We start from the raw sequence: 114,402 nt of genomic DNA, 5'->3' as shown, positions 1-114,402 counted from the left end.
CCGCACGCCGCGTGCCCTGATCAGCCGCACCGCGATGCACAACGCCGCGCGCATGGTCGCGGCCACCGCCGGCTCCACCAACGCGGTGCTGCACCTGCTCGCGATCGCCCGCGAGGCCGGCGTGGAATGGTCGCTGGAGGATTTCCAGCCGGCCACCGAAAGCACCCCGGTGATCGCCGACCTGCTGCCCGGCGGCCGCTACACCGCGGTGGAGATGTTCGACGCCGGCGGCGCCGCGCGCGTGGCGCAAGAGCTGATCGCCGCCGGCATGCTGGAGGACGCCGCCACCGTCACCGGCCGCAGCCTGTTCGCCGAAACCGCCGCGGCGCCGCGCGTCGCGCAGCAGCGGGTGATCCATCCGGTCGTCGCACCGCTGAAGCCGCGCGGCGGCTACTCCATCCTCTACGGCAACCTGGCGCCGGACGGCTGCATCCTGAAGATCCCCGGCAAGCACAGCGCCGGCCACGGCGGCACCCGCTTCGAGGGCAGCGCCCGCGTGTTCGAGAGCGAGGAGGCCGCCTTCGCCGCCGTGCAGGAAGGCCGCATCGCGAAGGGCGACGTGGTGGTGATCCGCAACGAAGGCCCGGCCGGCGGCCCCGGCATGCGCGAGATGCTCGGCGTCACCGCCGCGCTGATCGGCCGCGGCCTCGGCGACGACGTGGCGCTGATCACCGACGGTCGTTTCTCTGGCGCTACCCACGGCTTCATGGTCGGCCACATCGCCCCGGAAGCCGCCCGCGGCGGCCCGATCGCGCTGCTCGCCGACGGTGACCGCATCCGCATCGACGCGCTCGCCCGCGAAATGTCCACCGACGCCGACCTCGCCGCGCGCCGCGCGCGGTGGCAACCGCCGGCGCCGAAAGTCAGCCGCGGCGTGCTGGCCAAGTTCGCCCTGCTGGTGGGCTCGGCTTCCGACGGCGCCACCACGCAACCCGCCAACCCCGCCCCACGCCCTACCACCACCGCATCCAACCAGGGAGTCACCGCATGAGCCACCACACCCTCGCCTCATCCCGCATCGCCGTGCTCGGCTACGGCAGCCAGGGCCGCGCGCACGCGCTCAACCTGCGCGACTCCGGCCTCGACGTCGTGGTCGGCCTGCGCCCGAACGGCCCGACCTGGCACAAGGCCAAGGCCGACGGCTTCACTGTCGCCGAACCGGCCGAGGCGGTGAAGGGCGCCGACCTGGTCGCCGTGCTCACCCCCGACATGGTGCAGCCCGCGCTGTACAAGGAAGCGATCGAGCCGAACCTCAAACCCGGTGCGGCACTCCTGTTCGCGCACGGCTTCAACGTGCACTTCGGACAGATCACGCCGCGCGCGGACATCGACGTGATCCTGGTCGCGCCGAAAGGTCCCGGCGCGCTGGTGCGCAGCGAGTACGAGCGCGGCCGCGGCGTGCCGTGCATCTGGGCCGTGCACCAGGACGTCAGCGGCCACGCCGAGGCGAAGACGAAGGGCTACGCCGACGGCATCGGCGGCAGCCGCGCGATGCTCATCCAGACCGACTTCAAGGAAGAGACCGAGACGGATCTGTTCGGCGAACAGGCGGTGCTGTGCGGCGGCGCCAGCGAGCTGGTGACCAAGGGCTTCGAGACCCTGGTCGAGGCCGGCTACCAGCCGGAGATCGCCTATTACGAGGTGATGCACGAGCTGAAACTGATCGTCGACCTGTTCTACGAGGGCGGCCTGGCCAAGATGCTGCAGTTCGTCTCCGAGACCGCGCAGTACGGCGACTACGTCAGCGGCCCGCGCATCGTCGATGCCGGCACCAAGGCGCGCATGAAGGGGGTGCTCAGCGACATCCAGGACGGCACCTTCGCGAAGAACTGGATCGCCGAATACCAGGCCGGCCTGCCGAACTACAAGCGCCTGAAGCAGGCCGACCTCGAGCATCCGATCGAGGTGGTCGGCGCGAAGCTGCGCGCACGGATGCCGTGGCTGCAGCCGAACACGCCGCCCGCCGCCGTCGCGCCGTTGAAGAAGGCCGGCTGACGCTCCCTGGCTCCTCCCCCTGCAATGCAGGGGGAGGTTGGGAGGGGGTGACGCTTTTGACTTTTTACGGGCAAGAGCGACCCCTCCCCAACCCTCCCCTGCTGCGCAGGGGAGGGAGCACGACACCGAACTTGTGGGGATTTTCTTTGTGAATGCACAAGCACTGAAAGCCGAGACCACGACCGACCGGCACCCGCTGGCCGGCCACAGCATGAGCGGCGCCGAAGTGATCGTGCAGATACTCGCCGACGAGGGCGTCGACGTTCTGTTCGGCTACTCCGGTGGCGCGATCCTGCCGGTGTACGACGCGGTGTTCCGCTACAACGCCGGACACCCGTGCGCCGACGGCAGCGAACCGATGCCGTTGATCGTGCCGGCCAACGAGCAGGGCGCCGGCTTCATGGCGGCCGGCTACGCGCGCGCCTCCGGCAAGATCGGCGTGGCCATCGTCACCTCCGGCCCCGGCGCCACCAACATGGTCACGCCGGTACGCGACTCGATGGCCGATTCGATCCCGCTGGTGGTGATCTGCGGCCAGGTGGGCACCGCCGCGATCGGCAGCGACGCGTTCCAGGAGGCGCCGGTCAGCAACATCATGGGCGCCTGCGCCAAGCACGTGTTCCTGGTCACCGACGCGACGCAGCTGGAAGCGATCGTGCGTACCGCGTTCAGCCTGGCACGCAGCGGCCGGCCCGGTCCGGTGGTGGTGGACGTGCCCAAGGACGTGCAGAACACCGCGCTGGCCTGGCGCGGCGGCGGCGAGCTGGCGCTGGCCGGCTACCGCACGCGGCTGCGTGCGGTGGAGCAGTCGACGCTGAGCGACGCCGACTGCGCGACGTTCTTCCACGCACTGGTGCGGGCGCGGCGCCCGCTGATCTACGCCGGCGGCGGCGTGATCGCGGCGGAAGCGTCGGCCGCGCTGCGCGCCTTCGTCGACGCTTTCGGGCTGCCGGTCGCCACCACCCTGATGGGCCTGGGCGGCTTCGACAGCACCGACCCGCTGGCGCTGCACCTGCTCGGCATGCACGGCACCGCCTACGCGAACTACGCGGTGGAGGACTGCGACTTCGTGCTGGCGTTGGGCGCGCGCTTCGACGACCGCGTGGCCGGCGTACCGGACAAGTTCGCGCCGCGCGCGAAGTTCATCGCGCAGGTCGACATCGACCCGGCCGAGATCGGCAAGGTGAAGGCGGTCGACTGGCAGCACGTGGGGCCGCTGGTGCGCGCGCTGGAACGGCTCACCGCGTACGGCCGCGCGCACGGCCTGCGCCCCGAGCTGGACGCCTGGCATGCGCACGTGACGGAACTGAAACGCGTGCACGCGATGGCCTACGACCGCGCCAGCGCACTGATCCAGCCGTACGCAGTGATCGAGGCGATCAACCGCCACACACGGGGCCATGCCATCGTCAGCACCGGCGTCGGCCAGCACCAGATGTGGGCGGCGCAGTATTTCGACTTTCGCGCGCCACGGCATTGGCTCACCTCCGGCTCGATGGGCACGATGGGCTTCGGCCTGCCGGCGGCGATCGGCGCGCAATTCGCGCGGCGCGACAAGCTGGTGATCGACATCGACGGCGACGCCAGCATCCGCATGAACCTCGGCGAGCTGGAAACCGTCACCACCTACGAGCTGCCGATCAAGGTGGTGGTGCTGAACAACGTCGGCGACGGCATGGTGCGGCAGTGGCAGAAGCTGTACTTCAAGGGCCGCTTCGCGGCGTCGGACAAGAGCCTGCACAAGAAGGACTTCGTGCGCGCCGCGCAGGCCGACGGCTTCGGCTGGGCGCGGCGGCTGGAACGCGTGGACGAGCTGGAGGCGACGATTGCCGACTTCCTCGCCTACCCCGGCCCGGCCTTCCTGGAAGTGATGATCGACCCGGAGGCCGGCGTATATCCGATGGTCGGCCCCGGCGCCAGCTACGCGCAGATGATCACCGGCGACTTCATTCCCTCGCGCGCGGCGGCGGCCGCGGGCGAGGGCGAGGGCGCGACGTCACACATGTTCTGAGCTTTGGACCTTCCCCTTCTCCGTCCGGGAGGAGGTGGCCCCCAAGGGCCGGTGAGGGTACGGGCGGGCGTCAGCGCCTCGCTTCGCCCGTACCCTCACCCGCCTGTCGGCACCCTCTCCCGAAGGGAGGGGGACTCACCCACGGAGTCCCGTCATGAACCACACCTTGTCCATCCTGTTACAGAACGAAGCCGGCGCGCTGGTGCGCGTGGCCGGGCTGTTCGCCGCGCGCGGCTACAACATCGACACGCTGACCGTGGCGGCCACGCACGATCCCGCCGTCTCGCGGCTCACGCTGAGCCTGCAATGCGACGACGCGGCGCTCGGCCAGATCCTGCAGCAGACGCGCAAGCTGGTCGACGTGCTGCAGGTGGCGCATCCGGCTGCCGCGCTCGCGGCATGAACGCCGTCGCCCCGCTCGTCGACGACGATCACGCCGACCTGCTGGCGCAGATCCGTGCCGCGCGCGTCTACGAGGTGGCGCAGGTCTCCGCGCTGGAACCGGCGCCGCTGCTCGGCGAGCGGCTGGGCCGGCCGGTGCTGCTGAAGCGCGAGGACCAGCAAAGCGTGTTCTCGTTCAAGCTGCGCGGCGCGTACAACCGCATGGTGCAGCTGGACGCGGCGCAGCGCGCGCGCGGCGTGGTCGCCGCTTCCGCCGGCAACCACGCGCAGGGCGTGGCGCTGGCCGCGGCGAAGCTGGGCATCCGCGCCACCATCGTGATGCCGGTGACCGCACCGCAGCTGAAGGTGGACGCGGTGCGCCGCTTCGGCGGGGCGATGGTGGACGTCGTGCTGGCCGGCGATTCCTACAGCGACGCACAGGCGGCGGCCGCGCAGCTGCAGGCCGAACGCGGCGCAGTGTTCGTGCACCCGTTCGACGACCCGGCGGTGATCGCCGGCCAGGGCACGGTGGCGCTGGAGATCCTGCTCCAGCACCCGGGCCCGCTGGAGGCGGTGTTCGTGCCGGTCGGCGGCGGCGGCCTCGCCGCCGGCGTGGCCGCGTGCATCAAGGCGCTGCGGCCCGCGGTACGGGTGATCGGCGTGCAGGCGGCGGACTCGGACGCGATGGCGCGCTCGCTCGACGCCGGCGAGCGTGTCGTGTTGGACGAGGTCGGCCTGTTCGCCGACGGCACCGCGGTGAAGCAGGTCGGCGCGCTGACCTTCGCGCTGTGCCGGCAGCATGTGGACGCGATGCTGCGGGTGGATGCCGACGCGGTCTGCGCGGCGATCCGTGACATCTACCAGGACACCCGCAGCGTGCCCGAACCCGCTGGCGCGCTGGCGCTGGCCGGGCTGAAGCAATACGCCGCCGCGCACGGCGGCGGCGCGGGCGCGCTGGTGGCGATCGTCTCCGGCGCGAACATGAATTTCGACCGCCTGCGCTTCGTCGCCGAGCGTGCCGAGCTGGGCGAGCAGCGCGAGGCGGTGTTCGCGGTGACCATCCCGGAGGAGCGCGGCAGCTTCCGCCGCTTCTGCGCCGCGCTGGGCCGGCACGCCATCACCGAGTTCAACTACCGCATCGGCGACGCCCGTTCCGCGCACATCTTCGTGGGCGTGCGGATCGCCAGCCGCGAGGAGCGCGAGGCACTGGCCTCGGCGTTCCGCGCGCAGGCATTCGACGTGCTCGACCTCACCGACGACGAGCTGGCCAAGCTGCACCTGCGCCACATGATCGGCGGCCGTTCGCCGCTGGCACGGGACGAGCGGCTGTACCGCTTCGAGTTCCCCGAGCGTCCCGGCGCGCTCACCGACTTCCTCGGGCGGCTGCACCCGGACTGGAACGTCAGCCTGTTCCACTACCGCAACCACGGCGCCGACCACGGCCGCATCCTGGTTGGCCTGCAGGTGCCGGCGGCCGAGCTGCCGCTGCTGCGGCAGTTCCTGGCCGCGCTTGGCTATCCGCATGTGGACGAGAGCGCACACCCGGCCTACCGACGGCTGCTGCGCAGCTGAGCGCGCATCGCCGGCGCCGTGCGCCCGCGGCCGCTCAGAACAGGTCGATGCTGCCGGCCGCCATCTCCCGCCCGAGCAGGCCGCGCGCGCTCAGGCTCTCGTAGCCGCAGGTGCCGTTGCGGCCGTGCTGCTTGGCGTAGTACAGCGCCTTGTCGGCGCGATCCAGCGCGCTGGCCGGGTAATCGTGGCGACCGACGCCGGCGTAGCCGATGCTGACGGTGACACTGCCCACCTGCGGGAACACGTGCTCGGCGATGCGCTGGCGGAAACGCTCCAGCACGGCGTGCACGATGCCCTCGCTGGCCGCGCCGAACAGGATCACGAACTCCTCGCCGCCGAAGCGGAACAGCACGTCGCTGCGGCGGAAGCAGGCACGCATCTGCTGCGCCAGCAGCAGGATCACCTCGTCGCCGTAGATGTGCCCGTAGGTGTCGTTGATGCGCTTGAAGTGGTCGATGTCGAGGATCGCCAGCCACACTTGCGGCGGCTCCGCGGCGGGCTCGCCGGGCACTGCGCGTGCCGGCGGCAGCACGCGCAGCGTCTGCTCGTGCTGGTGCAACAGCCGCTGCAACTGGCGTTCGAGGCTGCGCCGGTTGTACAGGCCGGTCAGCTTGTCGTGTTCGCTTTCGTGCAGCAGCACGGTGTAGTTGGCGTAGATGCGCGCAAAGCCCTCGGTGAGCGACCGGCTGGCAGCCGGCGGCAGGTCGCTGTCCAGCTGCAGCGCGCCGATCGCGCGGCCGTCGCACAGGATCGGCACGACCAGTCGATGCAGGCCCTGCACCGTTTCCGTCTGCACGTCCAGCCGGTGCATGCAGCGGTGCAGCAGCTTCAGCGCCGGATCGATAGCGTCCGGGTCGTCCGCCTGCAGGCGATAGACGCCCTGCGCGTCCGGCGTGCAACACATGATGGCCTCCACGTAGGCGCCGTCGAGCGCCCGCTTGGCCAGCACCACCCGCCGCGCTGCGGTCAGTTCGGCCAACGACAGCACCAGGCTGTGGTCGAGCGCGGCGATGTCGCGGTGGTGGGTGAACGAGGCCACCGAATCGAGCAGGCGCGAGTGCACGAAGGAATCGGCCACCGCCGATTCCGCCGCTGGCGCGGGCGCGCCGGCGATGGCGTCATCGGGCGGCAGCGCGTCGGGCGACAGCGCAAGGTCCTCTTCGCTGGCTTCGTATCCGGCCATCGACGCTCCAGGCACCGACGGCGTCCGGCGTCGTGCGGCGCATGCTTGGCGTTACCCCGAACGGTAGCGCTCGTCAGCCTTATCGGCCGCGGCAGGGCGGACTTTAGAACTACCGCGCGGTTCGCCGAGGCACGGCGCGCTAGACTTTGCCGCATGGTTCCCTCATCCCGCCAACGCCAGCGGCACCGCGCCGCGCCTTCCTCCGCCGCCCGGCCACGGCCCGGCACCGCGAACCCCGCCGCCCGGGCGATGCAGCCGGCGGACAGCTCGACCCGTGCCACGCGGGTGCTGGACTGGCTGCTGTGCCGGCTGCCGGCGCGCCATCGCGCGAAGGCGCGCGACTACCTGGTGCTGACCCGGATGGATCGCCCGATCGGCGCGCTGCTGCTGCTGTGGCCAACCTGGTGGGCGCTGTGGCTGGCAGCCGGCGATTTCCCGCCGTGGCAGCCACTGCTGATCTTCACCCTCGGCGTGTTCGCGATGCGCGCGGCCGGCTGCGCGATCAACGACTACGCCGACCGCCAGCTCGATCCGCTGGTGGAGCGCACCGCCGGGCGGCCGATCGCCAGCGGGCGGGTGGCGCCACGCGAGGCGCTGGTGGTATTCGCCACGCTGCTGGCGTTCTCCTTCGTGCTGGTGCTGTTCACCAACGCGCTGACCATCCGGCTGGCGTTCGCCGGCGCCGCGCTGGCGGCGATCTACCCGTTCACCAAGCGCTGGACCTACCTGCCGCAGGTGGTGCTGGGCGCCGCATTCGGCTGGTCGATCCCGATGGCGTTCGCCGCGGTGACGCACACGGTGCCGCCGCTGGGCTGGCTGCTGTTCATCGGCAACATCCTGTGGGCGGTGATCTACGACACCGAGTACGCCATGGTCGACCGCGACGACGACCGCAAGGTCGGCGCGAAATCCACCGCGATCCTGTTCGGCGACGCCGACCTGCCGATCCTCGGCATGCTGATGGGCACCTTCCTGCTGGCGATGCTGTTCGTCGGCCGGCGCGCCGCGCTGGGCTGGCCGTACTGGCTGGCGCTGCTGGTCGCCGCCGGCCTGTTCGGCTGGCAGCTGTGGCTGATCCGCGCGCGCGCCCGCGACGCCTGCCTGGCCGCGTTCCGCCACAACAACTGGCTGGGGCTGGCGCTGTGGATCGGCATCGTGCTGGCGCTGGCGGTGCACTGAGCAAGCGCCGAGCCGGCACCCGGTAGTTCAACGCGGGTGCTGCACCAGCACGTAGCTTCCGGGCTTCGTCGCCGGCGCGGCGGACCAGCCCGGCGCCAGCGCGATGGTCCAGCCCTTGCCTGCGAGACGCGGGCCCTTGATCGTCATCGGGACGGGCAGCGCGGCGCGGCTGAAATCCGCTGCCACCAGCACGCCGCCCGCTTGCACATCCAGGGTGCCCCACCGCGCGATGGCGTGGAACGTGCGGTAGACGATGCCGTCCGCGCCCAGCGCCACCGCGGTGCTGGGATTGAAACTGAAGCGCCCCAGCGCAGTCAGCGCAAGCGTCGGCCCGTCGACCAGGGCGGCGCGGTAATGCGCCTGCATGGCTTTCTCGCGGGCGGCGCGATCCGCCAGCACCACGCGTAGCCCGCTGGCACCATAGGTCGCGGCACGCGACTCGGCCGACGCTTCCGCGTTGCCGTGTAGCGTCGATGCCAGCATCGCGCCAAGGTCGGAACGCTCGTCGAGCGTCTTGCGCCATCCCGGCATGCGCTCGTCCAGCAACAGGCCGTAGGCCGGTCCCGACATGAAGGCGGAAATGCGCGAGAAGGAACTCTCGACATCGGGATGGAGGAGATCGGCCGCCGTGTGCCAGCGCGCCGCCGCGGCATCCGGCTCCGCCACCACGATGCCGGTGTATTGGGCGGTGCCCTCCGTGATCTCCATGGCGGCTTCCGTTGCCGCCGCGCCGGGGAACAGCGTGTGGCGCCGGTCGCGGAAGGCCAGGGCGTCGCGGATCGCCTGCGTCTGCGCATCGCCCGATTCGATCAGGGCGGCGGCGAGCGCGCGCCACTCCAGCCGCAGCCACAATCGCCCCTGCTCGGCGTCGAGTTGCGGGTTCGCCGTGGCGTTCGCCGCGAGATGGAGCTGCGGCTGGATGCGGTGGAACATCTCGTGCGCCAGAGTAATCGAGCGCGTCAGTGCATCCTCGGGCAGGGCCGGCAACCTCAGCTGCGTCCAGCGCACGCCCTCCCATTCCGTGGGCGCGTCCGAAAGGACCATGTCCTCGGGCAGCGTGCCGACATAGACCCCGTCCGCAGACCGCAGCAGGTGCCGCGGATCCGGCTGGTTGGCGATGACGGCCCGCGTCGCGGGGATCACCAGCAGCATCCGGCCGTAGAGCGGGATGCCCCACAGGCGGCCGTCGTCGCTGGCGGAGACGCTTTGCGCATCCGCGAAGACGGCTTTCGCCTGCGCTATCTCGGTTGGCGCAGGCGACGCGGCCAGCGCCAGGGTCGGCGCAAGCAGGAAAAAAACCAGCGACGCCACGCGTGCCGATCCGCGAATCCGCCTTGCTACCGACATGGCAAACCTCCTCATTTCATCACTGCCGACACGCCGCGAGCACAAGGCGAGTCCTCGTCACTGGCCTGATCCGCCCTGGCCGCGCCACCCTGTCCGGTCTCGCATCGCCTACGGCGACAAACGGCACATGTCCTCGTAATCGTCGCGCGTCTGGAGTACCGGCAGTGCGAGCACCAGGGCGAGGTAGACCAGCGCCATCATGCCGCCGGTGAAAACCGTCGCCAGGATGAAGATGGTCCGCACCCAGTCGACGCGGACGCCCGAACGTGCCGCCAGTCCGGTGCAAACGCCGCCGATCCACTTGCCTTGCTCGATGCGGCAAAACCGCCAGGGCCGCATCGGCGGCGGGCGGCGGACATGGCCGTTGTCGCTGCCGGGATCGACCGTGCCGACTTGCCCCAGCACCGAATCGACTTCGTGGCCGGCGATGACCCGCCCGCCGGCATGCGGCAACACCGCGAGTTTTTCGCCGATCGACTGCTCGAGGTCGCGAAGTATTTCCTCGCGATCGGGATCGCGCGCCAGCCCCGCACGCGCGCGCTCGAAGTAGCGGCGCAAGGATCCGTAGCCATCCTCGTCCAGTTGGAACGCCGTTGCGTGACCGCTCAGGCCGACATGGATCATGGTTTGCATGGTGGTGTACCCAGTTCGTCGATGAGGCGCGTCAAGGACTTCCAGTACGTCCGGAACGCGGCCAGTTGCCTGCGGCCGTTCGGCGTGAGCCGGTAATACTTCCGCGGCGGGCCGCTTGCGGATTCCTGCCACTCGTAATCCAGCAAGCGTTCGCGCCGCATCCGGCTCAGGAGCGGATACAGGGTGCCCTCGCTGGTGGCGAACTCGGTACCGCCCAGGCGCTGCAGGATGTCGGCGGCATAGGCCCTTCCCGACGAAACGACGGCCAGCACCACGAACTCCAACAGCCCCTTGCGCAACGCGCCGGACTTGCCTGCATCCATCTCACGCACTACCTTTTTTGAAAAAGGTACTTGTGCCTAAACTTGAAGTCAAGGCGCCCGCGGCGACGGCGCCCGCGCCAGCGCCCACACGTCCACCCGTTGCACGCCGGCGCGGCGCAGCACGCGGGCGCATTCGGCGAGGGTGGCGCCGGTGGTCATCACGTCGTCGAGGATCGCCACGTGCGCGGGCAGTGCCACGCCTTCGCGCAGGGCGAACGCGCCATGCACGTTGCGGCGGCGGGCGAGCGCGTCGAGTTCGGTCTGCGCCGCGGTGGAACGCCGGCGCAGCAGCGCATCGTGCCGCAGCGGCACGCCGGATGCGCGCGCCAGCGAGCGGGCCAGCTCCAGCGCCTGGTTGTAGCCACGCCGGCGCAGGCGGCTGCGATGCAGCGGCACGGCCAGCAGCAGCTGCGGCAGCCGCAGCGGGCACGGCTCGCGCTGCCACAGTTGCGACAGCACGCGCCCGGCGGCGAGGTCGGCGGAAAACTTGTAGCGCGACTCCAGCCGGTCCAGCGGCCAGCCGTAGCGGAACGGCGCCCACGCCGCGTCCCACGGCGGCCGGTGGCGCTGGCACTCGCCGCACAGCGCTGCCGGCGCGGCCAGCGGCAGCGCGCAACGCGCGCAGCAGCTGCGGTTGCGCGGCAGCTCGGCGGCGCAGTCGGCGCACAGATCCATCTCGTCGGCGCCGGGCGCGCCGCACAGCAGGCAGCGCCGCGGCAGCAGCCATCGCTGCAGCGCGTGCCAGGGTTGCAGCCGACTTGGCCGATCCATGCGTCCTCCCCGTTCGTCGCTCGGGATGGTAGCGGCAAGTCGCCCGCGAGTATCGCCCGGTGCCACCGTGGCGACGTACACTCGGGCGTCGTCGCGCCGCGACGTCCGATTCCGCCCGCCACTTCATCCACTCAGAGAGGTTCCCATGTCCGTGCCCGACAGCGGCAAGCCCGCTCCTTCCACCTGGCCGGCGGTAGCCGGCACCGCGCTGCGCGTGGCGTTCGGCCTGATCTGGGCCGTGAGCGCCGCGCTGACCTGGACCGCCGATTTCGCCAACCACTACGTGGGCTACCTGCACAACGCCGCCACCGGCCAGCCGGCCTGGTCGGCGTGGTGGTTCGAGCTGTGGATCGGCCTGGTGACGCCGCACGTGGGCTTTTTCGTATGGGCCACGCGCATCGCCGAGACCCTGCTGGCGCTGGCGTTGCTGCTGGGCTTCGCGCGCAAGATCACCTACGTGGTGGGCATCCTGTTCAGCCTGTTGATCTGGAGCACGGCGGAAGGCTTCGGCGGCCCGTACTCGGTGGGCGCCAACAACATCGGCGCGGCGATCAGCTACGTGCTGATCTTCGCGGCGCTGATCGTGATCAACCTGCGCTCGGGCCCCAGCCCGTACAGCCTGGACTACCTGATCGAGCGCCGCTGGCCGAGCTGGCGCCGGCTGGCCGACTGGAACGACACGCTGCCGCTGACCGAGGTGCACCCGCTGCCGTGGCGCGTACAGGGGCCGGCGCTGGCCGGCGTGCTGATCCTGGTGGCGCTGCTGCTGGCCGGCCTGCACAGCGCGTTGAACGTGAAATCGGCCAGCCCGCAGGCCGCGGCGGCCGCGGTGACGCCGCTGTCGCTGGCCTCCAGCCAACCCATCGGCAAGGCCCGCGACGCACGCCTGCCGCCGCTGCAGGAAGGCGGCAGCGTGGCAGTGGACATCGCCGTCTCCGACCAGAGCGTGGAAATCGCCAGCGGTGTGCAGTACCAGGCCTGGACCTTCGGCAAGAGCGTGCCCGGCCCGGTGATCCACGTGCGCCAGGGACAAACGGTGAACGTGAAGCTCACCAACCACGGCACCATGCAGCACTCGATCGACTTCCACAGTGCGATCACCCCGCCCAGCCTGCACTACGTGGACATCATGCCGGGCGAGTCGATCGCCTTCTCGTTCGTGGCCAAGGTGCCCGGTGCGTTCCTGTACCACTGCGGCACGCCGCCGGTGCTGCTGCACATCGGCAACGGCATGTACGGTGCGATCATCGTCGACCCGGCCACGCCGCTGCCGCCGGCCGCCGAGAGCTACGTGCTGGTGCAGGGCGAGTGGTACACCCAGCAGGTGTCGGGCAAGCTGATGGCCGGCAACTACGAGAAGATGCAGCAGATGCGCCCCGACGAGGTGGTGTTCAACGGTGCCGCGTTCCAGTACCGCGACCATCCGCTCACCGCCAAGCCCGGCGACCTGGTGCGCCTGTACGTGGTCAACGCCGGCCCCAGCCTGTGGAGTTCGTTCCACGTGATCGGCGCGATCTTCGACAAGGTCTATCCGGGCGGCAACCCAGCGCAGGCGATCGACGGCGTCTCCACCTGGAGCGTGGGCCCGGGCGAGGGCGCGGTATTCGACCTGAAGCTGGACGAGGCCGGCCACTATCCGTTCGTCGACCACGCCATGGCGCACATGCAGCTGGGTGCGCAGGGCGTGCTGCTGGTGGGCTCGCCCGACGAGGCCGCCGCCAAGCCGCCGGTGAGCAAGGCGCCGGTCGCCGCCGCGCCCGCCACGCCGCCGCCGGCCGCCAGCGGTCCGTACACGTTCGACCCGGCCCGCGGCGCCTCGCTGTACGCCGCCAACTGCGCGGCCTGCCACCAGGCCACCGGCCTGGGCCTGCCCGGCGCCTTCCCGCCGCTGAAGGACAACGTGGCGGTGCAGGACGCCGACCCGGCCAAGCACATCGAGGTGATCCTGAAGGGCCTGCAGGGCCTGGTGATCAACGGCACCAGCTACCCCACCGCGATGCCGCCGTTCGCCGCCGCGCTGAACGACGCGGACATCGCCAACATCGCCAACCACGAGCGCAGTTCGTGGGGCAACCAGGGCAAGCTGATCACCGCCGACCAGGTGAAGGCCGCACGCGGCAAATAAGCCGGTGCGGATGCGTCGAGGAAGGGCGGCCTGCGGGCCGCCTTTCCGTTTCCGGCGCGGGCGCCAAGTTCACTTCGTCAACCGAACCGCCCTGCAAACAAGTTGACGACAGCGATCGGCCCACCCAAACTCGCGGCCTCTGCCACGGAGCCCGCCATGCCCGAAGCCGCCATCCGCCACGACTGGACGCGCACGGAAGTCGCCGCGCTGTTCGCGCTGCCGTTCAACGAACTGCTGCACCGCGCACACGGCGTGCATCGCCAGCATCACGACCCGAACGCGGTGCAGGTGTCGACCCTGCTGTCGATCAAGACCGGCGGCTGCCCCGAGGATTGCGCCTACTGCCCGCAGGCGGCGCGCTACGACACCGGCGTGGCCGCGCAGAAGCTGATGGAGGTCGACGACGTGCTGGCACGCGCCCGCGCCGCCAAGGCCGCCGGCGCCAGCCGCTTCTGCATGGGGGCGGCCTGGCGCGGGCCGAAAGACCGCGACATCCCCAAGGTCGCCGCGATCGTGCGTGCGGTGAAGGAACTGGGCCTGGAAACCTGCGCCACCCTGGGCCTGCTCGGCGACGGCCACGCGCAGGCATTGAAGGACGCCGGCCTCGACTACTACAACCACAACATCGATACCGCGCCGGAGTTCTACGGCGAGATCATCCACACCCGCGACTACCGCGATCGCCTGGAAACCCTGGAGCAGGTGCGCGACGCCGGCCTGAAGACCTGCTGCGGCGGCATCGTCGGCATGGGCGAGACGCGCGAGCAGCGCGCCGGCCTGCTGCAGGCGCTGGCCAACCTGCCCGAGCACCCGCACTCGGTGCCGATCAACCAGCTGGTACCGGTGCCCGGTACGCCGCTGGGCGATGCCGAGCCGCTCGATCCATTCGAATTCGTGCGCGCGATCGCGGTGGCGCGGATCCTGATGCCACTGTCGATCGTGCGCCTGTCCGCCGGCCGCCAGCAGATGGACGACGCGGTGCAGGCGCTGTGCTTCTTCGCCGGCGCCGGCTCGATCTTCTACGGCGAGAAATTGCTGACCACCGGCAACCCGGACGTGGAAGCGGACCGCGCGCTGTTCCGGCGGCTCGACCTGCATCCGATGGAAGTGGCCATGGAGGCGGCTGGCGTGCGCGCCGGCCTTCCTGAAAGCGACGCGGCCGGCTGCGGACAAGGCTGCGGCTGCAGTGCCGCGGCCTGATCTGCTCGAACGACTGGCCGTCCAGACGGCCGAACGCGAGCGCGCCGAACTGCGCCGCCGGCTGCGCACCATCGACCACGCCGACGGCCCGTGGCTGGAAACCGGCAGCCAGCGCCTGCTGGCATTCTGCAGCAACGACTACCTCGGCCTGGCGCAGCACCCGCAGCTGGTCGCCGCGCTCACCCGCGCGGCGCGTGAGGAAGGCGTCGGCAGTACCTCGGCGCACCTGATCTGCGGCCATCGCAGCGCGCACGCGGAACTGGAGGAAGCGCTGGCCGCCTGGACCGGGCGCGAGCGCGCGCTGCTGTTCTCCACCGGCTACCTGGCCAACCTCGGCGTGCTGCAGGCGCTGCTGGCGCGCGGCGACGTGTGCGTGCAGGACAAGCTCAACCACGCCTGCCTGCTCGATGGCGCGAAGCTCAGCGGCGCCGAACTGAAGCGCTATCCGCACGCCGACGTGGCCGCCGCCGCGCGCCAGCTGGCGGCGAACCCCGGCGCGGCGGCGTTGCTGGCCACCGACGGCGTGTTCAGCATGGACGGCGACGTCGCGCCGCTGCGCGCGCTGGCGCAGCTGTGCGCACTCGAGCGCGCCACCTTGATGGTCGACGACGCGCACGGCCTCGGCGTGCTCGGCGACGACGGCGCCGGCAGCCTCAGCGCGGCAAAGCTGGGCCAGCACGAGGTGCCGCTGCTGATGGCCACGCTGGGCAAGGCGCTCGGCTGCAGCGGCGCGTTCGTGGCCGGACCGGCCGCGCTGATCGACGGGCTGGTGCAGTTCGCGCGCCCCTACATCTACACCACCGCGATGCCGCCGGCGCTGGCCGCCGCCGCGCTGGAAGCGGTGCGGCTGGCGCAGAGCGAAACCTGGCGGCGCGACAAACTCAGCGTGCTGATCGGGCGTTTTCGCCGCGGCGCGGCCGAGCTCGGCCTGCCGCTGGCGGCCTCGCCCAGCGCGATCCAGCCGTTGCTGCTGGGCAGCGCCGACGCCGCGCTGGGGGCGGCGCAGGCACTCGAACGGCAAGGCCTGCTGGTAACCGCGATCCGTCCGCCGACGGTGCCCGCCGGCCAGGCGCGGCTGCGCATCACGCTGTCGGCGGCGCATGAGGAAATCCACGTCGACCGGCTGCTGGGCGCACTGGAAACACTGCATCTTCCGGCCGCGCTCCGGGTGCCCGGCGGCGACCACGTATAATCGCCGCCTGCTCCGCCGATTCCCCCGCATGTCGATCGTCAACATCTCCGCCTACAAGTTCACCAGCCTGGACGACCTGCCCGCGCTGCGCGAGCGGCTGCTCGCGCGCTGCGAAGCGCTGGCATTGAAGGGCACGATCCTGCTCGCGCCGGAGGGCATCAACCTGTTCCTCGCCGGCCGCCGCGCGCAGATCGACGGCTTCCTGGCCACGCTGCACGACGACCCGCGCTTCGCCGATGTCGCACCGAGGGAGTCGTTGTCCGATGCGGTGCCGTTCGGCCGCCTGCGCGTGCGCCTGAAGCGCGAGATCATCACCATGCGCCAACCCGCGATCCGCCCCGAAGGCGGCCGCGCACCGGCGGTGGACGCGCCCACCCTGCAGCGCTGGCTGGACCAGGGCCGCGACGACGACGGTCGCGAGGTGCTGCTGCTGGATACCCGCAACGACTACGAGACCGCCGCCGGCAAGTTCGCGCAGGCGATCGACTACCGCCTCGCCAGCTTCACCGCCTTCCCCACCGCGATCGCTGCCGACTGCGCGCGCTACAAGGGTAAGACGGTGGTCTCGTACTGCACCGGCGGCATCCGCTGCGAGAAGGCCGCGCTGCACATGCAGGAGCTCGGCATGGCGCACGTCTACCAGCTCGACGGCGGCATCCTGAAGTATCTCGAACAGACCGGCGGCGCGCACTGGCAGGGCGACTGCTTCGTGTTCGACGGGCGTGGCGCCGTGGGGCCCAATCTGCTCCCGACAGGCGAACTCCCTCTCCCTTCCGGGGAGAGGGCTGGGGTGAGAGAAAACGCTGCCGAGAAACCGGCATCAGAGCGTGCTCTGAACCACGCGTTGGCAAGCCCCGGCCCCTCACCTCAATCCTCTCCCCGAGGGGGAGAGCAGGCGAACGCAAGAAGCGCGTTGCCTCATTGGAGCGGGGCATGAGCCTGTACGTCGACCGGCGCGGCCACGGCCCCGTCCCGCTGGTGCTGCTGCATGGCTGGGCGATGCACGGCGGCGTACTGGCGCCGCTGGTCGAGGCGCTGGAAGACCAGTGCACGATGTACGTGGTCGACCTGCCCGGCCACGGCCGCTCGCGCGACTGCGGCCTGCCGCTGGAACCGCATGCCTGCGCCGCGGCGATCGCCAAGCTCACGCCACCGGCGCTCTGGCTGGGCTGGTCGCTGGGCGGCACCATCGCGCTGACCGCCGCGCTGGAGCTGCCGCGGCAGGTGCGCGGGCTGGCCATGCTGTGCGCCACGCCGAAATTCGTGCGCGACGCCGGCTGGCCGCACGGCAGCGATGCCCAGCTGGTGCACCAGCTGGCCAGCGACCTGGAAACCGATTACCACGCCACCATCGAGCGCTTCCTGGCGCTGGAGGCGATGGGCAGCGCCGACCCGCGCGGCGAACTGCGCCATCTGCGCGAGCTGGTGTTCACGCACGGCGAACCCGACCTGCGCGTGCTGCAGGAAGGCATCCGCATCCTGGAAAGCAGCGACCGCCGCGCTGCCCTGCCCGACCTCGCCGTACGCAGTGCCTGGATCAGCGGCCGCCGCGACCGGCTGGTGCCACCGCAGGCGATGGCCTGGTCGGCCAGCCAGTGCGGCGGCCAGTACACCGAGATTCCGCAGGCCGGCCACGCGCCGTTCTTCGGCCACGCCGATGCGGTGGCACAGGCGCTGCAGCCGCTGCTGGCCCCCCTTTCCCTTGAGCAGGCGCGATGAGCGACTTCCAACTCGATCCCACCCAGGTGCGCCGCCACTTCGGCCGCGCCGCCAGCACCTACGAAAAGCACGACGCGCTACAGCGCGAAGTCGGCGATGCCCTGCTCGAACGGCTGGGCTTCTACCTGGAAATGCCGCTGCGCGTGGTCGACGTCGGCGCCGGCACCGGCCGCGGCAGCGCGCTGCTGAAGCAGAAATACCCCAAGGCCGAGGTGATCGCGGTCGACCTGGCGCTGCCGATGCTGCGCGCCGCGAAGCAGCACAGCAGCTGGCGCAAGCCGTTCCGCCGCGTGTGCGCCGAAGCCACCCGCCTGCCGCTGGCCGACCACAGCGTGGACGTGCTGTATTCCAACCTCTGCTTCCAGTGGGTCGACGACCTGCCGGCACTGTTCGGCGAGTGCATGCGCGTGCTCAAGCCCGGCGGCTTCATGGCGTTCTCCAGCTTCGGCCCGGATACCCTGATGGAACTGCGCGCGGCCTGGGCCGAGGCCGACCAGCAGCCGCACGTGGGCCGCTTCCTCGACATGCATGACGTCGGCGACGCGATGCTCAACGCCGGCCTGCGCGACCCGGTGCTGGACGTGTTCCGCTACACGCTGACCTACAGCGAGCCGCGCAAGCTGCTGGAGGAACTGCGGGGCCTGGGTGCCACCAATGCCGACCGCGCACGTGCACGCGGCCTCACCGGCAAGGGGCGCTATCGGCGCATGCTGGCCGCGTACGAGGCGATGCGCACGGACGGGCGCATCCCGGCCAGTTGGGAAGTGGTCAGCGCGCATGCCTGGGGCCCGCCCGTGGGCCAGCCGCGCCGCGTCCCCGGCGGCGAGATCGCCACCTTCTCGATCGACACGCTGCGCGGCTCGCGACGCAAATGACGCACGCCGACATGGCGGCGCCGTGTGCTCGCACACGGCGCCGGTTCGGTCAGAAGCTGTACTTCAGCGACGCGCCCACGCCGTAATCCGGACTGCCGTCAGCGAAGCCGGCGAGCGCGTAGGCCTGCACGCGCAGACTCTCGTTGAACTTGTGGTTCCAGTAGCCGGCGATTTCGCTCTGCGCGGCACCGGTATCGGCGATCCGCTCGCGGTAGTAGTAGTAGGCGCCGATGTTGTCGCTGGGGCCGAGCTTGTAGTCGGCACCGATGTTCGCGTTGAAGCCGTTCTTCAGCTTGATGTACTGCGAGCTGCCGTATTTCATCCAGCCCACGCCGCCGAACGCGGTCCAGTCGCCGCTGACCTTGTAGGTATCCAGCGAGAGGCCGTAATCGTTCTTGCCGGTGCCCAGGCCCTTGTTCTCGTCGGCGGTGCCGAATTTCACCTTGCCGGTGAGGTCCAGCCCGAACGTGCGATCGGCGCTGCCGAACAGCTCATAGCCAGCCGACGCGGTGATATCGCCCAGGCCCGAGGCCGAACCGCTGGAGGTGGTGGTCGTGCCGCCGCCGTTGCCGCGGCCGCGCCCCTTCGGATTACCGTTCTTCACCTTGCCCACGCCGGGGATCACGTTGCCGGCACCGCTGATGTTGATGTACGGCACGACGAGCTTGAACGTCCAGCGGTCGGTCTGGTACGCCGCCGTCACCGGCACCGACCAGATGTCGGTGGTGGTGTCGGTGCCGTACTTGCCGCTGCTGTAGTCGGCGCCTGCCGAAAGGCTGAACCGGCCGCTGTCGGACGTGGCGGCATGTGCCGCCGGCGCACCGATCAGCAGTAGTCCGCCGACGATCATCCAGTGATGGGAGTTGCGCATGAATGGGGTTTCCTTGGTTGAAAGAGGATGGCAGCAGGCCCGGCATCGCACCGGGCCTGCATGGGGATGACTGCATGCGGGGAAAGGCGGGCTCAGCCGCCCGGGCGACCGGCATGATCGGGATGTTCGGGGCGCTCCGGCCGGCTCGGACGATCGGGGCGATCCAGGCGAGCCGGGCGATCGGCTTTTGCCACATGCTCGGGCTTGCCCGGACGATCGACGCCGTGCACCTTGGCCAGTTCGACTTCTTCCACGTGAGCATGCGCGTGCCCGTCCGCGGCGCCGCCGCCGGCCGCCTTCGGCGAACGCATCACGTCGCCCAGCTTGAAACCGTCCGCCTTGGCGATCTGGCCCCAGCCTTCACCGGCGGCGCGCGCGGCGAGGATGCCGTCGAGCTTGATGCTGGTACCGTCGGCAAGCACCAGGGTGCCGCCGTTGAGCGCGGCCTGCATCTCGGCAGCGGTCGGATCGGTGATGCCCGCCTTGGCCAGGCTGGCCTCGGCCAGCGACAGTGCGATCTTCACGTTGCCGTAGCCCATCTGGCCGGTGGCCGGCGTGAACGTGGTGCTCGTCGTGGTCGTGGTGCCGTCGGCGTTCTTGGTCACGTCGTCGAGAGTGACCGCACTGCCGTCGCGAAGCCCGCTGACCAGCGCCTGCGCGTTGGCATCCGAACCGGCGAACCCGGCGAACTCGGTGCTCAGCCGGGTCGACTCGTGGCTGGTGGTGCTGGTGGAGGTGGACGTATCGGTGGGCGTGGTGGTCTGCGCCATCGCCGGTGCGAGCGACAACGCGCCAAGCACCGCGGCACAGATCAGCGTGGATTGCAGAGGGCGGTATTTCATGGGATGGCTCCTGAGGATGCAACGATGGCGAAATGCCGACGAGACGACGTGGTGTGTTCCCTTACGCCCCTGTATCCGAATCCCGCCTCATGGCCACGGTTCGATTCGCATGCCACCGACGTCTCTGCGCGCATCTTTGCGCCGCACGCGCGCAGCACACAAGCGACGTCGCCGCGTTTGTTCAGCATGCGTTTCACGCACTGGACAACCGCCGTCCATCTTTGTCGCGATTGTGTGAACGGCTAGGCATTTCCGGCATCACGCCGCCGTGTCCGGCGCCGGACGAAACTTCTTTCGATGCCTGCCTAGCGCGACCCGCCGTGCCGGAAACAGCCGACCAGGTGATCGTCGATCATGCCGGTGGCCTGCAGCAGCGAGTAGCAGATGGTGCTGCCGACGAAGCGGAAGCCGCGCTTCTTCAGCGCCTTGCTCATGCGGTCGGACAGCGCGGTGCTGGCCGGCACCTCGGCCGGGCGGCGCCAGCGGTTGCGCAGCGGCGTGCCGTCGACGAACGACCACAGATAGACGTCCAGACTGCCGAATTCATCGATTGCCTCCATGGCGGCGAGTGCGTTGGCGCGGGTGGACAAGACCTTCAGCCGGTTGCGGATGATGCCCGGATCGAGCAGCCGCTTTTCCAGTTCGCGATCGCTCATCGCGGCGACGCGGGCTATCTCGAAATCATGGAAGGCCTTGCGGTAGTTCTCGCGCTTGGCCAGCACGGTGCGCCACGACAGGCCAGCCTGGGCGCCCTCCAGGCACAGGAACTCGAATAGGGCGCGGTCGTCGTGCAGCGGCGTGCCCCATTCGGTGTCGTGGTAGTCGCGCATCAACGGGTCGTTGCCGGCGGCCCAGTGGCAACGCGGGAGCTCGGTGGTCTCGGTCATGGCTGGCCCATCGTCGATGAGTGGGTGGTCGCGGGGTGCCGCACAACGTAACCCACGCCGCTAGACTTGTCGCCCCACCTTGCCCCGGCTTCCCATGTCGCCTTCGCCCTCACGCGGCGCGTTGTCCGCGCTGCTCGTCACCATCCTGATCTGGGCCTACAGCTGGGTCGTGATGAAACAGGTGCTGGCGTACGCCGGGCCGTTCCATTTCGCCGCGCTGCGCTACCTGCTCGGCGCCGGCGTGCTGTTCGCCGCGCTGCTGCTGTCGCGGCAGTCGCTGCGCCCGCCGCCGTTGCTGCCCACGCTGCTGATCGGCCTGTGCCAAACCACCGCGTTCCAGGGGCTGGAGCAGTGGGCGCTGCTCGATAGCGGCGCCGGCCACGTCGCCCTGCTCGCGTACACCATGCCGTTCTGGGCGGTGCTGCTGGCGTGGCTGCTGCTGGGCGACCGCCCCACCGCGCGGCACTGGCTGGGGCTGGCGCTGGCCGCGCTCGGGCTGCTGTGCATCATCGAACCGTGGCGCACCATGGGCAGCACGCTCAGCACCACGCTGGCGATCGCCGGCGGCGCCGCCTGGGCGGCCGGCACCGTGCTCAGCAAGCGCATGTTCCAGCGCCACGCGCCGCCGGTGCTCAACCTCACCGCGTGGCAGATGCTGCTGGGCGGCATCGTGCTCGGCGGCATCGCGCTGGCGGTACCGGAGCGCCCGATCGAATGGAACTGGGTCTTCGTCGGTGGACTGACCTACAGCGTGCTGCTGGCCTCCAGCCTGGCCTGGTGGCTGTGGTCGATCGTGCTGCAGCGACTGCCGACCACACTGGCCAGCGTGTCCAGCCTCGGCGTGCCGATCGTCAGCGTGCTGCTGGCCTGGCTGATCCTGCACGAGCAGCCCTCGCCGATGGAGCTGGTCGGCATCGTGTTCGTGCTGCTGGGCCTGCTCGCGGTCAGTGGCGTGGGCGCGCGCCAGCGCAGCTGAGCCGGTTCAGCCTGCGCCGCCGGCAGCGGCGATAGAATCCCCCATCTGGTGAATGGACCGAGGCGCCGATGTTCGATCTCCCGTCGTGGTGGGCCCATCTGGTCAGCTGGCTGAGCGGCCATGCCGTGGTGCCGCTGCTGGATGCGCTGCACCTGGACGGCTTGAGCGGCAACCCCGACGACATCGCTGCCTCGCTGCTGATCGCCGCGCTGCAGCTCGGCATCATCGGCCTCATCTTCCGTCCGCTGGAAAGCTGGTTTCCGGCCGAGCGCTGGAGCGACCGCCGGCTGACCCGGGTCGATCGCAACTACACGTTGCTGATGCTGCTGGGCATCTTCCCGCTGTTCACCTACCTGGTGCTGATGCCGTTCAGTCACCTGCTCGGCGGCGGCGGCGAGGCAGTCGACCCCGGCACCGGTTCGGCGCTGGCGCTGACCCACTGGGTGCCGTGGTTCAACCGGCATCCCTACATGCTGTTCGCCGTCTACTACGTGATCTACGACTTCACGTACTACTGGATGCACCGCACCCAGCACGCGATCCCGTGGTGGTGGGCGCTGCACAGCATGCACCACAGCACACGCCAGATGAGCTGCTGGACCAACGACCGCGGCAGTCTGGTGGACGGCTTCATCCAGTCGATGATCCTGGCCACGGTGGGCCTGGCGATCGGTGTGGACCCGGACGAGTTCGCCTGGCTGATGCTGCTCGGCGAACTGGTGCAGAACTTCTCGCACACCAACGTGCGGCTGGGCTTCGGCCGCGTGTTCGACCGCGTGTTCGTCGCGCCGAAGTTCCACCGCCTGCACCACATGCTGGTCGATCCCGAGCGGCCGACGCTGCACAACTGCAACTACGGCCAGGTGCTCTCGGTGTGGGACGTGCTGTTCGGCACGGCGCTGTACGGCGAGCCGCCGCGGCCGACCGGCGTGGGCGACCCGATCGTCGATGCCGACAACGACTACGGCCTGGTCGGGCTGCACTGGGCCGCGCTGAAACGGTTCTGGGTCGCCGTGCGCCAGCCTGCCGGCTGGCGACCGGGCGAAGTGGCCTTCGGCGCGGATTACACGCCGATCCCGGTAGACCAGCTGGACCTGCACGCCCTGGCGCGCCATGCGTCAGCCGTCGCCCCCGATGCCGACGCGCCGGCGAGCGACAGCGCTATGGTGGAATCCGCGCCGGGCTGATCCGCCCGCAGACTCACCAGGGCAGGGCCTGCAGATCCACGTTGCCGCCGGTGAGCACCACGCCGACGCGCCTGCCGGCGAAGCGTTGCGGCTGCTTGAGGATCGCCGCCAGCACGGTGGCGCTGGACACCTCCACCACCTGCTTCAGCTCCGACCATAGCAGCTGCATCGCGGCGATGGTTTCCGTGTCGCTGACCGTAATGACCTCGACGCGGTGCGTGCGCAACGCGTCGAGGTTGCGCTCGCCGACCAGCGCGCGCAGCCCGTCGCAGATCGTGTCGGGCACCACCGTGGTGACCCGCGTGCCGCGCGCCAGCGATTGCGCCGTATCGTCGGCGCCGAGCGGCTCGGCACCGAACAGGTCCAGTGCCGGGTCGATGCCGTGCGCGGCGATCGCCACGCCGCTGGCCAGGCCGCCGCCGCCGACCGGGGTGATCAGCGCATCCAGTCCGGGCGCCTGCTGCAGCAGTTCCAGCGCGAGCGTGCCCTGCCCGGCCATCACCCGGGTGTCGGCATACGGATGCACCAGCTCCGCGCCGGTGGCGCGCTGCACCTCGGCACAGGTCGCCTCGCGCGCGGCCTGGGTCGGCGCGCAGCGATGCAGGATCGCGCCGGCGCGCTCGATCGCCGCGAGCTTGGCGCGCACCGCGCCTTCCGGCACCACCACGTGCGCGGCGATGCCGCGGGTGGCGGCGGCCAGCGCCAGCGCGTTGCCATGGTTGCCGGAGGAATGGGTGACCACGCCATGCGCGGCCTGCCCGTCGTCGAGCGACCACACCGCGTTGCAGGCGCCCCGGAACTTGAACGCGCCGCCGCGCTGCAGGTTCTCGCACTTGAAATGCAGTTCGGCACCGGCCAGCGTGTCCAGCGCCGCACTGCGCAGCACCGGCGTGACGCTGGCGTACGGCGCGATGCGCGCGGCGGCGGCGAGGATGTCATCGAAGCCGGGCAACAGGTTCATCACGAATCGATCTCCAAGCCGCAACGAAAGCGTCGCTCGGCACCGGGTTCGAGCCGGACCGCCGCGGCGCACTCGGGCCGGTTGAACGCGTCAGCCATGCATTCCATCGGTTCCAGCGCGACGGCGCGGCGCGGATCGCGGCTCACCGTGTCGCCGGTGAACGCGTGCATCACGCCGTGTTCCTGCCACACCGCGATGCCGAAACCGCTGGCCGGGTCGCGCAGGCGTGTGCGGATACGGCCGTCGGGGTCCGCCTCCAGGTCGGTGTAGCCCTGGTCGATGATGCTGTCGCCGATCCGCCGCGGCTCGCGGAAATCCAGCGCCGGCGCATCGTCCAGTGCCACGTAGGCTTCCGCGCCGGCCAGCGCGATCAGGTCGGCGCCGGTGCGGATCAGGGTCTGCGCGGGAATCTGCAGTTCCCAGCCGTCGACCTCGCCGTCGGCCACGCGGAAATACGGATGCCAGCCGAAAAAGCATGGCGCGGCGCGATCGCCGACGTTGCGCATGCACGCCTCCAAGCTGAGGCCGGCGTAGTCGAGGACGAACGTCACCGACAGGTCGATCGCATGCGGATAGCCCGGCCGCGGGCGGATCGCATCGGTGCGCAGCGTGACGCGGGCGGAATCGTCATCCGCCTCCAGGTCGGCCAGCTCGAAATCCGCGTCACGCACGAAACCATGCCGACTGCCGCGATCGACGCCGGTGACGCCCGGGGCGAGATCCTGCATCTGGCCGTCGAAGGTGTAGCGCGCATCGGCGACGCGCCCGGCGAACGGCACCATGACCGCGAAGCGCGAGCCCGGTCGGGCGGCGATTTCGGCGGCGTCGGCATAGCCGCCGGCGAGGTCGCGGCTGACGCCATCGACATCGGCCTCGAAGCTGAGCAGCGCCGCGCCGCGCCGTGCGACGCGGATGCAGCGACCGCCGTCGACATCGGTCAGCACCACGATGTCCTGATCGCCGAGTCGACCGGGCCGGGCGGTGTAGCGCATCGCAGCCATGCGGGGTTCCCTGTGGTTCGAGAGGTGCATGGTATCCTGTTCGCTCCCCAACGCCCCATCCGTTGTTCCCATGCATGCACTCTCCACGCAAGCCGCCCCGGCGTCGATTTGTCTTCGCGACTACCGCGCCCCGGCATGGCGCGTGGACACGGTGGAACTGGACTTCGACCTCGGCATCGACGCCAGCGAGGTACTCGCGCGCCTGCACTTGCGTCGCGACCCCGCGCAGGACGCCCCGCTGCGGCTGGACGGCGAGAACCTGCAGTTGCTGTCGATCGCGCTGGACGGCACGCCGCTGCCCGCCACCGCCTACCGCTACGACGGCAACGCGCTGGAGGTAGATGGCGCGCGCGACGGCAGCGTGCTGGAAACCCGCGTGCGGCTGCGCCCGGCGGCGAACACCGCGCTGGAAGGCCTGTACCTGTCCGGCCCGCGCGAGACCGGCTTCCTGCTGACCCAGTGCGAGGCCGAGGGCTTCCGCCACATCACCTTCTTCCCTGATCGGCCCGACGTGCTGTCGCGCTATACGGTCACCCTGCGTGCCGACCGCACGCGCTTTCCGGTGCTGCTGGCCGGCGGCAACCCGGACGGCGCCGGCGCGCTGGACGGCGGCCGGCACTGGGCGCGCTTCGTCGACCCGCATCCGAAGCCGAGCTATCTGTTCGCCGTGGTCGCCGGCCATCTGCAGGTGATGGAGCGCGACTACGTCACCGCCGATGACCACGCCGTGCAACTGAAGATCTGGGCCGAAGCCGACGCCATCGACCGCTGCCACTACGCGATGGCCGCGCTGGAACGCGCGATGCGCTGGGACGAGCAGGCCTACGGCCGCAACTACGATCTCGACGTGTTCCACGTCGTCGCCACGCACGACTTCAACATGGGCGCGATGGAGAACAAGGGCCTCAACATCTTCAACGCGAAGTGCCTGCTGGCCGCGCCGGACTCGACCACCGACGAGGAGTATCGCCACGTCGAGGCGGTCGTGGCGCACGAGTATTTCCACAACTGGAGCGGCAACCGCGTCACCTGCCGCGACTGGTTCCAGCTGTCGCTGAAGGAAGGGCTCACGGTATTCCGCGAACAGAGCTTCTCGGCCGACATGAACTCGGCGCCGCTGAAGCGCATCGAGGACGTCGCCCTGCTGCGCCGCGCGCAGTTTCCCGAAGACGCCGGCCCGCTGGCGCATCCGGTGCGCCCGGCGCAATACAGCGAGATCAACAATTTCTACACCGCCACGGTGTACGAGAAGGGCGCCGAGCTGGTGCGCATGCTGGCCGGTGCGCTGGGGCGGGACGGTTTCCGCCGCGGCATGGACCGCTACTTCGAGCGCAACGACGGCCGCGCCGCCACGCTGGAGGACTTCCTCGCCGCGCTGGGCGGGGCGAACGGCACCGACCTCACGCCCTACCTCGCCTGGTATGCCCAGGCCGGCACGCCCCGGCTGAAGGCGCACGGCCATTACGATGCGGTCCGCCACACGTACACCCTGACCCTGGCCCAGTACACCCCGGGCGGCCACGGCGCGGAACCCCGCGTGCCGCTGCCGATCCCGGTGAAACTGGCGCTGTTCACGCCGCAGGGCGACATGCTGCCGCTGCATCTGGACGGCCAGACGGCCAAACCCGACACCGAGCGGGTGGTGGTGCTGGAGCGGGCCGAACAAAGCTTCGTCTTCGCCGATGTCACCACCGCACCGGTACCGTCGCTGCTGCGCGGGTTCTCCGCGCCGGTGATCCTGGAGTGCGACTACACGCCCGGGGAACTGGCTCTGCTGCTGGCCCATGACGTCGACGGCTTCAACCGCTGGGAAGCGGGCCAGCAACTGGCTGCGCGTGCCTACGAGGACCTGCGCGACGACACCGCCGGCGCCGCGCTGCATGCCTGGTGCGATGCACTGGCCCGGTTGTTCGATGCCGCCGCCATCGACGACGCCCTGCTTGCCGACCTACTGACCCCGCCGGGCGAGGTCGAACTGGCCGAGCGCGAGAGCGCGATCGACCCGCAGCGCATCCATCACTTGCGCCAGGCCCTGCAGCAGCGACTGGCCGCGCGCCTGGGCGCCGCGGCCTTGCGCCAGCGCTATGCCGCGCTGGCCGCACACACCACGATCGAACTCGACGCAGCGAGCCAGGCCCAGCGCCGGCTGAAGCGCCGCGTGCTGGAACTGCTGGCGCTGCTCGACCGTGCCGGCTCTGGCGAACTGGCCACGGCGCAATACCGCGAGGCGCCCGGCATGACCGACCGCCTCGCCGCGCTGTCCGTGCTGGTGCGCAGCGATGCCCCGCAGGCCGCCGCGGCGCTGCGCGATTACCGCGAACGCCACGCCGGCAACGCGCTGGCGCTGGACAAGTGGTTCGCGGTGCAGGCGCAGTTGCCGGGCGAGCGCGCACTGGACCGCGTGCGGCGACTGGAGCGCGATGCCGCGTTCACCCTGAAGAACCCGAACCGGGTGCAGTCGTTGCTGGGGGCATTCGTGCGCAACAACCCGAGCGGCTTCCACCGCGTCGACGGCGCCGGCTACCGACTGCTGGCCGAACGGCTGGTGGCGCTGGATGCGTTGAACCCGCAGGTCGCGGCGCGGCTGGCCACGGCGTTCAACGGCTGGCAGCGGCTGGAGCCGCTACGGCGCGAGGCCGCGCATGCGGCCATCGTGGAACTGGCCGGGCATCACGGGCTTTCCCGCAACCTGGCCGAAATCATCGGCAGCGTGCTGAACCGCTGACCGGCGGCGGGGCATCGCGCGATCCCGCCGGATCGCCCTGACGTGCACGCGGCGCTGCCCCGCACACGGGCCGGAGGCTTCGTTCAGACGTCCAAATGATCGAGCGCGTCGAGCAGGCTCTGCAGGCGCGACTCCAGACTCGGCTGCAGTGCCACGCGCTCGCTGTCGTCGCGCTCGCTCAGGCCGTCGATGGCCATCTCGACCTGGCCGAGTTCGACCAGCAGGTCATGGTGCGGATAAACCGGTTGGAAATCGAAGCTCATGTCCATGGCGTATCCCTCGTGATAGGTAAGCCGGGAGATGCAACCGCCATGCCACATGTGATCTGGATCACGACCGATTCACGCATGCAATCACACGACTGACGCAATACGTCATCTGCTGCCGCGATCCGGCACAAAACTCCTTTTCAGTCACCCCGTGTTCACGCATTTGCGGCGAATATCGCTCCACGCTCCACAGCAACCACTGTGGTCTGCGCCAGCAGGTTTCCGGTTTCTGGCGCTCGGCAATACGGTCATCCTGGATTCCCCCTGTTCCTGAGACCGCCGGGCGCCAGATCTAACAGCACGAGGCCCCGCGGCCGCCAAGCCGCGGGGCCTCGTCTTTTGGGCCTTGCACGCTTTTTGACCCCGCAAAAGGCGACGGCACCCCGAGGGGTGCCGTCTTGCTTCCTTTCCTGGTACGCGATCGAACCCCTGTCCGTCCGATCTCGGCGCGCGTGGTCGCGCAGCGTCTGCCCCTGAAAGTGCTGGCTTTGTTGAAGCAGAAAACGTGCCAGCCGTCCCGGGCGGCTCGCCAGGCATGGGTGGCGCTACCATGGCGCCCCGTTTCGTCACTTTTTGCACGCTCAGGTCAGTTCGATGCGCCACCCGACCCACTACGACGTCATCGTGATCGGCGGCGGCCACGCCGGCACCGAAGCCGCGCTGGCCGCCGCGCGCGCCGGTGCACGCACGCTGCTGCTCAGCCACAGCATCGAGACGATCGGCCAGATGAGCTGCAACCCCGCCATCGGCGGCATCGGCAAGGGCCATCTGGTGAAGGAGATCGACGCGCTTGGCGGCGCGATGGCGCATGCCGCCGACCTCGCCGGCATCCAGTGGCGCACGCTGAACGCGTCGAAGGGCCCGGCCGTGCGCGCCACCCGCTGCCAGGCCGACCGCACGCTGTACAAGGCGGCGATCCGACGCATGGTGGAGACGCAGCCGAACCTCGAACTGTTCCAGCAGGCGGTCGACGACCTGCTCATCGAAAACGGCCGCGTCACCGGCGTGGTCACCCAGATGGGCTTGTCGTTCGGCGCCCGCTCGGTGGTGCTCACCGCCGGCACCTTCCTCGCCGGCAAGATCCACATCGGCCAGGCGCAGTACGCCGGCGGTCGCGCCGGCGATCCGCCGGCCAGCGCGCTGGCGCAGAAGCTGCGCGAGCTGCCGCTGGCGGCCGACCGCCTGAAGACCGGCACGCCGCCGCGCATCGACCGCCGCAGCATCGACTTTGGCGGCCTGGATGAGCAGCCCGGCGACGATCCGGTGCCGGTGTTCTCCTACCTCGGCACGCGCGACGAACACCCGCGCCAGGTCAGCTGCTGGATCACCCACACCAGCGAGCGCACCCACCAGATCATCCGCGGCGCACTGGATCGCTCGCCGCTGTACACCGGCCAGATCGAAGGCGTCGGCCCGCGCTACTGCCCGTCGATCGAGGACAAGGTGGTGCGCTTCGCGGAGAAGTCGTCGCACCAGATCTTCATCGAGCCGGAAGGCCTGGACACCTTCGAGATCTACCCGAACGGCATCTCCACCTCGCTGCCGTACGACGTGCAGCTGGCCCTGGTGCAGTCGATCAAGGGCTTCGAGCGGGCGCACATCACACGCCCCGGCTACGCGATCGAGTACGACTATTTCGACCCGCGTGGCCTCCACCCGTGGCTGGAGACCAAGGCGATTCCCGGCCTGTACTTCGCCGGCCAGATCAATGGCACCACCGGCTACGAGGAGGCCGCCGCGCAGGGCCTGGTCGCCGGCCTCAACGCCGCGCTCGCGGTGCAGGGCAAGGGGCCGTGGTATCCGCGCCGCGACGAGGCCTACCTCGGCGTGCTGATCGACGACCTCACCAGCAACGGCACGATCGAGCCGTACCGCATGTTCACCTCGCGTGCCGAATACCGGCTGCACCTGCGCGAGGACAATGCCGACCTGCGCCTCACCGAGCAGGGTTTCGCACTCGGCGTGGTGTCGCAGGCACGCCTCGACGCATGGTGCGCCAAGCGCGAGGCGGTCGAGCGCGAGCTGCAGCGGCTCGGCACGTTGTGGGTGACCCCGGCGAACGCCCGTGGCGCGGCGGTCGAGCGCCAGCTCGGCATCGCGGTCAGCCGCGAGACCAGCGCCATCGACCTGTTGCGCCGACCCGAACTCGATTACGCCGCACTGGCCGCCGTTCCCGAACTGGGACCGCCGGTGCAGCGCGACGACGTTGCCGCACAGGTCGAGGTGCAGGTGAAGTACGCCGGTTACCTCCAGCGCCAGCGCGAGGAGATCGAGCGCCAGCGCCGCCACGAGCAGCTGGCGATTCCCACCGGCTTCGACTACGACAAGGTGCGCGGGCTGTCGGCCGAGGTGCTGGCGAAACTGAAGCGCGCGCGGCCGGCCACAGTGGGCCAGGCCGCGCGCGTCAGCGGCGTCACCCCGGCGGCGATCTCGCTGCTGCTGGTGCACCTGAAGCGCCGCGACGCCGCCTGACCCCCGCGCGGCAATCCGCTCATGGCATCATGCGCACTTTGACCAGCATGGGGGTGCGCGATGGAAATCTGGATCGGCCGCGACGGTGAACGGCATGGCCCGTACAAGGAAGACGACGTGCGCCAATGGCTGCGCAGCGGCCAGGTGAGCCCAGCCGACCTGGCCTGGCACGAAGGCCTGGCCGACTGGCAGCCGTTGTCGGTGCTGTTCCCCGACGTGGCGGTCGCGCCGCCGCCGGCAACCGCCAACCCCTACGCCGCACCGGCCGCCCCGCTGTTGCCGCAGACCACCGCCGCCGCGCTGGAAGACCACGCCGGTTTCTGGAAACGCGTGGCCGCCTATGTTCTCGACGCGATCGTGCTGTACATCCCGCAGGTGCTGATCGAGAAGGCCTTCGGCGGCGACGCGGCGAAGGCGGCGCTGAAGCAGGCCAGCCTCGACGCGGTCGGCAACCCCGACGCCATGATGGCCGCCAACATGCACTACTACTCCACGATGTGGCCGGCCATGCTGCTGATCGTGGTGCTCGGCGTGCTGTACTTCACCGTGTGTGAAAGCTCGGCCTGGCAGGGCACGCTGGGCAAGCTGGCACTGGGCATCCGGGTCACCGACCTGGAAGGCCGGCGGATCAGCTTCCTGCGCGCGCTGGGCCGCTACTTCGCCAAATTCCTCAGCGCCATCATCCTGGGCGTCGGTTTCCTGATGGTCGCCTGGACCCAGCGCAAGCAGGGCCTGCACGACATGGTCTGCGGCACCCTGGTGCTGAACGGCCGTGCCAGCGAGTTCAAAGCGAGCCCGTCGACGGCCGACAGCCGCAACTCGTTCAGCGCCTGAGCCGCTGACCCCACGACGGCGCCGCGGCCGATCCGCGGCGCCGTTCTTGTTTGCGCGGCGGTACCGCCACAGCCGCTTGGTATCATCGGCCGCTGCATTCTTCTTCATCCGGCGCATCACGCCGCCGACAGGAACCGATCACCACCCATGCTCAGCATCGAACAACGCATCGCCCACGACATCGCCGCGAAGACCGAACAGGTACGGGCGGCCGTCGACCTGCTCGACGGCGGCGCCACCGTGCCGTTCATCGCGCGCTACCGCAAGGAAGTCACCGGCGGCCTCGACGACACCCAGCTGCGCCTGCTGGAAGAGCGCCTGCGCTACCTGCGCGAGCTGGAAGAGCGGCGCGCGGCGATCCTGGCCAGTGTGGAAGAACAGGGCAAGCTCAGCGATGCGTTGAAAGCCGACCTGCTCGCCGCCGACACCAAGGCGCGGCTGGAGGACCTGTACCTGCCGTACAAGCCGAAGCGCCGCACCAAGGCGCAGATCGCCCGCGAGGCCGGACTGGAGCCGCTGGCGCTGGGTCTGCGCGAGGATCCCACGCGATCGCCGGAGACGTTCGCCGAGTCGTTCGTCGACGCGGAGAAAGGCGTCGCCGACGTGCGCGCCGCACTCGACGGTGCCCGCGCGATCCTGATGGAGTCGATCGCCGAGGACGCGCACCTGGTCGGCGAGCTGCGCGACTGGCTGTGGGCGCAGGGGCAGATCCGCGCGAAGGTGGTCGAGGGCAAGGAGCACGAGGGCGCCAAGTTCCGCGACTACTTCGATCACGTCGAGCCGATCGCGAAGATCCCCTCGCATCGTCTGCTGGCGCTGATGCGTGCGCGCAACGAGGGCGTGATCGAACTCGAGCTCGCGCCCGCCGCGGACAGCGAGCAGGGCCACGCCGAGGGCGAGGGCCGCGTCGCGGCGCATGCGAACATCCACCAACGCGGCCGTGCCGCCGACGCCTGGCTGCGCGAGACCGTGCGCCTGACCTGGCGGGTGAAGCTGCACCTGCATCTCACGCTCGATCTGTTCGGCCGTGTGCGCGAAGGCGCCGAGGACGAGGCGATCCGCGTGTTCGGCGACAACCTGAAAGACCTGATGCTGGCTGCGCCGGCCGGCGCCAAGACGGTGATGGGACTGGACCCGGGCATCCGCACCGGCTGCAAGGTCGCGGTGGTCGACGCCACCGGCAAGCTGCTGGCCACCGACACGATCTACCCGCTGGAACCGCGCCGGCAGTGGAGCGAATCGCTGGTGGCGCTGGCCAGGCTGTGCAAACAGCACAACGTGGACCTGATCGCGATCGGCAACGGCACCGGCTCGCGCGAGACCGACAAGCTGGCCGCCGAGCTGATCAGGAAGCTGCCCGAGGCGAAACTCTCGAAGATCGTGGTGAGCGAGGCCGGCGCCTCGGTGTATTCGGCGTCCGAGCTGGCGGCGAAGGAGTTTCCCGATCTCGACGTGAGCCTGCGCGGCGCCGTCTCGATCGCCCGCCGGCTGCAGGACCCGCTGGCCGAGCTGGTGAAGATCGAGCCCAAGGCGATCGGCGTGGGCCAGTACCAGCACGACGTCAACCAGATCAAGCTGGCGCGCGCGCTGGATGCGAAGGTGGAGGACTGCGTCAACGCGGTCGGCGTGGACGTGAACACCGCCTCGGCCGCGCTGCTCGCGCGCGTGGCCGGCCTGTCCGCTTCGGTGGCCGAGAACGTGGTGAAGCACCGCGATGCGAACGGCCCGTTCCCGAACCGCAAGGCGCTGCTGAAGGTGCCGCGACTCGGCGACAAGGCGTTCGAGCAGTGCGCCGGCTTCCTGCGCGTGCCCAGCGGCGACAATCCGCTGGATGCCAGCGCGGTGCATCCGGAAGCCTACCCGGTGGTCGAGCGGATCATCGCCCAGTGCGGCCGCGAGGTGCGCCACATCATCGGCGACAGCGGCTTCCTGCGCGGTCTCAAGCCCGAGCAGTTCACCGACGAGAAATTCGGCGTGCCGACCGTGCGCGACATCCTGAAGGAACTGGAAAAGCCCGGCCGCGACCCGCGCCCGGAATTCGTGGCGCCGAGCTTCGCCGAAGGCGTCGAGGACGTGAAGGACCTCCGGCCCGGCATGGTTCTGGAAGGCCGCGTCACCAATGTCGCCGCGTTCGGCGCGTTCGTCGACATCGGCGTGCACCAGGACGGCCTGGTGCACGTCTCGGCGTTGTCGCACACCTTCGTCAAGGATCCGCGCGACGCGGTGAAAGCCGGCGATATCGTCAAGGTCAAGGTGATGGAGGTGGACATCCCGCGCCAGCGCATCGGCCTCAGCATGCGCCTGGACGACGAACCTGGGCAGGCGCGCAGCGCCCGTCCGGGGACCGGCCGCGATGCCGGCGGCAGCCCGCGCGACAGCCGCGGCCCGCGCCCCGGCAGCGGCGCGCCCAAGCCCGCTGCCGCCCCGGCCAGCAACGCGTTCGCCGATGCGTTTGCGCGAGCGGGCAAGCGCTGAGCTGCCCAAGCCAGGACCGCGGGCGGCGGCGATGCGCTGCAGCATGCGGTTCCGTATGGAATGCCGTACCGTAACGTCCAGCTAACACGGCCATCCCGGCCGAGGAGTATCTGCATGCTTCGTACCCGCCATCTGGCCGGTGCCATCGCCACCGCCCTGCTGTTCAGCACGGCCGCCGCGGCCACCGATTTCAGCAACGTCATCGTCTTCGGTGACAGCCTGAGCGACAACGGCAACATTTCGCTGGCGACCGCGCCGACGATCCAGCCGCCGCTGCGCTTCACCACCAACCCGGGTACCACCGCGGCGGAGAACGTGGCGACGGGCCTGGGCTTCACGCTGGCGCCGTCGGCGGCCGGCGGCACCGATTACGCCTGGGGCGGCGCGGGCTTCGTCAACAACGTAGCGCCGGTGCCGACCATCGCGCAGCAGCTGCAGATGTACCTCGGCGCAAACGGCGGCAAGGCCGACTCGCGTGCGCTGTATCAGGTCTGGGGCGGCGCCAACGACATCTTCTATCTGAGCGGTGCGCTGACCGACCCGAACGCGATCGCCGCCGGCACCACCGGCGCGGCGCAGGCCGAGCTGGGCGTGCTCGGCGCGCTGCAGGCCGCCGGCGCGCGCTACGTGGTGGTCTACAACCTGCCCGACCTGGGCAAGACGCCCGCCTCCGCCGCCGGCGGCGCGGCCGCGCAGGCCGGCGCCAGCCAGCTCGCCGTGCTCTACAACGGCGTGCTCAACAGCGGGCTGGCGCAGTTGAGCGCCAACGGCCTGAACATCATTCCGGTGAATACCTTCGCCCTGCTCAACGAGGCGGTCGCGAACCCCGCGGCCTACGGCTTCAGCAACGTCACCACGCCGGCGTGCACCGGCAGTTCGATCCAGTGCGGCCCGCAGGGCTCGGGGCTGCCCTACAGCTACGCGGCGGGCACCGACCAGAGCTACCTGTTCGCCGATGGCGTGCATCCGACCACCGCCGCTCACGCGATGCTCAGCCAGTACGTGCTGTCGGTGATCCGTGCGCCGGAGCAGGTCTCGCTGCTCGGCGAAGCGCCGCTGGCCGCCAGCGCCACGCAGAACCGCGTCATGCGCGAGCAGATGCTGACCACCGGCAAGGATGGCGACGTGCGCACCTTCGTCAACATCGACTATGCCCGGCAGCGCTTCGACGCCACCGGCAATTCGCCGCGCACCAACAGCGACAACTTCAATTTCACCCTGGGCGCGAACTATTTCGCCGGCGAGCACGTCACCGCCGGCGTGGCGCTGGGTGTGGGCCAGCACAACGCCGACTTCTCCGGCGGTGGCGGCTACAAGCTGCAGGACGTCAGCGGCCTGGGCTATGTCGGTTACCACAACGGCGGTGGCTACGTGGGCGGCTACGTCAACTTCGGCCAGTCGAATTTCAAGGACATCGAACGCCGCATGAGCATCGGCGCCATGCAGCGCGCCGAAACCGGCAAGACCGACGGCTCGCACCTGGGCGGCGGCGTCACCGGCGGCTGGTGGTTCGATCTCACCGACAAGCTGCAGACCGGCCCGTTCGCCACCGTCGACTGGCAGACCGTGAAGATCAGCGGCTACGCCGAGAGCGGCAACGACAGCAGCGCCATGTGGTTCGGCCGGCAGCAGCGCGACTCGCTGCTATCCACGCTGGGCTGGCGCCTGCGCGGCCAGTGGCAGGTCAACAACCTAGTGATGTCGCCCTATGTCGAGCTGGGCTGGAACCACGACAGCAAGGCCGACCCGCGCATGGTCCGCGCCGGCCTGAACAGCATGAACGGCGGCTTCGCCCTGTCCGGCTTCAGCCCGGACCCGAGTTGGGGTACCGCGACGCTGGGCCTGTCCGCCCAACTCACCCCGAGCGTGCAGAGCTGGATCGGCTACAGCGGGCGCTTCGGCGACAACAGCCAGAAGTTCAACAGCGTCAACATGGGCGTGCGGATCAGTCTCTGATCCGCTCTGCCCAGCGGCCCGGCCTGGTCCGGGCCGCCCATGAAAAAGCCGTCCGCGGATGCGGACGGCTTTTTTTGTGGGCCAGCCCGCTCGACGCGGGAGCCCGGACGGCTTACTTGTTCTTGCCGCCGGTAGCCATGGCGAGGATCGCCACCGCCTGCTTCCTCAGCGTCGCCGCCACTGCCGGATCGAGCGGCTGCACGTCGCTGCCGACCTGGTGCTGCTTGAGTACCAGCGTGCCGTCGTCGCTCCAGCCGGCGCGGTCGATCGCGCTGGGTTTGCCGTCGCGGCTGGCCTTGGTTTCCTGCACGATCGCCCACGGCTTGCCGTCCTTGTAGGCATAGTCGGTGCTGGTGTAACCCTTGTCGCCGTAGTCGACCTCTTCGCGAATGTACTTCACCTCGCCGGCCTGGCGGAACAGCTGCCAACCGCGCGAATCACTGGCCTCCAGCTTGGTGCCATGGCTGATCTTCATGCCGCCGATCTGCGCCTTCGCCTCGGCGAACTCGGCCAGGATCTTCTCGCTGGGCGTCTGCTCGGCCAGCAGCTCGATCGCCACGCCGTCGTTCTTGCTGCCCTTGGCCAGCACCGGCGCCTGGATCGGCATGGTGTACTTGCGGTCGCCGTCGGTCAGGGACGCCTGGATCACGTACAGGTCGCCCGGCTTCACTTCGGCCGGGTTGAAGCTCAGCGTGAACGACTGCGGGAACGAACCGGCCGGCGAGGTCTTGCTGGCCAGCGGGGCGGAGCCCACGGCGGTGGACGACACGTCGGCCAGGTTCAGCACCAGGGTGGCGTTCGCCGACGGCGCGGGCGTGCCGGCGCGCAGCGTAATCGTGCCGCTCACCTGGCTCGGGACCGGCGCAGCGGCCGCAGCCGTGTTCGCGGAAGCGGGCGCCGCGGAGTCCGTCGACTGAGACGGATGGGAAGCGTTGTTGCAACCAGCCAGAGCCAGTGTCGCAACCGACATCAGCGACAAAACCGTCTTGCGCATGGGGAAACCTCATCAACGTGAAATCAAGCACGAGGCCGTTCAGGCGCTATGCGCCACGACTCTACGCGGGGGAAGTTCCAAGCATAGCCCAAAAAGCGCCGCCCGGAAAAGTCAAGTCATCCAATGGCCTACCATGCGGCGGCGTACGCGGCCCGCGACGGCGGCCCGGCTCAGCGGCGGTGCAAGGCTCGGTGTGCGATGTCACGGCGGCAGAATGCGCCGTCGTAATGGATCCGGCCGAGCGCGGCATACGCGCTTTCGCGCGCCGCGGCGAGGTCGCTGCCCAGTGCGCACACGGTCAGCACGCGGCCGCCGGTGGTGAGCACGCGCCCCGCCGGGTCGAGGCGGGTACCGGCGTGGAATACCTTGACGTCGGCCGCCAGCGCCACGTCGAGGCCGTCGATCGCGTCGCCCAGGCGCACCCGGCCCGGATAGCCGCCGGCCGCCATCACCACGCCGATCGCCGGGCGCGCGTCCCAACGCGCCCGGGTCTGTTCCAGCCGGCCGTCCAGCGCGGCGTCGATCAACTCGACCAGGTCGGACTTCAGCCGCAGCAGGATCGGCTGGGTTTCCGGGTCGCCGAAACGCACGTTGAACTCGATCACCTTCGGCGCGCCCGACTTGTCGATCATCAGGCCGGCATAGAGGAAGCCGATGAACGGCGCGCCCTCGGCCGCCATGCCGCGCAGGGTCGGCTCGATCACTTCCTTGAGGATGCGCTGCTCGACTTCCGGCGTGACCACCGGCGCCGGCGAATACGCACCCATGCCGCCGGTGTTCGGGCCGAGGTCGTTTTCGTCGCGGCGCTTGTGGTCCTGGCTGGAGGCCATCGGCAGCGCATGGCTGCCGTCGCTCATCACGATGTAGCTGGCTTCCTCGCCGTCGAGGAACTCCTCGATCACCACCCGCGCCGAGGCGTCGCCGAACGCGTGCGCGCCGAGCATGTCGTGCAGCGCCAGTTCCGCGTCGGCCAGGGTCAACGCCACCACCACGCCCTTGCCGGCGGCCAGGCCGTCGGCCTTGATCACGATCGGCGCGCCGCCGCTCTGATGGGCCTGCTCGCGCACGTAGGCCAGCGCCGGATTCAGTTCGGTGAACACCGCATAGTGCGCGGTGGGAATGTTGTGCCGCTGCAGGAAATCCTTGGCGAACGCCTTGGAGCCTTCCAGCTGCGCGGCGATCGCGCGCGGGCCGAAGATGCGCAGGCTGGCAGCGCGGAAACGGTCGACCACGCCGGCCACCAGCGGCACCTCGGGACCGACCACGGTCAGCCCGACCTTTTCGCGCTTCGCCAGCTGCAGCAGGCCATCGAGGTCGTCCGCCGCCACGTCGGCGTTGCGCACGCCCGGCTCGCGCGCGGTGCCGGCGTTGCCGGGCGCCACGATCACCTCGTCGACCTGCGGCGATTGCCCGAGCTTCCACGCCAGCGCATGTTCGCGACCGCCGCCGCCGATGACCAGGACCTTCATTGGGCTGCTCCGTGTGAGGCGCGCCACCCGGCGCAGCCCGGCATTGTAGCGGCTGCGCGCTCAGCCGACGGCAGCGAGGCCGCACGCCCTGGCGCGAGCCGGCGGCTCAATCGTCGTCGTGCTGGCCGAGCAGGGCCAGCAGCGCCGCGCGCGGCAGCTTGCCGGTCTCGTTGCGCGGCAAGGCCTCGACCAGCTTCAGCGGACGCGGCAGGAACAGCGGGTCGATCGCGCGGCGCAGGGCGTCGAGTATCGCGTGTGCATCCAGCCCCGGTGCCACCGCCAGCGCGGCAATCCGGTGCACGCCCAGCGCATCGCCGTCGTCGAGCTGGAACACCGCGCCGTCGCGCACGCCCGGGATCGCCAGCAGGCGCCGGGTAAGGTCGCCCAGCGAGGCGCGCTTGCCGGCGATCTCCAGCAGGTCGGCGTGGCGGCCGCACAGGCGGAAGCGGCGGCCGCCGTCGGACAGGCTCACGATGTCGGCCAGGGCCACCGGCGCGTCCAGCTGCGGCGCCTGCACCAGCGTGCCGTCCGGCTGCGGATGCAGGCTGGCACCGTCATACAGCGACCAGTCCTCGTCCACGGCGGGACGCCGGCTGGCGAACACGCAGGTCTCGGTGGAGCCGAACACCTCCAGCAGCGGTGCACCGAACCGCTGCTCGGCGCGGCGCGCCAGTTCCACCGGCAGCGGTGCGGTGGCCGACACCATCGCCGCGACCGGCGGCAGCGCGATGCCCGATTCCACCAGCGCGCGCAGGTGCACCGGCGTGGTCACCAGCACCCGCGGCGCCGGCACCTCGGCCAGCGCGGCGGCCACGTCGGCCGGAAAGAACGGCCGCCCGGCATGCACGCCGACGTCGCCCAGCAGCGGCAGCAGCACCGACATCTCCATGCCGTACATGTGCTGCGGCGGCACCGTGGCGACGATCTCGACACGCGGCCCGACCGCTGCGCGCAGCAGCGCCAGGTTGCCGGCGTTGCTGGCGTGGAAACTGCCCCAGGTCTTCAGGTTCGCGCCGGGCGCACCGGTGGAGCCGGAGGTATAGCCGATCGCCACCACCTGCCCGGCCGGGATCGACGGCCACGCGGCATCGGAATCGAGCGACGGCGCGGCATCCAGCGGCGGCAATTGCCGGTAGCCGCGCGGGGCCGGATCGAGCGCCTGCTCGCCCAGCGCATAGCAGCCCGGATGCGCCGCCATCACCTCGTCCACGGCCTGCGGCGCGCGCGAGGAGGGCAGCAGGTTCGCCTGGCCGCGCAGCACGATGGCGCAGAACGCCACCAGGAACGCATAGCGGTCCTCGCACAGGTTCACCGCCGCGGCGGCGGTCGGCAACTCCGCCGCCACCGCCTGCGCCTGCGCCAGGAAGCGCGCCGCGCTCACCGGCTCGCCGTGGCGCCAAGCCACCACCCGCGCGGGATCGTCTGCGCCGAGCAGCGGCAACCGCCGCGGCACCTCGCGCTGGTAGGTGTCATAGACGATGGCCACGCTGCGTTCTCCCTGGTCTTCGATTCGTCACGTCCCGCAGCATCGCGCCGCACGCCGAACGGCGGCATGAACGGCAGCCGCCGGCGCCTCGCGCCGGTTCAGCCGATCCGGCACGCCCCCCGGAGCGCTCAGGCGCGGATGATAGCGCCCGACAGCGCGTCGCGGATCACCGTGGGGCTGGCCTGGCCGCCCAGCGGGGCGTCCAGCAGGCCATCCAGCGCGTCGCCGAAGTAGCCCGCCACGGTCTGCGCCGTGCGCGCCGGCGGCTGGCCGTGCGGATTGGCGCTGGTCGACACCAGCGCGCCGCCGAACGCGCGGCACAACGCGGCGGCCGGTGCGTGCGCGGTGACCCGCAGCGCGATCCCGGCATGCGCGCCGGCGACCCACGCCGGCACCTCGGCCGAGCGCGGGAAGATCCAGGTGTGCGGGCCGGGCCAGCTCGATCGCACCTCCCGCAGCACCTCCGCCGGCACCGCGGCCAGTTCGATGTAGCGCTCGACCTGGGCGAAATCCGCGGCGATCAACAGCACGCCCTGGGTCGCCGGGCGCTGCTTCAACGCGAAGATTTTCTCGAAGGCGACGCGGTCATGTGGATCGCCGCCGAGGCCGAACACCGCCTCGGTGGGGTAGGCCAGCACACCGCCGCCATGCAGCAGCGCGGCGGCGGCGTCGAGTTCGGCCAAAGTGAAGCGCTGCAGCACTCAGGCTCCGGTTTTGCTGGTCGCGGGCCTCTTTGCAGCGGCCTTCTTGGTGGCGGTCTTCTTTGCCGCCGTCTTCTTCGCCGGGGTCTTTTTCGCCGCAACCTTCTTGCTGGCGGCCTTCTTCACCGCCGTCTTTTTTGCCGGCGCCGCCTTCTTCGCGGCCGCCTTCCTGGTCGCGCCCTTCTTGCCGAAGCGACCCGGCTTGCGTGCCGGTGCGGCCGCCAGCAGCTCCAGGCACTGCGCCTCGGTCAGCTCCTTCGGCTCCTGCTCCTTCGGGATGCGCGCGTTCTTCTCGCCGTCGGTGATGTAGGCGCCGTAGCGGCCGTTCAGCACCTGCACGCCGTTGCCGAAATCGAGGATCAGCCGGTTCGCCAGCATCTCGAGTTTCTCCTGCACGATCTGCAGCGCGCGCGGCAGTTCGATCGTGTACGGGTCGTCCTCGGGCTTCAGCGAGGCATAGGTGCCGCCCTGCTTGACGAACGGGCCGAAGCGGCCGATCGCCACGCTGACTTCCTCGCCGTTCGGCGCGCTGCCCAGCTGGCGCGGCAGCTTGAACAGCTCCAGCGCCTCGGCCAGGGTGATCGTGTGCATGCTCTGGCCCGGGCGCAGGCTGGCGAAGGTGGGCTTGTCCGCGTCGTCCTTGGTGCCGATCGCCGCATACGGCCCGAACCGGCCCAGCCGCACCGAGACCGGCTTGCCGGTCTTCGGGTCGCTGCCGAGCTCGCGCGCGCCGGTGGCCTCGCTGCGGTCGACCGATTCGGTCTTCTCCTCCACCTGCTGCTTGAACGGCTGCCAGAAGCGCTGCATCAGCGGCACCCACGCCTCCTCGCCGCGGCTGACCGCGTCGAGCTCGTCCTCGAGCTTGGCGGTGAAGTCGTAGTCGACGTAGCGGGTAAAGTGCTGGGTGAGGAACTTGCTGACCGCGCGGCCCACGTCCGTCGGCTTGAAGCGGCGGCTGTCGAGGAACACGTACTCGCGGTTCTGCAGCACCTGGATGATGCTGGCATAGGTCGACGGCCGGCCGATGCCGTATTCCTCCAGCGCCTTGACCAGGCTCGCCTCGGAATAGCGCGGCGGCGGTTCGGTGAAGTGCTGGTCGGCGACGATATCGTGTAGCGGCACCTGCTCGTCCACCGCCAGCCGCGGCAGGCGGCGGCCTTCATCGTCGTCCTCGGCATTCTTCTGGTCGCGGCCTTCCTCGTACACGGCGAGGAAACCCGGGTCGACCACGGTGGTGCCGCTGGAACGGAACGCGGCGTCGCCACCGGCGGCGTCGCGCACGGCGAATTCCACCGTCACGGTGTTCAGCGTGGCATGGATCATCTGGCAGGCCACCGTGCGCTTCCAGATCAGCTCGTACAGCTTGCGCTGGTCGTCGTTGAGGAAGGCGGCCACCGATTTCGGCGTGTGCATCGCCGAGGTCGGGCGGATCGCCTCATGCGCTTCCTGCGCGTTCTTCGACTTGGTCTTGTACACCTGCGGCGCGTCCGGCAGCGCGTGGCCGCCGAAGTCGCGGGCGATCAGCTGGCGCAGCTCGGCCACCGCATCCTCGCCGAGCATGGTGGAGTCGGTACGCATGTAGGTGATCAGGCCGACATTGCCCTCGCTGCCCAGCGCCACGCCCTCGTACAGGCCCTGCGCCACCTTCATCGTGCGGCTGGTGGTGAAGCCGAGCTTGCGCGCCGCCTCCTGCTGCAGGGTGGAGGTGGTGAACGGCGCGGCCGGGCGGCGCTTGCGCTCCTTCGAACTGACCTCGCTGACCGTGAGGCGGCCGCGCGCGGCCTGCTTCAGCGCCTCGCGGGCGGCCTGCGCGTCCGCTTCGCTGGTGAGGTCGAACTGCTCGAACTTCTTGCCGTTGAGCCTGGACAGGCGCGCGGCGAAATCGCCCTCGGCGTGCTTCAGCTGGGCCTCGATGGTCCAGTACTCGCGCGCCTTGAACGCCTCGATCTCGTCTTCCCGCTCGACGATCATGCGCAGCGCCGGCGACTGCACGCGGCCGGCGGAAAGCCCGCGCTGCACCTTGCGCCACAGCACCGGCGACAGGTTGAAGCCGACCAGGTAGTCCAGCGCCCGGCGCGCCTGCTGCGCATCGACCAGGTCGTGCGACAACTGCCGCGGCGCGGCCACCGCGGCCTTGATCGCCTTCGGCGTGATCTCGGAGAACACCACCCGGTGCAGCTGCTTGCCCTTGGTCAGGCCGCGCTCCTTCAGGATCTCGCTGATGTGCCAGCTGATCGCCTCGCCTTCGCGATCCAAGTCGGTCGCCAGATAGATGTCGTCGGCCAGCTTGGCCGCCTTGGCGATCGCGTCGACGTGCTTCTCGTTGCGCTCGATGATCTCGTAGGCCATGGCGAAACCGTGCTCGGTGTCGACCGCGCCCTCCTTCGGCTTCAGGTCGCGCACATGACCGTAGGAGGCGAGGACCTGGAAGTCCTTGCCCAGGTATTTGTTGATCGTCTTGGCCTTGGCCGGTGATTCGACGATGAGCAGGTTTTTTGCCATGAAGCTGGATATCCAAAGGTGAACCACCGGCGCTTCCGTGCCGGACATATATATAGTTGAAACCATGCCGCGCCGACGACTGTCAAGCCCGGCCGCACCGCAGGCGTCGCCCGACGGCCGTTCAGCCGCCGGGCAATCGCTGGTAGCGGTTGCCCGGCAGGCTCGCCACCCTGGCCTCCAGCTCCAGGATCATCAGCATCGAGGAAAGTGCGGCGGCCGACCGCCCGGTACGCCGTACAAGTTCATCCAACGTCGCCGGTTCATGACCAAGTTCGGTCAAAAGCCGTCGATACCCGGTGTCGCCATCTGCCTCGGCGGGCCCCGGGGCGACACCATCGTCACTCGCGACCCGCGGCGGCCCGGCCACCGCGCCGCCAGTCGCACCCAGCCGCGCGGCCAGCTCGCCGCCAAGCATGCGCGCTGCCGGCGTCAATGTCTCGACAATCTCGGTCGCGCTCTCCACCAGCCGGGCGCCGTCGCGGATCAATCGGTGGCAACCGCGGGCCAGCGGGTGGTGGATGGAACCGGGCAGCGCGAATACCTCGCGGCCCTGTTCGGCGGCCAGTCGGGCGGTAATCAGCGAGCCCGAACGCAGGCCCGCCTCGACCACCAGCGTGCCCAGCGCGAGCCCGGCGATGATCCGGTTGCGCCGCGGGAAGTGATCCGGGCGCGCCGGCGTGCCGGGCGGAAACTCGCTGACCAGCGCCCCCTGCGCGGCGAGCCGCCGGGCCAGCGCGTGGTGCCTGCGCGGGTACACCCGATCCGGCCCGGTGCCGACCACCGCGAGCGTCTTCGCGCCGGCATCCAGCGCGGCCGCATGGGCGGCACCGTCGATGCCGTCGGCCATGCCGCTGGTGATCGCGAAACCGGCCTCCGTCAGCGCCAGCGCAAACGCCCGGGCATGCGCGAGACCCACCGCGCTGGCACCGCGCGCGCCCACGATCGCCACCTGCGGATACAGCAGCAGCCCGGCGTCGCCGACCACGAACAGCACCGCCGGCGGCTGCGGAATGTGCTCCAGTTGCGGCGGAAAATCCACTTCGGTACAGCGCAGCAGCCGATGTCCGGGTTCGGCCAGCCAGGCCAGGTCGGCGGCCAGCTGCACTTCGTCGGGCCGGGCCAGCCAGGCGCGGGCCGGCTCGCCAAGCCGGGCCGCGTCGCGGCTCAACTGCGCCAGCGCGGCGCGGATGTCGCCGCCGGCCGCATCCAGCCGCTCGCGCAGGCCGCCGGGGCCGAGGCCGGGCGTGCGCAAGGCGAGCAGCCAGGCGCGCAGTTCATCGCGATCATCCATGGTCATGGCGGCAGTTTACGCAGTGGCCCGCAAAGAAAACGGCGCGGTGGGAACCGCGCCGTGCTGTAGGCAGATGCCGCGGTGGTGCCTGCCGGCACTTACTCCGGCATGACCAGGCGGGCGCCGACGTGCACCGGCCGCAGGCCATCCATCACCAGGCCGTAGCTGACCCGGTCGAAGGTGCGGAACACCATCACGTGGCCAATGTACTCGTCGGGCAATTTGACCTTCTCGCCCACTCCGCGCCGCCAGCTGTTGCTGGCCACGTCGTCGTGGATCGTCTCGCCGGGCTGCATCATCGTGTAGGTCTGGCCATTCTCGACGCCGTCCTTCGCGCCGATCGACAACATCACCACCTGGCGCGGACCGGCCGCGTCCATCGCGTCGGCGAAGCCGATCACCTTGGCGTTGGCCGGCACCGACTTCGGCGCATGCGGGTAGTAGTAGGCGTCGTACGGCGACTCGTCCAGCGGCATGATGCGGTCGCCGCTGCGGATCTCCTGGGTGGCGCCGAGCAGCAGCAGGGTCGCCGGATCGCCGGTGCGCAGTGTCTCGGCGGTGCCGATCACGCTGACCTCGACGCCGAGGTCGTCGCCCTTGCCGTAGTGGCCGTCGTTGCGGGAATCCTCGCGCCACGGCGCATTGACCATCGCCGCGTTGCTGTCCAGGTCGTGCGCGACCAGGTCGGCGCTGGCCGCGTCACCCTGGTCGAAGCCGCGGAACACGTGGCTGGGCCGCACGATCGCCCAGCGCTGGCCGGCCTCGCCCTGCAGGCCGCGCACATAGATGTTCTGGCCGACCGCGCCACGCAGGCGCGCTTCCTCGAGGCCGACCACGTACGGCGCGGAGCTGACCGCATTCGAGTCCATCACCCGCAGGTCCTTCAGGAACATCTTCAGCTCGGACAGCGGGATCGCCGGCACCGCCTCGCCCTCGCGATGCACGCTCGGCTGCAGGCCCAGGCGCGGCCCGTTGATGAAGGACAGGTTGAGCACGTCGCCGGGGTAGATCAGGTGCGGATTGCGCACCTGCGGATTGGCCTGCCAGATTTCCGGCCACAGCCACGGTTTGGACAGGAACTTGGCGGAGATGTCCCAGAGCGTGTCGCCCCGACGCACGGTATAGCTGTCGGGATGATCGGCCCGCAGTTGCGCACCGGCCGCATAGACGGCCACGGTGACCAGCATGCCGGCCAGCAACACGATAATTTTCTTGATCATTGGCGGGAATCCCCCTTCCCCAGGTGCTCGGCCGAGTGTAACCGAATGGTTAATGCGCGCAACAGGCGCGAGTTGGCAAAAATCGTCTGTACTCGGGCGCTTGCCGACGTACAATAAGACACATTCTAGATGGCGCCGCGGGTGGTTTTTTACCAAATCGCCCGCACTTTCGGCGCCGAGGTGATGCCCGTGTCCATCCTTCCCATCCTTGAATTCCCCGACCCCCGGCTGCGCACCCGTGCCGCGCCGGTGAGCGTGTTCGACGCGAAGCTGAAGCAGTTCGTCGCCGACCTGTTCGAGACCATGTACGCCGCCAACGGCGTCGGCCTGGCCGCCACCCAGGTCAACGTGCACCAGCGCGTGCTGGTGATCGATATGAGCGAGGAGCGCAACCAGCCGCTGGTGCTGATCAACGCCGAGATCGTGGCGAAGGACGGCGCCCAGGTCTACCAGGAGGGCTGCCTGTCCTTCCCCGGCCTGTACGCCGACGTGACCCGCGCGCTGAGGGTGAGGGTGAAGGCGCAGGACGTCGACGGCAAGGCCGTCGTCCACGAGGCCGAAGGCCCGCTGGCGGTGGCCGTGCAGCACGAGATGGACCACCTGGAAGGCAAGGTGTTCGTGGATTACCTGTCCCCGCTGAAACGTTCGCTGCTGCTGAAGCGCCTGGACAAACAGCGCAAGCAGGCGGCCAGCGCTTGAGCGGCCGGCGCCTGCGGGTCGTCTTCGCCGGCACCCCCGAGTTCTCCGTTCCTTGTCTCGAGGCCTGCCGTGCCAGCGGCGCCGAGGTGGTGGCCGTCTATACCCAGCCCGACCGCCCCGCCGGCCGCGGCCGCCAGCTCGCGGAGAGTCCGGTGAAACGGGCCGCGCTGGCCACCGGCCTCGCGGTCGAGCAGCCCGAATCGCTGAAACCCGCCGAGGTACAGCAGCGGCTCGCCGACTACCGTCCCGACCTGCTGGTGGTGGTGGCCTACGGCCTGATCCTGCCGCGCAAGGTGCTGGCGATTCCACGCCTCGGCTGCTGGAACGTACACGCCAGCGTGCTGCCGCGCTGGCGCGGCGCCGCGCCGATCCAGCGCGCGATCCTGGCCGGCGATGCCGAGAGCGGCGTCGACCTGATGCGGATGGAGGCGGGCCTGGATACCGGCCCGGTGCTGCTCGAACGGCGCACGCCGATCGGCCGCGACGACACCGGCGGCTCGCTGCACGACCGCCTCGCCACGCTGGGCGCGGAGGTGCTGGCCGAGGGCCTGCGCCGCACGCTGGCCGGCGAGACACTGGCCGCCACGCCGCAGCCAGAAACCGGCGTGACCTACGCGCACAAGCTGGACAAGGCCGAGGCGAAGCTCGATTTCAGCCGCTCCGCGATCGAACTGGAGCGCCAGGTGCGCGCGTTCGACCCGTGGCCGGTGGCCGCAGGCGAAATCGCCGGCGAACCGCTGCGGATCTGGGCCGCCCGCGCGATCGAGGCGGACCACCACGCCGCGCCGGGCAGCGTGCTGGCCGCCGGGCGCGACGGCATCGACCTCGCCTGCGGGCAGGGCGCGCTGCGCGTCACCACGGTGCAGCGCGCCGGCGGCAGGCGTATCGGCGCGGCCGACTACCTCAACGCCCGTCCCGAATTGCGGCGCGGCTGATGAAGGCCGACACCCGCGCGCTGGCCGCCAAAGGGCTCGCCGAGGTGGCCCTGCGCGGCGCCTCGCTGCGCGACGTGATGGAGCGTTCCGCGCCCAGGCTGGCCGACCCACGCGACCGCGCCCTGCTGATGGCTCTGCTCAGCGAAGGCGCGCGCTGGTGGCTGCGTTTCGATCCGGCGGTCGACGGCCTGCTGGAAAAATCGCTGCGGCACAAGGACCCGGCCGTGCACGCGCTGCTGGTGCTGGGACTGGTCCAGCTGGAGATCCTCGAACTTGCGGACTACGCCGCGGTGGCCGCCACGGTCGAGGCGGTGCGCGCGCTCAAGCGGCCGCAACTGGCCGGCCTGGTCAACGCCGTGCTGCGGCGCTGGCAGCGCGAACGCGAAAGCCTGCTGGCGAAACTCGATGCCCGGCCGCAGACCCGCCACGCGCACCCGGCCTGGCTGGCCGCGGCGCTTGCGCGCGACTGGCCGCTGCAGGCCGAGGCGGTGATGGCCGCCGACAACGCCGAACCGCCGCTGATGCTGCGTGTCAACCGCCGGCGCAGCACGCGCGAGGCGCTGGCCGCCCGGCTGCAGACCGCTGGCTACACCGCCACTGCGCATCCGTGGCTGAGCGACGCGCTGGTGCTGCCGCACAGCAGCGATGTCACCCGCCTGCCCGGCTTCGAGGATGGCCTGTTCGCGGTGCAGGACGGCGCCGCGCAAGCAGCTGCCGACCTGGCCGACCTGCACGACGACCTGCGCGTGCTGGATGCCTGCGCCGCCCCCGGCGGCAAGGCCTGCCACCTGCTCGAACGCGCCGACATCGACCTCACCGCGCTGGAGTTCGACGCGCCGCGCGCCGAACGCATCCGCCAGAACCTGATGCGTCTGCGCCTGGACGCGAAAATCGTGGTCGGCGACGCCGGCGCGCCGAAGGGCTGGTGGAAGGATCGGCCGTTCGACCGCATCCTGCTCGACGCGCCGTGCTCGGCCAGCGGCGTGCTGCGCCGCCGGCCGGACGTGCGCTTGCACCGGCGCGAGAGCGACATCACCGCGATGCACGCACAGCAGCGTCGCCTCCTGTCCGCGCTGTGGCCGCTGCTGGCGCCGGGCGGGCGGCTGCTCTACGTCACCTGCTCGGTGCTGCGCGCGGAGAACGAGGCGATCGTCGGCGAACTGCTCGCGGCACAAACCGATGCGCAGGCGCTGGCGTTCACCCTGCCGGCGGGCCAGCCCGCTGCGCTGGGCTGGCAGATCCTGCCCGGCGACGGCGACCTCGACGGCATGTACTACGCGGTGCTGCAAAAGTCCCGCTGAGCCCTCCATGAGGTCGGCATACCACCGCCGGGCTATGCTTGGCACTCCCCCGACCCCCGCCGACGGAACGCCCCACCCGTGAATCCCTGCGCATCCTTGTCCCATGCGCGCCCGCTGTGGCTGCGCAGCGCCCGCGCGGAGCTGCTGCTGTTCGGCGTGTTCGCGCTGCTGCTGCTCGGCCTCGGCATCGGCTTGCGCGACCCGTGGCCGTCCGACGAACCGCGCTTCGCGCTGGTGGCGCAGTGGATGGTCGAGCACGGCCAGTGGCTGTTCCCGCACCGTGGCCACGAGCTGTACCCGGACAAGCCGCCGGTGTTCATGTGGCTGCAGGCGCTCAGCTATTTCCTCACCCACCACTGGCGCATCGCCTTCCTGCTGCCCTCGCTGCTCGCCGCGCTGGGCGCGCTGGCGCTGGTCTACGACCTGGCACGCCGGCTGTGGAACCACCGCAGCGCGCTGCTGGCCGCGGCCACGCTGCTGGTCACCATCCACTTCACCTACCAGATGCGCAATGCGCAGATCGACCCGCTGCTGCTGGGCTGGATCACCCTGGCCAACTACGGCCTGCTGCGCCACCTGCTGCTGGGGCCGTCGTGGCGCTGGTTCGCCGTGGGGTGCTTCTTCGCCGGCTTGGGCGTGGCGACCAAGGGCGTCGGGGTGCTGGCGCTCTTGATGCTGCTGCCGTACCTGGTCGCGCGCCGCGGCCACTGGCGCCAGTTGGCGCTGCCGGTCGGCGGCTGGCGCTGGGCCGGCGGCCTGGCGCTGTTCTTCGTGCCGATCCTGGGTTGGCTGCTGCCGATGCTGCTGGTCGCCCATGCCGACGGCGATCCGCAGCACGCCGCGTACGTGCAGAACATCCTGTTCGGGCAGACCGTGCACCGCTACGCCACGCCGACCGGACACCTCCACTCGCCGTTCTACTTCCTCGGCATCATCGTCGTCGACTGGCTGCCGCTGTCGCTGCTGCTGCCATGGGCGCTGCCGGCATGGTGGCGCCGGCTGCAGCGGCGCGACGCGCGCTTCCTGCTGCCGCTGGGCTGGATCGTGCTGATGTTGCTGTTCTTCTCGTTCAGCCCGGGCAAGCGCGACGTCTACATCCTGCCGGCGCTGCCGATGACCGCGCTGGCGCTGGCACCGCTGCTGCCCGGCCTGCTGCGCCGGCGCGGCGTGCGCCTCGCGGTGTGCGCGCTGACCGTGCTGCTGGCCGGCGCGCTGACCGCCGCCGCCGCGCTGGCGATCCATCGTCATCCGGCCTGGGCGGTGAAGATCGAGCAGAGTCTCGATCCGCAGATCTGGTGGATGCTGCTGGCCATCGGCGCGGCTGGCCTGGTCATCGTGGCGCTGACCCGGGTGCGCCGCGCGCCGCTGGGCTGGCTGCTGTTCGCCGGTGTGCTGTGGAGCGTGTATGGGCTGTGGGGCTATCCGATGCTCAACGGTGACCGCTCGGCGCGCGACGTGATGGTGCAGGCGCGCGCCATGGCCGGCCCCGACGCCACCATCGGCCTGCTCGCCTGGAAGGAGCAGAACCTGCTGATGGCCGCGGGGCCGGTCGCCGAGTTCGGCTTCCTGAAACCGTGGCCGCAGCAATATGCCGAGGCGATCGCCTGGCAGCGGCAGGACCCGGCGCATCGCTGGATCTTCAGCCTCGACGAGGCGATGGGCGCCTGCGTGGACCGCCATCGCGCTACCTACGTCGGCCACGCCAACCGCCGCGAGTGGTGGATGTTCCAGGCCAACGCGGTGGTGCCCGGCTGCGTGCCCGGCGCCAGCGCGGACCCGCAGGCCGACGACACGCTCTGAACAAAAGCGCAGCACCCATTCACGACACGCCCACGGAACGGCACACATGGAAGATGAACCTTCGCGTTACGATGCGGCGCGCGCATGCCAAGTCGAGGACGCTGGCCCGCTAGCATGGCCGGACAGGGATTACACGTTGCTTCGACAGGTTTCTCGCGTGCGCGCTCACCCCGCTTCATGGCAGCTCTGGACCGCTTCGCTGCTGCTGGCAGTCATGCCGCTGTGTTTCGCCGTATCCGGGCGCTTCAAGAGCCTGCCGATGGCCCTGCTGTTCGTGACCGGCGTGGTCCTGCTGGCCACGCGGGCGGAGAGCCGGCAGGCCTGGCGACTGGCCTGGCCGGTCATCGCCGTCTGCATGCTGCGCCTGCTGTATGACATCGGCAACTTCCTGAGCCACCGGCTCGACTGGTCCACCCTCGACCTGCCGGCGCAGACCCTGCTGTTCCTGGGCATCGCGGCCGTGTTCACGCTGCCGCTGAAGCAGCGCGTGATCGCGCTTGGCTTCAGCCTGACCGCCGTGCTGCTGGGTGCGGCGAGCCTGTACCAGCGCTACGCGCTGGGTGTCGACCGCCCCTACGGATTGAACGGCGGCGACTGGGCCGCGGTCGAGTTTGCGATGTACCTGCTGGTGCTGGTGCTGCTGGCGATGCTGCAGGCGTTGCGGCCGGACACCCGGCGCGGCGACCGCTGGCTGCACGTCGCCGCCGTGGCGGTCGGCCTGTACGGCGCGGTGCTGACCCAGAGCCGCGGCCCGCTGCTGTCGTTCGCCCCGGTCTACCTGGGGCTGATGCTGTGGCATGCGATGCGTTCGCGGCACTGGCGCCGCGTGCTGGTGCTGTTCGCGGCAACCGTGCTCGGCATGCTGGCGGTCACCGCCACGCTGCACCGGGAACTGGTCGAACGGCTGACCGATGTCCCGGCCGAGATCGCCAGTTACGACACCGGCGGCGACAGCAACGGCAGCGCCGTCGGCGAACGGCTGGAAATGTGGCGCACCGCATGGCAGGCCTTCAGCGAGCATCCGCTGGCCGGCATCGGCCTGGACCAGTTCGGCGTCTATGTGCGCGAACAGGCCGCTGCGGGCAATGCCAGCCCGCTGATCGCCAAGTATGTGCACCCGCACAGCGAATACCTCGAATCGATGGTAGCCGGCGGCCTGCCCGCGCTGCTGGTGCTGCTGCTGTTCCTCGCCGTGCCGCTGGGCTTTTTTGCCCGCCAGCTCGGCCATCCGCGGGAGCCGGTCGCCGCGGCGGCGGCGGCCGGGGTGATGGTGATCGGCATGTACGCCCTGTGTGCGTTCGGCGACAACGTGTTCTATCGGGCCATGCCGCAATCGCTCTATCTGTTCCTCGTGCTGGGCCTGGCCGTCGGCATCGGCCGTCTGCAGCGCAACGCTCCATCCTGCTGACGCCTGCCATGGCCCGCATCAATCTGCTTGCATGGGACAACCAGCGCGGTCTCAGCCACGACATCCGGCTGCTGTCCGCGGCCCTGGTCGCGCTCGGTCATCAGGTCCAGGTGACCCGGCTCGGCCCGCACCGGCACGATGGCCGCCGCAAGGTATGGCTGGCGCATGCGCGCATGTGGTGGCAACGGCTGCGCCACGCCGACCGGCACGCCACGCTGTACGACTTCAACATCGCACTGGAGCACGTGCGTCCGGACTGGTTCGGGCTGGCGCGGCGGAACCTGCTGGTGCCAAACCCGGAATGGCTGTCGCCACGCAGCCAGCGCTACCTGGCTCGCCACGACGCGATCCTGTGCAAGACCCGGCATGCGGTCGGGCTGTTCGCCGCCCGCGGCTGCCGCGCGCTGTACATCGGCTTTCGCAGCACCGACTGCCTGCAGCCGGAAATTCCGCGGCAGCCGACCTTCCTGCACCTGGCCGGCGCCAGCCGCATGAAGGGCACGCAGCGGCTGCTGGCGCTGTGGCAGCGGCACCCGGAATGGCCGAAGCTGCTGGTGCTGCAGTCGCCGCGCACCGCCACCCCGCTGACTGCGCCGGTGCCGGCCAACATCGAACACCGGATCGGCTATCCGGGCGACGTGCGCGAGATCCGCCGGCTGCAGAACGCGCACCTGTTCCACCTGTGCCTGTCGGAGACCGAGGGCTGGGGTCACTACCTGGTCGAGGCGATGAGTTGCGGCGCGGTGGTAGTCAGCTGCGACGCACCGCCGATGAACGAGCTGGTCACCCCGGCACGCGGCGTCCTGGTCGGCGCCAGCGACGCCGGGCCGTTCAACCTGAGCACGCTGCATCGCTTCGACGAGGCGGCGCTGGAAGCGGCCATCGAACGCCTGCTGGCGATGCCCGGGCACGAACGCGCGGCGCTGGGTGTCCAGGCGCGGGCCTGGTTCGAGTCGAACGAAGCGAGCTTCGCCGCGCGGCTGGATGCCGCCTTGCGTCAGCTCGGCTGAGCGGCGAGCGCGCGCAGGTCCGGCGGCGGATCGGCGAACTCGCCCAGGTGCTGCTCGACGCCGCGCTCGCAACGCAGCAGCCGGTACGTCCGCGTTTCGTCCACGATGCGGTCGTTCGGATTGTCGACGACGTGCTTGCGGGTGGGATGGTACAGGTGCGTCGCCAGCGCGCTGAAGCGCAGCTCGCGCCGGAGCAGGCCCGCATGGAAGGCGCGCAGGGCCAACTCGGTATCCTCGCGGCCCCAACCGGTCATCGCCTCGTTGAAGCCGTTCAGGCGCAGCAGGTCGTCGCGCCAGAACGCCATGTTGCAGCTCTTGATGCCGCGTTGCTTGGTGCCGGGCCGGGCATACCAGCGCGCCAGCCACGGCAGGCGCAGGGTGTGCCGGCGCCGCTCGATGCCGCGGCCGAAGAAGCCCGGCAGCGCCACGCCCTCCAGCAGGCGGCGGGTCAGCGCGGCGTCGGTCAGCACGCGCGAGCCCTGCACGAAGCAGCCGCGGCGCGCGAACGCGCGATGGTCGGCGACGAAGTGCGGCTCGGCGACCATGTCGCCGTCGAGCAGGATCACGTAGTCGCCCTGCGCGGCGGCGATCGCGCGGTTGCGCGCGCGGCTCATCCGCGCGCCATCGTCCGGCTGCCACAGGTGCACCAGGCGCACCGGGTAGTCCGCGGCGATGCGCTCCAGCAGTTCGCGCGTGGCCGGCTGCGAGCCGTCGTCGGTGACGATCACCTCGTGCGGCAGCTCGCTCTGCGCGGCCAGCGCACGCAGCACCCGCGCCAGCGCGGCGGGCCAGTTGTAGGTGATCACGGCGACGCTGATGCGCACGGCGGCGGGCTCAGTCCGTCGCCGGCACGTGCCGGCGTGGCCGGATGGCCGACCACAGGATCGACGCGGCACGCTGCTGGTTGCGCAGCCACGAGCCGTGGCGCAGGCGCGCCAGCTTCGCGTAGTGCCGGGCCTCGCGCCACGAGGGGTCGGGCTTGGTGCGGAACTCGTGCTTGACGCTCTCCAGGCAGCGCTCGTCCAGGCCGATGTTCCGGGCGTAGATCTCGATCAGGCAGCGCGAGCGGAACCGGTTGAGGTAGGTCGTGGCCGCCGTCTGCCGGCCCCACCAGCCGTTGTTGCCATGGATGCGGTAATGCACCGCGCCGGTGCGCAGGTAGTACTTGTGCGCGCCCAGCACGCTGGCGCCGAACACCAGGCAGTTGTCGGCGGACAGCCGCCAGGTCTGGCCCAGCTCCGCCGGCAGCTCCAGCGTGCGGCGCGCCCACAGCGCGCGCATCGACAACGCCGAGGTCGGCGCGCCGTACCAGTGCATCAGCACGTAGGTGCTGATCGCGGTGAAGCCGAGGTCGCGCGAACACGCGGCGTAACCCATCCAGCGCTGCTGGTCGCCGAACAGCTGCATGTCGGAGAACACGAAGTCGACATCGCGGCGGCTGTCGTAGAGTTCGCCCAGGCGCGCCAGGTAGTCCGGCTCCCAGCGGTCGTCAGCGTCGAGGAAGCAGACCACGTCGGCACGGGCCTGCGCCACGCCGCGCTGGAACGCGACCAGCTGGCCGCCATTCTCGCCGCACAGCAGGGTCACCCGCGGGTCGGCGCCGTAGCGTTCGCGCAGATACGCCGGCGTGCCGTCGGTGGAGCCGTCGTCGACCACGATGACCTGCATCGGCGCGCGGCTCTGCGCCAGCGCGCTGTCGACCGCCGTGCCGACGAAGCCGCGATAGTTGTAGCTGGTGATGACGACCGCGAAGCTGGTCATGCCGCCGCACCGTCCTGCAGCAGGCGGCGGAAGTAGCCGATGGTCTCCTGCAGGCCGTCCTCCAGCGCCACCGTCGGCTGCCAGCCGAGCCGCTCGCGGGCCACGCCGATGTCGGGCTGGCGCTGGCGCGGGTCGTCCGACGGCAGCGGCCGGTACACCAGCTTCGAGCGGCCGCCGACCAGGGCGATCACCTTCTCGGCCAGCTCCAGCATGGTGTGTTCGACCGGGTTGCCGATGTTCACCGGACCGGTGAAGCCGCGCTCGGATTCCATCATGCGCACGATCGCCTCGATCAGGTCGTCGACGTAGCAGAAGCTGCGCGTCTGGCTGCCGTCGCCGTAGATGGTGATGTCCTCGCCGCGCAGTGCCTGCATGATGAAGTTGCTGACCACCCGGCCGTCGTTCGGGTGCATGCGCGGGCCGTAGGTGTTGAAGATGCGCACCACCTTGATGTCGAGGTCGTGCTGGCGGTAGTAGTCGAAGAACAGCGTCTCGGCGCAGCGCTTGCCCTCGTCGTAGCAGCTGCGGATGCCGATCGGGTTGACCCGGCCCCAGTAACCCTCGACCTGCGGGTGCACTTCCGGGTCGCCGTACACCTCGCTGGTGGAGGCCTGCAGGATACGCGCCTTCACCCGCTTGGCCAGGCCCAGCATGTTGATCGCGCCGTGCACGCTGGTCTTGGTGGTCTGCACCGGGTCGTGTTGGTAGTGCACCGGCGAGGCCGGGCAGGCCAGGTTGAAGATGCGCTCCACCTCCACGTACAGCGGGAACGTCACGTCGTGGCGCATCAGCTCGAAGTATGGGTGGGCGAGCAGGTGCGCGACATTGCGCTTGCTGCCGGTGAAGAAGTTGTCCACGCACAGCACGTCGTGGCCGTCGTGGAGCAGGCGATCGCACAGGTGCGAGCCGAGGAAGCCGGCGCCGCCGGTGACTAGGATCCGTTTCATGCGTTGCCGTGGGGTACCGTTGCGGTAAAGGGAGAGGTGACGCCGGATCCGCTGCTGCCTGACAAATATTGTCATGGATTTCCGTGCAGGGGTGCGACCGGCTTCGCCCGACACGCAACCCGTTCAGTCCGTCGGCCCGCGGGCGCATGCCGGGCTTCGGCTAGAATCCGCCCATGCCCACGTTCCCGCTGACCCTTGCCGTGATCACCCGCAACGAGGCCGGCAGCATCGCGCGCTGCCTGGACAGCGTGCCGTTCGCGGCCGAGAAGCTGGTGGTCGACTCCGGCAGCGAGGACGACACGGTGGCGATCGCGCAGGCGCATGGCGCGCGCGTGGTGCACCAGGACTGGCTGGGCTTCGGCGCGCAACGCAACTTCGCCACCACGCAGTGCGCGCACGACTGGATCCTGGTGCTGGACGCCGACGAATACCTCAGCCCGGCACTCGCCGCCGAGCTGCAGCAGCGCCTGCCGGCACTGATGGCCGGCGATGCGCCAGCGGCGTACCTGCGCCGGCGCACGATCTACATGGGGCGACCGATGCGCTGGTACCGCCCGTCGGTGGGCGAGAAGCTGGCGCGGCTGTACCACCGCGGCCGCGCGCGCTGGAGCGACGCGCGGGTGCACGAATCGCTGCGTTTCGACGGCGCCGCGCCGACCCTGCGCGCCCCGTTCGACCACGCCAACAACCCGACCCTGCCGCACAAGCAGCTGAAGGTGCTGCGCTACGCCGAGCTGAAATGCCGCGACTGGCTGGACAAGGGCAAGCCGGTGCGGATGTGGCAGGCACCGTTCGTCTACCTGCTGGCCTTCGTCAAGGACTACCTGTTCCGGCTGGCCTTCCTGGACGGCTGGCGCGGCTTCCTGATCGCGCAGACCGCGGCCAGCTACGCGCTGTACAAGCGCATGCGGTACTACGAGATGGTCAGCCACCCGGAGTCGGTGGCAAGCGCCGCCGACCTGCTCCACCAACACGATATCGACCGCTGATGACCGACCCGAAGCCCGCTCCCAAGCACTACCTGCTGTACGGCTCCGAGCGCTACGCGCTGGCGATCCTGCGCCCGTTGCAGGAAGCCATACGCGCCCGCGGCGCCGAGGCCGCCTGGTTCTTCGACGGCCCCGGCGCGGAGGACATGGTCGCCGGCGAACGCCTGCTGACGGTCGAGGAAGTGCGCGCGTGGAAGCCGCTCGCGGTGATCACCTCGTCCAACGCGGTGCCGCACTTCTTCCCCGGGGTGAAGGTGGAGACCTTCCACGGCTTCGACGCCGGCAAGCCGCGGCACATCTACGTGCGCGGCTTCTTCGACCTGTACTGCACCACCGGCCCGCGCGACACCGCGCAGTTCCAGGCGATCGCCGACAGGGTCGGCCACTTCAGCGTGACCGAGACCGGTTTCCCCAAGCTCGACCCGTTCATGCAGGAGATCAGCGGCCCGCTGCCGCCGGTGCGCCAGCCGCCGGTGATCCTGTACCACTCCACCTTCTCGCCGTCGTGGAGCGCGGCCGAAACGCTGTACGAGGAAGTGAAGCGGCTGTCGCGCGACAGCCGCTGGCGCTGGATCGTCACCTTCCATCCGAAGATGAACCCGGAGACCACCGCGAAGTTCAAGGCGCTGCAGAACGAGTACCTCAGCTTCGCCGAGAACGACAACATTCTGGAGCTGTTCCCGCAGGTCGACCTGATGTGCTCGGACACCTCCTCGGCGCTCAACGAGTTCCTGCTCACCGGCAAGCCGGTGGTGACATTCAAGAACCGCCGGCCCGGCCCGCAGCTGATCGACATCGACGATCCGGCGCAGTTCGAGAGCGCGATCGGGCGCGCGCTGGCGCGGCCGCCGGAACTGCTGCAGGCGATCCGCGAGTACGCCGACGCGATCCACCCCTACCGCGACGGCCGCTCCAGCGAACGCGTGCTGGAGGCGATCGACGCCTTCGTCGCCCGCGGCGCGAAGAATCGCCGGCGCAAGCCGTTGAACCTGTGGCGCAAACTGAAGATCCGCCGGCGCATCGGCTACTGGGGCCCGGCCTGATCGTGCGGCCGGTCGCCTTGCGCACGCATCGCGCAGGCTAGAATCCCCACTGGCCTCCGAAGAGTCTGCCCGTGCCATCCAGCTCCTACCGTCGTTTCGAACACCTGCGCGCCACCTGGCCCTGGCTGCCGTTGTGGACTGTCGTGGCCTTGCTGGCGATCTTCTCGCACGGGCCGATGCCGCTGTATTCCACCCGCACCCTGGCGGTGGCGTGGGAGATGTGGACGCAAGGCTACTGGCTGGTGCCGCACATCAACGGCCAGCCCTACAGCGAGAAGGCGCCGCTGTTGTTCTGGCTGATCCAGGGCGGCTGGTTCGCGTTCGGCGTCAGCGACGTCTGGCCGCGCGTGCTCGAGGTACTGATCGGCGGCGCGCAACTGGTGCTCGTCTCGCTGCTGGCGCGGCGGCTGTTTCCGAGCCGGCCGTGGATGGCCAAGGCGGCGCCATGGATGCTGCTGGCGCTGGGCTGCGCGTTTCTGTTCGGCCTGCAGATCATGTACGACGGGTTGCTGGCCATGTGGACGCTGGCCGCCCTGCTGTGCCTGACCCCGAAGATGCAGCGGGCCGAACCGCGCTGGTTGCTGTTCGGCCTGTGCATCGGTCTGGGCCTGCTGACCAAGGGCCCGGTGATGCTGCTGCACGTGATCTTTCCGTGGCTGCTCGGTCCGCTGTGGAACGACTGGGCGCGCCAACACCGCGCGCGCTGGTACGGTCGCGGCGTACTGGCGCTGCTACTCGGCGGCGCGATGCTGTTGGCATGGGCACTGCCCGCCGGGTTCTCCGGTGGAGACGCGTATCGGCAGCGGTTGTTCTTCACCCAGACCGCTGGCCGCGTGGTCGACAAGCTGTCCGAAGGCAAGAACCTGCAGAACCATGCCGAGCCGTTCTGGTTCTATCTGCTGTGGCTGCTGCCGCTGCTGTTTCCGTTCAGCGGCTGGCCCCGCGCGTGGGTGGCCATTGCCGGTTTGCGGCGGCCGCTGGAGCCGGGCCTGCGCTTTGCGCTGTGCTGGCTGATACCGAGCTTCATCGTGTTCTCGCTGATCAGCGGCAAGCAGCCGTATTACCTGTTTCCCGAGGCCGGCGGTATCGCGCTGTTGATGGCTGGCGCGATCGCGGTGTTGCGCGAGCGCCAACCGGCGCTGGCCGACAATGGCTGGTTCGGTACCTGGCCACTGGGTGTGGGCGGTATCGGCTTTGCGCTGTTCCTGTTCGCCTTGCCGCTGTTGGTGGCCGGCAATCACCTGCATGACGATTGGTTCGATGCGGCCGCACCGTACAGCCGCTACTTCAGCGTGGTGTTCCTGCTGCTGGGCGGCCTGCTGCTGCTGCGCGGCCGCGGCGAGCTGCGCCGGCTGGCCGTGGCCGGGCTGATCGGCGTGCTCGCGCTCAACACCCTGTTCACGCTGACCCTGTGGCCGCGCTACGACCTGCGCCCGACCGCGCACCTGCTCGGCGCCGCCGAACAGGCCGACCGGGCGATCGCCTTCCTCGGCAACTACGAAGGGCAGTTCCATTTCGAGGGTCGGCTGACCCGCCCGATCGCGGAGCTGCTCGGCAACCCGGCGGTGCAGAACCAGGCCGTGCAGGACTTCGCCCGTGCCCACCCGGATGGCCTGATCGTGGTGCGCGTGGACCAGACGGATGCGAACGACCTGCGCTACGCGTTGCTGGTGCAGCCGTTCCGCTCGTCGTGGCTGGTGGTCTGGCCGGCCACCTCGCTGGCCGACCTGCGCGCCGGGCACACCCCGCCGGAACCGCCCCAGCCGACCCGGATCTACCCGGCCGACGACTGGCGCTACCGCACCCGGCCATGAGCGCGAAGCTGATCGCCAGCCTGCGCCAACAGTGCGGCGGCCCACGCGACGGCGCGCTGCTGCGTTTCTCGCTGGGCAGCGCGCTGCTGGCCGAAGGCGATGCCGGCGCAGCGGTCGACGAACTGCGTCGTGCCGTCGGCTTCGACCCGGCCTATTCGGCGGCGTGGAAACTGCTCGGCAAGGCCTGCCTTGCCCACGGCGACGCAGCGGCCGCCGCCGCGGCCTGGCGCAGCGGCATCGCCGCCGCCGCGCAGCGCGGCGACAAGCAGGCCGAGAAGGAAATGGGCGTGTTCCTGCGCCGGCTGGAGAAGCCGTAGTCGGGCACCGCGGCAGGCGCGCCCTGCGCGGTTGCAGGTCGGCGCCGCCGACTACCGCTGCTTCGGCGCAAAAGCCTGCTGCAGCAGCGCCTGGTCGAAGCCGACGCTGGCCTCGCCCGCTTCCGCGTAACGGTACAGCGCGGCCGAGTAGATGCCCTGCAGCGACGCCTGGACCAGCCCGAGCAGGGTCAGCCCCAGCACCACCACGGCCACCGCCAGCACGATCGCCACGGCCGACTGCGACACCACCGCCGCGCCGAGCAGCACCGCACCGAGCAGCACCGCCAGCAGCATCAGCAGGCCGAACACCACGCCGATGCCGCCGTTGCCGATCAGGTTCTCGCCCCAGCTGCGCTTGAGCAGCTCCACGCTGCGTTTCACCGCATCGACCGGGCCCGTGCCCTCGCTGGCCAGCACCGGCACCACCAGGAAGGTGGCCACGGTCCAGGCCAGCCCGATGAAGCCGACCACCAGCCGGCCGATCAGGCCCAGCCGCTCCTGGATCATCCGCAGCAGCAGGCCGACGGTGGCGGCGATCAGCGCGTAGCCGAGGATCTGCGGCAGCCGTGTGCGCGCCAGCGCGAAGCCGGCGCCCACGCTGGCCGGCTCGCCGCGCAGGTGCATCAGCGCCACGCCGGTCAGCGCGGTCTGGAAGAACACGATCACGAAGTACTGCACCAGGTAGAAACCGAACATCAGCAGGTAGGCGCCTGCCGTCATGCCCTGCTCGAAGCGCTGCCCGGCGTGCTCGCCGCCGATCACCATCAACCCGACCGGCACCAGGAAACTGGCCGCCACCAGCAGCGTGCACAGTCCCGACAGCAGCGGAAACACCAGCAGCGACTTGTCCGAACGCAATACCGCCGCGCTCGCCTTCAGCAGCGCCCAACTGCGTGCAAATTTGCCGGCCATGCGTCTCTCCCCTTCATCCGTGGCTCGTGAGCAGCCTTTCTAGCACCCGCCGCACGCGCGCGACAGTGTGCCGCTCAATCCGCCAGTGGCTCGACCTGCAGCGGCTCGCTGGCGGCCGGGAACGCCGCCCACAGCTCGGCCATGCTCCGCCCGCTGACGGGATGCCGCAACGCCGGCGCGATGTCCGCGATCGGCCGCAGCACGAACGCATGCCGCAACTCCTTGCGCGGAATCTGCAGGTGGCCCGGGCCATCGAGCACCAGCGCGTCGTAGAACACGATGTCGACGTCCAGCGTGCGGTCCGCATAGCGCGGCACGTCGCGGCGGCGGCCGTGGCGGTCTTCCAGCGCGTGCAGCCAGTCGTTCAACGCTTCCGGTGGAAGATCGGTATCCAGCCCCACCGCCAGGTTGACGAAATCCGCCCCATCGAAACCCACCGACTTGCTGCGATACGCTGGCGACACCGTGAGCTCGCCGAAACGCTCGCGCAACTCCCTGACGGCCGCAGGCAGGTACCGCTGCGGGTCGAGGTTGGAACCCAGGCTCAGGTAGACCCGTGCCATCAAAGCGTTCGCGTGCCGCGCTCGATGCACACGCCGACCGCCTTCGCGCCGCGCACCGCGCCGGGCTTGGACAGTTTCAGGCGCACCCAGGCCACGCCGAACTCCTCGCGGATGATCGCCGCGCAGCGCTCGGCCAGCGTCTCGACCAGGCCGAAGCCGGACGCCTCCACATAGCCGATCAGGCGCTTGGACACATCCTTGTAGTTCAGTGTGTGCACGATGTCGTCGCTGGCCGCCGGCACGGTGTTGTCGAAGGCCATCTCGATATCGAACGACAGCGTCTGGCGCACCCGGCGCTCCCAGTCGTAGATGCCGATGACGGCGTCGATGCGCAAGTCTTCGATGAAAACGGTATCCATGGCGGCGATCAGCGAGAGGCGGTAGCCGTACAGGGTCCGCGAGCCGGCCGCCGGATGCAAGCCCGTGCCGCGATGGCCGCCATGCGATCATGTGCGGATGACCGCCTTCAACACGCTCCCGCTCAAACCCGCCCTGCTCGCCAGCGTGGAAACCCTCGGCTACACCGAGATGACCCCGGTGCAGGCGCAGAGCCTGCCGCCGATGCTGGCCAGGCGCGACGTGATCGCGCAGGCGCAGACCGGCAGCGGCAAGACCGCGGCGTTCGGGCTGAGCCTGCTGCAGTCGATCGACGTGGACACGATCCGCCTGCAGGCGCTGGTGCTGTGCCCGACGCGCGAGCTGGCCGACCAGGTCAGCAAGGCGCTCCGCAAGCTGGCCGCGAACATCCCGAACGTGAAGCTGCTGACCCTGTGCGGCGGCATGCCGCTGGGGCCGCAGCTGGCCTCGCTGACGCACGACCCGCACATCGTGGTCGGTACGCCCGGCCGCGTGCAGGAACACCTCAAGCGCGGCAGCCTGCACGGCGGCGGCATCAAGGTGCTGGTGCTGGACGAGGCCGACCGCATGCTCGACATGGGTTTCAGCGAGGCGATCGACGACATCATCGGGCGCATCGCCAAACATCACCAGACGCTGCTGTTCTCGGCCACCTATCCGGAGGAGATTCGCGCGGTGAGTCAACGCGTGCAGACCGACCCGGTGGTGGTCACGGTGGACGCGCCGGCCGAGCAGAAGCCGGCGATCGAGCAGCAGTTCATCGAGGTCGAGCCCGCTCAGAAGCTCGACGCCTTGGCGCAACTGCTTGCCGGCGAGCGCGGACAACACGCGCTGGTGTTCTGCAACATGCGCCGCGACGTCGACGCGGTGGCGCAGGAACTGGATCGCCGCGGCTACTCCGCGCTGGCCCTGCACGGCGACATGGAGCAGCGCGACCGCGACGAGGTGCTGGTGCGCTTCGCCAACAAGAGCTGCAACGTGCTGGTCGCCACCGATGTGGCCGCGCGCGGACTGGACATCGCCGCGCTGCCGCTGGTGCTCTGCTACGACGTGGCGCACGACCCGGACACCCACACCCACCGCATCGGCCGCACCGGCCGCGCCGGCGAAACAGGGCTGGCGATCACGCTGTGCACGCCGCGCGAACGGCCGAAGGCAGCGAACATCGAGGAGGCCGGCGGCGTGCCGCTGTCGTGGCGCACGCTGAAAGTGGCGCCGCCGCGCGGCAAGACCCTGCAGCTGGCGCCGATGAAGACGCTGGTGATCGACGCCGGCCGCCAGGACAAGCTGCGCCCCGGCGACATCCTCGGCGCGCTCACCGGCGACGCCGGCCTGGACGCGAAGGACATCGGCAAGATCGACGTGTTCGCCACCCGCGCCTACGTGGCGATCGGCCGCGCGCTGGCGAGCAAAGCGCTGGAGCGGCTGCGCGCGGGGCGGATCAAGGGCCGCAACTTTCGCGTGCGTCCGCTAGGCTAGGTGCCCCGCCCTCCGGAAGCCGACCCGATGCCGCGCTGGTCCATCCGCCTCCTCTCCCTTGCCCTGCTCGCCTGCACCGCCGCCGCGCACGCCGCCGACATCCCGGTCTACGGCTACCGGGTCGTGCATGCTTATCCGCACGACACCGGCGCCTATACCGAGGGACTGTTCTACAAGGATGGTTTCCTCTACGAGAGCACCGGCCAGGTCGGCCAATCGACCGTGCGCAGGGTGGCGCTGGAAACCGGCGAGGTGGTGCAGCGCCAGCGCCTGCCGAAGCAGTATTTCGGCGAGGGTATCGTCGACTGGAAGGACCGCCTGGTGCAGCTCACCTGGCAGAGCGGCACCGGTTTCGTCTACGAACTGGCCAGCTTTACGCCGCAGCGCCGCTTCCGCTACGCGGGCGAGGGCTGGGCGCTGACCCGCGACAACAAGCACCTGTACATGAGCGACGGCACGCCGGTGCTGCGCGTGCTGGATCCGGAAACGCTCGAGGTGATCCGCCGCATCACGGTCACCGCCGACGGCGCACCGGTCACCCGCCTCAACGAACTGGAGTGGGTCGACGGCGAGATCTACGCCAACGTGTGGCTGACCGAGCGCATCGCGCGGATCGACCCGGCCAGCGGCCACGTGACGGGCTGGATCGACCTCACCGGTCTGTTCGACAGCAGCCAGCTGCCGAACCCCGAGGACGACGTGCTCAACGGCATCGCCTGGGACGCGGCGCGCCAGCGCCTGTTCGTCACCGGCAAGTGCTGGCCGCAGCTGTTCGAGATCGCGCTGGTGAAGCGGCCCGCACGCTGAAGCCGCGTCGCGGTCGGCAGCGTCAGCCCGCGCCCAGCAGCCGGCGCGCCGCGGCGCGGCCGGCGAGCAGGCCGCTGGCGAAGCAGGCGGTGAGCAGGTAGCCGCCGGTCGGCGCCTCCCAGTCCAGCATCTCGCCGGCGCAGAACACGCCGGGGCGGGCACGCAGCATCAGGTTTTCGTCCAGCGCCTCCAGCCGCACGCCGCCGGCGGTGCTGATCGCCTCGGCCACCGGTCGCGGCGCGCGCAGGCGCAACGGCAAGGCCTTGAGCCGCGTCGCCAGCGTCGCCGGATCGGCCAGGATGGCTTTGTCGGCGAGTTCGAACAGCAGCGCGCACTTGGCCTTGTCCAGCCCGGCGCGCCGGCGCAGCCAGTCGCCGAGGCTGTGCCTGCCGCGCGGCGCAGCCAGGCGCTCGGCGAGTACCGCTTCGGGGTAGCCGGGCACCAGGTCCAGCTTCAGCAGCGCTTCGCCGCGTTCGGCAATCTGCTCGCGCAACTCGGCGCCGATCGCGTAGATCAGACTGCCTTCGATGCCGTACTCGCTGAGCACGAACTCACCCTGGCGCGAACGGGCCACGCCGCAACGGTCGACCCAGTGCGCCACCACCGGCTTGAGCGGGGCACCGGCGAAGCGGCTGGCCAGATGCTCGCTCCACGCCAGCTCAAAGCCGCAGTTCGCCGGCTGCAGCGGCGCGACGTCGATGCAGGCCTGCCGCAACGGCGCCACCCAGGCGCCATCGGAGCCCAGTTGCGGCCAGCTGGCGCCTCCGAGCGCGAGGACGGTGGCCTCGGCATGCAGCGTGCATTCGCCCTGCGCCGTGGCGAAGCGCAACGCGCCATCGCTCCAGCCCAACCAGCGGTGGTGCACGTGGAACGCCACGCCGGATTCGCGCAGGCGGCGCAGCCAGCCGCGCAGCAATGGTGCCGCCTTCAGGTCGGCGGGAAACACCCGGCCGGAACTGCCGGCGAAGGTCTCCACGCCGAGCCCGCGCGCCCAGGCGCGCAACGCCTCCGCGTCGAACGCGTCCAGCCAGCGCCCCACCTCGTCGCGACGCGCGCCATAGCGCTCGACGAAGCGCGCGCGCGGCTCGCCGTGGGTGAGGTTGAGGCCGCCCTTGCCGGCCAGCAGGAATTTCCGCCCGGCCGAACCCTTCGCCTCGTACAGGTCGACCGCCACCCCGGCCGCGCAGGCGGCCTCGGCCGCCATCAGTCCCGCTGGACCGCCGCCGATGATCGCCAGTCGGGGAGAAGCTTGCCGGGTCATCCGCGCATGGTCGCATGCCGCCTGCGCGACCGCAGCGGCGAAAGGCGCATCATGCGGCAACGGAAACGACCGCCAGTCCGGGCCAACTGAATCGGAAATAAACCGGGCAGGACGATTCCCGCGGATTTGCGGAACGAGCCGCCGCGGACACCTTCGCCAAAATCACGCGATATATTGCGGATCGCGCCGGACAAAATCATCGTAAACACAAATAATTGCGTATCCGCCAGCCATTCCCGGCCCGGAATGAACGGTGCCACGCGCATTCGTGCCGAGGCGAAACGCCTGCACCAGCCCCGCGCACCCGGGATCCATCTGGCTGATCCGCACGCAAAATACCGCCGCGGCGGCGGCCGATCGTGTCGCAAATCACGTGCTTTCGCGCCGCCGGCGCCAGCCGGATGATTATCGAAGATATTTGCGTCACAACCACGACCACGTAATTCCATGATTATGTGACAGCGATCAACCGTCATTTCAAAAAGTCCTATTGACTGGTTTCATCTGCAACTCATACCGTCGCCGCATTCGCCAATGGGGAGCTTGGCGAATGATTCTGCCGCCACGCCTTTGCAAGACCATTTTCGAATCTGCATTCGGCCCCGAGGAAAAACCGGGGACCCGGGCGCGAGGCACGGGATCGCAAGGCAATCCAGGAAAACTCGGTGCCGCGTCTGTCCACGGCACTCCATGACATGAGGCCCTCACGGCCCCAGCGGGCTTCGTTTGTCTCAAAAACTTCGGGAGTTCCACATGCTAGGCAATTTTCAATTGAAGTCGTGGGCCATCGCGGCGGGGGTCGCCATCATGGCGGCGTCCAGCGCGGCGGCCACCAATGCAGTACCCGCACAAGGTGCCGCCACGCCAGCGGCGGCAGGCAATCGGACGCTCAACCCGTACTCGCCGGCCTACGGCCATCCCTACCGCCATGGCGTGTTTCCCACCAAGGAAGCCCATGCCAGGATGAAGCAGTACCAGGCGCTGCAGGCGACCACCACCACCGCCGCCACCGGCACGGAAACGCTCAGCTATGGCGGCGGCGTTGACGGCATCGGCGTCACCAGCGGCACGCCGAAGGTCTACATCGTGGTCTACGGCAGCCAGTGGGGCACGGCCAGCACCAACAGCAGCGGCAACATGACCCTCTCGGGCGACACCTACGGTGCCGTGCCTTACCTGGAAAACCTGTTCAAGGGCCTGGGTACCGGCGGCGAGCTGTGGTCGGGCGTGATGACGCAATATTGCGACGGCTCCTCGGTAGCCACCGGCGCCACCTTCTGCCCCAGCGGCGCCCCGACCATCGGCTATCCGACCGGCGGCGCCTTCGTCAACATCTGGTACGACAATTCGGTGGCTTCGCCATCGCAGGCGACCGGTGCGCAGCTCGCCCAGGAGGCGATCAAGGCCGCGCAGCATTTCGGCAACACCACGGCGGCCTCCAACCGCTACGTGCAGTACGTGATCCTGTCGCCGCCCGGCACCCATCCCGACGGCTTCAACACCAGCAGCGGGCAGTTCTGCGCCTGGCACGACTGGAACGGCGACCAGAGCGTCAGCTCGCCGGTCGGCGACGTCGCGTTCACCAACATGCCGTACGTGCATGACATGGGTACGAGCTGCGGCATGAACTCGGTCAACGGCAGCGCGGGTGCGCTGGACGGCTTCTCGATCGTGGAAGGTCACGAGTACGCCGAGACCGTCACCGACCAGAACCCGGCCGGCGGCTGGACCAACCACACCGGCGACGCAACCTACAACGGTCAGGAGAACGGTGACGAGTGCGCCTGGATCAGTTCCGGCCAGGGCGCCACGGCGAACGTGACCATGGGCAACGGCACCTATCCGATGCAGAGCACCTGGTCGAACGACACCAACGAGTGCGACCTCTCCCACCCGATCGTGGGTGGCGGAACGTCGACCGGGGGCACGCCGGCGGCCAACTTCAGCTACACCACCAGCGGCCTCACCGCCAACTTCACCGACAGCTCCACCGACAGCGGCGGCACCCTTTCCGCCCACTCGTGGAGCTTCGGCGACGGCAGCAGCTCGACCGCCACCAACCCGAGCCACACCTATGCGGCAGCCGGCACCTACAGCGTCAGCGAGACGGTGACCGACAGTGTGAACGGCCAGACCAGCAGCACCACGAAATCGGTGACGGTATCCACCAGTGGCGGCGGCAACGTGCTGCAGAACGGCGTGGCGCTCACCGGCCAGTCCGGCGCGCAGGGCGCACAGTTGTTCTACACGGTGGTGATCCCGGCCGGCGCCAGCAACCTGGTGATCTCCGAGTCCGGCGGCACCGGCGACGCCGACCTGTACACCAAGTTCGGCTCCGCCCCGACCCTGACCAGCTACGACTGCCGGCCGTACATCACCGGCAACAACGAGAGCTGCACCGTGGCCTCGCCGCAGGCCGGCACCTACTACGTCATGCTGAACGGCTACACCGCGTTCTCCGGCGTCAGCGTCAAGGCCACCTGGAGCACCAGTAGCGGCGGTGGCGGCAACGTGCTGCAGAACGGCGTGGCGGCCACCGGCTTGGCGGCCACCACCGGCAACAGCGTCAACTACACCATGGTCGTGACCGCCGGCGCCACCAACCTGAGCTTCAAGATTGCCGGCAGCACGGGTGACGCGGATCTGTACGTGAAATTCGGTTCCGCCCCGACCACCTCGAGCTACGACTGCCGGCCGTACCTGACCGGCGACAACGAAACCTGCACGATCAGCAATGTGCAGGCCGGCACGTACTACGTGATGGTGCGCGCCTACCAGAGCTATTCGGGTGTCAGCCTGACCGGCAGCTACACGCCGTAAGCGACACTGCATCGAAACGGCACGCAGGGACGCGCGCCGGCCCCTCTCCAGGACCCGAGGCCCGATCGGCGACGATCGGGCCTCTTCCTTTGCGGGTGCCCGGACACCGCCCACGCTGTATCGTGAGCGCTCCGATGCCGAGGGATGCGAACGATGCTTCGACCGATGCAACTACTGCCTTTCATCCTGCTGGCGGCGACCGGCGCCAGCCATGCCGCACAGGCGCCGGCCGCACCGCGCGAACAGCCGGCGTTGCACGCGCTGGCCGGCGCGCCGAACGAAGCAGAGCTGCGCGCCACGATCGCCACGCTGGTCGGCTTCGGCACCCGCCACACGCTGTCCGATACGAAGTCCGACACCCGCGGTATCGGCGCCGCGCGGCGCTGGGTGAAGTCGCGCTTCGAGGCGATCGCCCGCGACTGCGGCGGCTGCATCGAGGTGGTCACGCCCGCGCAGGCATTCAGTGGCAAGCGCATGCCCACGCCCACCGAGGTGATGGACGTGGTCGCGATCAAGCGCGGCAAGCGCGACCCGCAGCGGGTGATCGTGATGACCGGCCACCTCGATTCGCGCGCCAGCGACGTGATGGACGCCACCAGCGACGCGCCCGGCGCGAACGACGACGCCTCCGGCGTGGCCGCCCTGATCGAGGCGGCGCGGCTGCTGTCGAAGCACGACAACGACGTCACCCTGGTGTTCGCCGCGCTCTCCGGCGAGGAGCAGGGCCTGTACGGCGGCAAGGTGCTGGCCGACTACGCGACGGCCCACGGCTGGCGGGTCGAGGCCGACCTCAACAACGACATCGTCGGCAACAGCCGCGGCCAGAACGGCGTGGCCGACAGCAGCACCGTGCGGGTGTTCTCCGAAGGCACCAGGAGCAACGAGACGCCGGCGCAGGCGAACCATCGCCGCTACCACGGCGGCGAGGTCGATTCGCCCTCGCGCAATGTGGCCCGCACCATGGCGGCGCTCGCCGACGCCTATCTGCCGGACTTCCGCGTGCGCATGGTCTACCGCACCGACCGCTACGGCCGCGGCGGCGACCAGGTGCCGTTCCTGGAAGCGGGCTACCCCGCCGTGCGGGTCACCGAGGCGCACGAGGACTACACCCGCCAGCACCAGGACCTGCGTACCGAGCACGGCATTCACTACGGCGACACCATCGACGGCATCGACTTCCGCTACCTCGCCCGGGTCACCGCGCTGAACACCATCACCATGGCCGCGTTGAGTCGTGCGCCGGCGCCGCCGGAGGGAATCGACATCGCAGGCGCGGTGGCCACCGACACCACGCTGAAGTGGCGCAAGGTGCCCGGCGCCGCCGGTTACCGCGTGCACTGGCGCGATACCACCGCGGCGAAGTGGCAATACGCGCGCGCGGTGGGCGACGTCGATCATGCGTTGCTGCCGGACGTGGTGATCGACGACTGGTTCTTCGGCGTGTCGTCGGTCTCGGCCGACGGCTACGAGAGCCCGGTAGTTTTTCCCGGCGACGCCGGCAGCTTCGCGCGCTCGCCGGCGCCCGCCGGCCAGCCCTGAGCCCGCTGCCGCAACCGCGCCGCTGCAACGCCGGGGGTGCCGTCGAATTCGCCCTTGAAGATTATCAGCGGCAGTGAAAGACACCTGCCTTTCGCAATAACTTTCGTATTAATCGCAATTAACTGACGACGATTAAGCAACTCATCCATGAGTGCCGATGGAATCGAAGGTGTTTTCCGCAGCGAAGGCCTGTGTATTCGATTCCATATTTGAAAAAATCCTATTGACGGTTTTCATTCGCCTGACCTAGTTTGGCGGGATTCGCCCATTGGGAGGTGGGCGAATGATCCCCGAGGGAGGCCCGGCAAAACCGGTATCCCGGAAAAGCGGCGGCGGTCTTGTCCGATGGACGCAATCAAGGACGACCGCTGATAGCCACGGGATCCCGGTCAGGTCCGCAACAACACCAGTCGCCGCGAGTGATGCGGCTATTCCTGCATGGGGCCATTCGGCCGCATCGGGTCCGTTTGTCCTGAACATCCACGGGGAGTTCTATGTCGACGTTATTGAAGCGCAATCTGCTCATCGCATTCGCCAGCACCGCCCTGCTCGCCGCCACCCTCGGCTCGGCGGTCGCCGGCAACACGGATGAATTCGCACCGAACCCGTATGCGCCCTCGTACGGGCACCCCTATCGCCACGGCGCGGTGCCCACCCAGGAAGCGCTGGCCCGCATGCGCCAGTACGACAACCTGCACGCCGCCAAACCCGGCGGCGGCACGTCCACCAGCTCGAAAACGCTGAGCTACGGCGGCGGCGTGGACGGCATCGGCGTCACCAGCGGCACGCCGAAGGTCTACATCGTGGTCTACGGCAGCCAGTGGGGCACCGCCGGCACCGACGCCAACGGCAACATGACCCTGAGCAACGACCCGGTGAACGCCGTGCCGTACCTGCAGAACCTGTTCAAGGGCCTGGGCACCGGCGGCGAGCTGTGGTCGGGCGTGATGACCCAGTATTGCGACGGCAGCGGCGTCTCCACCGGCGCCACCTTCTGCGCGTCGAGCGCCAGCCACATCGGCTATCCCTCGAACGGCGCACTGGTCTCCGTCTGGTACGACAACTCGGTGGCCTCGCCGTCCAACGCCACCGGCACGCAGCTGGCGCAGGAGGCGATCAAGGCCGCGCAGCATTTCGGCAACACCACCGCCGCCGCCAACCGCTACGCGCAGTACATCATCCTGTCGCCGACCGGCACGCACCCGGACGGCTTCAACACCTCCACCGGCAACTTCTGCGCCTGGCACGACTGGCAGGGCGACAACTACGGCATCACCTCGCCGGTCGGCGATGTGGCCTTCACCAACATGCCGTACGTCTACGACATGGGCACCAGCTGCGGCGAGAACTTCGTCAACAGCGGCGCCCAGGGCCTGGTGGACGGCTTCTCGATCGTCAACGGCCACGAGTACGCCGAGACGGTGACCGACCAGAACCCGGCCGGCGGCTGGACCAACCACGTCAAGGGCTCCCGCAGCAAGGGCCAGGAAAACGGTGACGAGTGCGCCTGGATCAGCTCCGGCCAGGGCAAGTCCCAGAACGTGGTGATGGGCAACGGCAGTTACGCCATGCAGAGCACCTGGTCGAACGACACCAACGAGTGCGACATCACGCACCCGATCGTGCTGTAAGACACGGCCTCCGCCGCCGGCGCCTGCAGGCGGCCCGGCGGCTCCGTGCAGACGCAAGGATGATGGCCCGATCGGCGACGATCGGGCCATTTTTTTCCTGGCAAGGCGCCGCTTCGCGACCGGCCGATGGCGGGAAAAGCGCCGCCCGCCAGCCATGCGGCCGCGCCGCTCGGGTCGAGAAAGACCGACGGGCGGCGCAGCGTCCCCGGTTCAGTCGCGCTGGAACAGTGCCGGCTCGGGCCGGTGCAGGCTGAAGCCCTGCACCCAGTTCACTCCCAGCGCCGCCAGCGCCTGCACGGTTTCCGCGTCGGCCACCCATTCGGCGACCACTTCCAGGCCGAGCCGGTGGCCGATGTCGGTGACCGCCCTGACCATCAGGTGGCTGACCGGGTCGGTGAGCATGTCGCGCACGAAGCTGCCGTCGATCTTGAGGATGTCCAGCGGCAGGTTTTTCAGATAGGTGAACGAGGACATCCCGGCACCGAAGTCGTCCAGCGCGATCCGGCAACCCACCGCGCGCAGCTGTTCCATGAAGCGCGCCACCTGCGACAGGTTGCGCACCGCCACGGTCTCGGTGATCTCGAAGCACACCCGCGACGGCTCGACCCGGTAGCGGCGCAGCAGATCGATGATGCGACCGGCCAGCCGCTCGTCCTCGACGCTGGCGCCCGACAGGTTGATCGCCACCATGCGCAGCATGCCGCCGCTCGGGTGCAGCCGGTCGAAGTTCGCCAGCGTGGTCTCGATCACCCAGCGGTCGACCACCGGCATCAGGCCGTAGCGCTCGGCCGCCGGCATGAACACGCCGGGCACCACCAGCTGGCCGGACTCCTCGCGGAAGCGCAGCAGCATCTCGATATCGGTATCGCCGCCGGCGGCCAGCGGCAGCGGCCAGATCTCCTGGTAGGTGAGCACCAGCCGATGCTCGTCGACCGCCCAGCGCAGGCGGTTCGCCCACTCCATCTCACTGTGCCGGCGCGACGTCTGGTCGTCGCGCTCGGAATAGAAATGCACGCGGTTGCGGCCGAGCTCCTTGGCCATGTAGCAGGCGGTATCGGCCTGCGCCAGCAGGTCCTTCACCAGGATGCCGGGGCGGTCGATCATGACCCCGCCGATGCTGGCGCTGATCATGTAGCTGCGCTGTTCCCAGATGAACACGTAGCCGTCGATGCAGCGGCGCACGCGCTCGGCGATCCGTTCGGCTTCCGCGCGATCGGCCACCCCGGCCACCAGCACGCCGAATTCGTCGCCGCCGAGCCGCGCCAGCATGTCGGTGCCGCCCAGCTGCTTGCGCATCACGATCGCCAGCTGGGCCAGCAGCTGGTCGCCGGCGAGGTGGCCGGAGGTGTCGTTGATCAGCTTGAACTGATCCAGGTCGATGTACAGCAGCACGGCCAGCGGCGTGCCGGCCACGGTCGCGTCCAGCGCGCGGTGCAGGCGGCGTTCGAACTCGCGCCGGTTGTACAGCTCGGTCAGTGCGTCGTGGCTGGCCTGATGGCTGAGCAGCTCGGTCAGCTGGCGCTGTTCGCTGATGTCGCTGGCCACCATCAGCAGCTTGCTGCGCCCGCTCAGCATCACCCGCGAGATCGCCACGCTGGCCCAGAAACCGTCGCCGGCGTCGCTGCGCAGGATCGCGTCGACCCGGCCGCAGCCGCGGGTGTCATCCTGCTGCAGCTGCGTGCGCAGGTCCCGGTCCTCGAACAGCTCGGGCAGCTTGCGCTCGGTCACGCGCTGGCCGAGGCGGTCGCGCGACGCCTGGTTGGCATAGGTGATCGCCCCGTCCCCGGCCTCGGCCAGCAGCACCAGCGCCGGCAGCAGGTCGTTCAGCGCGCGGAAGCGCTCCTCGCTCTCGCGATAGCGGCGGCTCATCCGCCAGCCCTGCGCCAGCGCGCGCTGGCGGGCGCTGGCGACCGAATACACCAGCAGCGCCAGCAGCACGCTGGCCAGCACGCCGGCCAGCAGGATCGCCTGCCCGGCCCCGATCACGCCGACGCGGTGCGGCAATGGCCGCAGCTCGACGCTCCACACGCGTCCGCCGTAGGCAAGCTTGCGCTCGTAACGGTAGCCGTCCCCCGACCACCACGGGCCGGTGCCGGAGTCGTACAGCGGCAGTGCCTGCGGCCCGGTGACGTCGCTGACCTGCAGGCGCAGGTTGCGCGCCAGCCGCTCGGGCAGCGCGCTGGCGATCAGGTCGTCCAGCCGGAACGAGGCCGCGATCGAGCCACGCATGCGTGAGCGCCGCTCCTCGGCAGTCTGCGGCGGCGGCCCGGAGCTGTAGATCGGCAGCCGCAGCGTGGCACCAATGGCCGCCATGCCGGATGCCGCGAGCTGCACCGGGTGGAACGGCGCCGACAGGGTCGCGCGGTCGCTGTCGCGCGAGGCCAGCAGGCCGGCAAGGTTATGCGGCTGCGTGCCGACATCGAGCCCGACCACGCGCACGTTGCCGGACGCCGGCTGCACCCAGCGGGTCACGTAATGCTCGCCGTCGGGCCGCCGCTCGCGCTGCGCGTAGGCCAGCGCAAGCAGGCTGGGAAACTGTTCGCGCGGGCGCATGTTGGCGTAGAAGCCGGCGTATTCGCCCGCGTCCACCTCCTCCGAGGAGAGGAACAGCGATTGCGCCGCACGCAGCAGCGACTCGGCCGCGTACAGCCTGCCCTGCAGCGAGGCATAGGTCTTGTTGGCCAGCTCGTCGCGGATCAGCGTGCGTTCGACCTGCAGCCGCTGCTGCTGCTGATGGTGCATGGCCATCGTCAGCGCCAGCCCGGACAGCAGCGCCAGCAGGCTCCACAGCCAGGCCGCCAGCCGCCATGGCGAGGGCAGCGGAAGCGTGCCATCGGGGTCGCCACGACCGTGGGCCGCCATCAAGTGGAATTCGTCGTAATCCTTGTGTCGGGGCAAGGGATCCACCACGCGATACCGTGGCCTGCGATGGTACACAAGTGCGCCGACGACGAGACGTGCCTGGCGGCGACTCAGCTCCGCTCGCGCGGTTTCGCGCGATGCGTGGGCGTGGCGCTCCACGGGTCGTCCGGCCACGGGTGGCGCGGGTAGCGCCCCTTCAGTTCCTTTTTCACTTCCGGGTAAGTGCGTTCCCAGAAACCCTTCAGGTCCTGGGTCACCTGGATCGGCCGGCCCGCCGGCGACAGCAGGTGCAGGGTGACCGGGATGCGCCCGCCGCCGACGCGCGGCGTGTCGGCCAGGCCGAACAGCTCCTGCAGTTTCACCGCCAGCACCGGCGGCGCACCTTCGGCGTACTCCAGCCGGCGGTTCTGTCCGCTGGGCACCACCAGGCTTTCTGGCGCCTGCGCATCCAGCGTGCGGCGCTGCGCGTGGTCGAACCGCGACGCCAGCGCCTGCGCCAGTTGCTCCGCACTCAGCGCATCCAGGCGATGGCTGCCTTCGAGATGCGGGGCCAGCCAGTCTTCCAGCGAGGCCAGCAGCGCCGGCTCGGACACATCCGGCAGACCCAGCTCGGGCATCCATGCACGCAACGCCTGCATGCGCGCGCGCAGCCGCCGCGCATGCTCGCTCCACGGCAGCGCGTCCAGGCCCTTCGCGCGCACGGCGGCGAGCAGCGCCGGCAGCGCGTCGGCGGGCTTCACCGGCACGCTGCGGCGCTCCAGCACGATCGCGCCGAAGCGCCGCTCGTCGAACGCCTCGGCGGCGCCGCGCTCGTCGTTCCAGCGCAGCGTGCGCTCGCGGCAGAACTGCGCGGGATAGTCGCGTTCCAGCACGCGCGGATCGAACGGCGCGGCGGCGAACACCAGGCTGTCGCGCGCCTCCAGACGCAGGTCCAGCACCACCAGCCACGGCTCGCCCAGCAGCGCGGTGTGCTCGTGCAGGCGTGCACCGCGACCGTTGGCCAGCGTGTAGCGCAGCGGGTTGCGCTCGTCGCGGCGTGCGATGCGGTCGGGGAAGGCGTGCAGCAACAGGTCGCCGACCGCATGGCTGTCGGGCACGCCGCTGGCGGCGGTGCGCACCTCCAGGCGCCGGCGCCAGCCCTTGCTGGCCTGCTCGATCGCGGCCAGCGCCGCGCTGTCGACCTCGCCGCGCGCGGCTGCACCACGGCGGTCGCGCCAGCCATGCAGCGCGCTCACGCGGACGCGCAGATCGTCGCTGCGCGCCTGCATGCCGCGCAGCGGCGAACGCGCCTCCATCAGCGCCAGCAGGTCGGCTACCAGCGCATGCAGTTCCGGCGGCGCACGCAGCGCAGCGGCACCGAGCCGCGGCGTGGCGCCGAGTTCCAGCATGCGCCGGCCCAGCGCAGTGATGCGGCCGTCGGCATCCAGCGCGGCGAGACTCTTCAGCAGCTCGCGTGCCTGCGCCAGCGCGCCGGGCGGCGGCGGGTCCAGCCACGGCAAGGTATCGCTGCCCCAGGCCGCCAGTTCCAGCGCCAGCCCGGAGAGTTCCGCCTGCGCGATCTCCGCGCTGCGCGCCGGGTCGAGCCGCCGGCTTTGCGGCCACAGCCGGTACGTCGTGCCCGCGGCCACCCGTCCCGCGCGACCGGCGCGCTGGTCGGCCGAGGCCTGCGCGATGTTTACGGTCTGCAGGCGGGTGAAGCCGGAGTTCGGATCGAAGCGCGGCTCGCGCGCGAGCCCGCTGTCGACCACCGCGCGAATGCCCGGCGCCGTGACGCTGGACTCGGCCACGTTGGTGGCCAGCACGATGCGGCGCGTGCCCGGCTCGGCCGGCGCCAGTGCGGCCTGTTGCTCGGCCAGCGACAACTCGCCGTGCAGTGCGACCAGCTCGACGTCGTCGCGTGCCAGCACTTGCGCCAGCACCGCCTGCGCACGCGCGATCTCGCGCCGGCCGGGCAGGAACGCCAGCACGTCGCCGTCGTTCTGTTCCAGCGCCTGCTTCGCCACGCGGGCGAGCTGTTGTTCGAGCGTCTCCTGCGCGCGCGCCGGCGGATACTCGATGCGTACCGGGTAGCTGCGGCCGGGACTCGTGAGCCGCGGTGCGTCCAGCCACGCCGCGATGCGCTCGCCGTCCAGCGTGGCCGACATCACGAGCAGGCGCAGCTGCGGCCGCAGCGTGGCCTGCACCTCCAGCGCCAGCGCAGCGCCGAGGTCGCCGGCGAGGTGGCGTTCGTGGAACTCGTCGAACACGATCGCGCCGATCCCGCCCAGCTCCGGATCGTGCTGGATCAAGCGGGCAAGGATGCCTTCGGTGACCACCTCGATGCGGGTCGCCGCACTCACCTTCGACTCGAAGCGGATGCGGTAGCCGACGGTCTGGCCCACGTCCTCGCCGAGCTGCTGCGCCATGAACTGTGCGGCGGCGCGCGCCGCGATCCGGCGCGGCTCCAGCATCACGATCTTCTGCCCGGCCAGCCACGACGCATCGAGCAGGGCCAGCGGCACCTGGGTGGTCTTGCCGGCGCCCGGCGGCGCCTCCAGCACCAGCCGCGGCGTCGCGGCCAGCGACGCGCGGATCTCGGGCAGCAGCGGGGTGATCGGGAACGAAGGCAGCGCACTCATCGCGCCGATGATAGCGGGCGCCGCCGCGCGGGCGCCCCGGCGATGCGCCGGGGCGCCCGTCTGCTACGGCTTGCTGTCGGCGTGCGCCGGTGCGCGCAGCGGCGCCAGCGACTCGAACTTGCTCTGGTAGTCGTCGGTGATCTGCTTGGCGTCGGCGCCGCCGCGGATCACTCGCGGGGTGATCAGCACGATCAGCTCGGTGCGGTTGCGGCTGCGGCTGGTGTTGCCGAACAGCCGGCCCAGCACCGGCACGCGGTTGAGGCCCGGGATGCCGGTATCGGTGTTGCCCTCGGCCTGCTCGATCAGGCCGCCGAGCAGCACGGTCTGGCCGCTCTGCACCGCCACCTGGGTCGCCAGCTTGCGCTGCGAGATGGCCGGGTTGCCGTTGACCAGCGGCACCGAGCGGTCGGCCTGGCTCACTTCCTGGCTGATGTTCATGTAGACCAGGCCGCCGGGATTGATCCGCGGCTGCACGTTGAGGATCACGCCGGTGTTGAGGTAACTGACCTGGCTGTAGCTGGTGGTGGTGCCGATGCCGGTATTCACGCTGGTCTGGTTGATCGGGATCTGGTTGCCGACCGCGATGCTGGCCACCTGGTTGTTCATCACCACCATCGATGGCGCCGACAGCGTCTTGGTGTTGCCGCTGGTCTCCATCGCGCGCACCGCGACCTGCAGGTCGCTGTTGAGGAAGGAGTAGAAGAACGGCTCGCCGCGGAACGCGTTGCCGCCCTGGCCCAGGCCAAGCTGACGGTGCCGGTACGGCTGGCCGGGAATGATGTTGCCGCTGCTGTCGGTGGTGCTGCCGGTGAGCCCCTCCAGGTACCACTGCACGCCGAACTGGAACTCGCCGGTGAGGTTCACCTCCAGGATGCGCGTCTCGATCTGCACCTGCAGCGGCACGTTGTCGAGCTTGCCGATGGCGCCCTTGATCTCCTCCCACTGCGACGGGCGCGCGCGCACCAGCAACTGGTTGCTGCCGTCGACCGAGCTGATCCGCACGCTGCCGTCGCTGGAGCTGTACTGCGGCTCGCTGGCCGCACTGCCGCCGCCGCCCGCCGCCGGGTAACTGCCGAAACCGGCCGAGCCGCTGCCGAAACTGCCGCCAGCCGCGGCGCCGCCGTCGCGGCCGCCGCTGGCGCCGAAGCCGCCGCCCGCGTTGGCGTTCACCTGGCCGCCGCCGCGCGACGCATCGGCGGGGTTGCCGAAGCTGCCGGCGGTGCTGCCCATGCTGGTCGCGCCGGCGTTTTCGGCGCTGCCCAGGGTGGCGCCGGCCAGGCCCGGCCCAACCTGGCCGCCGTTGTCGCCGCCGCCGCTGCCGGCGCCGTTGGTGTAGATCTGCGCCAGGTACCGCGCCAGGTCCGACGCCTTGATGTTGCGCACGTCATAGACGAACAGCTGCGGCTCGTTGCCGCCGCCGCGGTCGATGCGGGCGATCCAGTCGCCGACTTCCTGCAGGTAGTCGCTCTGCGTGCTGATCACCACCAGCGCGTTGGTGCGCTCGATCGGGATGAAACGCAGCATGCCGGCCAGCGGGGTGTTGCCGTGCTCGCCGAACATGGCATCCAGCTTCGGCATCAGCTCGCCGACGTTGGCGTACTGCAGGTTGAACACGCCCACCGACATGCCGCGCAGCCAGTCGACGTCGAAGGTGCGCACCATGCTCTGGTAGTTGGCCAGCTCCTGTGGCGTGCCGGACATCACCAGCAAGTTGCGCGCCGGGTCGACCAGCAAGGTGGCGTCCGGCCGCGCGAACGGCTTGATCAGCTTCTGCATCTCGCTGGCGGAGATGTAGTGCAGCGGGAACAGCCGCGCCTGCAGGCCGCCCGCCGGCGCACTGGCGCCGAGGCTGGGCACCAGGTTGCCGGCCACCGCGTCTTTCTGCGGCATCACCACGTAGCCGCCGTCGCGGTGCACCAGCGCGTTGCCGGTCCACGACAGCAGGGTCTCCAGGATCGGCAGCGCCTGACTGGCATCGACCGGCTCGGCGGTGGCGAAGGAGATGTTGCCCTGCACGCCGGGCACGATCGTGTAGTTCTGCTTGAGCAGGTCGCCGAGGATCGCCTTGACCACCGCCTGCACCGGCTGGTTCTCGAAGTTGAAGGTGACCGCGCCGTTGCCGCCGGCCGCCGGCCGCGGCGCGATCAGCGCACCGGGCCGGATGAACTGGCCGCTGCCGTGGCTGAGCTCGGTGGTCGCCGCCGTGGCGCGGCTGCCGCTGCCGGTGTTCAACGGCAGCGGCGCCGGCACCGGATTCTGCGTGCCGGCCATCGCCTCACGCTGCAGCGCACCGTCGTCGTGTGGCTGCGGCAGGCTGGCGCAGGAGGCGGCCAGGCCCACCGAGAGGGCAAGCGTGGCGCTGCGCAGGACTTGCTGGATGAGCATGCGGGACATGGATCAATGTTCTCCTTCGTGGGTCGCCGCAGCACGGGCGGCCCGACGTTTCTGGATGTTCCGGCGCAGCCGCTCGGCCGCCGATTCCGTAGCGGGCGGCGGCGTGGCCGCCGGGGCGCCACGCATCGGCTCGATCATGCCGCGGGCCGGGCCGCGGCGGTCGGCCGCGGCCCCGGCATCGGCGGGCGCCACCTGCATCGCCGCCGCGCCGGCCGGCTGGCCGCGCACGTCCGCCGCGCCGCGCGGCGAATCGATCGGTGCGCCGGCCGGCAGCTTCAGTTCGGTGCGCCCGGCCGGCGATTCGAACAGCGCCGAACGCGGGCGCAGCTCGACCAGCTTCACGCTGCCGTCGGGCAGCGCCTCGCCTTCGCGCAGGCGCACCTGTTTGTCGCCGTTGCGGTCGTGCAACAGGGCCATGCGCAGGCCGGGGGTGAGGATGATGCCGGTCAGGTCGAGGTCGCCGAGGCTGCTGCCGCCGTCGGCACGTGCGGTCGGTTTGCGGTCGGGGCTGAACAGCGGCTTCTGCCAGACCAGCGCGTAATGCGCCAGCGGCACCGGCGGCGGCAGATCGGCTTGCCGCCCGGCCGGCGGCAACGGTGCCGGCGGGCGCGGCGCATCCCAGCGCACGCCGCGGCCGAGCCCGGCCAGCAGCAACAGCAGCACCGCGCCCAGCAGCAGCACGAGCGCGACCAGCCATGGGGTCAGCTGACGCTGGCTGGCGGCGTTCATGGCACGCCTCCCGCGTCGTCGGGCACGCGATCGGACGATGCCGGCGCAGTACGCACCGGGCGCACGTAGCCGGACAGGCTGAACTGCACTTCCAGTGCCGCGGCGTTGTTCTGCTGCGCGACCACCGGGTTGCGGTAGATGCTGAGGTCGTCGACGAACAGGTACGGCGTGCCCTGCTCCAGCGCCTGCAGCACCGCTGCCAGCGGTGCCATGTCGCAGTTCAGGCTGATGCTCACCGCCGCCTTGCGGTACGGTTCGCCGGCCGAGGGGGCCGGGCTCGGCAGCGGCATCTTCTGGGTCACCGTGCATTGGCCGCCGCCGGCGTTGGCGGCGACCACGTCGATCACGCGCTGCATCAGGTCGCCCGCGGCGGTGTTCGGATCGTCGGCGGCGAGGAATGCGCTGCTGGCGGCCTGGCCGGCACCGAGCGCGGCGAGGCGCTGCTGCAGCGCCGGCTTTTCGGCGATCGCGGCGGCGTAGCGGCTGTGCGTGTCGCGCAGGTCGGCCATCTCGGCGCGCAGCTGCTGCAGCGGCACCACGAACCACCAGCGCAGCAGCACCACGTAGGCCAGCGCCAGCGCCAGCAGCAGCAGGATGATCGCCGCGATGCGGCTGTCGCGCGGGTTCATGGCGATCGTCTTCATGGTGCGCTCCCGCCGGCCGCCGGGGGCGATACCGGCGGCTTCGGCTGGTTCACGCGCGCGGTCAGGTAGAAGCGCTCCTTGCCGGTGGTCGGGTCCGGCTGGATGCTGCCCTGGAAACTGGCGTCGGTGATCAGCTTCGAATCCTTCAGCGCGTCGAGCAGTTTCGCGGCCTGCTGGCTTTGCCCCTGCAGGCCGACCTGGCCGGTGTTGTCGACGCTGAAGCGTTCCAGCCAGGCGCTGTCCGGCAGGCGCCCGGTGACCTCCTGCAGCAGGCCGAGCATGGCCACCGTGTCGCGCTTGCGGCGGGCCAGGAAACCGGCCGCGCCGGCGTTGTCCTGCAGTTGCTGGCGCAGGCCGGCCACCTGCTGCGCCTCGCCGCGCATCGCTTCGACCTCGGCCTGCATCTGCGCCAGTGCCAGCTGCCGGTTGTGCAGCCACTCGCCCAGCACCAGCACCGCCAACAGCACGCTGGCCGCGGCCAGGATCAGGTTCAGCCGGCGACGCGGGCGCGCACGGTGCGGCACCTGTTCCGGTGGCAGCAGGTTGGCGCCGAGCCGGCCGTCGCCCGCGGCCAGGTCCACCGCGTCGACCACGATGCCCTGCGCGCGCAGGCGCGCCAGCAGCGGATCGAGCGTGTCGCGGGTGGCCACCACCAGCTCGGCGCTGAAGCGGCCCGGCGGCGCGGGCGCGGCCAGCTCGCGCACGGCGTAGTACACCTGCGCCAGGGTGAACGGGGTCTGCCGGTCCATCTCGAATCCGGCCACCTGCAACAGGTTGTCGCGCGCGGCCAGCGGCAGCGCCAGCGTGCGCCGCAGCACCCGCGCCGGCGGCAGCAGCAGGGCCAGCCGCAGGTCCTCGCGATCCACGCGCTTGAGCGCCGCGCTCAACGCGACCGGCGCCACGCGCACGCCATCGGCGGCCGTGTCGGCTCCGTCGTCCCAACTCGCCAGCATCTCGGCGTGGTCGCTGCGGCGAACGCTCCATTGCGTGCCCGCGTGCTGCAGCAGGTGCCAGTCCGCACCGCCGCCGAACCAGCCGCGCCAGCGCGGCGGCAGCAGCTCGCGCAACTGGCCGCCCCACCAGCCGAAGAAGCCCGGCAGCGGCGAGGCACGCCAGCCCCGGCGCATACGCTCCACCCACGGCCGCAGCGACGGCGTTGCCGTACTCATTCTGCCTCCCCCTCCTGCCAGCGCAGCACCATGTACGGTTGCGCCTGCCCCGCCTGCAGGCGAACCGTGGCGCGCAGGATTGCGCGCGTGCCGTCGGCCAGCGTGGCCTCCGAACGAATACTATGCGTGGTTCCGTTGTTGAGAACCAGCCGCGGGTCGGCCGCGTTGCGCTGCCGCGCGGCGCGGATCTCGTTGAGCTGCTCCGGCCTGATCCCGGGGATCGCGGCCAGCGCCAGCGGTGGCGCGGTGTTCGGGTCCGGGCTGGCGGTGCCGGCCCAGACCGTCACCACCGGCGCCACCTGCCGGTACAGCGCCGGCGTCATGCCCAGCACCATCTGCAGTTCCTCGATGCTGGCGAACGGGCCGCCGCGCGGGCCGTAATCGCGGCCGGCCGCCTTGTAGGCCGCGCGCGCGCCGGCGCCTTCGCCGTCGGGGGCGGGCGGGTTGCGCCAGTCCAGCACGTGACCGGCCAGCGCCTGCGCCGCGGCCGCCTTCAGCCCGGCCGCCTGGAACAGGCCGCGCAGCACCTCCGGCGAGGCGGCGTTGAGATCGACCTTGCCGCTCTCGTCGATCGCGCGCACGACGACCGTGGCATGGTCGTAGCTGAACACATACGGCCGGCCGTCGCCGGCCCAGTGCTGTCTGGGTTGCGGATCCTGCAAGGCGTACAGCGCGCGCATCAGGCCGGCCTCGGCGGCGTAATGCGCCTGGGTCTGGGCGAACTGGTAGCGCGCCTGCAGGCCTTCGGTGCGCGCCAGTGCGGCGTAGCCGCCGAGCAGGATCGCCAACAGCGTGCACGCCCACAGCACCAGCAGCAGGGCGACCCCGCGCTGGCTGGCCGGCAACCGCCGTGGCCGATGCTTCATCGTCTGCTCCCGCCGCGCATGCGCATGCGCGACAGCTCAGTCTGCGCCGGATTCGCGCGCAGCGGCACGTCCAGCTGCGGCCAGTCCAGCGCGCCCGGCGCCTGCAGTTCGATCCGCACCAGCTGCGGCAGCAGGCGGCCGTCGGCCCACGCCGGCGACCACGGCAGCGCGGCGCCCTGCCGATCGACGCCGCGGTAGGCGAAGCCGCCGGTCTTGATCCGGTCGAGCAGCACCTGCGGCTCGCCCAGCGGCTGCGGCGGCTGGCCGTCCGGCGGCAGCAGGGCCAGGCTCAGTTCCAGCCGCAGGCCGCCGTGGCCGTCGTCGACCAGTTGCAGCCGCTGCAGTTGCGGGCCGAGCTTGCCGAGGTAGCCGGGCAGCGGCGCCACGTAGCGCATCTCGCGCGCACTGCCCTGGAAGTAGACCGGCTCGCCCTGGTCGGTGCGGCCGATCGGCTGCAGCATGCTCTGCGCCAGTTCGCGGCGCAGGAACTGCTGCGCCGAGCGTACCTGGTCGGTCCGCTCGATCGCTGCGGTGCCCGAGCGCACGCTGTGGCTGGCGGTGCGGATGCCCGAGTACACCCCGACCAGCAGCAGCGCCAGCAGCACCAGCGCGGCGAGCACTTCCAGCAGGGTGAAGCCGGCGGCGCGTTTCATCGCGATGCCTGCGCATTGCCGGCGGGCGCCGGCGTGCCCAGCCGCAGCGTGCGGAAGTGTGCCGTGCGCGGATGCGCCACCGCCCCCCACGACACGGTCAGGTCCAGCTGGTACAGCTGCAGCGACGCGCCGGGCGCGGTCGGACCGGCCGCGTTCCACGGCGTCACGTCGAGCTGCCAGCGGTACTGCGAATTGAAGCGGCCGGAGCGGCTGCCCGGTTTGACCGGTTCGCCCACGAACGCGCTGTCGAGCAGGCTGCGCGCATGCATCGCCGCCGCGCTGTGTTCAGCCGCATTGTGGCTCAGGCTGATCGAGGCACCGGCCACCTTCATCAGCGCGGTGAACGCGATCGCCAGCAGCATGATCGCGGCGATCACTTCGAGCAGGCTGAAGCCGCGTTGCGGGTGCGCGCCGTTCATCGCGCCGCCACCGTGTCGACCACGCGCACTTCGCCGGTCAGCCACGACACGTTGACGTGCCACTCGCGCCGGCCGCTCTGCAGCGTGATGCGCCCGCCGGTGGAGCTGCCGTCGGGGAAGAAGCGGATGCGCCCGGTGTGGTCGTTCGGCTGATCTTCCTTGGCGCTGGTGATGCTCACGCGCAGGCCTTGCGGCAGGCGCACCTCCTGCCGCTTCGCGCCGTCGTAGCTGTTGGCGCGGGTGTCCACGTCGAAATGCTGTTCCTCGCCGCGCACGATCGCCTGCGCGCGGGTGGCGCGCAACGCGCCGGCCAGCTCGCTGCTGGCCGCGCGCACGCGGGCACTGGCCAGGCCCTGGGTCACCGAGACCGACACCGCTGCCACCGCAATCCCGATCAACAGGATCACCGCCAGCATTTCCAGCAGGGTGAAGCCGTTGGCGCGCGAGACTCTCACATGCTTACTGCCAGTTGCCCACGTCCTTGCTGTAGCCGTCGCCGCCCGGCCTGCCGTCCTGGCCGTAGAAGATCAGGTCGAAGCTGCCGTGCTGGCCCGGATACTGGTAGCCGAACGGGTGGCCCCACGGGTCCTTCAGGTCGGAGGCCTTCGCGTACGGGCCCTGCCAGTTCGGCGCGTTCGCCGGCTTCACCGCCAGCCCTTCCAGTTGCTGCGGCGGCGCGCCGTTGTCCAGCGCGTAGTTCTCGATCTTCTGGCTCAGGGTCATCAGCTGCGCCTTGCCGGCGCCGTACTTGCCCTTGTCGACGTTCTTGCCGACCTGGGTCACCACCACCGCGCCGATGATGCCGATCAGCACGATCACCGCGAGCATCTCCAGCAGGGTGAAGCCGGCGCTCGAACCGGGGCGTCGTGGTTGCCTGTGCTGCATGGGGATCACCTCGAATGTGCGAATGGAGTTTCTATTGGATATTGCTGGTGAGGCTGAGCAGCGGCAGCAGGATCGCGGCCATGATGATCGCCACCAGCACGGTCATCACGATGGTCAGCGCCGGCACCAGCGCCGCCAGCAGGCGGTCGATCGCGCGCCTGGACTCGAGCTCGAAGGTATCGGCAACTTTCAGCAGCATGGTGTCGAGCTGGCCGGCTTCCTCGCCCACCTGCACCATCTGCATCGCCAGCCGCGGGAACAGTTTCGACTGGCCCAGCGCCAGGCTCAGTCCCGCGCCGCCCTTGACCTGTTCGTGCGCCGCTTCCAGCGCCGCGTCCAGCGCGCGGTTGCCGGTGACCTGGCGCGCGATGGCCAACGCGCTCAGCAACGGTACGCCGTTCTTCAGCAAGGTACCCAGCGTGCGCGCGATGCGCGCGGTCTCCACCTTCAGCAGCAGCGGGCCGACCAGGCGCAGCCGCAGCAGCCGGGCATGCCAGGCCAGCCGCATCGCCGGATCGCGCAACCGCGCGCGCCAGGCGAACAGGCCGCCGCCGAGCAGCAGCAGGATCAGCCACCACCACGCCTGCAGCGCGTTGCCGAGCGCCAGCACCGCGGCGGTGATCCACGGGATCGGCACCTGCATGTCCTCGAAGATCGGCACGAACTGCGGCACCACGTAGGCCAGCAGCAGCACCAGCGAGCCGAGCACGCCGACCAGCAGGAAGGCCGGATAGATCAGCGCATTGACGATGCTGCCGCGCAGCTGCTGCGCGCGCTCCAGGTAATCGGCCAGCCGGCGCAGCGTCTCTTCCAGCGAACCGCCCGCCTCGCCGGCGCGCACCAGGCTGACGTACAGCTTGGGGAACACGCCATGCTCCTCGTCCAGCGCCGAGGACAGGCTGTTGCCGCCGCGCACGCGCTCGCGCACGCGCTCGACCAGCTTCTTCGCGTGCTCGCCCTCGGGCAAGTCGAGCAGGATGCCGAGCGCACGGTCCAGCGGCTGGCCGGCGCCGAGCAGGGTCGCCAGCTGATGGGTGAACTGGGCCAGCTGGTCGCCGCTGAACGGACCGCGCTTGAACAGCGCGGCGAAGCCGCTGCCACCGCCAGCACCGTCGGCCGGCAACGCTTCCAGCGGCGTATGGCCCTGGTCCTGCAGGCGGCCGATCACTTCCTCGACGCTGGCGGCTTCCATCTGGCCCTGCAGCGTCTCGCCGGCGTCGTTGACCGCCTTGTAACGGAACTGCGCCACTTCAGCCTTCCTGCGTCACGCGCAGGACCTCTTCCAGCGTGGTGACGCCGGCCACGGCCTTGGCGATGCCATCCTCGTACATCGTGCGCATGCCCTCCGAGCGCGCCTGCCTTTCGATCTCGCCTTCGTTGGCGCGCTGCATCACCAGCCGGCGCAGCGGATCGCTCATGGTGAGGAACTCCATGATGGCGCGGCGGCCACGGTAGCCGGTGGGATTGGCCGCGCTGCTGCCCGGCCTCCACAGGCGGATCGGGCGCTCGTCGGTGTACTTGTGCAGCTCGAACTGCTCGATCACTTCGGGCAGCGCTTCGTACGGAATCGCCGTTTCCGGATCGAGCCTGCGCACCAGCCGCTGCGCCAGGATGCCGTTGATGGTGGAGCCGAGCAGGTAGTCCTCCACGCCCATGTCGAGCAGGCGCGTGATGCCGCCGGCGGCGCTGTTGGTGTGCAGCGTGGACAGCACCAGGTGGCCGGTGAGCGCGGACTGGATCGCGATGCGGCAGGTTTCCAGGTCGCGCATCTCGCCGATCATGATCACGTCCGGGTCCTGGCGCATGATCGAGCGCAGCGCGCCGGAGAAGTCCAGCCCGATCTGCGGCTTCACCTGGATCTGGTTGATGCCTTCGAGCTGGTATTCGACCGGGTCCTCGACGGTGATGATCTTCACGTCGTTGGTGTTGATCTGGCTGAGCGCGGTGTACAGCGTGGTGGTCTTGCCCGAACCGGTGGGGCCAGTCACCAGCAAAATGCCGTGCGGCTTTTCCAGCACGTCGACGAAGCGCTGCTGGAAGCTGTCGGTGAAGCCGAGCGAGGCGAAATCGAACACCACCGATTCGCGATCGAGGATGCGCATCACCACCGACTCGCCGAAACTGGTCGGCACGGTCGACACGCGCAGGTCGAGCTCCTTGCCCTGCACGCGCAGCTGGATGCGGCCGTCCTGCGGCAAGCGGCGCTCGGCGATGTTCAGCCGCGCCATGATCTTCACCCGCGAGATCACCGCGGCGGTGGACGACGACGGCGGCGCTTCCACTTCATGCAAGACGCCGTCGATGCGGTAGCGCACCTTCAGCCGGTTCTCGAACGGCTCGATGTGCACGTCGGACGCGCGCTGCTCGACCGCGCGCTGCAGAATGAGATTCACCAGGCGGATCACCGGCGCCTCGGAGGCCAGGTCGCGCAGGTGCTCGACGTCGTCCTCTTCCGCCGCGCTGCCGTCCAGGTTTTCCACGATGGTGCCCATCGCCGAACGGCCGCTGCCGTAATAGCGTTCGATCAGGCCGTCGATTTCCGAGCGCAGGCCGACCCGCAACGCCACCGGCCGGCCCGCCGCCAGTTCGACCGCCTGCAACGGATAGGGATCGGCCGGATCGGCCACGATCAACGCCAGTCCGTGCTCGTCGTCCTGCACCGGCACCACGTGCTGCTGCTTCAGGAAGCGCAGCGATACCTCGAGGTCGGCCGGCGGCAGTTCCGGCGCGTCGCGCGCCGCCAGCAGCGGCACCTGCAGCAGGTCGACCCAGGCCTCGGCCAAGTCGCGCTCGGACACCAGCCCGAGCCGTGCCATCAAGGTGGTCAGCGTGCCCTCGGCCGATTCCTCGTGCAGGCGGCGCGCGCGGCCCAGGTCGCTGTCCTTCAGGCGCCCGCGCGCGACCAGCCACGCGCAGACTTCCGTCTCGCGGCCATCCGCCACCTGACCCGACCCGCCGACCGCCGGCTCGATCGCTGCCGACATCCTCCACCCCACTCGATAACCGCGAAAAGCCGTCCACGCTCCCCTGCGGCGAGACGGCACGCACCATAGTTAGCACATCCGGCTGGCAGCAGGTGAATGCCGTCCACGCCGGCCACCACGGCGGCACAAACGTCCATTGTGGGGCATGCGCCCACAGCGTGGGACATCCGCGGCCTAGGAAAATTTCCTGTGCCGCCGCCGGCGTGATGCGGATCGCAGGCCCGCGACGCGCCCGCCGCCAGTCACGCATTTGCGCCGCTGCGGGGGTCTGGGACAATGCCGCTTTCGATGACCGGCCAGGCCATGCCACTGCTCGATATCGGCGCCAACCTCACCCACGAGTCGTTCCACCACGACCTCGACGCCGTGCTGCAGCGCGCACAGGCGCACGGCGTGATGCGGATGGTGGTCACCGGCGCCTCGCGCGAGGGCAGCGAACACGCGCTGGCGCTGGCGAAGGCGCACCCGGGCACGCTGTTCGCCACCGCCGGCGTGCATCCGCACCACGCGCTCGACTACGACGACGCCACCGATGCGGCGTTGCGCGAACTGGCGCTGCAGCCGCAGGTACGCGCGGTCGGCGAGACCGGGCTGGACTACAACCGCAACTATTCGCCGCGCGAGGTGCAGCTGCGGGTGTTCGAACGCCAGCTGCGCATCGCGGCCGAGCTGCAGATGCCGCTGTTCCTGCACCAGCGCGACGCGCACGCGGATTTCGTCGCGCTGCTGCGGCGCTGGCGCGACCGGGTGCCCGCGGCGGTGGTGCACTGCTTCACCGACACCGGCGAGGCGCTTGCCGACTACCTCGCGCTGGACTGCCACATCGGCATCACCGGCTGGATCTGCGACGAGCGCCGTGGCGCCCACCTGCGCGAGCTGGTGCGCACGATTCCGGCCAACCGCCTGATGATCGAGACCGACGCGCCCTACCTCTTGCCGCGCACGGTACGCCCGCCGCCCAGCCACCGGCGCAACGAGCCGATGTACCTGAAGCACATCTGCGAGGAGATCGCCCGCGACCGCGGCGAGAGCGCGGAAGTCACGGCGGCGAACAGCACGGCGACGGCGGAAGCGTTCTTCGGATTGGCGTGAGGTGCCGTACGCCCTCCCCATGCATGCACCTGCATGGGGAGGCCGGAAAGGTGGTGTTCCTAGCCCGCCAGTACCCGCGTTTTGCCCGGCGCCAGCCCATCCAGCGCATGCTCGCCGATGCGCACGCGGACCAGCCGCAGGGTCGGGAAGCCGACCGTGGCGGTCATCCGGCGCACCTGGCGGTTGCGGCCTTCGCGCAGGGTGAGGCTGAGCCAGCTGGTGGGAATGGCCTGGCGGAAGCGCACCGGCGGATCGCGCGGCCACAGCCAGTCCGGTTCGACGGCGAACGCGGCTTCGGCCGGCAGGGTCGGGCCGTCGTTGAGCACCACGCCGCGGCGCAAGGCCTGCAGCGCGGCTTCGTCGATGACGCCCTCGACCTGCGCCAGGTAGGTCTTGGCCTGCTTGTGGCGCGGGTCGGTGAGCCGGTGCGCCAGACGGCCATCGTCGGTCAGCAGCAGCAGGCCCTCGCTGTCACGGTCCAGCCGTCCAGCCGCATAGACGTCCTTTTGCGTGACGAAATCGGCCAGCGTGGGGCGGCCGCGCTCGTCGGTGAACTGGCACAGCACGCCGTACGGCTTGTTCAGCGCGAGCAGCATGCTGCGCTTCGGCTCAGCGCGATGCCGCCGCCGGCGCCGCGGGCTTGACGAAGCGCAGGGTCATCCGGTCGGACTCGCCGATCGCCTGGTACTTCGCCTTGTCCTTGTCGCCCAGCGTGAGCGTGGGCGGCAGCGTCCACACGCCCTTCGGGTAGTCCCTGGTGTCCTTCGGGTTCGCGTTGATCTCGCTGCTCTCGTCCAGCGTGAAGCCCGCCTCGGTGGCCAGCTTCACCACGTAATCGGTGGGCAGGTAGCCACTCGACTTCACCGCCTCCAGCGAGGCGCCGTCGGCGGCGCGGTGGTCGACCACGCCGAGCACGCCACCGGGTTTGAGCACGGCGAAGAACGCCTTGAACATCGCCGGGGCGGTGTCGGCCATGACCCAGTTGTGCACGTTGCGGAAGGTCAGCACCAGGTCGGCCGAGGCCGGCGGGCCGAACACCGGCGAGCGCGGATCGAACGTCACGATGCTGGCGTTGCCGTAGTGCGCCGGGTCGGCGGCGAATTTCCGGCGCAGGGCGCTGTCGTCGCTGCGCGCCTCGCTGTCGGCCGCGGGCGCCTTCTCGGCCGCGACGTAGTGGCCGTTGTCGTGCAGCAGCGGCGCCAGGATCTCGGCGTACCAGCCGCCGCCGGGGGTGATCTCGATCACCGTGCGATCCGGCCGCACGCCGAAGAACTGCAAGGTGGCCTTGGGGTGGCGGTACGCATCGCGGGCGCGGTTCGCCGCCGAACGCCAGCTGCCGGCCAGCACGCTGTCCAGCTGCGAGGCGGTGAAGTCGCTGGCGCTGGTCGGCGGCACCAGTTCGTCCGCCGGCTGGTCCGTTTCGGTCGAGGCGACCCGTGCCGCCTGCGCGCCGGCCAGCGCGGGCAGGCCCAGGCCAGCGGCCAGCAGCACCACCGCGGCCAGTCGCACCGTACCCGTCCTTGCCACTCGTGTTGCGCGGTTCATCGATGACTCCTTGGCGCGTTGGCCGTCCGAATTTGCTGCAATGTCGCGAAAAGCATGTGCAATCCTGGTAAACGGCTCAGAACGGCCGCGGGCACACCGACTGCAGGCCGTCGATGTGTTCGTGCAGGTCCGGCGCGATGCCCTGCCACATCGGGTCGAGGATGAAGTCGATGCCTTCGTAGCGGGCCAGTTTCGCGGCCGGGATGAAATCCGCATCGCCGGCGACCAGGATGATCTGGTCGACCAGCTTCTTGTAGGTCAGCGCGGCGATATCAATGCCGATCTTCATGTCGACCTGGGTCTGGCGCATGTCCGGCTCGAAGTGCTCGTCGCGCAGGTCGTCCCAGCGCAGGCTGCCCTCGCGCAGCTGCTGGTAGGCGCTGCGCTTGAGCTGCCACTCGCCGCGCTCGGCCAGCCGGCCCAGCCGCAGCGCCATCTTGCGCTGGCGGCGCAGCTGGTCGTGCAGCTCGCGGCGGAACGCGGCGGCGCCGGTGCGGCCGAAGTCCACGCTGTCGCCGCTGATCGGCTTGACCAGGCTCTTTTCCAGCGGCGGGCAGTCGTAGAAGTAGATGCGGTAGAGCTGCTCGCGCGGGCGGTCGACTGCCTTCAGGTGTTCCAGCGCCATGCCGAACAGGGTCTTCGCCACCGCGCGCGCGTCGCCGGCGTCGCGCTCGCCGTAGACCTTGCGGTAGCGGGCAAGAAAAAAGGCGCCGTCGACGAGGATGGCGGTGCGGTTCATGGAACGGCCTTGTGCGTGGCGTATGCGGACATGAAAACGAGGCACGCCGCCGGCAGGATGGCGCCGGCGGGGTGCGGGCATTCTACGTCAGTAGTGGATCACCGAGCGGATCACCTGGCCGCCGTGCATCAGCTCGAACGCCTCGTTGATGCGCTCCAGCGGCAGCACCTGGCTGATCATCTCGTCGATCTTTATTTCGCCGGCCAGGTAGCGCTCGACGTAGCCTGGCAGCTGCGAGCGGCCCTTGACGCCGCCGAACGCCGAGCCGCGCCACACGCGCCCGGTGACCAGCTGGAACGGCCGCGTGCAGATCTCCTGCCCGGCGCCGGCCACGCCGATGATGATCGACTCGCCCCAGCCCTTGTGGCAGCACTCCAGCGCCGAGCGCATCACCTGCACATTGCCGATGCACTCGAACGAGTAGTCCACGCCGCCGTCGGTGAGCTCGACGATCACCTGCTGGATCGGCGTGTCGGGGTAGTCGGCGACGTTGATGCAGTCGGTGGCGCCGAGCGCCTTCGCCATCGCGAATTTTTCCGGGTGGCGGTCGATCGCGATGATGCGCCCGGCCTTCGCCATCACCGCGCCCTGCACCACCGACAGGCCGATGCCGCCCAGGCCGAACACGGCCACCGTGGCGCCCGGCTCCACCTTGGCCGTGTTCAGCACCGCGCCGATGCCGGTGGTGATGCCGCAGCCGAGCAGGCAGACCTTCTCCAGCGGCGCGGCCTTGCTGATCTTCGCCAGCGCGATCTCCGGCAGCACGGTGTACTCGCTGAACGTGCTGGTGCCCATGTAGTGCAGCAGCGGCCTGCCGTTGAGCGAGAAGCGGCTGGTGCCGTCCGGCATCAGGCCCTGGCCCTGGGTGGCGCGGATCTTCTGGCACAGGTTGGTCTTGCCCGAGCGGCAGAACTTGCACTCGCCGCATTCGGGCGTGTACAGCGGGATCACGTGGTCGCCGACCTGGAGCGAGCTGACGCCCGCGCCGACTTCCTCGACGATGCCGCCGCCCTCGTGGCCCAGGATCACCGGGAACTGCCCTTCCGGGTCGGCACCGGACAGGGTGAACGCGTCGGTGTGGCAGACGCCGGTGGCGACGATGCGCACCAGCACCTCGCCGGCCTTCGGCCCGGCCACGTCGACCTCTTCGATGCTGAGCGGCTGGCCTGCTTCCCAGGCGACGGCGGCGCGTGATTTCATGGTACGGACTCCTCGAGGCAATGCAGCTGTGCTGGGCCGCTCATGGTACCCGCTCGCGCGATCAGGGCTCGACCGTTCCGCAGGCACCCATGCCGGGCATCTGCCGGCAGTAGTCGTCCGCCTCGGCCAGCAGCCAGTCGCGGAACACCTGCAGGCCGCGGTGCTCCCGCGAACGCGGCGGGTACACCAGCCAGTAGGCCTCTTCCACCGCCAGGTAGTCGTCGCCGAGCACTTCCAGCCGGCCGGCGTCGATCAGCGACTTCGAGGTGACCATCCGCCCCAGCGCCACGCCAAGGCCTTCCAGCGCGGCATGGCGCAACGCGTCGAGGCTGTCGAACTGCGCCACGTAGCGTGTCGGCGGCGTGCCGCCGGTGCGGGCGAACCAGTCGCTCCAGCGCCGGGACGGATTCGGCTCGCCGAGCAGCGGCCAGCGCGACAGGTCGTGCGGGTCGGCACCGCCCATCCGCGCGATCAATGCCGGCGCCGCCACCGGCGCGATCCACTCGCCGAACAGCCGCTCGCTGTGCAGGCCCGCCCACTCGCCGCGGCCGTAGCGCAGGGCAACGTCCACCGGCTCGCGTTCGAAATCCACCAGGGTCGAACCCGATTGCAGGCTGAGCTCCAGCTCCGGATGCGCGGCCACCAGCCGCGGCAACCGCGGCACCAGCCAACTCGACATGATGCCGGGGCTGGCGCTGAGCGTGAGCGCGTCGTGGTGGCGCGTGCGATACCCCGCCAGCGCATGCTCGATGCCGTCGAAGTGCGTGCCGACCGCTTCCAGCAGGAGGCAGCCCTCGGCGGTCAGCTTTACCCCGCGCGGGCCGCGCTCGAACAGGCGCCGTTCCAGGCGTTCCTCCAGCTGGCGCATCTGGTGGCTGAGCGCGCTGACGGTGAGATTGGCCTGCGTCGCGGCACGCGACAGATTGCCCAGCCGGGCGACCAGCACGAACTGCTGCAGCAGGCCCAGCGGCAACCTTCCCATCTTGAATTCCTCTCAAGTCTGGCTTGCGAATATATCGCTTTTTGGCAGCCTGCCGCGCGCGTACCTTGAGCGCTCCCCAAGCCCAAGGCTCCCCCCAGGAGGCTTCCCCCATGCACTCGCTGTGGAAAGATCTGCTGTTCCTGCACGGTCATCTGCTGCACAAGGACGACCTGGACTGGCACCCGGAGCCGGAGCCCGCGCCGGACCCGGCCAGTGACGCCACCGGCAGCGGCCATGCCGCCAAGACCGCGCGCCACGCGCTGGCGTGCTGTGCCAGCGTGTGGCCACGGATCATGAGCCCGCGTTGAGTACCGCCCGGGCTTGAATGCCGCGGATATGCAGCCACTTGGATGGGGGCGCGCACGTTCACCCCGCGCGCCGATTCCCCGCTCGCTGCCTCCGGAGGCATCCCATGCAGAAACGCCCGCTCGGCCACTCGCCGCTTTCCATCGCCCCGCTCGCCTTCGGCGGCAACGTGTTCGGCTGGAGCGTGGACGAGAAACGCTCGTTCGAACTGCTCGATGCCTTCGTCGACGCCGGCGGCAACCTGATCGACACCGCCGACGTCTACTCGGCCTGGGTGCCGGGCAACCGCGGCGGCGAGTCGGAAACCATCCTCGGCAAGTGGCTGAAGCAGAGCGGCAAGCGCGCACAAGTGGTGATCTCGACCAAGGTCGCCAAGTGGACTGAGCAGCCGGGCCTGTCGCCGGTCAACATCCAGCAGGCGGTGGATGGCTCGCTCAGGCGCCTGCAGGTCGACTGCATCGACCTGTACCAGGCGCACCAGGACGACGCCAGCGTACCGATGGAAGACACGCTTGGCGCGTTCGCCCGGCTGATCGAGGCCGGCAAGGTGCGCGCGATCGGCGCTTCCAACTTCGGTGCGGCGCGGTTCGCCGACGCTCTCGCCGTGTCGAAGCGGTACGGTCTGCCGCGCTACGAGAGCCTGCAGCCGGAATACAACCTGGTCCGCCGGGCCGGCTACGAGCAGGAGCTGGAGCCGCTGATCCGCCGCGAGAACATCGGCGTGATCAGCTACTACGCGCTGGCCAGCGGCTTCTTGAGCGGCAAGTACCGCAGCGCGGCCGACCTGGCCAAGAGCAGCGCGCGCGGCGGCGCGGTGAAGAAATACCTCAACCCGCGTGGCCTGCAGGTGCTCGCCGCGCTCGACGCGGTGGCCGCCGCGCACGGCGCCACCCCGGCACAGGCCGCGCTGGCCTGGCTGATTGCCCGCCCCGGCCTGACCGCGCCGATCGTCAGCGCCACCCGCGTGGAGCAGTTGCACGAGCTGCTCGGCGCCACCTCCTTGCAGCTGAGCGACGACGAGATCGCACAAGTGGATCTGGCCAGCGCCTGATCGTTCGTGTGGGAACGCACCCTGTATCCGATGGCTGTTTCGTCATGCGACGGAAAACATCGCGCACAAGGTGCGCTCCTGCACGGCCTCACTGCGGCACGTCGACCTGATAGCCCTCGGCCTGCAGAGTGGCGAGGTAGCCGCCCGGCTTCAGCAGTTCGTCCATCGGCAGCAGGGCGAAGGTCTGCGCGTTGTCATGCAACGCCTTGCGCGCAGCGGCCAGCCAGGTGGCGCGCTGCTGCGCCGGCACGTCGCCGAGGCCCAGCGCCTGCGCAAAGCCGGCACCGGCGACGGCCGCCACGCAGGCGTCGCGGCGGTCGCTGTCGGGCAGTTCGCGCAGCGCCTGCAGGTCGCCGGTAGCCCAGGCGTTGGCGCGCGCGGTCATCGCCGGCAGGTCGTGCTCGACGCTGTCCAGGGTGCGGATGAAGCAGGTGACGTCGCGCGGCGCGGCCTGCCTGAACGCCTTGATCGCCGCGCGCGGATGCTCGATCAGCACGTGGTAGTCGGTCGCCAGCTCCGGCACGCCGTGGCGCTTGGCCAGCGCGTCGATGTTCGCCCGCACGCCGCCGGAACGGCTCAATCCGTTCGCTTTCAGCGCCTTCCTGTACAGCTCCTGCGACGCGAACAGCGGGCGCCAGCGCTCGACGCCGCGATCGTCGCCGAGGTACTTCTGCTTCAGCACCTGCCAGCGCGCATACACCGGCGGCGGCAGCACCTGCTGCAAGGTAGCGCCATCGTCGTTCTTGCGTGCGCCATAGGCCGCCGGCAGCAGAAACAGCTTGCCGAGGAAGCCGACGTCGGCCTTCAGCTGCACCGACGGTTCCAGCAGCACCTGCTGCGAGGCGGCGATCACCTCGTCCACCTCGCGCGACTGCCACTGCATCGCGCGCGGCAGCGGCGACAGCGTGCCGAGCACCCACAGCACGTGGTCGCCCTTCGATACCTTCCACAGGCCAGGCCCCGGCTGCACGCCAGTAACCACCACGACCGGAAGATCGGCGACGGCGGCGGTCGACGCGGCAGCCGGCGCAACCGAGGTGGCCGCCGACTGTGCGAAGGCAGGCGACAACCCTGCCAGGGCGAGCACGAAAACAAGATGCAGCGAACGCATGCCGGACGACTCCTCTTCGACAGTCGCCATTGTGGCAGGCCGATCCTGAGCCGCAGGTGGCCCGCATCAACGAAACGGGGCGCCTCGCGACGCCCCGTTTCGTTTCAGGCGCGCATGCTTCAGCGCGTCACGGCGACAGCAGCGCCAGCGCGGCATTGAAGGTGGCGCTGGGCCGCATCGCCGCGCTCACCCGTGCCAAGTCGGGGTGGTAGTAGCCGCCGATGTCGACCGGCTTGCCCTGCACGCGCACCAGCTCGTCGACGATGGTCGCCTCGTGCTCGGTCAGCGCCTTGGCCAGCGGCGCGAACTTCGCCTTCAGCGCGGCGTTGACGTCCTGCGCGGCCAGCGCCTGCGCCCAGTACAGCGCCAGGTAGAAGTGGCTGCCGCGGTTGTCGATGCCGCCGAGCTTGCGCGAGGGCGACTTGTCGGTGTCGAGGAACTTGCCGTTGGCCTGGTCCAGCGTCTTGGCCAGCACGTCCACTTCGGCGCTGCCCTGGCGGCCGGCCACGAACTCCAGCGAGGCGGCCAGCGCGAGAAACTCGCCCAGCGAATCCCAGCGCAGGTAGTTCTCTTGCAGGAACTGCTGCACGTGCTTGGGCGCGGAGCCGCCGGCACCGGTCTCGAACAGGCCGCCGCCGGCCATCAGCGGCACGATCGACAGCATCTTCGCGCTGGTGCCCAGCTCCATGATCGGGAACAGGTCGGTGAGGTAGTCGCGCAGCACGTTGCCGGTGACCGAGATGGTGTCCAGGCCCTGGCGGATGCGCTCCAGCGAGAACTTGGTGGCCGCCACCGGGTCCATGATGCGGATGTCCAGGCCGCTGGTGTCGTGGTCCTTCAGGTAGCGCTCGACCTTGGCGATCACCTGCGCGTCGTGCGCGCGGGCCGGATCGAGCCAGAACACCGCCGGGGTGTGCCGCGCACGGCTCACCGCCAGCTTCACCCAGTCCCGGATCGGCGCGTCCTTGGTCTGGCACATGCGCCAGATGTCGCCGGCTTCCACGTCATGCTGCAGCAGCACCGTGCCGGCTTCGTCGAGCACCTTCACCACGCCGTCGCCGGCGATCTGGAAGGTCTTGTCGTGCGAGCCGTACTCCTCGGCCGCCTGCGCCATCAGGCCCACGTTCGGCACGCTGCCCATGGTGGCCGGATCGAACGCGCCGTGCGCCTTGCAGTCGTCGATGGTCGCCTGGTAGACGCCGGCGTAGCTGCGGTCGGGGATCACCGCCTTGACGTCCTGCAATTGGCCCTGCGCGTTCCACATCTTGCCGGAGTCGCGGATCATCGCCGGCATCGACGCATCGACGATCACGTCGCTGGGCACGTGCAGGTTGGTGATGCCCTTGTCCGAGTTCACCATCGCCACGCCCGGGCGCTGTGCGTACTCGGCGTCGAGGTCGGCCTTGATCGCCGCCTGTTGCGCTTCCGGCAGCGAGCCGAGGCGCGCGTACAGGTCGCCGATGCCGTTGTTCGGGTTGAAGCCGACCTGCTTCAGCGCAGCGGCATGTTTCGCCAGCACGTCCCGGTAGAACTCGCCGACCGCCACGCCGAACATGATCGGGTCGGAGACCTTCATCATGGTCGCCTTCAGGTGCAGCGAGAACAGCACGCCCTGCTGCTTCGCATCGGCGATCTGCGCGTCGATGAAGCCGGCCAGCGCGCGACGGCTCATCACCGCGCCGTCGATGATCTCGCCGGCCAGCAGTGCGGTCTTCGGCTTCAGCACGGCGTGGCTGCCATCCTTGCCGAACCACTCGATGCTGACGTTGCCGGCCTGCCCGATCAGCGCGGACTTCTCGGTGCCGTAGAAGTCGCCGCCACCCATGTGCGCCACGTGGGTCTTCGAATCGCGGCTCCACGCGCCCATCTTGTGCGGATGCTTGCGCGCATAGTTCTTCACCGAGGCCGGCGCGCGGCGGTCGGAATTGCCCTCGCGCAGCACCGGGTTCACCGCGCTGCCCTTGACCCGGTCGTAGCGCGCCCTGATGTCTTTCTCGCTGTCGTCCTTCGGTGCATCCGGGTAATCCGGCAGCGCATAGCCCTGGCCCTGCAGTTCCTTGATCGCTGCCTTCAGCTGCGGCATCGAGGCGCTGATGTTCGGCAGCTTGATGATGTTCGCCTCCGGCGTGGTGGCGAGTTTGCCCAGTTCGGCCAGGTCGTCGGGCAACCGCTGACCTTCTTTCAGCGCTTCCGGGAACAGCGCGATGATGCGCGCGGCCAGCGAGATGTCGCGCGTCTCCACTTTGATGCCGGCGGTGCCGGCGAACGCGGCGACGATCGGCAGCAGCGATTGCGTGGCGAGGAACGGTGCTTCGTCGGTCAGCGTGTAGATGATCCTGGGCGTCTGGGACATGGCGTGCGGGGATTCCCTGGCAAGAGCGGCAGAACCGCGGATGGCAATGTTCCATTGTCGCGCGAATGCCGACATGGGGCCACCGGCGCCGCGGTCCGCATGCAAGAATCGGCGTTTGCCGGACGCTTTTGATTCCTCGGTACATGCACAACGAACTCACCCACTTGCTGCAACGCGCCGAATGGCGCTCGAACTTTGGCGACCGCACGCTGGAACGCGCCCGCGCCTATGCCGCAGACGGCAGCGTGTCGAAACTGCGCAGCCGCATCGAGAACGGCGTCCAGATGCTCAGCGCGCTGGTGGATGGCAGCCACGGCGAACAATACGAATGCCGGGTGGACGTGCACGACCACAGCGAGTGGCTGACCGTGGACTGCGACTGCAGTTGCCCGGTCGGGGTCGACTGCAAACACGCCGCCGCCATGCTGATGGTGGCGGCCGGCGAGGTCGTACGGGCGGCAGCACTCGCCACACCGGCCTGGCTGCAGGCGCCGCGCGACGAAGCGGACGCGCCCGACACCGGCAGCCCGGATCTGGCCTCGTGGGAAGACTGGCTGCGCACACTGCAGCCGCCCGCGCCCAGCCACGAGGCCGAGCCGGACCGCCGCTTCGGCGTGATGCTGCGCGGCGGCGGCGGATCGCCGGTCGCCGACCTGCTGGCCTGGCCGGCGTGGCTGCGCCCGTCGAAGCGACGCAGCGGCAACGAGCTGGTCGACCCGCAGCCGCTGCAACTGAACGACCGCCGCGGAGCGGTGCCCACCCCGCCCGGCGGCTGGTCGAGCGAAGCCGCCGCCGCGCTGACCACATTGATTCCGCGCCAGTACGTGCTGGTCGGCAGCCAGCGCTGGGCACCGATCCGTGCCGTCCACGAGGAGCAGGCGCTGGAGTACCTGCTTGCGCACTTCCCGGTCTGGTTCGAGCGCGGCTCGGCGCCGTTGCAGCGTGCCGAACCGCAATCGCTGCAGTTGTACTGGCACGAGGCCACCGACGGCAGCCAGCAATTGCGCGCACGGATCGACGCCGGCGACAGCGTGCTGCTGCGCGGCGCCGGCCTGTGGTATGTGCAGCCCGCGCAGGGGCGCTACGGCCGCGTCGACGGCGACCTGCACCTGCTCGATCGCCTGCCGCACGCACCGGTGTTGCAACCCCCGCAGGTCGCCGCGCTGCGCCAGCGCCTGCAACGCGGCGGCACGACGCTGCCCGAGCCGATCGACCGTGGCCCTGTCGAGGTCGTGCGCGAGCGCCCGGTGCCGGTGCTGCGCCTGCGCTCCGTCACCCTGCGCAAATGGGCCGGAAAATCACACGACATCGGCATCGCTCGTGTCGACTTCGACTACGCCGGCGTGCGCCTGCCACCCGCCACCCGCAAGCATGCCGTCGAACGAAGTCTGCACGAAGGCCGCCTGCGGGAAATCCATCGCGACCTGCCGGCCGAGCAGCAGGCGGTCCAGCTGCTGGAACAGCTCGGCGCCATGCGCTGCGGCCCGGCCCTGTACGAGTACGTCACCCGCGGCCTCGACTTCGCCGCCAACGATGTGCTGCTGCGCCCCCATCCGCGCAAGCCGCCGCTGGCGCCGCGCGACTGGCGCGAGAGCATCGATCGGCTCGCCGCCGCCGGCTTCCGCATCGAATACGAAGCCGGCTTCCCGCACGACGAACTGGTCGACATCGACGCCTGGCACGCCGACATCCAGCCCAGCGGCAACGCCTGGTTCGACGTCTCGCTGGGCATCGACGTTGGCGGCCAGCGCGTCGACCTGCTGCCGATCCTGCGCCGCGTGCTGGCCGATCCGGCCTTTCCCCGCGTCGCCCCCGCGCGCGAAAGCAGGGACGCTAGCTGGCGCGTTGCTGTGGACGAGAACCGCAGCGTCGAGATCCCGCTGGCACGCCTGCGTGTGCTGATCGAGCCGCTGCTTGAATGGCTCGAAGGCGGCGAGGCGCTGCGTCTGCATCGCAGCCAGGCACGCACGCTGCAGGCGCTGGCCGACAACGCCCAGCTGTACTGGCGCGGCGGCGACGCGCTGCGCGCGCAGCTCGCCCTGCTCGAGCGCACCACGCGCAGCGCCAGGGCACCGAAAAGCTTCAAGGCCACTTTGCGCCCGTACCAGCGCGAAGGCCTGGCCTGGCTGGACTTTCTCGGTGCGGCGGGCCTTGGCGGCATCCTCGCCGATGACATGGGCCTGGGCAAGACGGTGCAGGTGCTGGCGCACATCCTCGGCGAAAAGCAGCGCGGCCGATTGGAGCAACCCGCACTGGTGGTCGCTCCGACCAGTCTGGTCGGCAACTGGCAGAGCGAGGCCGCGCGCTTCGCGCCTGCGCTGAAGGTGCTGGTGATCCACGGCATCGCGCGCGCCGATCGCTACGACGAGATCACCAGTCACGACCTGATCATCACCACCTACCCGCTGCTGCCGCGCGATCGCGAACAACTGCTGGCGCAACGCTTCGCCCTGCTGGTGCTGGACGAGGCGCAGGCGATCAAGAACGCGAAAAGCCAGGCTGCGCGCGTGGTACGCGAAATCCCCGCCACGCGCCGGCTGGCGATGACCGGCACGCCGCTGGAAAACCACCTGGGCGAACTGTGGGCGCAATTCGACGCGGTGGAACCGGGCCTGCTCGGCTCCCAGCACCAGTTCACCCGGCTGTATCGCACGCCGATCGAAAAACATGGCGACGTCGATCGCCAGCAACGGCTCAACCGCCGCATCGGTCCGCTGCTGCTGCGCCGGCGCAAGGACGACGTGCTCACCGACCTGCCGCCCAAGACCGAGATCGTGCGTACGCTGGAGCTGGAAGACGACCAGCGCGCCTTGTACGAAACCCTGCGCCTGGCCCAGCACGAGCGCGTGCGCCAGGCGGTGGCCGAACGCGGCCTGGCGCAGAGCGGCATCGTCGTGCTCGACGCCCTGCTGAAACTGCGCCAGGCCTGCTGCGACCCGCGCCTGGTCAAGCTCGCCAGCGCGAAGAAGGTCAAGACCAGCGCCAAACTCGACGCCCTGCTGGAACTGCTCGACGGCCTGCTCGCCGACGGCCGCCGCGTACTGCTGTTCTCGCAGTTCACCGAAATGCTCAGCCTGATCGAAGCGGCCCTGCACAAACGCGGCGTCGCCCACCAGACCCTCACCGGGCAGACCCCGGCGCGCGAACGCACCGCCCTGGTCAAGCGCTTCCAGCAAGGCAACGTGCCGCTGTTCCTGATCAGCCTGAAAGCCGGCGGCGTCGGCCTCAACCTCACCGCCGCGGACACCGTGATCCATTACGACCCCTGGTGGAACCCCGCCGTGGAAGCGCAAGCCACCGACCGTGCCCACCGCATCGGCCAGGACAAGCCGGTCTTCGTCTACCGCCTGATCTGCAAGGACACAGTGGAAGAAAAGATCCAGGCCATGCAGGGCCGCAAGGCCGAGCTCGCCCGCGCCGTGCTCGAAGGCGGCGGCGCCAGCACGCGACTGCGGTTTGACGAGAAGGATCTGGAGGCGTTGTTCGGGGGGATGTAGCGGGCGTGCTTCGCTCAATCAGCAGTCATCAAACATGGAGGTGCACTCCCATGCCTCGCACATCTAGGGATGGTCTGACCAACTGCCTTCCGGTCGATTCCGTGCGCGATGGGCTCCTGCCTGGGCAAAAAGTACTCGTCTTGATGACCGCATGCCGCCCCCTTTGCGCCACGGCGCGCCCTTTCGGGCCGCTGCGGGCACAGTAACCGTACGCTGCCTGCATCAACGTTCTGCGCACCATCCACAGATTGACCGGCGCGAACAGCATCGTTATCTGCGCGCCATCCTCCGCTAGGCCCTTGTAGCGCGCCTCACGTGACCCCGACGCCTTCAGCCATCAAGTTGCTACCAGTCCACACCCCACAGGGGAAAGGAAATAAACTTGCTATATATACCTTAAATAACTAGTTTATTTTCCATGCCAAAGCGCACCCCACCCATCTTTCCGGCCGCCGCCGAGCGTCTGACAGCGCTCGGCGCCCGGTTGCGCGCTGCTCGCTTGCGGCGGCGCATGACGCAGGCGGCGCTGGCGGCGCGGGCCGACGTGTCGTTGCCCACTTTGCGCAAGCTGGAACAAGGCGAAGGTTCGAGCAGTCTGGCCACCTTGTTGCGGGCGATGGAGGTGCTGGGGCTGGATCACGACCTCGACCTGCTGGCCAAGGAGGACGAACTCGGCCGCCGCCTGCAGGACATTCGACAGGTGGGTGCGCCGCGCGGCAGGCGCAAGTCGTGAGTGCGCGCTCGGAAACCGTACTGGACGTGGTGCTGGACGACGCCACGCTCGGGCCAACCATAGCCATCGGCAGCTTGCGTTGCGAGCGGCACGGTGGCAGCGAGGCGATCAGCTTCGCTTACCACCGCGACTATATCGAACGACGACGGAGCGTGGCCATCGCGCCCGACCTGCCCCTGGTCGCCGGACCGTCGTGGCCTGCGCGCGAGCAGGCCTTGTTCGGCATCTTCCGCGACATTTCGCCGGATCGCTGGGGCCGCATGCTGATGGAGCGGCGTGAGGCACTGGAGGCGCGCGAAGCGAAGCGGCGCCTGCGGCGTCTCTCCGAGTGGGACTTCCTGACGGGCGTTGATGACTGCACGCGCATGGGCGCCTTGCGCCTTCGCCAAACCGCAGCGAAGAGCTGCGGCCTCATTGAAGCAAGGTGGGCGGCGGCGGCGGCGTTTGCGGGCGTCGACGGTGATCCACAGCGAAGAGCTGCGGCCTCACAGAATAGCCAAGCAAGACTCTCACCCAACCGGATAACGCCATTCCGCGCCAGCTACGCAGTTATGGTCGAGCAGTTCTCCCGCACACGGGCGGACCGCGGTTCCAGGCAGACGCGGCGCATATGCGCTAGTGCGCGTGAGTAAAGCGCGGCGGGGTCGCGCTTTACTCACGCCTCTGTGCCTTCTCGCAACTTATTTGACCGTGAAATCCTTGCTGGCGACCTGCTTGCCGTCCAGCGAGATGTCCACCTTGTAGTTGCCGGCCGGGAAACCGTCGGGCTTGCTGATCATGAAGGCGGTGGTCTCCGGACCCATCGCATTGAGCGTCTTGCTGTCCTCGTGCACCACCTGGCCGTCCTGGTAGGTCCACTTCGCCGCCAGTGTGGCGGTACCGCTGCCGCCGGTGTCGACCGAGGCGTAGATGGTGTCCTTCGGCGCGAAGCTGGTGCCGCTGGCGAGGATCTTGTGGTTGGCGTCGACCGTGGAGCCCAGCTCCACCGCGCCGACCGTGACGGCCGATGGCGCACCGTTGTTCATCGCCATCGGTGCGGTGGCGGCCGGCGCAGGCGCCGGTGGGGTGGCGGGCGTCATGGCCGTTGCCGCCGGAGGCGGTGCCGTGGACGGCGCCGGCGCCGCCGATTCGTTGTCTTTCTTGCCGCAGGCGCCCAGCACCACCGTCGCGGCCAGCAATGCGGCAAGGATCAAGGGTTGGCGATTCATCTTCATGGAGGTACCTCCTGCTTCAGGATTTGGCGGGAATCTTCAGGACCTGGCCGACCCTGATCCGGTCCGGATCGGAAAGCTGGTCGCGGTTGGCGTCGAAGACCGCCTTCCATGCATTCGCGTCGCCGTAGAAGTGTTTCGCGATCTTCGTCAGGTTGTCGCCGGCCACCACGGTATAGGTGGCGGGTCGGTCGGCGGTGGAGCCGACCTGCGACTGCACGTTGCCGAAATCCGCCTTGGGTGGCGCATCCGGCGCGGTGGATTTCACCCCACCCTGCACATTGGAAAAATCCGCCCTGGGGGTCTCGTTGCCCATCGCACGCAACTCCGTCCGGAACAGGAAGTCCGTGATAACCGCCTCGCGGTTAACGGCCTGTGAGCGTTCTGGCGTAGCATTCAGCCGGATCTCGTGCGGCAGGCAACCGGATCAGCCGATACCCGGGCGGACCACCATGGGCTTGCGCCCCTGCCGCCGCGCCCACCACGCTTTGCGCCGCTCGGCGAGGCACGAGAACACCACGTACAGCGCCGGGGTGCTGAGCAGGGTCAGGCTTTGCGAGATCAGCAGGCCGCCGATCAGGGCGATGCCGAGCGGGCGGCGCAGTTCGCTGCCTTCGCCCAGGCCGATCGCGATCGGCAGCGCGGCGAGGATGGCGACCATGGTGGTCATCATGATCGGGCGGAAGCGCACGGTGCAGGCTTCACGTGCGGCTTCCAGCGGGCTCTTGCCGTGTTCGCGCTGGGCGACCAGGGCGAAGTCGATCATCATGATCGCGTTCTTCTTGACGATGCCGATCAACAGCACCAGCGCGATCTGCGCCACCACCGACAGCTCGGTGCCGGTGATCCACAGCGCCAGCAGCGCGCCCACGCCGGCGGCCGGCAGGGTGGACAGGATGGTGATTGGGTGGATCAGGTTCTCGTACAGCATGCCGAGCACGATGTAGACGGTGAGCACGGCGGCCAGGATCAGCCAGCCCATGCCGCTCTGCGACTGCTGGAAGCGGCGGAAGTCGTTGCCCATCTGCACGCGGATGTCGCCGGGCATGCGCATGTTCTTCACGGTGGCCTGGATCACCGCCATCGCCTCACCCATGCTCACGCCCGGCGCGAGGTTGAAGCTCAGGTCCATCGTGGTGTACTGGTTTTCGTGGGTGATCTGCGAGGGCGCCAGCCCCGGCTGCTGCTGCGCGAACGCGGTGATCGGAATCATCCGGCCGCTGCCGGAGCGCACGTAGATGCGGTTGAGCGCCTCCGGCGTGGCGGTTTGCGCGGGCAGCGCGTTGACCACCACCTGGTACTGGTTGATGTCCGAATAGATGGTGGACACCTGGCGCTGGCCGAAGGCGTCGTACAGCGCGCCGTCGATGGCGCCGATCGACACGCCCAGGCGCGCGGCCTTGTCGCGGTCGATCACGATGTTCTGGCGCAGGCCGGCCTCGTCGACGTCGGTGCCGACGTCGCGCAACTTCGGGTTCTTCTTCAGCTCGGTCTGCAGTTTCGGCAGCCACTGCTGCAGGCTGGCCAGGTCGTTGCCCTGCAGCGAGACCTGGTACTGCGCGCCCTGGCTGGTGCCGCCGCCACCGCCGCTGGGCAGGTCCTGCACCGGGCGCAGGCGCAGGTTGAGGTCCGGGTAGTTCGCGGCCTTCGCGCTGAGTCGCGCGAGCACCGCGAAGGTGTCGTCGGTACGCCCTTCGGCACGGGTCTTCAGGTCGATGTTGAACGAGCCGCTGGTGCCCTGCCGGCTGCTGCCCAGCCGCGAACCCACGGCGGCCACGTCGGGGTCGGCCATCAGCATCGCGGTGAGCCGCTCCAGCCGCTGCCGGCTTTCGCCGAACGAGACGGTGGCGCTGGAACTGGCGCGGCCCCAGATCAGGCCGGTGTCCTGCGCGGGGAACAGGCCAGCCTTGACCACACCGAACAGATAGAAGGTGGCCACGATCAGCGCCAGCGGGGTCAGCGAGAACGCCAACGCGTGGCGCAGCGAGAAATCCAGCGCGCGGGTGTAGACGCGCAGCATGCCGGCGTGGAAGCCGTCCAGCGCGCGGGCCAGCCGCGACGGCGGCGCCGCTTGCTCCGCCGCATGCCCGCCGAGGAAGCGCCCGCACAGCGCCGGGGTCAGGGTCAGCGAGACCAGCGCGGAGACCACGATCGCCGCCACCAGGGTCACCGCGAACTCGTGCATGAACATGCCGGTGACGCCGCCGGCGAACAGCAGCGGGATGAACACCGCGATCAGCGAGGCGGTGATCGAGACGATGGTGAAGCCGATCTCGCGCGCGCCGGCCAGGGTCGCCTGCAGGCGCGTCATGCCCGCGTCCAGATGGCGGATGATGTTCTCGATCACCACGATCGCGTCGTCGACCACGAAGCCGATCGCGATCACCAGCGCCAGCAGGGTGAGGTTGTTCAGCGTGTAGTCGAGGATGTACATCACCACGAACGCGCCGGCCAGCGACAGCGGCACCGCCGCCGCGGCGATCAGGGTGGGCGCCAGCCGGCGCAGGAACAGCGCCATCACCACGATCACCATCGCCAGCGAGATCAGCAGCGTGGCCTGCACCTCGTGCAGCGAGGCGCGGATGGTCGGCGTGCCGTCGAAGAACGGGGTCAGCGCGGTGGCCGGCGGCAGGTAGCCATGCAGCGCCGGCAGCTGCTGCTTGACCAGGTCGACGGTGGCGATGATGTTCGCGTCTGCCTTCTTGTAGACGTACATCAGCACGGCCGGCTTGCCGTGGAACCAGGCCGCCTGGTACGCGTCCTGCTGGCCGGCGTAGACCTTGGCCACGTCGGACAACCGCACCGGCGTGCCGTTGCGGCTGGCCACCACCAGCTGGGCGAAGTCCTCCGCGCGGTGCAACTGGGTGGTGGCGCTGACCGCCATGGTGGTCTTGCCGTTGGACAGGAAGCCCTCCGGCGAAGTCAGGTTGGCCGCGCTCAGCGCGTTGCGCAGCTGGTCGGGCGACAGCCCCATCGCGTTCAGCGCGCGCAGGTTCACGTCGACGCGGATCGCCGGTGTGGCAGCGCCGGCGATCTCCACCGACGACACGCCCGGCAGCTGGCGCAGCCGCTGCGCCAGCAGGGTGTCGGACAGGTTGTACAGGTCGGCCGCCGACTGCGTGTCCGAGGTCAGCGCCAGCGCGATGATCGGGTCGTCGTTCGGGTTCGCCTTCTGGTAGCTGGGCGCGCCGCTGAGACCGTTGGGCAGGTCCGGCGCCGCCGCGTTGATCGCCGCCTGCACGTCGCGCGCGGCAGCGTCCAGGTCGGTACCGGTGCGGAACATCATGAAGACGAAGGTGCGCCCTTCGGAGCTGGACGAGCGCATCGTCTCGATGCCCGGCACCTGGCCCAGGTGCCGTTCCAGCGGCGCGGCCACGGTCGACGCCATCGTGCTGGCATCCGCGCCGGCCTGGCTGGCCTGCACGAAGATCGCCGGGAACTGCATGTTCGGCAGCGCCGCCACGCCGAGCAGGAAGTAGCCGATCATGCCGCCCACGAACAGGCCGATCGCCAGCAGCGAGGTGCCGATCGGGCGGCGGATGAAGGTGCCGGAGAGGTTCATGCGTTCGACGAAAGCGGGGATGGGCGAAGCGGCGGACGGATCATCCCACCCTCAACGCGCGGGCCGCGAAAAGGTTGATCGCGCGGCGGCGCGAAGAGCGACCCCACCCCGACCCTCCCCTGCGAGCAGGGGAGGGAGCAAAGCACGGCTCCTCCCCCTGCACAGCAGGGGGAGGTTGGGAGGGGGTGCTTCTGGCCGGGACGTCGGGCGCTGCCAGTCACGCCGCGTTGCTGGCCTGGGCCTGGGCCAGCGCGCGCCGCTCGCGGCGTTCGGCCAGCCAGTCGGAGAAACGCTCCATGTACAGGTAGATCACCGGCGTGGTGTACAGCGTGACCAGCTGCGACAGCAGCAGGCCGCCGACGATCGACACGCCCAGCGGCCGGCGCAGCTCGGCGCCGATGCCGTTGCCCAGCGCCAGCGGCAACGCGCCGAGCATGGCCGCGGCGGTGGTCATCATGATCGGGCGGAAGCGCAGCAGGCAGGCGCGGCGGATCGCCTCGCGCGCGTTGAGGCCGGTGCGGCGCGCCTCGATCGCGAAGTCGATCATCATGATCGCGTTCTTCTTCACGATGCCGATCAAGAGCACGATGCCGACGATGCCGTCCACCGACAGGCTCATGCCGCACAGGATCAGCGCGAGCAAGGCGCCGACGCCGGCCGGCGGCAGCGTGGAGATGATCGTCAGCGGGTGGATGTAGCTCTCGTACAGCACGCCCAGCACGATGTAGATCACCACGATCGCGGCCAGCAGCAGCAGCACCTCGTCGCCCAGCGAGGAGGTGAACTCGGCCGCCTTGCCGACGAACTCGCCGCGGATCTGCGGCGGGAAGTTCAGCTGCGCCTCGACCTGGTGGATCGCCGCCACCGCATCGGACAGCGAGTAGCCCGGCGCCACGTTGAACGCCAGCGTCACCGCGGGCAGCTGCTGCTGGTGGCTGACCACCAGCGGCGCGCTGGTGATCTGCGCGCTGACCAGCGAGGACAGCGGGATGCTGCCGCCGGCGCCGATCTCGAAGCCGATGTTGCCGGTGTTGCCGATGCCCGAGGGCGTGGCCGAGTTGCTCGACTTCAGCTGGCCGAAGCTGGTCGCGTTCGAGCCGGTGAGCGCGCCGTTGCCGTTGCCGCGCACGGTGAGCTTGGTCAGCAGGTCGTCGCTGCTGCGGAACTCCGGCGCCACCTCCAGCACCACGCGGTACTGGTTCAACTGGGTGAAGATGGTGGAGATCTGGCGCTGGCCGAACGCGTCGTACAAGGTGTCGTCGATGGTCTGCACCGGCACGCCGAGGCGGCTGGCCTTCTCGCGGTCGATGGTCAGCTTGAGCGCGTTGCCGTTGTCGGCCAGGTTGTTGTCCACGTCGGCCAGCTCCGGCCGCTGGCGCATCGCCTGGGTCATCTGGCTGGCGTAGCCGGCCAGCTCCGACGACTTCACCGCAGACAGCGAATACTGGTATTCGGTGGCGGCCACGCGGCTGTCCAGGGTCACGTCCTGCACCGGCTTCAGGTACAGCGCCACGCCGGGAATGCCGGCGACCGCGTGCTGCAGCCGCGGCAGCAGCGCATCCAGGCCGGCGCGGTCGCCGCGGTCCTTCAACACGATCGAGAGCTGGCCCTGGTTGAGCGTGGGGTTGATGGTGCCGGCGCCGATGAAGGCGGCCACGCCGGCCACCGCCGGGTCCTTGCGCAGCGCCTCGGCGACCGCCTTGGTGCGGTCCTCCATCTGCGGGAACGCGATGTTGTCGTCGGCCTGCACCACGCCGGTGATCAGGCCGGTGTCCTGCTCGGGCAGCAGGCCCTTGGGGATCACGATGTACAGGAACACGGTGAGCACCACCGCGGCGCCAGCCACCAGCATGGTCAGGCGCTGGTGGTCGAGCACCCAGTCCAGCGAGCTTTCGTACAGGCTGACCGTGCGCGACCACACCGTGCGCTTGCCGGCCGCGGCGTGCCGCTCGTGCGCGTCGTCGCCCTCCGGCAGCTGGTCGGGCTTGAGCAGGTAGGCGCACATCATCGGCGTCAGCGTCAGCGACACCAGCATCGAGATGGTCACCGCGATCGTGAGCACCCAGGCGAACTCGTGGAACAGCCGTCCGGTGACGCCGGGCATCAGCAGCAGCGGCAGGAACACCGCCACCAGCGATACGGTCAGCGACAGCACGGTGAAGCCGATCTCCTTCGCGCCGACCTCGGCCGCCTCCTTGCCGTCCTTGCCCTGCTCGATGTAGCGCACGATGTTCTCGATCATCACGATCGCATCGTCCACCACGAAGCCGGTGGCCACGGTCAGTGCCATCAGCGAGAGGTTGTCCAGCGACATGCCGGTGAACGCCATCACGCCGAACGTGCCCATCAGCGACAGCGGCACCGCCACCGACGGGATGATGGTGGCCCACAGCCGGCGCAGAAACACGAAGATCACGCCGATCACCAGGAACACGGTGAGGATCAGGGTGAACTCGACGTCGTGCACCGAGGCGCGGATGGTCACCGTGCGGTCGGCGAACACGTCCAGGTGCACGTCGGCCGGCAGCGCCGCGCGCAACTCGGGCAGCACGCGGCGGATCTGCTCCACCGTCTGCACGATGTTCGCGCCGGGCTGGCGGCGCACGTCCAGCAGCACCGCCGGCTGGCCGTTCGCCCATGCGGCGAGCTGGTCGTTCTCCACGCCGTCGACCACGTTCGCCACGTCGGACAGGCGCACCGGCGAGTTGTTCTTGTAGCTGATGATGGTGTTCTTGTACTCGGCCGCGTCGCTCAGCTGGTCGTTGGTGCCGATCGAGTAGCTCTGCGTCTTGCCGTTCAGCGTGCCCTTGGGCGCGTTGACGTTGGCCTGGGTCAACGCGCTGCGCACGTCTTCCATGGTCAGGCCGAGGTTGGACAGTTGCGCCGGGTTCACCTGCACGCGCACCGCGGGGCGCACGTTGCCGGCGATCGAGACCAGGCCCACGCCCTGCACCTGCGACAGCTTCTGCGCGATGATCGAGTCGGCCAGGTCGTTCACCTCGCGCAGCTGGCGGCTGTCGGAAGTGAGTTTCAGGGTGAGGATCGGTGCGTCGGCCGGGTTCACCCGGTTGTACACCGGCGGATACGGCAGGTTGCCCGGCAGCGTGCCCTTGGCCTGGTTGATCGCCGCCTGCACGTCCTGCGCGGCGATGTCGATGTCGCGGTCCATCGAGAACTGCAGGATGATCGTGGACAGCCCGGCGGAGGAGTCCGAACTCATCATGGTGAGCCCGGAGATCTGCCCCAGGTTGCGCTCCAGCGGCGTGGTGATCAGCGCCGCCATGGTGCTGGCGCTGGCGCCCGGGTACTGCGTGCTGACCACCAGGCTGGGCGCCTCGATCTCCGGCAAGGCGGACACCGGCAACTGGCGGTAGCCGAGAATGCCGAGCAGCAGCACCGCCACCATCAGCAGCGAGGTGGCGATCGGGCGGCGAATGAAGAGGGTCGAGAATCCCATGGCTATCCGTGACGTGTAAGTGCGGTTTCCGCCGCGATCATGGCCGGGACGCGGCCGGGTTCACGCGGCGGCGTCATGCCGGGCCGGCACGCGGCCGCTCAGCCGCGACGGCGGCCGCCACCCTTGCTGTCCTGCTTGGCTTTCTCCAGCTCGGCCGCAGTCGGCGCCGCCGGCACCTCGCCGGGCTTCAGCGCGTTGACCTTGCTGCCCGGCTTCAGCCGGAACTGGCCCTCGGTGACCACCCGCTCGCCGGCCTGGAGGCCATTGCCGATCATCACGTGGCTGTCGCCCACTTCGCCGGCCACCGTCACCGGCTGCATCTTGACCGTACTGTCGGCCTGCACCTGGTAGACGTAGTCGCCGTCCGGCCCGCGCTGCACCGCCTGCGCCGGGATCACCAGGCCGCCGTCGACGGTGTTCACCAGCAGCCGCACGTTGACGAACTGGCCCGGCCACAGCTCGTTGTTCGCGTTCGGGAACTCCGACTTCAGGCGGAACGTGCCGGTGCTGGTGTCGATCTGGTTGTCGACCACCTTGAGCACGCCGCCGTTGGCGATCGGGTGCGCGTCGGTGCGGTCCAGCGCGGTCACCTGCAGCCCGGCGCCGTCCTTCGCGGCGGCGCGGCGCACCATGTCGAGGTTCTGCTCGGGCAGGGTGAACATCACGTTGATCGGGTGCAGCTGGGTCAGCGTGACGATCGCGCTGGCGGTGGTGACCACGTTGCCGGGGTCGACCGCGCGGATGCCGGCAAGGCCGTCGATCGGCGACAGCACGCGGGTGTAGTTCAGCTGCACCTGGGTGTCGCGCACGTTGGCCGCGTCGGCGGCCACCGCAGCCTCGTACTGCGCGGCGGTGTTGCGCAAGGTGTCCAGATCCTGCCTGGAAATGTAGCCCTTGGCGGCCAGATCCTGGCTACGCGTCAGGTTGCTCTTGGCCGTCTCCAGCAGCGCCTGGTCCTGGCGCTGCTTCGCCGCAGCCTGGTCGTAGGCGGCCTGGTAGGTGCGCGGGTCGATCTGCGCCAGCAGCTGGCCCTTCTTGACCGGTTGGCCCTCGCTGAACTCCAGGCTGAGCAGCTGGCCGCCCACCTGCGGGTTCACGGTGACCGTGTTGAGCGCCTGCACCGTGCCCAGCGCGGTCAGGTAGACCGGCACGTTCTGCTTGACCACCGGCACCACGGTGACCGGCACCGGCGGCGTCTCGTCCTTGCCGTCCTTGTTCTTGGCGGCAGCCGACACCGGCGCGGAACCGGCCGGGACCGGCTTGTGCAGCAGGCGAAAGCCCACCGCGGCCACCACGATCACGGCAACGACGATCAACGCGATCTTCCAAAAACGCGACATGTAAAACTCCTGGATTGAACGGTGCGGCACCACCGACACGCGGCGCGCCGCACGTCTCTGCGAAACCACGGACACGCGCCGGGCCTTGCCGGCATGTAGCTCAAGGTAGGGCAAGCATAGGGGCAGTTGAACGAACTTGAACAATGCCGGTTGACAGGGGTGCGGCATGACCGATGGCAGGGGCGACGCCCGCCGCACGGCCATTCGCAGGCGCCGGACGGGCGGCCGCGACCACCCTTCCGTCGCCACAGGTCGCCACGGGGGGCCTGAAACTTGTCACGCGCTTCGTTTATAATCGCCGACTGGTTGCCTGCCCTGCCCCGAACCGGGCGCGGACGGCAAGCACGATCCGCGCCGTGCACTCACTCGCGGCGAGCCATGCCGGGGCGCCTGCATCGGACCGGTGCGACAGCAACAGACTATCCAGGCAGGTCGGAGCCATCGTGGCGTTCCGCCGCCCTCTGACAGGAGTACGTGCGTGAGCGGTTCCATGAGCAAATCCGACCAGAGCGTCTTGCGCCAGTTTTCGATCATGATCGGCGGCCTGGTCGTGCTGACCGTGGTGCTGATCCTCGCGGCGCTGGCGATCCACGAGCACGAGCCGAAGGAAACCAACCCGAACCAGCCGGCCCGCGTTGCCGCGCGGCTCGCGCCGGACGGCGCCGTCTACGCCGGCAACACCGGCCGCGCCGCCATGCAGGCCGCCGCCGACGCCGCCGCCAAGGCGGCCGCCTCGCAGGTCGCCTACGGCGGCACCACCGACGGCAAGGCGATCTACGACCACCTGTGCACCAGCTGCCACGCCTCCGGCGTCGCCGGCGCGCCGAAGACCGGCGACAAGGCCATGTGGGGTCCGCGCCTGGCGCAGGGCATCGACACCCTGGTCAAGCACGCGATCGATGGCTACCACGGCCCGGACGGCAATTTCATGCCGCCCAAGGGCGGCAACCCGGCGCTCACCACCGAACAGGTGACCAACGCCGTGCACTGGCTGACCGATCAGGCGAAGTAACTTCGCCTGATCCAACAAGCTTTCGCCAAACGCCGCCCTCCAGGCGGCGTTTTCGTTTACCCCCTCCCCCCTCGGGAGAGGGTTGGGGAGAGGGTACGGGGCTCCGCCCGCCCCACCAAAACAAAAACCAAAGCCACCCTGGGCAGCGTTTTCGTTTTCCCCTTCCCTGGCTTCGCGCGGGAAGGAGGCAAACTCACTCCGCATGCTCCTCGACCCACGCCCGCGCGAACTCCCGCAGCTCCGGAAAGAACGCCTTGAAGCGCCCCTGCAGTTCCGCTTCCCGCCGCTGCAGTACCGGCAACGCCGAGGCCAGCGGGTTGGCGCGGCTCAGGCGCTGCCCGATGCCGCCCAGCGCGTCGCCGAACACGGCGTCGTCGGTGTACGCCGCCGGCAGGCCATGCGTCTCCATGTAGCCGCGGAAGCGCCGCAGCGCCGGCGGCAACAAGGCGTCCTGCCGCCACAGCAGCGCGCGCAGGGCCAGCGAATACTCCGCCAGCGGCTGCGCGCTCCACTGCGGAAAATCCCGCGCCAGGCAGCGGTCGAACCACATGTCCAGCAGGATCCCCGCGTAGCGGCGGTACGGCGGGGGCAGCAGCACCTTGGCCGCGAGCACCTCGGGATGGGCGTCGGTGTACGCATCGATCGCCCGGTGCAGGCGGATCCCGGCGATCACCCGCGGCGGTAACAGGACCGCGTCCGGCGGGCCGCGCACGAAATCGCCCAGCATCCCGCCCAGCTGCAGGGCTTCGTCGTCGCCGGCCAGCAGCGCGTGCGCCAGGTGGTTCATCGGCGCCGCCCGCGGCAGCCGATGCGTCCGGCGGTTATCATCACGGGCATGACTCCCACCGAGCTCTCCACCGCACCTGCCGGCTTTCCGGATGTGGCCGCCAGTTTCATGCTCGACGGCCCCGCCGGCAAGCTGGAGGCGATCAGCGACGTCGCCGAAGCGGCCTGCGCGCGCCGCGGCGTGGCGGTGATCTGCCACCCGCTCACGATCGAGGGCGGCAGCATGCACAACAAGGTGGTGACGATGGCCGAGCGCGCGCTGCGCGAATCCGGGCTGGACACCGTGCGCTTCAACTTCCGCGGCGCCGGCGAGTCGCAGGGCGACTACGACAAGGGCCGCGGCGAAGGCGACGACCTGGCCGCGGTGGTGGACTGGGTGCGTCGCATGCGCCCGGACGACGCGCTGTGGCTGGCCGGCTTCTCGTTCGGCAGTTACGTGAGCATCGCCAACGCGGTGCGCCTGCACGCCGACGCGCTGGTCAGCATCGCGCCACCGGTCGGGCGCTGGCCGTTCGACGCGGTCGAGTTGCCGCGCTGCCCGTGGCTGATCGTGCAGGGCGAGGCCGACGAGATCGTCGAGCCGCAGGCGGTATTCGACTGGGTCGAGACGCTGGCACACCGGCCCGAGCTGGTGCGCATGCCCGAGACCAGCCACTTCTTCCACCGCCGGCTGATGGACCTGCGCGGCGCGATCAAGCATGCGGTGCACGGCTGGTTGCCGCCGAAGCGGCATGCCTGAGGCGCACCAGCCACTCCCTGCCAAGACCTGTCCGTCCCATGAGTGAACCCTCACTGGCGCCCACGGCGCGCTATCTCGAAGGCGTCGCCGCGCACCGCTGGGAGTCCGACCCGACCCAGCTGGCGCTGCTGCCGGAATTCGACCGCATGCATGCGGCACTGTGCACCGAACCGGCGAACGGCAACGGCCTGCTCGGCCGGCTGAAATCGCTGCTCGGCAACGAGCCGCCGGCGGCCGTGCCGGGGTTGTACCTGTGGGGCACGGTGGGCCGCGGCAAGACCTTCCTGATGGACCTGTTCGCCGCCAGCCTGCCGCACGGCGTGGTGCTGCGCCGGCACTTCCACCGCTTCATGGGTGAGCTGCACGAGCACCTGCGCGCGCTGGGCGAGCGGCAGAGCCCGCTGGTCGAGGTGGCCGCCGGCCTCGCCGCGCGCTGCCGCGTGCT

The 114,402-nt window shown here is 69.8% G+C and carries 95 protein-coding genes (2 of these 95 cut by a window edge); 43 read left to right on the top strand and 52 right to left on the bottom strand.

Annotated features, from left to right (window positions below; all coding sequences use genetic code 11):
• The 5 genes from RHOOR87_RS0102510 to ilvA form a co-directional block, all read left to right on the top strand.
• On the top strand, window positions 1–991 hold the 3' portion of the coding sequence (locus RHOOR87_RS0102510; RefSeq protein WP_027484128.1) for a dihydroxy-acid dehydratase. The gene continues 725 nt to the left of window position 1, outside the view; 991 of the gene's 1,716 nt are visible here — the last part of the coding sequence; the start codon falls outside the window, past its left edge; its stop codon occupies window positions 989–991.
• Window positions 988–1,995, top strand: a complete 1,008-nt coding sequence (gene ilvC, locus RHOOR87_RS0102505) for a ketol-acid reductoisomerase (protein WP_027484127.1) — start codon at window positions 988–990, stop codon at window positions 1,993–1,995. Before RHOOR87_RS0102510 ends, ilvC begins: the two co-directional genes overlap by 4 nt.
• A gap of 211 nt (window positions 1,996–2,206) precedes the next feature.
• Entirely contained in the window at window positions 2,207–4,006 is a 1,800-nt protein-coding gene (gene ilvB, locus RHOOR87_RS0102500) for a biosynthetic-type acetolactate synthase large subunit (protein WP_231381707.1), read from the top strand.
• Window positions 4,007–4,160: 154 nt separating this feature from the next.
• Complete coding sequence (gene ilvN / locus RHOOR87_RS0102495) at window positions 4,161–4,409, top strand: acetolactate synthase small subunit (RefSeq protein WP_007513591.1); 249 nt, start codon at window positions 4,161–4,163, stop codon at window positions 4,407–4,409.
• Window positions 4,406–5,959 (top strand): threonine ammonia-lyase, biosynthetic, encoded by a 1,554-nt coding sequence (ilvA, locus tag RHOOR87_RS0102490; protein WP_027484125.1) that lies wholly within the window; start codon window positions 4,406–4,408, stop codon window positions 5,957–5,959. Before ilvN ends, ilvA begins: the two co-directional genes overlap by 4 nt.
• A gap of 34 nt (window positions 5,960–5,993) precedes the next feature.
• On the opposite strand, the gene RHOOR87_RS0102485 is transcribed toward ilvA, so the two are convergent.
• Window positions 5,994–7,142 (bottom strand): GGDEF domain-containing protein, encoded by a 1,149-nt coding sequence (locus tag RHOOR87_RS0102485; protein ID WP_027484124.1) that lies wholly within the window; start codon window positions 7,140–7,142, stop codon window positions 5,994–5,996.
• Between the two features lie 249 nt (window positions 7,143–7,391).
• Between RHOOR87_RS0102485 and ubiA the strand changes: the two genes are divergently transcribed.
• Window positions 7,392–8,321: a 4-hydroxybenzoate octaprenyltransferase gene (gene ubiA, locus RHOOR87_RS0102480; protein ID WP_027484123.1), complete on the top strand. Its 930-nt coding sequence runs from the start codon at window positions 7,392–7,394 to the stop codon at window positions 8,319–8,321.
• 27 nt (window positions 8,322–8,348) lie between these two features.
• Here ubiA and RHOOR87_RS0102475 read toward each other — a convergent pair whose 3' ends face one another.
• The 4 genes from RHOOR87_RS0102475 to RHOOR87_RS0102460 form a co-directional block, all read right to left on the bottom strand.
• On the bottom strand, window positions 8,349–9,632 hold the full coding sequence (locus tag RHOOR87_RS0102475; protein ID WP_231381702.1) for a hypothetical protein: 1,284 nt from the start codon (window positions 9,630–9,632) through the stop codon (window positions 8,349–8,351).
• Window positions 9,633–9,776: 144 nt separating this feature from the next.
• The gene (locus RHOOR87_RS0102470; RefSeq protein WP_231381701.1) at window positions 9,777–10,292 is read right to left on the bottom strand and encodes a PspC domain-containing protein; all 516 of its coding nucleotides are present in this window, start codon (window positions 10,290–10,292) and stop codon (window positions 9,777–9,779) included.
• On the bottom strand, window positions 10,289–10,624 hold the full coding sequence (locus RHOOR87_RS0102465) for a PadR family transcriptional regulator (RefSeq protein WP_027484120.1): 336 nt from the start codon (window positions 10,622–10,624) through the stop codon (window positions 10,289–10,291). The genes RHOOR87_RS0102470 and RHOOR87_RS0102465 overlap by 4 nt, the downstream gene beginning before the upstream one ends.
• Before the next feature lie 48 nt (window positions 10,625–10,672).
• Window positions 10,673–11,395 carry a ComF family protein gene (locus RHOOR87_RS0102460; protein WP_015448988.1) on the bottom strand — a complete coding sequence of 241 codons (723 nt, stop codon included), beginning with the start codon at window positions 11,393–11,395 and terminating at the stop codon, window positions 10,673–10,675.
• A gap of 145 nt (window positions 11,396–11,540) precedes the next feature.
• Here RHOOR87_RS0102460 and RHOOR87_RS0102455 point away from each other — a divergent pair, with 145 nt between their 5' ends.
• The 6 genes from RHOOR87_RS0102455 to bioC all read left to right on the top strand — a co-directional run bounded on the left by RHOOR87_RS0102455 (window position 11,541) and on the right by bioC (window position 18,506).
• Window positions 11,541–13,520 carry a multicopper oxidase domain-containing protein gene (locus tag RHOOR87_RS0102455; RefSeq protein WP_027484119.1) on the top strand — a complete coding sequence of 660 codons (1,980 nt, stop codon included), beginning with the start codon at window positions 11,541–11,543 and terminating at the stop codon, window positions 13,518–13,520.
• 156 nt (window positions 13,521–13,676) lie between these two features.
• Entirely contained in the window at window positions 13,677–14,720 is a 1,044-nt protein-coding gene (bioB, locus tag RHOOR87_RS0102450) for a biotin synthase BioB (protein WP_007513574.1), read from the top strand.
• Complete coding sequence (gene bioF / locus RHOOR87_RS0102445) at window positions 14,707–15,912, top strand: 8-amino-7-oxononanoate synthase (protein WP_027484118.1); 1,206 nt, start codon at window positions 14,707–14,709, stop codon at window positions 15,910–15,912. Before bioB ends, bioF begins: the two co-directional genes overlap by 14 nt.
• A 28-nt stretch (window positions 15,913–15,940) precedes the next feature.
• Window positions 15,941–16,849, top strand: a complete 909-nt coding sequence (locus tag RHOOR87_RS0102440; protein ID WP_027484117.1) for a sulfurtransferase — start codon at window positions 15,941–15,943, stop codon at window positions 16,847–16,849.
• Window positions 16,846–17,631: a pimeloyl-ACP methyl ester esterase BioH gene (gene bioH / locus RHOOR87_RS0102435; protein ID WP_027484116.1), complete on the top strand. Its 786-nt coding sequence runs from the start codon at window positions 16,846–16,848 to the stop codon at window positions 17,629–17,631. Before RHOOR87_RS0102440 ends, bioH begins: the two co-directional genes overlap by 4 nt.
• Complete coding sequence (gene bioC, locus RHOOR87_RS0102430) at window positions 17,628–18,506, top strand: malonyl-ACP O-methyltransferase BioC (RefSeq protein ID WP_027484115.1); 879 nt, start codon at window positions 17,628–17,630, stop codon at window positions 18,504–18,506. Before bioH ends, bioC begins: the two co-directional genes overlap by 4 nt.
• Before the next feature lie 49 nt (window positions 18,507–18,555).
• On the opposite strand, the gene RHOOR87_RS0102425 is transcribed toward bioC, so the two are convergent.
• From RHOOR87_RS0102425 to RHOOR87_RS0102415, 3 genes are all read right to left on the bottom strand, one after another.
• Window positions 18,556–19,377 (bottom strand): transporter, encoded by an 822-nt coding sequence (locus tag RHOOR87_RS0102425; RefSeq protein ID WP_027484114.1) that lies wholly within the window; start codon window positions 19,375–19,377, stop codon window positions 18,556–18,558.
• A gap of 92 nt (window positions 19,378–19,469) precedes the next feature.
• Entirely contained in the window at window positions 19,470–20,219 is a 750-nt protein-coding gene (locus RHOOR87_RS0102420) for a hypothetical protein (protein WP_007513562.1), read from the bottom strand.
• 305 nt (window positions 20,220–20,524) lie between these two features.
• Window positions 20,525–21,106 (bottom strand): DNA-3-methyladenine glycosylase I, encoded by a 582-nt coding sequence (locus RHOOR87_RS0102415; protein WP_007513560.1) that lies wholly within the window; start codon window positions 21,104–21,106, stop codon window positions 20,525–20,527.
• 94 nt (window positions 21,107–21,200) lie between these two features.
• Between RHOOR87_RS0102415 and RHOOR87_RS0102410 the strand changes: the two genes are divergently transcribed.
• Window positions 21,201–22,082 (top strand): DMT family transporter, encoded by an 882-nt coding sequence (locus tag RHOOR87_RS0102410; protein WP_015448997.1) that lies wholly within the window; start codon window positions 21,201–21,203, stop codon window positions 22,080–22,082.
• 68 nt (window positions 22,083–22,150) lie between these two features.
• Complete coding sequence (locus RHOOR87_RS0102405) at window positions 22,151–23,269, top strand: sterol desaturase family protein (protein ID WP_015448998.1); 1,119 nt, start codon at window positions 22,151–22,153, stop codon at window positions 23,267–23,269.
• 13 nt (window positions 23,270–23,282) lie between these two features.
• Here RHOOR87_RS0102405 and RHOOR87_RS0102400 read toward each other — a convergent pair whose 3' ends face one another.
• A complete protein-coding gene (locus RHOOR87_RS0102400) occupies window positions 23,283–24,230 on the bottom strand; it encodes a pyridoxal-phosphate dependent enzyme (protein WP_015448999.1) in 948 nt (315 codons plus the stop codon).
• Window positions 24,230–25,231 carry an aldose 1-epimerase gene (locus RHOOR87_RS0102395; RefSeq protein WP_015449000.1) on the bottom strand — a complete coding sequence of 334 codons (1,002 nt, stop codon included), beginning with the start codon at window positions 25,229–25,231 and terminating at the stop codon, window positions 24,230–24,232. The genes RHOOR87_RS0102400 and RHOOR87_RS0102395 overlap by 1 nt, the downstream gene beginning before the upstream one ends.
• A gap of 70 nt (window positions 25,232–25,301) precedes the next feature.
• On the opposite strand from RHOOR87_RS0102395, the gene pepN reads away from it, so the two are divergent.
• Complete coding sequence (pepN, locus tag RHOOR87_RS0102390) at window positions 25,302–27,956, top strand: aminopeptidase N (RefSeq protein ID WP_015449001.1); 2,655 nt, start codon at window positions 25,302–25,304, stop codon at window positions 27,954–27,956.
• Between the two features lie 83 nt (window positions 27,957–28,039).
• On the opposite strand, the gene RHOOR87_RS0102385 is transcribed toward pepN, so the two are convergent.
• A complete protein-coding gene (locus tag RHOOR87_RS0102385) occupies window positions 28,040–28,225 on the bottom strand; it encodes a hypothetical protein (RefSeq protein WP_007513548.1) in 186 nt (61 codons plus the stop codon).
• A gap of 594 nt (window positions 28,226–28,819) precedes the next feature.
• Here RHOOR87_RS0102385 and mnmG point away from each other — a divergent pair.
• The 4 genes from mnmG (at window position 28,820) to RHOOR87_RS0102365 (ending at window position 35,962) form a co-directional block, all read left to right on the top strand.
• Window positions 28,820–30,697, top strand: coding sequence for a tRNA uridine-5-carboxymethylaminomethyl(34) synthesis enzyme MnmG (gene mnmG / locus RHOOR87_RS0102380; protein ID WP_007513546.1), 1,878 nt, complete (start codon window positions 28,820–28,822; stop codon window positions 30,695–30,697).
• A 60-nt stretch (window positions 30,698–30,757) separates the two neighbouring features.
• A complete protein-coding gene (locus RHOOR87_RS0102375; protein WP_007513545.1) occupies window positions 30,758–31,531 on the top strand; it encodes an RDD family protein in 774 nt (257 codons plus the stop codon).
• A gap of 147 nt (window positions 31,532–31,678) precedes the next feature.
• Window positions 31,679–34,006 (top strand): Tex family protein, encoded by a 2,328-nt coding sequence (locus tag RHOOR87_RS0102370; protein ID WP_027484113.1) that lies wholly within the window; start codon window positions 31,679–31,681, stop codon window positions 34,004–34,006.
• Window positions 34,007–34,120: 114 nt separating this feature from the next.
• Window positions 34,121–35,962 (top strand): autotransporter domain-containing protein, encoded by a 1,842-nt coding sequence (locus RHOOR87_RS0102365; protein ID WP_027484112.1) that lies wholly within the window; start codon window positions 34,121–34,123, stop codon window positions 35,960–35,962.
• Window positions 35,963–36,074: 112 nt separating this feature from the next.
• On the opposite strand, the gene RHOOR87_RS0102360 is transcribed toward RHOOR87_RS0102365, so the two are convergent.
• From RHOOR87_RS0102360 to RHOOR87_RS0102330, 7 genes are all read right to left on the bottom strand, one after another.
• Window positions 36,075–36,956, bottom strand: coding sequence for a YbaY family lipoprotein (locus tag RHOOR87_RS0102360; protein ID WP_027484111.1), 882 nt, complete (start codon window positions 36,954–36,956; stop codon window positions 36,075–36,077).
• A 170-nt stretch (window positions 36,957–37,126) separates the two neighbouring features.
• On the bottom strand, window positions 37,127–38,425 hold the full coding sequence (gene purD, locus RHOOR87_RS0102355) for a phosphoribosylamine--glycine ligase (RefSeq protein WP_015449006.1): 1,299 nt from the start codon (window positions 38,423–38,425) through the stop codon (window positions 37,127–37,129).
• 106 nt (window positions 38,426–38,531) lie between these two features.
• Window positions 38,532–39,911 carry an AMP-binding protein gene (locus RHOOR87_RS0102350; protein WP_027484110.1) on the bottom strand — a complete coding sequence of 460 codons (1,380 nt, stop codon included), beginning with the start codon at window positions 39,909–39,911 and terminating at the stop codon, window positions 38,532–38,534.
• Window positions 39,912–40,039: 128 nt separating this feature from the next.
• A complete protein-coding gene (locus tag RHOOR87_RS0102345) occupies window positions 40,040–40,612 on the bottom strand; it encodes a Sua5/YciO/YrdC/YwlC family protein (protein WP_027484109.1) in 573 nt (190 codons plus the stop codon).
• Entirely contained in the window at window positions 40,613–43,114 is a 2,502-nt protein-coding gene (locus RHOOR87_RS0102340) for a DNA topoisomerase I (protein ID WP_027484108.1), read from the bottom strand. It abuts the gene before it with no gap.
• 121 nt (window positions 43,115–43,235) lie between these two features.
• Entirely contained in the window at window positions 43,236–44,411 is a 1,176-nt protein-coding gene (gene dprA / locus RHOOR87_RS0102335) for a DNA-processing protein DprA (protein WP_043795270.1), read from the bottom strand.
• 92 nt (window positions 44,412–44,503) lie between these two features.
• Window positions 44,504–45,625: a LysM peptidoglycan-binding domain-containing protein gene (locus RHOOR87_RS0102330; RefSeq protein WP_027484106.1), complete on the bottom strand. Its 1,122-nt coding sequence runs from the start codon at window positions 45,623–45,625 to the stop codon at window positions 44,504–44,506.
• Between the two features lie 189 nt (window positions 45,626–45,814).
• Between RHOOR87_RS0102330 and def the strand changes: the two genes are divergently transcribed.
• The 6 genes from def (at window position 45,815) to RHOOR87_RS0102300 (ending at window position 52,778) form a co-directional block, all read left to right on the top strand.
• Window positions 45,815–46,324: a peptide deformylase gene (gene def, locus RHOOR87_RS0102325; protein WP_027484105.1), complete on the top strand. Its 510-nt coding sequence runs from the start codon at window positions 45,815–45,817 to the stop codon at window positions 46,322–46,324.
• 11 nt (window positions 46,325–46,335) lie between these two features.
• Complete coding sequence (gene fmt, locus RHOOR87_RS0102320; protein ID WP_027484104.1) at window positions 46,336–47,259, top strand: methionyl-tRNA formyltransferase; 924 nt, start codon at window positions 46,336–46,338, stop codon at window positions 47,257–47,259.
• Window positions 47,259–48,560 (top strand): 16S rRNA (cytosine(967)-C(5))-methyltransferase RsmB, encoded by a 1,302-nt coding sequence (rsmB, locus tag RHOOR87_RS0102315; protein ID WP_027484103.1) that lies wholly within the window; start codon window positions 47,259–47,261, stop codon window positions 48,558–48,560. The genes fmt and rsmB overlap by 1 nt, the downstream gene beginning before the upstream one ends.
• A gap of 78 nt (window positions 48,561–48,638) precedes the next feature.
• The gene (locus tag RHOOR87_RS0102310; RefSeq protein ID WP_027484102.1) at window positions 48,639–50,360 is read left to right on the top strand and encodes a glycosyltransferase family 39 protein; all 1,722 of its coding nucleotides are present in this window, start codon (window positions 48,639–48,641) and stop codon (window positions 50,358–50,360) included.
• Window positions 50,361–50,517: 157 nt separating this feature from the next.
• Window positions 50,518–51,768 (top strand): O-antigen ligase family protein, encoded by a 1,251-nt coding sequence (locus RHOOR87_RS0102305; RefSeq protein WP_231378389.1) that lies wholly within the window; start codon window positions 50,518–50,520, stop codon window positions 51,766–51,768.
• 8 nt (window positions 51,769–51,776) lie between these two features.
• Complete coding sequence (locus RHOOR87_RS0102300) at window positions 51,777–52,778, top strand: glycosyltransferase (RefSeq protein WP_015449017.1); 1,002 nt, start codon at window positions 51,777–51,779, stop codon at window positions 52,776–52,778.
• Here RHOOR87_RS0102300 and RHOOR87_RS0102295 read toward each other — a convergent pair.
• Genes RHOOR87_RS0102295 through RHOOR87_RS0102285 form a run of 3 tightly spaced genes read right to left on the bottom strand, consistent with a single transcriptional unit; the run spans window position 52,766 to window position 55,486 of the window.
• Window positions 52,766–53,602 carry a glycosyltransferase family 2 protein gene (locus RHOOR87_RS0102295; RefSeq protein ID WP_015449018.1) on the bottom strand — a complete coding sequence of 279 codons (837 nt, stop codon included), beginning with the start codon at window positions 53,600–53,602 and terminating at the stop codon, window positions 52,766–52,768. The two genes, RHOOR87_RS0102300 and RHOOR87_RS0102295, sit on opposite strands and share 13 nt — an antisense overlap.
• 10 nt (window positions 53,603–53,612) lie before the next feature.
• On the bottom strand, window positions 53,613–54,539 hold the full coding sequence (locus tag RHOOR87_RS0102290) for a glycosyltransferase family 2 protein (RefSeq protein ID WP_007513510.1): 927 nt from the start codon (window positions 54,537–54,539) through the stop codon (window positions 53,613–53,615).
• Window positions 54,536–55,486, bottom strand: a complete 951-nt coding sequence (locus tag RHOOR87_RS0102285) for a UDP-glucuronic acid decarboxylase family protein (protein ID WP_007513508.1) — start codon at window positions 55,484–55,486, stop codon at window positions 54,536–54,538. The genes RHOOR87_RS0102290 and RHOOR87_RS0102285 overlap by 4 nt, the downstream gene beginning before the upstream one ends.
• 173 nt (window positions 55,487–55,659) lie before the next feature.
• Here RHOOR87_RS0102285 and RHOOR87_RS0102280 point away from each other — a divergent pair, with 173 nt between their 5' ends.
• The 4 genes from RHOOR87_RS0102280 (at window position 55,660) to RHOOR87_RS0102265 (ending at window position 59,649) form a co-directional block, all read left to right on the top strand.
• Window positions 55,660–56,475, top strand: a complete 816-nt coding sequence (locus RHOOR87_RS0102280; RefSeq protein WP_015449020.1) for a glycosyltransferase family 2 protein — start codon at window positions 55,660–55,662, stop codon at window positions 56,473–56,475.
• Window positions 56,475–57,518: a CDP-glycerol glycerophosphotransferase family protein gene (locus RHOOR87_RS0102275; RefSeq protein WP_015449021.1), complete on the top strand. Its 1,044-nt coding sequence runs from the start codon at window positions 56,475–56,477 to the stop codon at window positions 57,516–57,518. Before RHOOR87_RS0102280 ends, RHOOR87_RS0102275 begins: the two co-directional genes overlap by 1 nt.
• A 71-nt stretch (window positions 57,519–57,589) precedes the next feature.
• The gene (locus RHOOR87_RS0102270; RefSeq protein ID WP_027484101.1) at window positions 57,590–59,332 is read left to right on the top strand and encodes a glycosyltransferase family 39 protein; all 1,743 of its coding nucleotides are present in this window, start codon (window positions 57,590–57,592) and stop codon (window positions 59,330–59,332) included.
• Entirely contained in the window at window positions 59,329–59,649 is a 321-nt protein-coding gene (locus RHOOR87_RS0102265) for a tetratricopeptide repeat protein (RefSeq protein WP_007513501.1), read from the top strand. Before RHOOR87_RS0102270 ends, RHOOR87_RS0102265 begins: the two co-directional genes overlap by 4 nt.
• Window positions 59,650–59,700: 51 nt before the next feature.
• On the opposite strand, the gene RHOOR87_RS0102260 is transcribed toward RHOOR87_RS0102265, so the two are convergent.
• From RHOOR87_RS0102260 to folB, 3 genes are all read right to left on the bottom strand, one after another.
• Complete coding sequence (locus RHOOR87_RS0102260) at window positions 59,701–60,561, bottom strand: DUF6159 family protein (RefSeq protein ID WP_027484100.1); 861 nt, start codon at window positions 60,559–60,561, stop codon at window positions 59,701–59,703.
• Window positions 60,562–60,635: 74 nt separating this feature from the next.
• Complete coding sequence (gene folK / locus RHOOR87_RS0102255) at window positions 60,636–61,124, bottom strand: 2-amino-4-hydroxy-6-hydroxymethyldihydropteridine diphosphokinase (RefSeq protein ID WP_027484099.1); 489 nt, start codon at window positions 61,122–61,124, stop codon at window positions 60,636–60,638.
• Entirely contained in the window at window positions 61,124–61,483 is a 360-nt protein-coding gene (gene folB, locus RHOOR87_RS0102250; protein ID WP_027484098.1) for a dihydroneopterin aldolase, read from the bottom strand. The genes folK and folB overlap by 1 nt, the downstream gene beginning before the upstream one ends.
• Before the next feature lie 97 nt (window positions 61,484–61,580).
• Between folB and dbpA the strand changes: the two genes are divergently transcribed.
• Together dbpA and RHOOR87_RS0102240 are read left to right on the top strand one after the other, a co-directional pair.
• Window positions 61,581–62,960, top strand: coding sequence for an ATP-dependent RNA helicase DbpA (gene dbpA / locus RHOOR87_RS0102245; RefSeq protein ID WP_027484097.1), 1,380 nt, complete (start codon window positions 61,581–61,583; stop codon window positions 62,958–62,960).
• 27 nt (window positions 62,961–62,987) lie between these two features.
• Window positions 62,988–63,767, top strand: a complete 780-nt coding sequence (locus RHOOR87_RS0102240) for a glutaminyl-peptide cyclotransferase (protein WP_027484096.1) — start codon at window positions 62,988–62,990, stop codon at window positions 63,765–63,767.
• Window positions 63,768–63,789: 22 nt separating this feature from the next.
• On the opposite strand, the gene RHOOR87_RS0102235 is transcribed toward RHOOR87_RS0102240, so the two are convergent.
• A complete protein-coding gene (locus RHOOR87_RS0102235) occupies window positions 63,790–65,028 on the bottom strand; it encodes a TIGR03862 family flavoprotein (RefSeq protein ID WP_081699980.1) in 1,239 nt (412 codons plus the stop codon).
• Window positions 65,025–65,288 carry a hypothetical protein gene (locus tag RHOOR87_RS20190; protein WP_155950900.1) on the bottom strand — a complete coding sequence of 88 codons (264 nt, stop codon included), beginning with the start codon at window positions 65,286–65,288 and terminating at the stop codon, window positions 65,025–65,027. The genes RHOOR87_RS0102235 and RHOOR87_RS20190 overlap by 4 nt, the downstream gene beginning before the upstream one ends.
• 493 nt (window positions 65,289–65,781) lie before the next feature.
• On the opposite strand from RHOOR87_RS20190, the gene RHOOR87_RS0102230 reads away from it, so the two are divergent.
• The 3 genes from RHOOR87_RS0102230 (at window position 65,782) to RHOOR87_RS0102220 (ending at window position 71,018) form a co-directional block, all read left to right on the top strand.
• Entirely contained in the window at window positions 65,782–67,848 is a 2,067-nt protein-coding gene (locus tag RHOOR87_RS0102230) for a pre-peptidase C-terminal domain-containing protein (protein ID WP_027484094.1), read from the top strand.
• Window positions 67,849–68,013: 165 nt separating this feature from the next.
• Window positions 68,014–69,387: a M20/M25/M40 family metallo-hydrolase gene (locus RHOOR87_RS0102225; RefSeq protein WP_196806966.1), complete on the top strand. Its 1,374-nt coding sequence runs from the start codon at window positions 68,014–68,016 to the stop codon at window positions 69,385–69,387.
• A 494-nt stretch (window positions 69,388–69,881) separates the two neighbouring features.
• Window positions 69,882–71,018 carry a hypothetical protein gene (locus tag RHOOR87_RS0102220; RefSeq protein ID WP_027484092.1) on the top strand — a complete coding sequence of 379 codons (1,137 nt, stop codon included), beginning with the start codon at window positions 69,882–69,884 and terminating at the stop codon, window positions 71,016–71,018.
• Between the two features lie 210 nt (window positions 71,019–71,228).
• On the opposite strand, the gene RHOOR87_RS0102215 is transcribed toward RHOOR87_RS0102220, so the two are convergent.
• From RHOOR87_RS0102215 to gspE, 13 genes are all read right to left on the bottom strand, one after another.
• Window positions 71,229–73,925, bottom strand: a complete 2,697-nt coding sequence (locus tag RHOOR87_RS0102215; protein WP_306460409.1) for an EAL domain-containing protein — start codon at window positions 73,923–73,925, stop codon at window positions 71,229–71,231.
• A 65-nt stretch (window positions 73,926–73,990) separates the two neighbouring features.
• Window positions 73,991–76,498, bottom strand: coding sequence for an ATP-dependent helicase HrpB (gene hrpB / locus RHOOR87_RS0102210; protein ID WP_007513480.1), 2,508 nt, complete (start codon window positions 76,496–76,498; stop codon window positions 73,991–73,993).
• A 63-nt stretch (window positions 76,499–76,561) separates the two neighbouring features.
• Window positions 76,562–78,892, bottom strand: coding sequence for a type II secretion system secretin GspD (gene gspD / locus RHOOR87_RS0102205; RefSeq protein WP_027484090.1), 2,331 nt, complete (start codon window positions 78,890–78,892; stop codon window positions 76,562–76,564).
• A gap of 3 nt (window positions 78,893–78,895) precedes the next feature.
• On the bottom strand, window positions 78,896–79,621 hold the full coding sequence (locus RHOOR87_RS0102200; RefSeq protein ID WP_027484089.1) for a general secretion pathway protein GspN: 726 nt from the start codon (window positions 79,619–79,621) through the stop codon (window positions 78,896–78,898).
• Window positions 79,618–80,265, bottom strand: coding sequence for a type II secretion system protein GspM (gene gspM / locus RHOOR87_RS0102195; protein WP_027484088.1), 648 nt, complete (start codon window positions 80,263–80,265; stop codon window positions 79,618–79,620). The genes RHOOR87_RS0102200 and gspM overlap by 4 nt, the downstream gene beginning before the upstream one ends.
• Window positions 80,262–81,434, bottom strand: a complete 1,173-nt coding sequence (locus RHOOR87_RS0102190) for a PilN domain-containing protein (RefSeq protein ID WP_027484087.1) — start codon at window positions 81,432–81,434, stop codon at window positions 80,262–80,264. Before RHOOR87_RS0102190 ends, gspM begins: the two co-directional genes overlap by 4 nt.
• A complete protein-coding gene (locus RHOOR87_RS0102185) occupies window positions 81,431–82,300 on the bottom strand; it encodes a type II secretion system protein GspK (protein ID WP_027484086.1) in 870 nt (289 codons plus the stop codon). Before RHOOR87_RS0102185 ends, RHOOR87_RS0102190 begins: the two co-directional genes overlap by 4 nt.
• On the bottom strand, window positions 82,297–82,953 hold the full coding sequence (locus tag RHOOR87_RS0102180) for a prepilin-type N-terminal cleavage/methylation domain-containing protein (RefSeq protein WP_027484085.1): 657 nt from the start codon (window positions 82,951–82,953) through the stop codon (window positions 82,297–82,299). The genes RHOOR87_RS0102185 and RHOOR87_RS0102180 overlap by 4 nt, the downstream gene beginning before the upstream one ends.
• Window positions 82,950–83,372, bottom strand: a complete 423-nt coding sequence (locus tag RHOOR87_RS0102175; RefSeq protein WP_027484084.1) for a prepilin-type N-terminal cleavage/methylation domain-containing protein — start codon at window positions 83,370–83,372, stop codon at window positions 82,950–82,952. Before RHOOR87_RS0102175 ends, RHOOR87_RS0102180 begins: the two co-directional genes overlap by 4 nt.
• Window positions 83,369–83,827: a GspH/FimT family pseudopilin gene (locus tag RHOOR87_RS0102170; protein ID WP_027484083.1), complete on the bottom strand. Its 459-nt coding sequence runs from the start codon at window positions 83,825–83,827 to the stop codon at window positions 83,369–83,371. The genes RHOOR87_RS0102175 and RHOOR87_RS0102170 overlap by 4 nt, the downstream gene beginning before the upstream one ends.
• A 4-nt stretch (window positions 83,828–83,831) precedes the next feature.
• Window positions 83,832–84,257 (bottom strand): type II secretion system major pseudopilin GspG, encoded by a 426-nt coding sequence (gspG, locus tag RHOOR87_RS0102165; protein ID WP_007512271.1) that lies wholly within the window; start codon window positions 84,255–84,257, stop codon window positions 83,832–83,834.
• Window positions 84,258–84,288: 31 nt separating this feature from the next.
• Window positions 84,289–85,506: a type II secretion system inner membrane protein GspF gene (gene gspF / locus RHOOR87_RS0102160; RefSeq protein WP_007512273.1), complete on the bottom strand. Its 1,218-nt coding sequence runs from the start codon at window positions 85,504–85,506 to the stop codon at window positions 84,289–84,291.
• Between the two features lies 1 nt (window position 85,507).
• Entirely contained in the window at window positions 85,508–87,241 is a 1,734-nt protein-coding gene (gspE, locus tag RHOOR87_RS0102155; protein WP_007512274.1) for a type II secretion system ATPase GspE, read from the bottom strand.
• Window positions 87,242–87,544: 303 nt separating this feature from the next.
• On the opposite strand from gspE, the gene RHOOR87_RS0102150 reads away from it, so the two are divergent.
• Window positions 87,545–88,333 (top strand): TatD family hydrolase, encoded by a 789-nt coding sequence (locus tag RHOOR87_RS0102150; RefSeq protein ID WP_027484082.1) that lies wholly within the window; start codon window positions 87,545–87,547, stop codon window positions 88,331–88,333.
• A 59-nt stretch (window positions 88,334–88,392) separates the two neighbouring features.
• Here RHOOR87_RS0102150 and RHOOR87_RS0102145 read toward each other — a convergent pair whose 3' ends face one another.
• From RHOOR87_RS0102145 to RHOOR87_RS0102125, 5 genes are all read right to left on the bottom strand, one after another.
• Window positions 88,393–88,929: a pseudouridine synthase gene (locus RHOOR87_RS0102145; RefSeq protein WP_007512279.1), complete on the bottom strand. Its 537-nt coding sequence runs from the start codon at window positions 88,927–88,929 to the stop codon at window positions 88,393–88,395.
• Window positions 88,930–88,942: 13 nt separating this feature from the next.
• Window positions 88,943–89,878 (bottom strand): class I SAM-dependent methyltransferase, encoded by a 936-nt coding sequence (locus RHOOR87_RS0102140; protein WP_027484081.1) that lies wholly within the window; start codon window positions 89,876–89,878, stop codon window positions 88,943–88,945.
• 76 nt (window positions 89,879–89,954) lie between these two features.
• Window positions 89,955–90,617 (bottom strand): NYN domain-containing protein, encoded by a 663-nt coding sequence (locus tag RHOOR87_RS0102135; RefSeq protein ID WP_007512282.1) that lies wholly within the window; start codon window positions 90,615–90,617, stop codon window positions 89,955–89,957.
• 87 nt (window positions 90,618–90,704) lie between these two features.
• Entirely contained in the window at window positions 90,705–91,817 is a 1,113-nt protein-coding gene (locus RHOOR87_RS0102130) for an S-(hydroxymethyl)glutathione dehydrogenase/class III alcohol dehydrogenase (RefSeq protein ID WP_007512285.1), read from the bottom strand.
• 61 nt (window positions 91,818–91,878) lie between these two features.
• On the bottom strand, window positions 91,879–92,799 hold the full coding sequence (locus RHOOR87_RS0102125; protein WP_027484080.1) for a LysR substrate-binding domain-containing protein: 921 nt from the start codon (window positions 92,797–92,799) through the stop codon (window positions 91,879–91,881).
• 110 nt (window positions 92,800–92,909) lie between these two features.
• Here RHOOR87_RS0102125 and RHOOR87_RS0102120 point away from each other — a divergent pair, with 110 nt between their 5' ends.
• On the top strand, window positions 92,910–93,107 hold the full coding sequence (locus tag RHOOR87_RS0102120) for a hypothetical protein (RefSeq protein ID WP_007512290.1): 198 nt from the start codon (window positions 92,910–92,912) through the stop codon (window positions 93,105–93,107).
• Window positions 93,108–93,211: 104 nt separating this feature from the next.
• The gene (locus tag RHOOR87_RS0102115; RefSeq protein ID WP_027484079.1) at window positions 93,212–94,156 is read left to right on the top strand and encodes an aldo/keto reductase; all 945 of its coding nucleotides are present in this window, start codon (window positions 93,212–93,214) and stop codon (window positions 94,154–94,156) included.
• Between the two features lie 88 nt (window positions 94,157–94,244).
• On the opposite strand, the gene RHOOR87_RS0102110 is transcribed toward RHOOR87_RS0102115, so the two are convergent.
• The gene (locus RHOOR87_RS0102110) at window positions 94,245–95,267 is read right to left on the bottom strand and encodes a TraB/GumN family protein (RefSeq protein WP_027484078.1); all 1,023 of its coding nucleotides are present in this window, start codon (window positions 95,265–95,267) and stop codon (window positions 94,245–94,247) included.
• Window positions 95,268–95,394: 127 nt separating this feature from the next.
• Complete coding sequence (locus RHOOR87_RS0102105; RefSeq protein ID WP_027484077.1) at window positions 95,395–97,620, bottom strand: NADP-dependent isocitrate dehydrogenase; 2,226 nt, start codon at window positions 97,618–97,620, stop codon at window positions 95,395–95,397.
• Between the two features lie 143 nt (window positions 97,621–97,763).
• Here RHOOR87_RS0102105 and RHOOR87_RS0102100 point away from each other — a divergent pair, with 143 nt between their 5' ends.
• The 3 genes from RHOOR87_RS0102100 to RHOOR87_RS20675 all read left to right on the top strand — a co-directional run bounded on the left by RHOOR87_RS0102100 (window position 97,764) and on the right by RHOOR87_RS20675 (window position 102,482).
• On the top strand, window positions 97,764–101,117 hold the full coding sequence (locus RHOOR87_RS0102100; RefSeq protein ID WP_015449053.1) for a DEAD/DEAH box helicase: 3,354 nt from the start codon (window positions 97,764–97,766) through the stop codon (window positions 101,115–101,117).
• Window positions 101,118–101,535: 418 nt separating this feature from the next.
• Entirely contained in the window at window positions 101,536–101,850 is a 315-nt protein-coding gene (locus tag RHOOR87_RS0102095) for a helix-turn-helix domain-containing protein (protein WP_015449054.1), read from the top strand.
• Window positions 101,847–102,482, top strand: a complete 636-nt coding sequence (locus RHOOR87_RS20675; protein ID WP_027484076.1) for a HipA N-terminal domain-containing protein — start codon at window positions 101,847–101,849, stop codon at window positions 102,480–102,482. Before RHOOR87_RS0102095 ends, RHOOR87_RS20675 begins: the two co-directional genes overlap by 4 nt.
• Before the next feature lie 48 nt (window positions 102,483–102,530).
• Here the strand turns inward: RHOOR87_RS20675 and RHOOR87_RS0102085 are convergent, their stop codons facing one another.
• The 5 genes from RHOOR87_RS0102085 to RHOOR87_RS0102065 form a co-directional block, all read right to left on the bottom strand.
• Window positions 102,531–103,064, bottom strand: a complete 534-nt coding sequence (locus RHOOR87_RS0102085) for a hypothetical protein (RefSeq protein ID WP_027484075.1) — start codon at window positions 103,062–103,064, stop codon at window positions 102,531–102,533.
• A gap of 16 nt (window positions 103,065–103,080) precedes the next feature.
• Complete coding sequence (locus RHOOR87_RS0102080) at window positions 103,081–103,377, bottom strand: LysM peptidoglycan-binding domain-containing protein (protein WP_007512329.1); 297 nt, start codon at window positions 103,375–103,377, stop codon at window positions 103,081–103,083.
• A 111-nt stretch (window positions 103,378–103,488) separates the two neighbouring features.
• On the bottom strand, window positions 103,489–106,623 hold the full coding sequence (locus RHOOR87_RS0102075; protein WP_027484074.1) for an efflux RND transporter permease subunit: 3,135 nt from the start codon (window positions 106,621–106,623) through the stop codon (window positions 103,489–103,491).
• Window positions 106,624–106,840: 217 nt separating this feature from the next.
• On the bottom strand, window positions 106,841–110,080 hold the full coding sequence (locus RHOOR87_RS0102070) for an efflux RND transporter permease subunit (protein ID WP_027484073.1): 3,240 nt from the start codon (window positions 110,078–110,080) through the stop codon (window positions 106,841–106,843).
• A 98-nt stretch (window positions 110,081–110,178) separates the two neighbouring features.
• Window positions 110,179–111,420, bottom strand: coding sequence for an efflux RND transporter periplasmic adaptor subunit (locus RHOOR87_RS0102065; RefSeq protein WP_015449058.1), 1,242 nt, complete (start codon window positions 111,418–111,420; stop codon window positions 110,179–110,181).
• A gap of 490 nt (window positions 111,421–111,910) precedes the next feature.
• Here RHOOR87_RS0102065 and RHOOR87_RS0102060 point away from each other — a divergent pair, with 490 nt between their 5' ends.
• The gene (locus RHOOR87_RS0102060) at window positions 111,911–112,432 is read left to right on the top strand and encodes a c-type cytochrome (protein ID WP_015449059.1); all 522 of its coding nucleotides are present in this window, start codon (window positions 111,911–111,913) and stop codon (window positions 112,430–112,432) included.
• A 193-nt stretch (window positions 112,433–112,625) separates the two neighbouring features.
• Here the strand turns inward: RHOOR87_RS0102060 and RHOOR87_RS0102055 are convergent, their stop codons facing one another.
• Entirely contained in the window at window positions 112,626–113,219 is a 594-nt protein-coding gene (locus RHOOR87_RS0102055) for an ACP phosphodiesterase (RefSeq protein WP_027484072.1), read from the bottom strand.
• 48 nt (window positions 113,220–113,267) lie between these two features.
• Between RHOOR87_RS0102055 and RHOOR87_RS0102050 the strand changes: the two genes are divergently transcribed.
• Together RHOOR87_RS0102050 and zapE are read left to right on the top strand one after the other, a co-directional pair.
• Window positions 113,268–113,957 (top strand): alpha/beta fold hydrolase, encoded by a 690-nt coding sequence (locus tag RHOOR87_RS0102050; RefSeq protein WP_027484071.1) that lies wholly within the window; start codon window positions 113,268–113,270, stop codon window positions 113,955–113,957.
• A gap of 38 nt (window positions 113,958–113,995) precedes the next feature.
• Window positions 113,996–114,402, top strand: partial view of a cell division protein ZapE gene (gene zapE / locus RHOOR87_RS0102045; protein ID WP_027484070.1) — the start only. Its footprint extends 709 nt past the window's final position; 407 of the gene's 1,116 nt are visible here — the first part of the coding sequence; its start codon is at window positions 113,996–113,998; the stop codon falls past the right edge of the window.

The sequence above is a fragment of the Rhodanobacter sp. OR87 genome, from assembly GCF_000473345.1.
Lineage (GTDB): Bacteria > Pseudomonadota > Gammaproteobacteria > Xanthomonadales > Rhodanobacteraceae > Rhodanobacter > Rhodanobacter denitrificans.
This window is presented reverse-complemented; position numbering and strand designations above follow the sequence as displayed.

Excerpts from the sequence above, each read along its gene's own strand:
- dprA (WP_043795270.1), bottom strand. The coding sequence starts at position 44,411 with ATGACCATGGATGATCGCGATGAACTGCGCGCCTGGCTGCTCGCCTTG.
- gspM (WP_027484088.1), bottom strand. The coding sequence starts at position 80,265 with ATGAAGACGATCGCCATGAACCCGCGCGACAGCCGCATCGCGGCGATC.
- RHOOR87_RS0102120 (WP_007512290.1), top strand. The coding sequence starts at position 92,910 with ATGCACTCGCTGTGGAAAGATCTGCTGTTCCTGCACGGTCATCTGCTG.
- RHOOR87_RS0102465 (WP_027484120.1), bottom strand. The coding sequence starts at position 10,624 with ATGGATGCAGGCAAGTCCGGCGCGTTGCGCAAGGGGCTGTTGGAGTTC.
- bioB (WP_007513574.1), top strand. The coding sequence starts at position 13,677 with ATGCCCGAAGCCGCCATCCGCCACGACTGGACGCGCACGGAAGTCGCC.
- RHOOR87_RS0102375 (WP_007513545.1), top strand. The coding sequence starts at position 30,758 with ATGGAAATCTGGATCGGCCGCGACGGTGAACGGCATGGCCCGTACAAG.
- RHOOR87_RS0102395 (WP_015449000.1), bottom strand. The coding sequence starts at position 25,231 with ATGGCTGCGATGCGCTACACCGCCCGGCCCGGTCGACTCGGCGATCAG.
- RHOOR87_RS0102440 (WP_027484117.1), top strand. The coding sequence starts at position 15,941 with ATGTCGATCGTCAACATCTCCGCCTACAAGTTCACCAGCCTGGACGAC.
- RHOOR87_RS0102400 (WP_015448999.1), bottom strand. The coding sequence starts at position 24,230 with ATGAACCTGTTGCCCGGCTTCGATGACATCCTCGCCGCCGCCGCGCGC.
- mnmG (WP_007513546.1), top strand. The coding sequence starts at position 28,820 with ATGCGCCACCCGACCCACTACGACGTCATCGTGATCGGCGGCGGCCAC.
- RHOOR87_RS0102060 (WP_015449059.1), top strand. The coding sequence starts at position 111,911 with ATGAGCAAATCCGACCAGAGCGTCTTGCGCCAGTTTTCGATCATGATC.
- RHOOR87_RS0102055 (WP_027484072.1), bottom strand. The coding sequence starts at position 113,219 with ATGAACCACCTGGCGCACGCGCTGCTGGCCGGCGACGACGAAGCCCTG.
- RHOOR87_RS0102330 (WP_027484106.1), bottom strand. The coding sequence starts at position 45,625 with ATGATCAAGAAAATTATCGTGTTGCTGGCCGGCATGCTGGTCACCGTG.
- RHOOR87_RS0102065 (WP_015449058.1), bottom strand. The coding sequence starts at position 111,420 with ATGTCGCGTTTTTGGAAGATCGCGTTGATCGTCGTTGCCGTGATCGTG.
- gspG (WP_007512271.1), bottom strand. The coding sequence starts at position 84,257 with ATGCAGCACAGGCAACCACGACGCCCCGGTTCGAGCGCCGGCTTCACC.
- dbpA (WP_027484097.1), top strand. The coding sequence starts at position 61,581 with ATGACCGCCTTCAACACGCTCCCGCTCAAACCCGCCCTGCTCGCCAGC.
- gspE (WP_007512274.1), bottom strand. The coding sequence starts at position 87,241 with ATGTCGGCAGCGATCGAGCCGGCGGTCGGCGGGTCGGGTCAGGTGGCG.
- RHOOR87_RS0102100 (WP_015449053.1), top strand. The coding sequence starts at position 97,764 with ATGCACAACGAACTCACCCACTTGCTGCAACGCGCCGAATGGCGCTCG.
- RHOOR87_RS0102105 (WP_027484077.1), bottom strand. The coding sequence starts at position 97,620 with ATGTCCCAGACGCCCAGGATCATCTACACGCTGACCGACGAAGCACCG.
- RHOOR87_RS0102135 (WP_007512282.1), bottom strand. The coding sequence starts at position 90,617 with ATGAACCGCACCGCCATCCTCGTCGACGGCGCCTTTTTTCTTGCCCGC.
- RHOOR87_RS0102125 (WP_027484080.1), bottom strand. The coding sequence starts at position 92,799 with ATGGGAAGGTTGCCGCTGGGCCTGCTGCAGCAGTTCGTGCTGGTCGCC.
- ilvB (WP_231381707.1), top strand. The coding sequence starts at position 2,207 with ATGAGCGGCGCCGAAGTGATCGTGCAGATACTCGCCGACGAGGGCGTC.
- RHOOR87_RS0102340 (WP_027484108.1), bottom strand. The coding sequence starts at position 43,114 with ATGGCAAAAAACCTGCTCATCGTCGAATCACCGGCCAAGGCCAAGACG.
- RHOOR87_RS0102300 (WP_015449017.1), top strand. The coding sequence starts at position 51,777 with ATGGCCCGCATCAATCTGCTTGCATGGGACAACCAGCGCGGTCTCAGC.
- RHOOR87_RS0102405 (WP_015448998.1), top strand. The coding sequence starts at position 22,151 with ATGTTCGATCTCCCGTCGTGGTGGGCCCATCTGGTCAGCTGGCTGAGC.
- RHOOR87_RS0102220 (WP_027484092.1), top strand. The coding sequence starts at position 69,882 with ATGTCGACGTTATTGAAGCGCAATCTGCTCATCGCATTCGCCAGCACC.
- RHOOR87_RS0102140 (WP_027484081.1), bottom strand. The coding sequence starts at position 89,878 with ATGAACCGCGCAACACGAGTGGCAAGGACGGGTACGGTGCGACTGGCC.
- RHOOR87_RS0102240 (WP_027484096.1), top strand. The coding sequence starts at position 62,988 with ATGCCGCGCTGGTCCATCCGCCTCCTCTCCCTTGCCCTGCTCGCCTGC.
- purD (WP_015449006.1), bottom strand. The coding sequence starts at position 38,425 with ATGAAGGTCCTGGTCATCGGCGGCGGCGGTCGCGAACATGCGCTGGCG.
- RHOOR87_RS0102425 (WP_027484114.1), bottom strand. The coding sequence starts at position 19,377 with ATGCGCAACTCCCATCACTGGATGATCGTCGGCGGACTACTGCTGATC.
- RHOOR87_RS0102470 (WP_231381701.1), bottom strand. The coding sequence starts at position 10,292 with ATGATCCATGTCGGCCTGAGCGGTCACGCAACGGCGTTCCAACTGGAC.
- ilvN (WP_007513591.1), top strand. The coding sequence starts at position 4,161 with ATGAACCACACCTTGTCCATCCTGTTACAGAACGAAGCCGGCGCGCTG.
- ubiA (WP_027484123.1), top strand. The coding sequence starts at position 7,392 with ATGCAGCCGGCGGACAGCTCGACCCGTGCCACGCGGGTGCTGGACTGG.
- RHOOR87_RS0102290 (WP_007513510.1), bottom strand. The coding sequence starts at position 54,539 with ATGACCAGCTTCGCGGTCGTCATCACCAGCTACAACTATCGCGGCTTC.
- RHOOR87_RS0102110 (WP_027484078.1), bottom strand. The coding sequence starts at position 95,267 with ATGCGTTCGCTGCATCTTGTTTTCGTGCTCGCCCTGGCAGGGTTGTCG.
- RHOOR87_RS0102410 (WP_015448997.1), top strand. The coding sequence starts at position 21,201 with ATGTCGCCTTCGCCCTCACGCGGCGCGTTGTCCGCGCTGCTCGTCACC.
- RHOOR87_RS0102275 (WP_015449021.1), top strand. The coding sequence starts at position 56,475 with ATGACCGACCCGAAGCCCGCTCCCAAGCACTACCTGCTGTACGGCTCC.
- RHOOR87_RS0102260 (WP_027484100.1), bottom strand. The coding sequence starts at position 60,561 with ATGGCCGGCAAATTTGCACGCAGTTGGGCGCTGCTGAAGGCGAGCGCG.
- ilvC (WP_027484127.1), top strand. The coding sequence starts at position 988 with ATGAGCCACCACACCCTCGCCTCATCCCGCATCGCCGTGCTCGGCTAC.
- RHOOR87_RS0102420 (WP_007513562.1), bottom strand. The coding sequence starts at position 20,219 with ATGAAATACCGCCCTCTGCAATCCACGCTGATCTGTGCCGCGGTGCTT.
- RHOOR87_RS0102185 (WP_027484086.1), bottom strand. The coding sequence starts at position 82,300 with ATGAAGCATCGGCCACGGCGGTTGCCGGCCAGCCAGCGCGGGGTCGCC.
- RHOOR87_RS0102095 (WP_015449054.1), top strand. The coding sequence starts at position 101,536 with ATGCCAAAGCGCACCCCACCCATCTTTCCGGCCGCCGCCGAGCGTCTG.
- RHOOR87_RS0102370 (WP_027484113.1), top strand. The coding sequence starts at position 31,679 with ATGCTCAGCATCGAACAACGCATCGCCCACGACATCGCCGCGAAGACC.
- RHOOR87_RS0102460 (WP_015448988.1), bottom strand. The coding sequence starts at position 11,395 with ATGGATCGGCCAAGTCGGCTGCAACCCTGGCACGCGCTGCAGCGATGG.
- RHOOR87_RS0102225 (WP_196806966.1), top strand. The coding sequence starts at position 68,014 with ATGCAACTACTGCCTTTCATCCTGCTGGCGGCGACCGGCGCCAGCCAT.
- RHOOR87_RS0102050 (WP_027484071.1), top strand. The coding sequence starts at position 113,268 with ATGACTCCCACCGAGCTCTCCACCGCACCTGCCGGCTTTCCGGATGTG.
- RHOOR87_RS0102265 (WP_007513501.1), top strand. The coding sequence starts at position 59,329 with ATGAGCGCGAAGCTGATCGCCAGCCTGCGCCAACAGTGCGGCGGCCCA.
- folK (WP_027484099.1), bottom strand. The coding sequence starts at position 61,124 with ATGGCACGGGTCTACCTGAGCCTGGGTTCCAACCTCGACCCGCAGCGG.
- bioH (WP_027484116.1), top strand. The coding sequence starts at position 16,846 with ATGAGCCTGTACGTCGACCGGCGCGGCCACGGCCCCGTCCCGCTGGTG.
- ilvA (WP_027484125.1), top strand. The coding sequence starts at position 4,406 with ATGAACGCCGTCGCCCCGCTCGTCGACGACGATCACGCCGACCTGCTG.
- RHOOR87_RS0102080 (WP_007512329.1), bottom strand. The coding sequence starts at position 103,377 with ATGGGCAACGAGACCCCCAGGGCGGATTTTTCCAATGTGCAGGGTGGG.
- gspD (WP_027484090.1), bottom strand. The coding sequence starts at position 78,892 with ATGTCCCGCATGCTCATCCAGCAAGTCCTGCGCAGCGCCACGCTTGCC.
- bioC (WP_027484115.1), top strand. The coding sequence starts at position 17,628 with ATGAGCGACTTCCAACTCGATCCCACCCAGGTGCGCCGCCACTTCGGC.
- RHOOR87_RS0102385 (WP_007513548.1), bottom strand. The coding sequence starts at position 28,225 with ATGGACATGAGCTTCGATTTCCAACCGGTTTATCCGCACCATGACCTG.
- hrpB (WP_007513480.1), bottom strand. The coding sequence starts at position 76,498 with ATGAGTGCGCTGCCTTCGTTCCCGATCACCCCGCTGCTGCCCGAGATC.
- RHOOR87_RS0102230 (WP_027484094.1), top strand. The coding sequence starts at position 65,782 with ATGCTAGGCAATTTTCAATTGAAGTCGTGGGCCATCGCGGCGGGGGTC.
- RHOOR87_RS0102280 (WP_015449020.1), top strand. The coding sequence starts at position 55,660 with ATGCCCACGTTCCCGCTGACCCTTGCCGTGATCACCCGCAACGAGGCC.
- RHOOR87_RS0102285 (WP_007513508.1), bottom strand. The coding sequence starts at position 55,486 with ATGAAACGGATCCTAGTCACCGGCGGCGCCGGCTTCCTCGGCTCGCAC.
- RHOOR87_RS0102150 (WP_027484082.1), top strand. The coding sequence starts at position 87,545 with ATGCCACTGCTCGATATCGGCGCCAACCTCACCCACGAGTCGTTCCAC.
- RHOOR87_RS0102130 (WP_007512285.1), bottom strand. The coding sequence starts at position 91,817 with ATGAAATCACGCGCCGCCGTCGCCTGGGAAGCAGGCCAGCCGCTCAGC.
- RHOOR87_RS0102190 (WP_027484087.1), bottom strand. The coding sequence starts at position 81,434 with ATGAGTACGGCAACGCCGTCGCTGCGGCCGTGGGTGGAGCGTATGCGC.
- RHOOR87_RS0102075 (WP_027484074.1), bottom strand. The coding sequence starts at position 106,623 with ATGAACCTCTCCGGCACCTTCATCCGCCGCCCGATCGGCACCTCGCTG.
- RHOOR87_RS0102145 (WP_007512279.1), bottom strand. The coding sequence starts at position 88,929 with ATGCTGCTCGCGCTGAACAAGCCGTACGGCGTGCTGTGCCAGTTCACC.
- RHOOR87_RS0102415 (WP_007513560.1), bottom strand. The coding sequence starts at position 21,106 with ATGACCGAGACCACCGAGCTCCCGCGTTGCCACTGGGCCGCCGGCAAC.
- RHOOR87_RS0102200 (WP_027484089.1), bottom strand. The coding sequence starts at position 79,621 with ATGAACGCCGCCAGCCAGCGTCAGCTGACCCCATGGCTGGTCGCGCTC.
- RHOOR87_RS0102485 (WP_027484124.1), bottom strand. The coding sequence starts at position 7,142 with ATGGCCGGATACGAAGCCAGCGAAGAGGACCTTGCGCTGTCGCCCGAC.
- RHOOR87_RS0102115 (WP_027484079.1), top strand. The coding sequence starts at position 93,212 with ATGCAGAAACGCCCGCTCGGCCACTCGCCGCTTTCCATCGCCCCGCTC.
- RHOOR87_RS0102070 (WP_027484073.1), bottom strand. The coding sequence starts at position 110,080 with ATGGGATTCTCGACCCTCTTCATTCGCCGCCCGATCGCCACCTCGCTG.
- RHOOR87_RS0102235 (WP_081699980.1), bottom strand. The coding sequence starts at position 65,028 with ATGACCCGGCAAGCTTCTCCCCGACTGGCGATCATCGGCGGCGGTCCA.
- rsmB (WP_027484103.1), top strand. The coding sequence starts at position 47,259 with ATGAAGGCCGACACCCGCGCGCTGGCCGCCAAAGGGCTCGCCGAGGTG.
- RHOOR87_RS0102365 (WP_027484112.1), top strand. The coding sequence starts at position 34,121 with ATGCTTCGTACCCGCCATCTGGCCGGTGCCATCGCCACCGCCCTGCTG.
- pepN (WP_015449001.1), top strand. The coding sequence starts at position 25,302 with ATGCATGCACTCTCCACGCAAGCCGCCCCGGCGTCGATTTGTCTTCGC.
- RHOOR87_RS0102175 (WP_027484084.1), bottom strand. The coding sequence starts at position 83,372 with ATGAACGGCGCGCACCCGCAACGCGGCTTCAGCCTGCTCGAAGTGATC.
- folB (WP_027484098.1), bottom strand. The coding sequence starts at position 61,483 with ATGGATACCGTTTTCATCGAAGACTTGCGCATCGACGCCGTCATCGGC.
- RHOOR87_RS0102085 (WP_027484075.1), bottom strand. The coding sequence starts at position 103,064 with ATGAAGATGAATCGCCAACCCTTGATCCTTGCCGCATTGCTGGCCGCG.
- RHOOR87_RS0102180 (WP_027484085.1), bottom strand. The coding sequence starts at position 82,953 with ATGAAACGCGCCGCCGGCTTCACCCTGCTGGAAGTGCTCGCCGCGCTG.
- RHOOR87_RS0102455 (WP_027484119.1), top strand. The coding sequence starts at position 11,541 with ATGTCCGTGCCCGACAGCGGCAAGCCCGCTCCTTCCACCTGGCCGGCG.
- RHOOR87_RS0102360 (WP_027484111.1), bottom strand. The coding sequence starts at position 36,956 with ATGCGCAAGACGGTTTTGTCGCTGATGTCGGTTGCGACACTGGCTCTG.